General features: G+C 49.6%; 118 protein-coding genes (1 of these 118 only partly in view). 27 read left to right on the forward strand and 91 right to left on the reverse strand.

Annotation, left to right across the window (positions count from 1 at the left end; genetic code table 11):
- Positions 1–692 precede the first annotated feature (692 nt).
- Complete coding sequence (locus tag NSU14_RS15320; protein ID WP_042136999.1) at positions 693–1,553, reverse strand: DUF421 domain-containing protein; 861 nt, start codon at positions 1,551–1,553, stop codon at positions 693–695.
- A gap of 223 nt (positions 1,554–1,776) precedes the next feature.
- Here NSU14_RS15320 and NSU14_RS15325 point away from each other — a divergent pair, with 223 nt between their 5' ends.
- The gene (locus NSU14_RS15325) at positions 1,777–1,983 is read left to right on the forward strand and encodes a DUF1657 domain-containing protein (protein WP_042136998.1); all 207 of its coding nucleotides are present in this window, start codon (positions 1,777–1,779) and stop codon (positions 1,981–1,983) included.
- Positions 1,984–2,076: 93 nt separating this feature from the next.
- Here NSU14_RS15325 and NSU14_RS15330 read toward each other — a convergent pair whose 3' ends face one another.
- From NSU14_RS15330 to NSU14_RS15340, 3 genes are all read right to left on the reverse strand, one after another.
- Positions 2,077–2,670: a class I SAM-dependent methyltransferase gene (locus NSU14_RS15330; protein ID WP_340945999.1), complete on the reverse strand. Its 594-nt coding sequence runs from the start codon at positions 2,668–2,670 to the stop codon at positions 2,077–2,079.
- Between the two features lie 219 nt (positions 2,671–2,889).
- A complete protein-coding gene (locus tag NSU14_RS15335; protein ID WP_340946001.1) occupies positions 2,890–3,954 on the reverse strand; it encodes a Gfo/Idh/MocA family protein in 1,065 nt (354 codons plus the stop codon).
- A gap of 21 nt (positions 3,955–3,975) precedes the next feature.
- Positions 3,976–4,863 (reverse strand): sugar phosphate isomerase/epimerase family protein, encoded by an 888-nt coding sequence (locus NSU14_RS15340; protein ID WP_340946005.1) that lies wholly within the window; start codon positions 4,861–4,863, stop codon positions 3,976–3,978.
- A gap of 124 nt (positions 4,864–4,987) precedes the next feature.
- Here NSU14_RS15340 and NSU14_RS15345 point away from each other — a divergent pair, with 124 nt between their 5' ends.
- The gene (locus NSU14_RS15345) at positions 4,988–5,857 is read left to right on the forward strand and encodes a helix-turn-helix domain-containing protein (protein ID WP_340946007.1); all 870 of its coding nucleotides are present in this window, start codon (positions 4,988–4,990) and stop codon (positions 5,855–5,857) included.
- Positions 5,858–5,919: 62 nt separating this feature from the next.
- On the opposite strand, the gene NSU14_RS15350 is transcribed toward NSU14_RS15345, so the two are convergent.
- From NSU14_RS15350 to NSU14_RS15370, 5 genes are all read right to left on the reverse strand, one after another.
- Entirely contained in the window at positions 5,920–7,080 is a 1,161-nt protein-coding gene (locus tag NSU14_RS15350; protein WP_042136991.1) for a Gfo/Idh/MocA family protein, read from the reverse strand.
- Positions 7,081–7,290: 210 nt separating this feature from the next.
- Entirely contained in the window at positions 7,291–8,499 is a 1,209-nt protein-coding gene (locus NSU14_RS15355; protein ID WP_340946009.1) for an L-serine ammonia-lyase, read from the reverse strand.
- A gap of 22 nt (positions 8,500–8,521) precedes the next feature.
- Positions 8,522–9,358 (reverse strand): enoyl-CoA hydratase/isomerase family protein, encoded by an 837-nt coding sequence (locus NSU14_RS15360; protein ID WP_340946012.1) that lies wholly within the window; start codon positions 9,356–9,358, stop codon positions 8,522–8,524.
- Positions 9,348–10,187, reverse strand: a complete 840-nt coding sequence (locus NSU14_RS15365) for an enoyl-CoA hydratase/isomerase family protein (RefSeq protein WP_340946014.1) — start codon at positions 10,185–10,187, stop codon at positions 9,348–9,350. Before NSU14_RS15365 ends, NSU14_RS15360 begins: the two co-directional genes overlap by 11 nt.
- Positions 10,188–10,216: 29 nt before the next feature.
- Positions 10,217–11,434 carry a M20 metallopeptidase family protein gene (locus NSU14_RS15370; RefSeq protein WP_231575376.1) on the reverse strand — a complete coding sequence of 406 codons (1,218 nt, stop codon included), beginning with the start codon at positions 11,432–11,434 and terminating at the stop codon, positions 10,217–10,219.
- A gap of 232 nt (positions 11,435–11,666) precedes the next feature.
- Here NSU14_RS15370 and NSU14_RS15375 point away from each other — a divergent pair, with 232 nt between their 5' ends.
- Positions 11,667–12,980 carry a hypothetical protein gene (locus NSU14_RS15375; RefSeq protein ID WP_042136983.1) on the forward strand — a complete coding sequence of 438 codons (1,314 nt, stop codon included), beginning with the start codon at positions 11,667–11,669 and terminating at the stop codon, positions 12,978–12,980.
- Positions 12,981–13,046: 66 nt separating this feature from the next.
- Here NSU14_RS15375 and NSU14_RS15380 read toward each other — a convergent pair whose 3' ends face one another.
- Complete coding sequence (locus tag NSU14_RS15380) at positions 13,047–13,928, reverse strand: LysR family transcriptional regulator (protein WP_340946018.1); 882 nt, start codon at positions 13,926–13,928, stop codon at positions 13,047–13,049.
- A gap of 120 nt (positions 13,929–14,048) precedes the next feature.
- On the opposite strand from NSU14_RS15380, the gene NSU14_RS15385 reads away from it, so the two are divergent.
- Entirely contained in the window at positions 14,049–14,951 is a 903-nt protein-coding gene (locus NSU14_RS15385; RefSeq protein WP_340946021.1) for a DMT family transporter, read from the forward strand.
- On the opposite strand, the gene NSU14_RS15390 is transcribed toward NSU14_RS15385, so the two are convergent.
- The 10 genes from NSU14_RS15390 to NSU14_RS15435 form a co-directional block, all read right to left on the reverse strand.
- Entirely contained in the window at positions 14,946–15,863 is a 918-nt protein-coding gene (locus NSU14_RS15390) for an alpha/beta hydrolase fold domain-containing protein (RefSeq protein WP_076244942.1), read from the reverse strand. The genes NSU14_RS15385 and NSU14_RS15390 overlap by 6 nt on opposite strands.
- The gene (locus NSU14_RS15395) at positions 15,860–16,423 is read right to left on the reverse strand and encodes a PadR family transcriptional regulator (RefSeq protein WP_076244939.1); all 564 of its coding nucleotides are present in this window, start codon (positions 16,421–16,423) and stop codon (positions 15,860–15,862) included. Before NSU14_RS15395 ends, NSU14_RS15390 begins: the two co-directional genes overlap by 4 nt.
- Positions 16,424–16,788: 365 nt before the next feature.
- Positions 16,789–18,288: a DHA2 family efflux MFS transporter permease subunit gene (locus NSU14_RS15400; RefSeq protein WP_042136976.1), complete on the reverse strand. Its 1,500-nt coding sequence runs from the start codon at positions 18,286–18,288 to the stop codon at positions 16,789–16,791.
- A 30-nt stretch (positions 18,289–18,318) separates the two neighbouring features.
- Positions 18,319–18,942 (reverse strand): TetR/AcrR family transcriptional regulator, encoded by a 624-nt coding sequence (locus tag NSU14_RS15405; protein ID WP_042136974.1) that lies wholly within the window; start codon positions 18,940–18,942, stop codon positions 18,319–18,321.
- 207 nt (positions 18,943–19,149) lie between these two features.
- Positions 19,150–19,920: a stalk domain-containing protein gene (locus NSU14_RS15410; protein WP_340946032.1), complete on the reverse strand. Its 771-nt coding sequence runs from the start codon at positions 19,918–19,920 to the stop codon at positions 19,150–19,152.
- Between the two features lie 100 nt (positions 19,921–20,020).
- Positions 20,021–20,797, reverse strand: a complete 777-nt coding sequence (locus NSU14_RS15415) for a M15 family metallopeptidase (protein WP_340946033.1) — start codon at positions 20,795–20,797, stop codon at positions 20,021–20,023.
- A gap of 63 nt (positions 20,798–20,860) precedes the next feature.
- Positions 20,861–22,195 (reverse strand): FtsW/RodA/SpoVE family cell cycle protein, encoded by a 1,335-nt coding sequence (locus NSU14_RS15420; RefSeq protein WP_340946035.1) that lies wholly within the window; start codon positions 22,193–22,195, stop codon positions 20,861–20,863.
- Positions 22,192–22,524 carry a PadR family transcriptional regulator gene (locus tag NSU14_RS15425; RefSeq protein WP_039292805.1) on the reverse strand — a complete coding sequence of 111 codons (333 nt, stop codon included), beginning with the start codon at positions 22,522–22,524 and terminating at the stop codon, positions 22,192–22,194. Before NSU14_RS15425 ends, NSU14_RS15420 begins: the two co-directional genes overlap by 4 nt.
- A 466-nt stretch (positions 22,525–22,990) precedes the next feature.
- The gene (locus NSU14_RS15430; RefSeq protein ID WP_042141151.1) at positions 22,991–24,445 is read right to left on the reverse strand and encodes a DHA2 family efflux MFS transporter permease subunit; all 1,455 of its coding nucleotides are present in this window, start codon (positions 24,443–24,445) and stop codon (positions 22,991–22,993) included.
- 91 nt (positions 24,446–24,536) lie between these two features.
- Positions 24,537–25,106, reverse strand: coding sequence for a TetR/AcrR family transcriptional regulator (locus NSU14_RS15435; protein WP_042136969.1), 570 nt, complete (start codon positions 25,104–25,106; stop codon positions 24,537–24,539).
- 185 nt (positions 25,107–25,291) lie between these two features.
- On the opposite strand from NSU14_RS15435, the gene NSU14_RS15440 reads away from it, so the two are divergent.
- Complete coding sequence (locus tag NSU14_RS15440) at positions 25,292–25,735, forward strand: DUF4395 domain-containing protein (RefSeq protein WP_042136966.1); 444 nt, start codon at positions 25,292–25,294, stop codon at positions 25,733–25,735.
- Between the two features lie 110 nt (positions 25,736–25,845).
- Here the strand turns inward: NSU14_RS15440 and NSU14_RS15445 are convergent, their stop codons facing one another.
- From NSU14_RS15445 to NSU14_RS15485, 9 genes are all read right to left on the reverse strand, one after another.
- Complete coding sequence (locus tag NSU14_RS15445; protein WP_042136964.1) at positions 25,846–26,184, reverse strand: DUF6054 family protein; 339 nt, start codon at positions 26,182–26,184, stop codon at positions 25,846–25,848.
- Between the two features lie 41 nt (positions 26,185–26,225).
- Entirely contained in the window at positions 26,226–26,756 is a 531-nt protein-coding gene (locus NSU14_RS15450) for a hypothetical protein (protein WP_340948950.1), read from the reverse strand.
- 214 nt (positions 26,757–26,970) lie between these two features.
- A complete protein-coding gene (locus NSU14_RS15455; protein ID WP_340946039.1) occupies positions 26,971–27,717 on the reverse strand; it encodes a 4'-phosphopantetheinyl transferase family protein in 747 nt (248 codons plus the stop codon).
- Between the two features lie 31 nt (positions 27,718–27,748).
- Complete coding sequence (locus NSU14_RS15460) at positions 27,749–28,681, reverse strand: NAD-dependent epimerase/dehydratase family protein (protein ID WP_340946042.1); 933 nt, start codon at positions 28,679–28,681, stop codon at positions 27,749–27,751.
- 318 nt (positions 28,682–28,999) lie between these two features.
- Complete coding sequence (locus NSU14_RS15465) at positions 29,000–29,974, reverse strand: ROK family protein (protein ID WP_042136957.1); 975 nt, start codon at positions 29,972–29,974, stop codon at positions 29,000–29,002.
- Positions 29,975–30,165: 191 nt separating this feature from the next.
- A complete protein-coding gene (locus NSU14_RS15470; RefSeq protein ID WP_039292825.1) occupies positions 30,166–30,951 on the reverse strand; it encodes an ABC transporter permease in 786 nt (261 codons plus the stop codon).
- Between the two features lie 6 nt (positions 30,952–30,957).
- Positions 30,958–31,752 carry an ABC transporter permease gene (locus tag NSU14_RS15475; RefSeq protein ID WP_042141150.1) on the reverse strand — a complete coding sequence of 265 codons (795 nt, stop codon included), beginning with the start codon at positions 31,750–31,752 and terminating at the stop codon, positions 30,958–30,960.
- Between the two features lie 70 nt (positions 31,753–31,822).
- Positions 31,823–32,878, reverse strand: coding sequence for an ABC transporter ATP-binding protein (locus tag NSU14_RS15480; RefSeq protein WP_042136955.1), 1,056 nt, complete (start codon positions 32,876–32,878; stop codon positions 31,823–31,825).
- A 110-nt stretch (positions 32,879–32,988) separates the two neighbouring features.
- Positions 32,989–33,771, reverse strand: a complete 783-nt coding sequence (locus tag NSU14_RS15485; protein WP_336100595.1) for a GTP cyclohydrolase II — start codon at positions 33,769–33,771, stop codon at positions 32,989–32,991.
- Positions 33,772–34,065: 294 nt separating this feature from the next.
- On the opposite strand from NSU14_RS15485, the gene NSU14_RS15490 reads away from it, so the two are divergent.
- On the forward strand, positions 34,066–34,392 hold the full coding sequence (locus tag NSU14_RS15490) for a winged helix-turn-helix transcriptional regulator (protein WP_039292833.1): 327 nt from the start codon (positions 34,066–34,068) through the stop codon (positions 34,390–34,392).
- 75 nt (positions 34,393–34,467) lie between these two features.
- On the opposite strand, the gene NSU14_RS15495 is transcribed toward NSU14_RS15490, so the two are convergent.
- Genes NSU14_RS15495 through NSU14_RS15510 form a run of 4 tightly spaced genes read right to left on the reverse strand, consistent with a single transcriptional unit; the run spans position 34,468 to position 37,989 of the window.
- Positions 34,468–35,349: an ABC transporter permease gene (locus NSU14_RS15495; protein ID WP_042136952.1), complete on the reverse strand. Its 882-nt coding sequence runs from the start codon at positions 35,347–35,349 to the stop codon at positions 34,468–34,470.
- Entirely contained in the window at positions 35,346–36,329 is a 984-nt protein-coding gene (locus NSU14_RS15500; RefSeq protein ID WP_340946048.1) for an ABC transporter ATP-binding protein, read from the reverse strand. Before NSU14_RS15500 ends, NSU14_RS15495 begins: the two co-directional genes overlap by 4 nt.
- A complete protein-coding gene (locus tag NSU14_RS15505) occupies positions 36,326–37,450 on the reverse strand; it encodes a hypothetical protein (protein WP_076244923.1) in 1,125 nt (374 codons plus the stop codon). Before NSU14_RS15505 ends, NSU14_RS15500 begins: the two co-directional genes overlap by 4 nt.
- A gap of 23 nt (positions 37,451–37,473) precedes the next feature.
- On the reverse strand, positions 37,474–37,989 hold the full coding sequence (locus tag NSU14_RS15510) for a sigma-70 family RNA polymerase sigma factor (protein WP_042136946.1): 516 nt from the start codon (positions 37,987–37,989) through the stop codon (positions 37,474–37,476).
- A gap of 357 nt (positions 37,990–38,346) precedes the next feature.
- On the opposite strand from NSU14_RS15510, the gene NSU14_RS15515 reads away from it, so the two are divergent.
- Positions 38,347–38,559 (forward strand): hypothetical protein, encoded by a 213-nt coding sequence (locus NSU14_RS15515; protein ID WP_039292850.1) that lies wholly within the window; start codon positions 38,347–38,349, stop codon positions 38,557–38,559.
- A 161-nt stretch (positions 38,560–38,720) separates the two neighbouring features.
- On the opposite strand, the gene NSU14_RS15520 is transcribed toward NSU14_RS15515, so the two are convergent.
- The 4 genes from NSU14_RS15520 to NSU14_RS15535 form a co-directional block, all read right to left on the reverse strand.
- Complete coding sequence (locus NSU14_RS15520) at positions 38,721–39,035, reverse strand: hypothetical protein (RefSeq protein ID WP_076244921.1); 315 nt, start codon at positions 39,033–39,035, stop codon at positions 38,721–38,723.
- Positions 39,036–39,161: 126 nt separating this feature from the next.
- Positions 39,162–40,616 (reverse strand): PTS transporter subunit EIIC, encoded by a 1,455-nt coding sequence (locus NSU14_RS15525; protein WP_336100589.1) that lies wholly within the window; start codon positions 40,614–40,616, stop codon positions 39,162–39,164.
- Between the two features lie 42 nt (positions 40,617–40,658).
- Entirely contained in the window at positions 40,659–41,168 is a 510-nt protein-coding gene (locus NSU14_RS15530; protein ID WP_042136942.1) for a PTS sugar transporter subunit IIA, read from the reverse strand.
- A gap of 21 nt (positions 41,169–41,189) precedes the next feature.
- On the reverse strand, positions 41,190–42,056 hold the full coding sequence (locus NSU14_RS15535; protein WP_076244917.1) for a PRD domain-containing protein: 867 nt from the start codon (positions 42,054–42,056) through the stop codon (positions 41,190–41,192).
- A gap of 669 nt (positions 42,057–42,725) precedes the next feature.
- On the opposite strand from NSU14_RS15535, the gene NSU14_RS15540 reads away from it, so the two are divergent.
- The 5 genes from NSU14_RS15540 to NSU14_RS36000 are packed head-to-tail and all read left to right on the forward strand — an operon-like array spanning position 42,726 to position 47,698.
- The gene (locus NSU14_RS15540) at positions 42,726–44,831 is read left to right on the forward strand and encodes a peptidase domain-containing ABC transporter (RefSeq protein WP_340946055.1); all 2,106 of its coding nucleotides are present in this window, start codon (positions 42,726–42,728) and stop codon (positions 44,829–44,831) included.
- Positions 44,828–45,238, forward strand: a complete 411-nt coding sequence (locus NSU14_RS15545; RefSeq protein WP_083705577.1) for a thioredoxin family protein — start codon at positions 44,828–44,830, stop codon at positions 45,236–45,238. The genes NSU14_RS15540 and NSU14_RS15545 overlap by 4 nt, the downstream gene beginning before the upstream one ends.
- Positions 45,239–45,257: 19 nt before the next feature.
- Positions 45,258–46,550: a glycosyltransferase gene (locus NSU14_RS15550; protein ID WP_042136939.1), complete on the forward strand. Its 1,293-nt coding sequence runs from the start codon at positions 45,258–45,260 to the stop codon at positions 46,548–46,550.
- Positions 46,551–46,565: 15 nt separating this feature from the next.
- The gene (locus NSU14_RS15555; protein ID WP_052421858.1) at positions 46,566–47,243 is read left to right on the forward strand and encodes a DsbA family protein; all 678 of its coding nucleotides are present in this window, start codon (positions 46,566–46,568) and stop codon (positions 47,241–47,243) included.
- Between the two features lie 38 nt (positions 47,244–47,281).
- Positions 47,282–47,698 (forward strand): disulfide bond formation protein B, encoded by a 417-nt coding sequence (locus NSU14_RS36000; RefSeq protein WP_445670027.1) that lies wholly within the window; start codon positions 47,282–47,284, stop codon positions 47,696–47,698.
- 77 nt (positions 47,699–47,775) lie between these two features.
- Here the strand turns inward: NSU14_RS36000 and NSU14_RS15560 are convergent, their stop codons facing one another.
- Together NSU14_RS15560 and NSU14_RS15565 are read right to left on the reverse strand one after the other, a co-directional pair.
- Entirely contained in the window at positions 47,776–50,517 is a 2,742-nt protein-coding gene (locus NSU14_RS15560) for a CHASE3 domain-containing protein (RefSeq protein WP_340946059.1), read from the reverse strand.
- 100 nt (positions 50,518–50,617) lie between these two features.
- Complete coding sequence (locus NSU14_RS15565) at positions 50,618–51,001, reverse strand: DivIVA domain-containing protein (RefSeq protein WP_042136936.1); 384 nt, start codon at positions 50,999–51,001, stop codon at positions 50,618–50,620.
- Between the two features lie 214 nt (positions 51,002–51,215).
- Between NSU14_RS15565 and NSU14_RS15570 the strand changes: the two genes are divergently transcribed.
- Positions 51,216–51,755, forward strand: coding sequence for a TraR/DksA C4-type zinc finger protein (locus NSU14_RS15570; protein ID WP_445670029.1), 540 nt, complete (start codon positions 51,216–51,218; stop codon positions 51,753–51,755).
- Positions 51,756–51,789: 34 nt separating this feature from the next.
- On the opposite strand, the gene NSU14_RS15575 is transcribed toward NSU14_RS15570, so the two are convergent.
- Positions 51,790–52,149, reverse strand: a complete 360-nt coding sequence (locus tag NSU14_RS15575; protein ID WP_039292873.1) for a helix-turn-helix transcriptional regulator — start codon at positions 52,147–52,149, stop codon at positions 51,790–51,792.
- A 1,548-nt stretch (positions 52,150–53,697) separates the two neighbouring features.
- On the opposite strand from NSU14_RS15575, the gene NSU14_RS15580 reads away from it, so the two are divergent.
- Entirely contained in the window at positions 53,698–54,267 is a 570-nt protein-coding gene (locus tag NSU14_RS15580) for a GNAT family N-acetyltransferase (RefSeq protein WP_340946063.1), read from the forward strand.
- Positions 54,268–54,393: 126 nt separating this feature from the next.
- Here NSU14_RS15580 and NSU14_RS15585 read toward each other — a convergent pair whose 3' ends face one another.
- Positions 54,394–55,050, reverse strand: a complete 657-nt coding sequence (locus NSU14_RS15585) for a general stress protein (protein WP_052421856.1) — start codon at positions 55,048–55,050, stop codon at positions 54,394–54,396.
- Between the two features lie 111 nt (positions 55,051–55,161).
- Positions 55,162–57,654: an ATP-dependent helicase HrpB gene (gene hrpB / locus NSU14_RS15590; RefSeq protein ID WP_042136933.1), complete on the reverse strand. Its 2,493-nt coding sequence runs from the start codon at positions 57,652–57,654 to the stop codon at positions 55,162–55,164.
- A 118-nt stretch (positions 57,655–57,772) separates the two neighbouring features.
- On the opposite strand from hrpB, the gene NSU14_RS15595 reads away from it, so the two are divergent.
- On the forward strand, positions 57,773–58,813 hold the full coding sequence (locus NSU14_RS15595) for a hypothetical protein (RefSeq protein WP_340946067.1): 1,041 nt from the start codon (positions 57,773–57,775) through the stop codon (positions 58,811–58,813).
- A 67-nt stretch (positions 58,814–58,880) separates the two neighbouring features.
- On the opposite strand, the gene NSU14_RS15600 is transcribed toward NSU14_RS15595, so the two are convergent.
- The 21 genes from NSU14_RS15600 to NSU14_RS15700 form a co-directional block, all read right to left on the reverse strand.
- Positions 58,881–59,279 (reverse strand): DnaJ family domain-containing protein, encoded by a 399-nt coding sequence (locus NSU14_RS15600; RefSeq protein ID WP_340946070.1) that lies wholly within the window; start codon positions 59,277–59,279, stop codon positions 58,881–58,883.
- Positions 59,280–59,343: 64 nt separating this feature from the next.
- Positions 59,344–59,733 (reverse strand): GIY-YIG nuclease family protein, encoded by a 390-nt coding sequence (locus tag NSU14_RS15605; RefSeq protein ID WP_042136930.1) that lies wholly within the window; start codon positions 59,731–59,733, stop codon positions 59,344–59,346.
- Positions 59,734–59,789: 56 nt separating this feature from the next.
- On the reverse strand, positions 59,790–60,557 hold the full coding sequence (locus tag NSU14_RS15610; protein ID WP_340948951.1) for a DUF2087 domain-containing protein: 768 nt from the start codon (positions 60,555–60,557) through the stop codon (positions 59,790–59,792).
- A 178-nt stretch (positions 60,558–60,735) separates the two neighbouring features.
- Entirely contained in the window at positions 60,736–61,080 is a 345-nt protein-coding gene (locus NSU14_RS15615; RefSeq protein WP_340946076.1) for a DUF1801 domain-containing protein, read from the reverse strand.
- Between the two features lie 36 nt (positions 61,081–61,116).
- A complete protein-coding gene (locus tag NSU14_RS15620; protein ID WP_076244896.1) occupies positions 61,117–61,809 on the reverse strand; it encodes an epimerase in 693 nt (230 codons plus the stop codon).
- 213 nt (positions 61,810–62,022) lie between these two features.
- Positions 62,023–62,832, reverse strand: coding sequence for an SDR family oxidoreductase (locus NSU14_RS15625; RefSeq protein WP_042136926.1), 810 nt, complete (start codon positions 62,830–62,832; stop codon positions 62,023–62,025).
- A gap of 184 nt (positions 62,833–63,016) precedes the next feature.
- Positions 63,017–63,883 carry a transglutaminase family protein gene (locus NSU14_RS15630; RefSeq protein WP_039307438.1) on the reverse strand — a complete coding sequence of 289 codons (867 nt, stop codon included), beginning with the start codon at positions 63,881–63,883 and terminating at the stop codon, positions 63,017–63,019.
- Complete coding sequence (locus NSU14_RS15635; RefSeq protein WP_076244892.1) at positions 63,880–64,833, reverse strand: alpha-E domain-containing protein; 954 nt, start codon at positions 64,831–64,833, stop codon at positions 63,880–63,882. The genes NSU14_RS15630 and NSU14_RS15635 overlap by 4 nt, the downstream gene beginning before the upstream one ends.
- Before the next feature lie 58 nt (positions 64,834–64,891).
- Positions 64,892–66,355: a circularly permuted type 2 ATP-grasp protein gene (locus NSU14_RS15640; protein ID WP_042136925.1), complete on the reverse strand. Its 1,464-nt coding sequence runs from the start codon at positions 66,353–66,355 to the stop codon at positions 64,892–64,894.
- Positions 66,356–67,088: 733 nt separating this feature from the next.
- A complete protein-coding gene (gene ftsY, locus NSU14_RS15645; RefSeq protein WP_042136924.1) occupies positions 67,089–68,087 on the reverse strand; it encodes a signal recognition particle-docking protein FtsY in 999 nt (332 codons plus the stop codon).
- A 146-nt stretch (positions 68,088–68,233) separates the two neighbouring features.
- A complete protein-coding gene (gene smc / locus NSU14_RS15650) occupies positions 68,234–71,803 on the reverse strand; it encodes a chromosome segregation protein SMC (protein ID WP_076244889.1) in 3,570 nt (1,189 codons plus the stop codon).
- A gap of 192 nt (positions 71,804–71,995) precedes the next feature.
- The gene (gene rnc / locus NSU14_RS15655; RefSeq protein ID WP_039307426.1) at positions 71,996–72,700 is read right to left on the reverse strand and encodes a ribonuclease III; all 705 of its coding nucleotides are present in this window, start codon (positions 72,698–72,700) and stop codon (positions 71,996–71,998) included.
- A 12-nt stretch (positions 72,701–72,712) separates the two neighbouring features.
- Positions 72,713–73,951, reverse strand: coding sequence for a beta-ketoacyl-ACP synthase II (gene fabF, locus NSU14_RS15660; protein ID WP_081969985.1), 1,239 nt, complete (start codon positions 73,949–73,951; stop codon positions 72,713–72,715).
- 221 nt (positions 73,952–74,172) lie between these two features.
- Positions 74,173–74,406 carry an acyl carrier protein gene (locus tag NSU14_RS15665; protein ID WP_039307421.1) on the reverse strand — a complete coding sequence of 78 codons (234 nt, stop codon included), beginning with the start codon at positions 74,404–74,406 and terminating at the stop codon, positions 74,173–74,175.
- A gap of 121 nt (positions 74,407–74,527) precedes the next feature.
- A complete protein-coding gene (gene fabG, locus NSU14_RS15670; protein ID WP_039307455.1) occupies positions 74,528–75,277 on the reverse strand; it encodes a 3-oxoacyl-[acyl-carrier-protein] reductase in 750 nt (249 codons plus the stop codon).
- 51 nt (positions 75,278–75,328) lie between these two features.
- On the reverse strand, positions 75,329–76,252 hold the full coding sequence (fabD, locus tag NSU14_RS15675; protein ID WP_340946086.1) for an ACP S-malonyltransferase: 924 nt from the start codon (positions 76,250–76,252) through the stop codon (positions 75,329–75,331).
- A gap of 90 nt (positions 76,253–76,342) precedes the next feature.
- Positions 76,343–77,332 carry a beta-ketoacyl-ACP synthase III gene (locus tag NSU14_RS15680; protein ID WP_144026103.1) on the reverse strand — a complete coding sequence of 330 codons (990 nt, stop codon included), beginning with the start codon at positions 77,330–77,332 and terminating at the stop codon, positions 76,343–76,345.
- Between the two features lie 8 nt (positions 77,333–77,340).
- The gene (plsX, locus tag NSU14_RS15685; RefSeq protein ID WP_340946088.1) at positions 77,341–78,330 is read right to left on the reverse strand and encodes a phosphate acyltransferase PlsX; all 990 of its coding nucleotides are present in this window, start codon (positions 78,328–78,330) and stop codon (positions 77,341–77,343) included.
- Positions 78,314–78,910 carry a transcription factor FapR gene (gene fapR, locus NSU14_RS15690; protein WP_039307413.1) on the reverse strand — a complete coding sequence of 199 codons (597 nt, stop codon included), beginning with the start codon at positions 78,908–78,910 and terminating at the stop codon, positions 78,314–78,316. The genes plsX and fapR overlap by 17 nt, the downstream gene beginning before the upstream one ends.
- Before the next feature lie 312 nt (positions 78,911–79,222).
- Positions 79,223–79,396, reverse strand: a complete 174-nt coding sequence (gene rpmF / locus NSU14_RS15695) for a 50S ribosomal protein L32 (protein WP_019911234.1) — start codon at positions 79,394–79,396, stop codon at positions 79,223–79,225.
- A gap of 53 nt (positions 79,397–79,449) precedes the next feature.
- The gene (locus NSU14_RS15700; RefSeq protein ID WP_039307410.1) at positions 79,450–79,971 is read right to left on the reverse strand and encodes a YceD family protein; all 522 of its coding nucleotides are present in this window, start codon (positions 79,969–79,971) and stop codon (positions 79,450–79,452) included.
- A gap of 204 nt (positions 79,972–80,175) precedes the next feature.
- Here NSU14_RS15700 and NSU14_RS15705 point away from each other — a divergent pair, with 204 nt between their 5' ends.
- On the forward strand, positions 80,176–81,414 hold the full coding sequence (locus tag NSU14_RS15705) for a tRNA(Met) cytidine acetate ligase (RefSeq protein WP_336100555.1): 1,239 nt from the start codon (positions 80,176–80,178) through the stop codon (positions 81,412–81,414).
- Here the strand turns inward: NSU14_RS15705 and NSU14_RS15710 are convergent.
- Positions 81,404–82,444, reverse strand: coding sequence for a SepM family pheromone-processing serine protease (locus tag NSU14_RS15710; RefSeq protein WP_052421855.1), 1,041 nt, complete (start codon positions 82,442–82,444; stop codon positions 81,404–81,406). The two genes, NSU14_RS15705 and NSU14_RS15710, sit on opposite strands and share 11 nt — an antisense overlap.
- Before the next feature lie 160 nt (positions 82,445–82,604).
- Between NSU14_RS15710 and NSU14_RS15715 the strand changes: the two genes are divergently transcribed.
- Positions 82,605–83,858 carry a nucleoside recognition domain-containing protein gene (locus tag NSU14_RS15715; RefSeq protein ID WP_340946094.1) on the forward strand — a complete coding sequence of 418 codons (1,254 nt, stop codon included), beginning with the start codon at positions 82,605–82,607 and terminating at the stop codon, positions 83,856–83,858.
- Here NSU14_RS15715 and coaD read toward each other — a convergent pair.
- The 12 genes from coaD to NSU14_RS15775 form a co-directional block, all read right to left on the reverse strand.
- Entirely contained in the window at positions 83,830–84,348 is a 519-nt protein-coding gene (coaD, locus tag NSU14_RS15720) for a pantetheine-phosphate adenylyltransferase (RefSeq protein WP_144026102.1), read from the reverse strand. The two genes, NSU14_RS15715 and coaD, sit on opposite strands and share 29 nt — an antisense overlap.
- Positions 84,332–84,940, reverse strand: a complete 609-nt coding sequence (rsmD, locus tag NSU14_RS15725) for a 16S rRNA (guanine(966)-N(2))-methyltransferase RsmD (protein WP_042136912.1) — start codon at positions 84,938–84,940, stop codon at positions 84,332–84,334. Before rsmD ends, coaD begins: the two co-directional genes overlap by 17 nt.
- A 360-nt stretch (positions 84,941–85,300) precedes the next feature.
- On the reverse strand, positions 85,301–85,576 hold the full coding sequence (locus NSU14_RS15730; protein WP_340946098.1) for a hypothetical protein: 276 nt from the start codon (positions 85,574–85,576) through the stop codon (positions 85,301–85,303).
- A gap of 55 nt (positions 85,577–85,631) precedes the next feature.
- The gene (locus tag NSU14_RS15735; RefSeq protein ID WP_340946101.1) at positions 85,632–87,359 is read right to left on the reverse strand and encodes an alpha/beta fold hydrolase; all 1,728 of its coding nucleotides are present in this window, start codon (positions 87,357–87,359) and stop codon (positions 85,632–85,634) included.
- A gap of 77 nt (positions 87,360–87,436) precedes the next feature.
- The gene (locus NSU14_RS15740) at positions 87,437–87,901 is read right to left on the reverse strand and encodes a GNAT family N-acetyltransferase (RefSeq protein WP_340946104.1); all 465 of its coding nucleotides are present in this window, start codon (positions 87,899–87,901) and stop codon (positions 87,437–87,439) included.
- A 52-nt stretch (positions 87,902–87,953) separates the two neighbouring features.
- Entirely contained in the window at positions 87,954–88,205 is a 252-nt protein-coding gene (locus NSU14_RS15745; RefSeq protein WP_042136908.1) for a hypothetical protein, read from the reverse strand.
- 142 nt (positions 88,206–88,347) lie between these two features.
- Positions 88,348–88,482: a sporulation protein YjcZ gene (locus NSU14_RS15750; protein ID WP_099052468.1), complete on the reverse strand. Its 135-nt coding sequence runs from the start codon at positions 88,480–88,482 to the stop codon at positions 88,348–88,350.
- 151 nt (positions 88,483–88,633) lie between these two features.
- Positions 88,634–89,056, reverse strand: a complete 423-nt coding sequence (locus tag NSU14_RS15755; RefSeq protein WP_340946106.1) for a hypothetical protein — start codon at positions 89,054–89,056, stop codon at positions 88,634–88,636.
- 100 nt (positions 89,057–89,156) lie between these two features.
- The gene (locus NSU14_RS15760; RefSeq protein WP_039305999.1) at positions 89,157–89,438 is read right to left on the reverse strand and encodes a holin; all 282 of its coding nucleotides are present in this window, start codon (positions 89,436–89,438) and stop codon (positions 89,157–89,159) included.
- 5 nt (positions 89,439–89,443) lie between these two features.
- Positions 89,444–90,247 carry a glycoside hydrolase family 73 protein gene (locus NSU14_RS15765; protein WP_336100544.1) on the reverse strand — a complete coding sequence of 268 codons (804 nt, stop codon included), beginning with the start codon at positions 90,245–90,247 and terminating at the stop codon, positions 89,444–89,446.
- Between the two features lie 145 nt (positions 90,248–90,392).
- Positions 90,393–90,497 (reverse strand): sporulation protein YjcZ, encoded by a 105-nt coding sequence (locus tag NSU14_RS15770; RefSeq protein ID WP_200905976.1) that lies wholly within the window; start codon positions 90,495–90,497, stop codon positions 90,393–90,395.
- A gap of 419 nt (positions 90,498–90,916) precedes the next feature.
- The gene (locus NSU14_RS15775; RefSeq protein WP_340946115.1) at positions 90,917–92,551 is read right to left on the reverse strand and encodes a sensor domain-containing diguanylate cyclase; all 1,635 of its coding nucleotides are present in this window, start codon (positions 92,549–92,551) and stop codon (positions 90,917–90,919) included.
- 265 nt (positions 92,552–92,816) lie between these two features.
- Here NSU14_RS15775 and NSU14_RS15780 point away from each other — a divergent pair, with 265 nt between their 5' ends.
- Positions 92,817–93,104, forward strand: coding sequence for a hypothetical protein (locus NSU14_RS15780; protein WP_231637862.1), 288 nt, complete (start codon positions 92,817–92,819; stop codon positions 93,102–93,104).
- 127 nt (positions 93,105–93,231) lie between these two features.
- On the opposite strand, the gene NSU14_RS15785 is transcribed toward NSU14_RS15780, so the two are convergent.
- Positions 93,232–93,837: a pentapeptide repeat-containing protein gene (locus NSU14_RS15785; RefSeq protein ID WP_340946117.1), complete on the reverse strand. Its 606-nt coding sequence runs from the start codon at positions 93,835–93,837 to the stop codon at positions 93,232–93,234.
- A gap of 141 nt (positions 93,838–93,978) precedes the next feature.
- Here NSU14_RS15785 and NSU14_RS15790 point away from each other — a divergent pair, with 141 nt between their 5' ends.
- Entirely contained in the window at positions 93,979–94,362 is a 384-nt protein-coding gene (locus NSU14_RS15790) for a PilZ domain-containing protein (RefSeq protein ID WP_231575371.1), read from the forward strand.
- Positions 94,363–94,454: 92 nt separating this feature from the next.
- Here NSU14_RS15790 and NSU14_RS15795 read toward each other — a convergent pair whose 3' ends face one another.
- Genes NSU14_RS15795 through NSU14_RS15815 form a run of 5 tightly spaced genes read right to left on the reverse strand, consistent with a single transcriptional unit; the run spans position 94,455 to position 97,986 of the window.
- On the reverse strand, positions 94,455–95,189 hold the full coding sequence (locus NSU14_RS15795) for a hypothetical protein (protein ID WP_042136896.1): 735 nt from the start codon (positions 95,187–95,189) through the stop codon (positions 94,455–94,457).
- Positions 95,183–95,884, reverse strand: a complete 702-nt coding sequence (locus NSU14_RS15800; protein WP_042136895.1) for an ABC transporter ATP-binding protein — start codon at positions 95,882–95,884, stop codon at positions 95,183–95,185. The genes NSU14_RS15795 and NSU14_RS15800 overlap by 7 nt, the downstream gene beginning before the upstream one ends.
- Before the next feature lie 14 nt (positions 95,885–95,898).
- Positions 95,899–96,273: a GntR family transcriptional regulator gene (locus tag NSU14_RS15805; protein WP_039306026.1), complete on the reverse strand. Its 375-nt coding sequence runs from the start codon at positions 96,271–96,273 to the stop codon at positions 95,899–95,901.
- Positions 96,273–97,022 carry an ABC transporter permease gene (locus NSU14_RS15810; protein ID WP_042136893.1) on the reverse strand — a complete coding sequence of 250 codons (750 nt, stop codon included), beginning with the start codon at positions 97,020–97,022 and terminating at the stop codon, positions 96,273–96,275. Before NSU14_RS15810 ends, NSU14_RS15805 begins: the two co-directional genes overlap by 1 nt.
- Positions 97,015–97,986 carry an ABC transporter ATP-binding protein gene (locus NSU14_RS15815; RefSeq protein WP_042136891.1) on the reverse strand — a complete coding sequence of 324 codons (972 nt, stop codon included), beginning with the start codon at positions 97,984–97,986 and terminating at the stop codon, positions 97,015–97,017. Before NSU14_RS15815 ends, NSU14_RS15810 begins: the two co-directional genes overlap by 8 nt.
- Positions 97,987–98,246: 260 nt before the next feature.
- On the opposite strand from NSU14_RS15815, the gene NSU14_RS15820 reads away from it, so the two are divergent.
- Together NSU14_RS15820 and NSU14_RS15825 are read left to right on the forward strand one after the other, a co-directional pair.
- Positions 98,247–98,618 carry a hypothetical protein gene (locus tag NSU14_RS15820; protein WP_042136889.1) on the forward strand — a complete coding sequence of 124 codons (372 nt, stop codon included), beginning with the start codon at positions 98,247–98,249 and terminating at the stop codon, positions 98,616–98,618.
- A 240-nt stretch (positions 98,619–98,858) separates the two neighbouring features.
- Complete coding sequence (locus NSU14_RS15825; RefSeq protein WP_076244863.1) at positions 98,859–99,791, forward strand: aminoglycoside phosphotransferase family protein; 933 nt, start codon at positions 98,859–98,861, stop codon at positions 99,789–99,791.
- Between the two features lie 104 nt (positions 99,792–99,895).
- Here the strand turns inward: NSU14_RS15825 and NSU14_RS15830 are convergent, their stop codons facing one another.
- Positions 99,896–100,855 carry a phosphotransferase enzyme family protein gene (locus tag NSU14_RS15830; protein WP_340946125.1) on the reverse strand — a complete coding sequence of 320 codons (960 nt, stop codon included), beginning with the start codon at positions 100,853–100,855 and terminating at the stop codon, positions 99,896–99,898.
- A gap of 90 nt (positions 100,856–100,945) precedes the next feature.
- Between NSU14_RS15830 and NSU14_RS15835 the strand changes: the two genes are divergently transcribed.
- Complete coding sequence (locus NSU14_RS15835) at positions 100,946–101,326, forward strand: sigma factor (protein WP_340948952.1); 381 nt, start codon at positions 100,946–100,948, stop codon at positions 101,324–101,326.
- Between the two features lie 83 nt (positions 101,327–101,409).
- Positions 101,410–102,312 carry a sulfurtransferase gene (locus NSU14_RS15840; RefSeq protein WP_340946130.1) on the forward strand — a complete coding sequence of 301 codons (903 nt, stop codon included), beginning with the start codon at positions 101,410–101,412 and terminating at the stop codon, positions 102,310–102,312.
- A 439-nt stretch (positions 102,313–102,751) separates the two neighbouring features.
- On the opposite strand, the gene NSU14_RS15845 is transcribed toward NSU14_RS15840, so the two are convergent.
- Complete coding sequence (locus tag NSU14_RS15845; RefSeq protein WP_076244857.1) at positions 102,752–103,051, reverse strand: hypothetical protein; 300 nt, start codon at positions 103,049–103,051, stop codon at positions 102,752–102,754.
- Between the two features lie 71 nt (positions 103,052–103,122).
- On the opposite strand from NSU14_RS15845, the gene NSU14_RS15850 reads away from it, so the two are divergent.
- Positions 103,123–104,208, forward strand: coding sequence for a GerAB/ArcD/ProY family transporter (locus tag NSU14_RS15850; protein ID WP_076244855.1), 1,086 nt, complete (start codon positions 103,123–103,125; stop codon positions 104,206–104,208).
- Positions 104,209–104,214: 6 nt separating this feature from the next.
- Here the strand turns inward: NSU14_RS15850 and NSU14_RS15855 are convergent, their stop codons facing one another.
- The 6 genes from NSU14_RS15855 to NSU14_RS15880 are packed head-to-tail and all read right to left on the reverse strand — an operon-like array spanning position 104,215 to position 109,243.
- Positions 104,215–105,441: a Ger(x)C family spore germination protein gene (locus NSU14_RS15855; RefSeq protein WP_076244853.1), complete on the reverse strand. Its 1,227-nt coding sequence runs from the start codon at positions 105,439–105,441 to the stop codon at positions 104,215–104,217.
- The gene (locus NSU14_RS15860; RefSeq protein WP_336100529.1) at positions 105,438–106,946 is read right to left on the reverse strand and encodes a spore germination protein; all 1,509 of its coding nucleotides are present in this window, start codon (positions 106,944–106,946) and stop codon (positions 105,438–105,440) included. The genes NSU14_RS15855 and NSU14_RS15860 overlap by 4 nt, the downstream gene beginning before the upstream one ends.
- A gap of 28 nt (positions 106,947–106,974) precedes the next feature.
- Positions 106,975–107,424 carry a hypothetical protein gene (locus NSU14_RS15865; RefSeq protein WP_340946138.1) on the reverse strand — a complete coding sequence of 150 codons (450 nt, stop codon included), beginning with the start codon at positions 107,422–107,424 and terminating at the stop codon, positions 106,975–106,977.
- Positions 107,425–108,219, reverse strand: coding sequence for a hypothetical protein (locus NSU14_RS15870; RefSeq protein ID WP_042136872.1), 795 nt, complete (start codon positions 108,217–108,219; stop codon positions 107,425–107,427).
- Positions 108,220–108,245: 26 nt separating this feature from the next.
- The gene (locus NSU14_RS15875; RefSeq protein WP_340946142.1) at positions 108,246–108,767 is read right to left on the reverse strand and encodes a hypothetical protein; all 522 of its coding nucleotides are present in this window, start codon (positions 108,765–108,767) and stop codon (positions 108,246–108,248) included.
- Entirely contained in the window at positions 108,767–109,243 is a 477-nt protein-coding gene (locus NSU14_RS15880; protein ID WP_231575370.1) for a hypothetical protein, read from the reverse strand. Before NSU14_RS15880 ends, NSU14_RS15875 begins: the two co-directional genes overlap by 1 nt.
- 312 nt (positions 109,244–109,555) lie before the next feature.
- On the opposite strand from NSU14_RS15880, the gene NSU14_RS15885 reads away from it, so the two are divergent.
- Positions 109,556–110,338 carry a DUF975 family protein gene (locus tag NSU14_RS15885; protein ID WP_197074366.1) on the forward strand — a complete coding sequence of 261 codons (783 nt, stop codon included), beginning with the start codon at positions 109,556–109,558 and terminating at the stop codon, positions 110,336–110,338.
- Positions 110,339–110,603: 265 nt separating this feature from the next.
- Positions 110,604–112,892: a preprotein translocase subunit SecA gene (locus NSU14_RS15890; RefSeq protein ID WP_340946147.1), complete on the forward strand. Its 2,289-nt coding sequence runs from the start codon at positions 110,604–110,606 to the stop codon at positions 112,890–112,892.
- A gap of 154 nt (positions 112,893–113,046) precedes the next feature.
- Here NSU14_RS15890 and NSU14_RS15895 read toward each other — a convergent pair whose 3' ends face one another.
- Positions 113,047–114,960: a serine hydrolase domain-containing protein gene (locus NSU14_RS15895; protein ID WP_336100523.1), complete on the reverse strand. Its 1,914-nt coding sequence runs from the start codon at positions 114,958–114,960 to the stop codon at positions 113,047–113,049.
- 156 nt (positions 114,961–115,116) lie between these two features.
- On the opposite strand from NSU14_RS15895, the gene NSU14_RS15900 reads away from it, so the two are divergent.
- On the forward strand, positions 115,117–115,343 hold the beginning of the coding sequence (locus tag NSU14_RS15900; protein ID WP_336100522.1) for a MepB family protein. It continues 301 nt past the right edge of the window; the window shows 227 of its 528 coding nt (coding positions 1–227); it begins with the start codon at positions 115,117–115,119; the stop codon falls past the right edge of the window.

The raw sequence follows: 115,343 nt of genomic DNA on the forward strand, positions 1-115,343 counted from the left end.
GTCCGTATACCGCCCGCACACATAAGTCCGGTTGCTTCCGTTGAAGTTATCCACCTTCACATCCGCTTGCACGCTATAATCAGTCCATGTGCTGCTGCCTGCGGAGGTGCGGCCTTCTGTACTGGCAGATTGATAATATACCTTGGAGCTGCCATCCTGAATCACAGACCATGTACCTGTGGTACTGGTCCAGCTGCCTGCACTGCCGGATTCAAAATCATCATTGAACAGACTTGCCGCAGCAGCTGAAGGTATGCCCCATTGCAGCCCGCCCAAGACGAGCACTGAAGAAAGCGCAATCATTAAAGCATAAGTAAATCGCTTTTTTATTTTCACGTTAACATTAACCTCCAAAGTATTGGATTATTTAATAACCATTTGCAGCGTTTGCATTACGGTTGCAATTCCAACGAAAACTTGTCTGTCTAAGTGCAGCAGCTATACGCCATGGCGTTCCTCCCTTTGCCCGACTATGCAGATCACTGCTTTGTGTTCTTTTTCGCAGCAGCCAATCTAATCTCCACTATAAGTAAATATTTGTAATTGTACAGAGGTTTCAGAACCATTTTATTGTATTTCTTTGAATTATAGAATTTTCTATGAATTTTCCGCCGGACTCTTCTGGATTCACAGCGATGTGCATAGGAAATAACCCCACTATGTGGGGTCTTAGCTTCAATCAATATTTGGTGTCAATTTTGGATAAAAGGCTTCAGCTTCTTCAGCAAGGTCTGCAGCTGTTCTGAGCAATTTTCGTACATCTGCTTGGCTTCTTTATGCTTCGTTGACAAGCTGAACAGCTCCAGATCGGCTTCGCATTTCTTAAGCAGCGCATACAGCTGGGGCTTGTCCTGCGGCTGCTGAACCTCCACATTATCCGTGTACAGATCTACGGTAAGCTCGCCGTAAGAGTCTACCTGGCCCAGGAATACATTCTCCACGCTCAGATCAAGCTTACCAAGTTCCCCCTCCAGCCAGCCGCGCGACAGATTCAGGGTATCGAGCGGTTCATCCATAATTTCGCCGTCCATAATCACAGCCTGAGTCTCTCTCTCTGGAGCAACCTTAATCCCAAGATGCTTGGGTGTAAGCGGCTGATTCTCACGGGTGAGCAGCACATTGATCGCACCGTCCGACTCCATAATGGCAAATTCAACATCAGCCACTTTGAAGACATCCTTTTTGCGCAGCTCCTCCAGCAGCTCGTCCGTCGACAGACGCTCCTTCTTCATATTGTCTTCCAGGATCTTACCGTCTTTGATCAGTACGGTCGATTTGAAATCAATGAAATCCCGCGCTTTCTTGCTCTTGATCTGAAGGAATTCAATTCCGAACGAGAAGGCAACCCAGACAATTAGTGCAATCAGGCCGAGGTGCCAGGTTTTGTCCGTATCCAGCGAGATATATGCTGCCAAGCTGCCTATAGTAATTCCCGTAATGTATTCGAAAAAAGACAGCTGTGAAACCTGACGCTTCCCCAGTATTTTAGTAAGGAAGAAAAGCACTACTACAGCAAAAATTGTCCGAAGAATGACCTCCAGTGCTTCCGGCATTCGTAAAACCTCCTGTAAAGTTATTCATTACCCGCATATATCGCATCAGCTTCATTATTTGTCAAAACAGGCGGAAAATAACCAAGAGAATAAATTCCTGCTGCCAAATGGGCGCACAGACTATCTGCCAAATGGGATTTGTTACCTGTATGTCCTGCTAAGGGATGCGGATACTACACTGTGAGATTCTGTTCCAACCCAGACCCGAGGAGGTAATGATCCAATGACTGTTGCATCACAGGTCAAAACCTGCGTAGCTTCGCTGAAGAGCGCCCAAGCCAGTCTTGAGCAGTTCGCCATGGAAACCCAGAACGAGGAAGCCAAAACCCTGTTCACCAATGCTGCAGAGCAGACGCTGCAGATTGTCCAGCAGGTGGAAGGCCGCGTAGCCGAAATCGAGAAAGAAGAGCCGCAGTATAAAGGGTTCTAACCGGCATTAGTTATTAAGAACGCAAAAAGGCTGATCCATACGCAGATTTCTCTGCTACCGGATCAGCCTATTTGTTACTTTTAAATACAAGTCTCACACTTTAACTGCATCTGCAATTAATGAAACAAAACCTAACTTCCCCTCCGTATTACGGTGATCAAAACGCTTGGACCGGTAGATGAAACCGCCGCGCTCATCCCAGGGAAATTCATGAAATTGGCCGGATTCATCACAGTACTCCAGCAGTTTAACCTGATACCCTGCGGCAGTGAACATCTTCTGCAGAGTAATATAAGTATGTACGATCCGGTGAGAGGCAGCAGGATGGTCCAGGGGTCCCGGCCCGCCGATCTGCACAATGTTCTGATAAGCTTCATCCGGGAAGAATCCGTCCGGAACAGCACAGCGGATATATCCGCCTGGAGCCAGATAGGTATAACAGTTGCAGGCTGCCTGCACACCTTCCTCATAGGTCAGATGCTCCCAGACATGTTCGGCAAGAACGACCTTCAGGGAGCCGGGGCTGAATTTCTTAGACCAGTCCGCTTCACGCAGCAGATTCAGTTCCGTTTCTTCCGTATGCAGCCATCCTTTGTTGTGCGGACTACCTCCGCTTCCAATCACTACTCTTAATGGTTCATTCAACCGGATCACTCCTTGATTAGCATCCACTACCCTGGTATTCATTGTAATCTCAATTGGAGTAATCAGGAATACAGCATTGTCAGATTCAGATGGATTTATGTGACTTATTTTGCATAACGGATTCTCAGTCCGCATCACGCTACTCGTCTTGTTCCAGCACTACCAGTAACCAGTTACAAGTTTCTTAGAGAATCGCTGATTTCCTATCTTTCACAAAAGAAAAGAGCCGCCGGTCGGCTGCCCTTCCCTCTTCCGCACATTTTATTTATCCGGCACATTCCGCTCGGCATTCCGGATGAATTCGGCAATGTCCAGCTTGCTGCCTGTCCGCGCACTCTCCAAAGCGCCAAGCACCATCGCCATACTATAGCGGTTGTCGCGGCAGTCGGTCTCGGCTGGGCGCTGCTCCGCAAGCGAGCGGAACATCTCTTCGAGACAGCCCTGATGGAAGGTCTCCTCCATCTGCACAGCCGGCCCTTCTACCCGCTCATATTCATTGAGGAACTGTCCGGCAGCTTCACCGCCACCGATAATCTCGGCATACGGCATATCCCGGCCATCCCAGATCGCTGCCCCCCGTTCCCCCTGGACTCGCCATGAGGCTTCCCAGGACGTAGGCGCGCCTTCTGCACACCATGAGCCCTGATAACAGAATACGGAGCCGTCTGACATTTCAAAAATACAGATAGCCGCCGCATTCCCTTCATACCACGATCCTGGAGGGTTGAATTCCTGGCAGTACACACTTACAGGATCGGCGCCGCTGATAAAGCGGGCCTGATCGAAGGTATGGATGGCCATGTCCAGGAGCAGCGGGCTGTCCATCGCTTCCCGGAAGCCGCCGAAATGCGGAGCCAGAAAGAAGCTTGCGCTTATGGAACCCGTCCGCCCTATGGCTCCCGAGGTGATTAGCCCGCGCAAAGAGCGGATATGCGGATCATACCTGCGGTTCTGCATGACGGCATGGCTCAGCCCGGTACGTCCGGCCATGTTAACGATTTCATTACATTGCTCCATCGTTTCCGCCAGCGGCTTCTCGGTAAAGACATGACATCCGGCTTCCAGTGCCTTACTGGCAATACTGAAATGGCTGGAAGGCACGGTGATATCGAACACCAGATTGGCCGCTGTAGCTTCAATTGCCTGTGATATATCTGTAAATACCGGGCAGGTGAGTCCATGTTTCTCTGCCATGGCCTGCGCGGATTCCACCCGGATATCTACGAGTCCGACGATTTCAATATCAGCATGCTTCAGCGCATAGCTGATCCATTCATTAGCCATCGCTCCACAGCCCGCAACAACTACACGATACTCTGCTGTCATAGGTGTTCCCCGCTTTCTGGATTAGACCGGATTTGGCACGAAACTGCCGCCCCGGCAATTCTTCAAATAATGGAGCGCATGAACCTGGCCGGTCATTTCCAGATCGTCACGGTAAACGGGATCATGCCAGCCTTCGATGTCAATAGTTCCTGTGTATCCGGCCTGCCGCAGTACCGAGATTACATCAGTCCAATTCGTATCCCCGAAGCCCGGTGTCCGGTGCCACACATACGGTTTAGGTCCGTGAATTCCGTATTCCTTGATAATATCCCAGGCAATCGTAGCGTCCTTGCCGTGCACGTGGAAAATTTTGTCCGTCCATTTGCGCAGCTGCGGAATCGGATCAATCAGCTGCACCATCTGGTGGCAGGGCTCCCATTCCAGACCCAGATTATCGGCATTCACCGCATTGAACATCTTCTCCCATGCTGTAGGGTTATGGGCAATATTCCAGTCTCCGGATTGCCAGTTTCCATCCATGGAACAGTTCTCAAAGGCAATTCTGACGCCACGGTCCGCGGCTCTTTTGGAGAGCTCACCAAACACCTCTGCAAATTTCGGGATGGACTCGTCAATCGAAACCCCGGGCAGTCGTCCGGTGAAGCCGGAGACCATATCGGTTCCAAACAAATGGGCGTGGTCGATCAGCCGTTCCCAGCTGCCCAGCGCATCCGAGTTATCCCCAGTGCCTGTAAGCGGATTCCCGAATATCCCTACAGAAGAGATCACGAAATCATGCTCCGCAGCCAGTTCACGCACCCGTGCAGCAGTTTCTGTCAGATCCGTGTTTCCCGTTGTCTGCCAGAAGGTCAGGCTGAATGATTCGAACCCGTGACCTATAATTTGTGGAATCACTCTTAGTGCATCCCCGCCTCCCACCAGTGTCCCGATTCTCATTGTATCCTGCATCTTGTATACCACTCCAATATTGGTTTATAGTTAGTTCAACAACCCAAGTATATCCTTCATTTCGGGCAAAATCTCTTCTTATCTTGTGTTAAACTAGCTGAATCTTGTGGGAGTTGAAGCCATCATGACTTATCCGAAGGAACTTAAGGAATACCCTGCGCTCGAGGAGAAGATCTATCCATTCCGCTTGTTCTTTAATCAGTGCCAGGGCGCCAAGCCCGAGCAGAATATCCTTTTCCTGCACTGGCATGAGCATTTCGAGATTATTGTCATGCGTGAAGGCCGGGCGATCTTTCATGTGGACAGCAAACCGTATGAAGCCGGTCCCGGAGACGTAATCATGGTACCTTCCGGCGGGCTGCATGTCGGCTATAGCTTGTATAGCGGAGATGTTTCTTATATCTCGATTGTTTTTCATGCCTCATTGTTCAAGGACCGGAATCAGGATTCCCAGCATGAGCAATTTGTGGCCCCTTATCTTAGCAATCAGTATCAGTTTCCGGTCATGCCGGTGGTCCACAACCCGGAATGCGCCTCGTATTATTCCTTGCTTGAGCGGATTATTGAGGAGGTGCAGGCTAAACAACCGGCTTTTCAGCTCGTGGTGAAGAACCAGCTCCACTTATTCTTCACACTCCTGTCCCGTACCTTCCCCGCCCAGCAGAGTGAACGTCATTCTATCAACCGCGAACGCTTCAAGCCGCTGCTGGAATACCTGGAAACACATGTCGATCAGAAAATGTCGGTCGAGCGTGCTGCCCGCTTTGTCAATCTGAACGCTTTCCATTTCTGCAAAACCTTCAAGAAGCTGACCGGACGCACCTTCATTGACTATGTGAACCTGTGCCGGATGGATGAAGCCGAGCGGCTGCTGCGGGAGACCGGCTTCAGCATTACAGAGATTTCCGGCAGAGTCGGCTGTGACAATCCCAATTATTTCACGAAGCTCTATAAGCAGTACAAAGGCCTGACCCCAACCAGGGCGCGAAAATAAGACATAAAAATAACACCGCAGCAGATTTCGTGCGGTGTTATTTAAATGCTCTATGAGCTTATCTACATTTCAGATATCGGAACCCAGCGCCGCTCTTCAATCGAACGTTCCACAGCTTCCAGTACAGCCTGGCATTTCACACCGTCCCGGAAATTCGGCTCAGGCTGACGGCCTTCGGCAATCGCATTCGACAGCTCCAGCATCTCGTGAATGAATGTGTGCTCAAATCCAATCGTATGACCCGGCGGCCACCAGGCTTCAGCATAGTCATGTGCGGGATCGGTGGCGAGCACTCTCCGGAAGCCCTGCACATCCTCATCATCCGAGGTCAGATAGACCTCCAGTTCGTTCATCCGCTCGAAGTCGAATTTCACACTGCCCAGACTGCCATTGATCTCAAAAGAATTGGTCGAACGATGCCCGGCCGCGAACCGTGTCGCCTCAAAGCTGCCCAATGCGCCGTTTGCAAAACGGGCCAGGAACAAAGTAGCATCATCCACCGTTACCGCGCCGCGCGGTGCATCTTTGCTGGCCCGGGCGCTGAGACCTGTCATCTCCGTTGCCAGGGGCCGTTCCTTGACGAACGTCTCACTCATGCCGATGACCTCCTGCACATCCCCTACCAGGAAATGGGCCAGATCAATCAGATGGGCCCCCAGATCCCCATGCGATCCTGAACCGGCAATCTCCTTCTGCAGCCGCCAGACCAGCGGGAATTCAGGGTCGAGAATCCAGTCCTGCAGGAACCAGGCACGGAAATGATAGATCTTTCCCAGCCGCCCGCTCTCGATCAGCCGTTTCGCCAGCCTGACCGCCGGGGAGAAACGGTAATTGAAGCCAACCATATGAACAATGCCGGCCGCCTCTGCAGCCTGGAGCATTTCTCGCGAATCTGCCAGATTCAGCGCCAGCGGCTTCTCGCAGAAAATATGCTTGCCTGCAGCAGCAGCCGCCAGCGCAATCTCCTTATGGGCATTGCTCGGCGCATTGATGTCGATTAGATCAATATCGTCACGCCCGATCAGCTCTTTCCAGTCGGTTACACTCTCCGACCAGCCCAGCTGGTCTGCCGCCTCCTTCAGCGCTTCTTCATTGCGTCCGCAGATGACGGACATTTGCGGTTTGACGGCCTTCGGGAAGAACATCGGCAGACTGCGGTAGGCGTTGCTGTGGGCCTTGCCCATGAATTTATAACCTATCATTCCAATGCGTAGCTGTTCCATTTGAAGCCTCCTCTGTTGAAATCACACTCCATGTACACGCATACATTTTCTCATCCAAGCGGCGCCCCGTCAAATTGCTTCTTGAAGCAGCAGCCTGCCCTGTATAGCCTCCAAAAAAAGAACGTCCTTTCTGCCAACCGGCAGCACGGGACGTTCTTCGTTACATTACACAAGTATGAAATTACAGCCACATGATCATGGAAGTATCATTTAATTGTCAGCTTTGTAGAGCTTAGCGAGCCCGCCTTCTGAAGTTTCGCGGTACCTGCTGTTCATATCCAGGCCTGTCTCATACATGGTCTGTACTACCAGATCAAAGGATATCTTACGGGTACCAGACAAGAATTTGGCCAGGCTCAGCGCATTGATCGCCCGCATCGCACCGACAGCATTCCGCTCAATGCAAGGGATTTGAACGAGTCCGTTAATCGGATCACAGGTTAACCCCAAGTGGTGTTCCATAGCAACCTCCGCCGCATACTCAATCTGGTCGATCTCCATACCGGACAGTTCAGCCAGTGCAGCCGCTGCCATAGAGCAAGCCGTGCCAACCTCCGCCTGGCAGCCGCACTGAGCGCCGCTGATGGAGGCGTTCTGCTTGACCAGGTTGCCAATGAGCCCGCCGACGGCCAGAGCCCGGAGGATCTGTTCGTCAGGGACCTGCATCTTCTCCTGCATATAACGGAGCGAAGCGGGCACGACACCGCTGGCCCCGCAGGTCGGGGCCGTTACGACCGTGCCGGCGGCGGCATTCTGTTCGTTGACAGCAAAAGCGTACGCGCTGACGATCCTGTTCTCCCTCGTCTCCGGGCTCTCATCCATATCCCGCTGATGATACAGATATTTCGCCTTGCGTTCGACCTCAAGACCGCCCTCCAGAATACCTGTGACAGACAGCCCTTCGTCAATCGAACGCTTCATCGCTTCCCAGATTCCTTGGAGGAAATCCCAGATCTGTTTGCCTTCGCGCTGCTCGACGTAATCGCTTAGACGAATATGATTGGCGTTACAAAAGGTGCTGATCTCAGCAAAGCTGTTCTCAGGGTAGACATCGGGCGTTTGCATCTCCTCCCATCCCTCAATAACGATGTCCCCGCCGCCGATACTGACGACACGCATGGATGAGATTTGGCGCCCGTCTTTGTAAGCGAACAAATCCATCGTATTGGGATGGGGCAGAACAAAATCTGCCTGTGGAACAAATTCAACCTCCGCCGGAACGGGTGAAAGTGCTCTAAGAATAGCCTTGTCCGTCAAATGGCCTTTGCCTGTTTTGGCAAGGGAACCATAGATCAACGCCTTGAACTCATCTGCGTCTTCATTCTCTGATTTGAAGATCCTGGCCGCCTTCTCCGGCCCCATAGTATGGGAGCTGGACGGTCCACTGCCAATCTTAAATAGCTCAGTCAACGATCTCATAGCACCCTTATCCCCCTTCTGGCTATTGCCCATTCCTCTGAAAACGTTCCTTGAGCTTCATGAGCCGCTCATGAATCCCCTCATCATCCATGGCCATGTCATACAATTGGTGAGTAATCTGTAGACCCTGATCATGGGCAAGGGCTTTTTTCCACGGGTGCGACACAATCGAATGTGTAAGATGTCTTACCGGGCGGGGCGCCTGCATGATTCTTTCTGCCAGCTCCCACGCGCGTGGAAGAAGCTGTTCACGAGGCAGCACCTCACTGACCAGACCGAGGTCTAATGCCGCTTGAGCATTAATGTTCATCCCCGTATATGCGTAGAATGCCGCTTTCTTGGTTCCCAGCAGTTGTTGAAGTGCTAAGACAATTCCGTCTCCGGGCGGTACACCGCCCAGGTAATGGGCATCGAAGAACGCTGTGTCTTCCGCACAGATGGTAATATCACACAGCGTCCCCAGCTGCCAGTGTGAGCCTGTGCCATTGATCACCCCAATGGTGGGGATGTCCAGGCAATGAACCATATTCTCAATCATTCTGAGCGATTCATGATACATCTCCAGCTTCCGGCGATTCGGCCAATCCATGAATTTCGTATTCCAGACTTCAGGATTGCCGGTCTGCCATAACTCTCCTGTCCCTGTAAGAATGATGACCTCATTCTCAGGATCACGGCCAATATCTGACCATACGTGACCATATGCGGCTTGGACCGGCCAGTCGAATTGTAAAGGTCCCCCGCCGGTGTGCATACGCACTTCCAGGATGCCGCCGCGGCGGGTCATGAGGAATAAGTCCTTGTACCTCTCCGAGTATTCTTCGAACTGTGTAGGTCCCGTCATTTCTCTATTGAACATCGTTGCCCATCAGGCGTCCCTGCATTTTCTTCAGCCGCTCCAGTGCTCCTTCTTCATCAATAGCCATGTCGTACATCTGGTGGGCAAGCTGGAATCCCTGATCGGCGACCAGAGCCTGCTTCCATGGCCGGGAGATAATGGAGTGAGACAGATGTCTCGTTGAACGCGGTGCCTGCATGATCATCTCCGCGAGCTCCCAAGCGCGTGGAAGAAGCTGCTCACGGGGCAGAACTTCACTGACAATACCCAGATCCAAGGCGGTCTGACCATTGATATTCTTGCCGGTGTATGCGTAGTAGGCTGCTTTTTTGAAACCGATCATGCTCTGCAGTGTGAGCAGCATTCCATCTCCTGGAGGCGTGCCTCCCAGATAATGCGGATCGAAAAAGTCCGCGTCTTCCGTGCAAATGGTAATATCGCAGAGCGTTGCGAGTTCACAGTGCGTTCCCGGCCCGTTGACCGCCCCGATTGTCGGGATGTCAATGCAGAAGATCAGATTTTCAAGCAGTCTCAGCGATTCATGATACTGTTCGAGCTTCTTTTGCTTCGGCCAGTCCATGAATTTAGTATTCCAGACCCCAGGTTCGCCAATCAGCCATTTATCCCCGGTTCCCGTAATAATCATGACTTCGTTCTCAGGGTCACGGCCAATATCTGACCAGGCATGAGACCAGGCGGTATGAGCTTCCCAATTGTGCGTGTACGATCCTCCGTCGGTGTGAAGACGCACTTCAAGGATTCCGTCACGGCGGGTCATTAACAGGAATTCCTTGTATTTCTCCGAGTACTCTTCAAATTTGGTGGGTCCAATCATCCGTCTCTCTGTCATTGTAATTCCTCCTAAGTTTGGTTTAGAGCTTATCTGTTACTTTCAAGCCAGTCTCTGGCAAAAGCTGCGTAAGCCGCAGCCCCTCTATGAAGCACCTCATCCGAGAACATCGTCTTTGGATGGTGTACAGGGTAACGATAACCATCTTCGATATTGCCTGCGTTAAGAAACACTGTGGTACTTGGTACCGCCTGTGAGACAAACGCGAAGTCTTCTGAGCCCATTAATTTGCCGCCGGGTACCAGTTCGGTTATACCAATGTAGGAACCGTCACCAAAGGTATTTGCAATCGAAACCCTCATTTGCTCATTAAGCCTGCCATCCGTTTTCACTTCGGGACAGCCTCTGGTATAGATCACTTCCACCTTGGCCTGAAAAGTTTCTCCGATCCCTGCGCTAATTTCGCGGATTCGGGTCTCCACTTTATCCCGCAGTGCGGTGTTAAATGTGCGTACACTGCCTTTCATTCTGGCCGTATCGGGAATCACATTGTTTGTACTTCCGCCTTCCATCACGCCTATGGTAAGGACTGCATTATCAATCGGCGAAATTTCCCGGCTAAGTATACCCTGCAGCGCCAGATGAAGATGAGCAGCCACATTTAAGGGGTCCACTGCGGCCTCGGGCATTGCGCCATGTGAGCCCCGTCCGCGGATGATGATTTCGAACCAATCCGAAGAAGCAGAAATCGCTCCACCTTCCTCAGGCACTACAAATTGTCCGATAGGAAGTGGCATTCCGGTCAACACGTGAAGCATCATGGCTGCATCCACTTTAGGATTGTCGAGAATCCCGCTCTCAAGCATCATTTTTGCCCCGTGCAGCGTCTCTTCACCCGGCTGAAACATAAGCTTAACCGTCCCGCGAAGCTGCTCTTCGTTAGCCTTCAGGATCTCCGCCGCTCCCAGCAGCATGGAAGTATGCATGTCATGACCGCAAGCATGCATGTTCCCGTTCAACGACGCGTAAGAAAGCTCCGTTTCCTCTGAAATGGGCAAAGCGTCCATATCTGCACGGAGAAGAACCACCTTCCCGTCATGCTGTCCGCCAATGGTAACTGTTAGCCCTGATTCCCCTACGGGAGCGGGCTTAAGACCCATCGACTCCAACACCTCTTTGACGTAGGCCGTTGTTCTGGGCAAACTTAAATCAAGCTCCGGAATCGCATGAAGATGATGCCTGTACATGACCAATTTGTCCTGCAGCTGATGAGCCATACTCAAATCGTCTCCAGCTTCTTCAATCACAATAACATCTCCCAAAACACAAATTGAATGAATGTAAGTACAGAGTTTAAATGGCCTCCTTCACATTTTAAGACTTTTTAAGAACGATTTTATCGTACTTTTAAATTCATTCGCTGTCAAGAGATTATTAGACATTTTAAGAACATTATTTTAAAGGTGCCGGAACGTTGTAATATCACATTTATTGTGATATAACTCTTTTGATTGCATTGTCTTTTGAAAGGAATATACTATGAAAATCAAGCTGGGTATTATCACGCCAGAGAGCCATATGGATTATTTCCGCGCCATTGAACAAGAAATGCGGCCCATATGCCAGTTCCGGTTCCTTACCATCAGCACCTTCGGACAAACAACAGACCTGTATCTGCAGAACTTAGATTCGGTGGATGGATTTGTGGTCAGCGGCAGGATGCTTTATGAGTCAATAGATAAGGATTGCCTGGATGAGAAGGTCCCTATTCACATTTTGCAGGATAATGAGAACCTTCTATATAGAGAACTCTTCCGGGTGCTGGTGACAGAGCCCGGGCTTGATATATCGAGGATCTATGTGGATTATGCGTATGTTATCGATTCCTTCAGTGAATTCCAGCAATACCTGACTCATGAAGGGAAGCCTGTTGACAGCGGAGATTTGTTCGAACGGGTGGAGACCATGCTGGAGAACCATATCACTTTGTGGGAAGCCCAAAAAATAGACCTGTCCATTACAGCGTTCGGCCACTTTGTTCCAGAGCTCAAAAAGCACGGAGTCAGATATATCTTGATCCGGCCCACTTTGGAAGATGTTAAAGAGACCCTAAGCGAGATCATCAACGAGATTACCATCCTCAAGCTTAAGAACCAGCGGGCAGTTGTCGCATACTTATCGGTCCACAATGAGCAGCCACCATCTGAAGATCAGCTTCAAGAGCTGAAAGCCCTGGTTGGCAGGTTTCTGCATAGCGTGAATCTTGCCGACACAGCCCAAATTTCGGAAGGCTTTGTCAGACTATACACCACTTACGGAAATTTCATGAAAATTACCTCCAATGCGCAGAACTGCTCACTGCTGGAGTATCTGGAATTGTACGTAAGCTACAAGGTGAAGATCGGGTGGGGCTCGGGACATGAATATTTTCAAGCTAACGAAAACGCCGCCAAAGCTTATAGACAGGCGAAAGCCTACACGGGCAGCTGCAGCTTTTTTATAAACGAGGATCAGAAGGTTATCGGCCCAATGCAGAGCATGAATGTCATACAGTTCTCTGAACAGGGGGACCCGGAAATCATCGCATTGGCCAAAAATATTGGAATAAACAACATCAATTTGCAGAAAATCATGTCCTACGCAGAAATTATGAGAACAAATAAATTATCCTCTGAGGATGTTGCTGGGTGCCTGTCCATGACCGTCAAAGGTGCAAACCGTATCCTTAACAAAATTGAAGAAAAAAAATACGTACAAACGGTATTTGAAAAACGTGACAACAGTAAAGGGCGGCCGAAAAAATACTACGAGCTGTTGTTTCTCGACAAAGAAGGACGCAAATTAAGCAAATGATGCGCATTGCAAAAAGGCATGTTTTCAAAACTGAAAACGTGCCTTTTTTGCGCTGGATTTATCAAGTCAAATCCCTTCTTGGCCGGACGACCAGCTCTGCACATGCTGCAGGAATCGTCTCGTTGCAGGAGAAGCATATTTCATCGAGCTGACGGCAATTCCCAATGAGCGGAAACTCCGTTCCTCCAGCTCAAGCATGGCCACATTATGATTCTGGAACCGGGTGACCAGCTCCGGGAGGATGCTGATGCCCAGCCCCTTCTCTATCATGGCTATGATCGCATAGTCATCCCCGGCCGAGAATTTGATGTTCGGCTTAATCCCCGCCTTCTCCAGCACCCGCTGCACATCATAGTCCGAGCCGGGTCTCGGAATGATGAAATCCTCGTAGGCGATCTGGGCCAGCGGCATGTACGGGGCTTTGCTCAGCGGGTGGTCCAACGGAAGAATCGCCAGCATCCGGTCCTGCTTCAGCGGAAAGACCTCAAACTTCTCCCGGGTAGGCAGCGACAGGAAGCCGCAGTCGACCACACCAGCCTCAATCCATTGCTCAATCTCCAGATATCCGCCCTCCATCAGCTTGAATTCAATGTATGGGTACTCTTTGCGGAACTGTTTGATCATGTCCGGCAGCCAGTGAACGGATACGCTTGTGAAGGTGCCTAGTGTAATTGTCCCTGTCTCCAGACCATGAATATCGGCCACCTGCTGCTTCAGCTGCTCATTCCATTTGAGGATTTCGCGGATAGGCGGAATAACCTGCTCCCCATTGACCGTCAGCTTGACACCGGAACGGCTCCTCACAAGCAGCGGAAAACCAAATTCGCTCTCCAGGCTGCTGATCGTATGGCTGATACCGGATTGGGTGAAGCCCAGCACCTCGGCGGCTTTGGTCAGACTGCCCAGTTCAACCACTTTGAGGAACACTTCGTATTTGATTATACTCATCGCTGGCCCCCATAGTTTGCATGAGAATTACTCATGTTTCATATGATAAACATTCAGTTACCTTATGTATTTGAGCGTATTATACTATAATCACTTGAAATAAAGAAGGATGATGATGGAATGAAGCCGCTAAAGGCCGAGCTGATGCTCATAGTAGTAACGATGTTCTGGGGTTCCTCCTACCTGTTCATGAAAATGGGACTCGGCACACTGGGGGAATTCAATCTGATTGCACTACGCTTCGGACTGGCCTTCATTCTGGCGGCTCTGCTGTTCCGCAAACGGCTGCGCAGTGTGGACGCCAGAACATTGAAATATGGAGCCCTGCTCGGCTTTCTTCTGCTCGGTGTGTTCACCTGCATCACCTTCGGACTGAAGACCACCACGACCTCCAATGCCGGATTTCTGGTCGCTTTGACCGTTGTTTTTGTACCGCTGCTGGATGTTCTGATCTTCAAAAAGAAGGTCGCCCCTCCGCAAATCTTCGGTGCCATTCTGGCCATCGCCGGCATCGGGCTGCTCACCCTGAACGGGTCGCTGCATGTACAGCCTGGTGATCTGCTCTGTATTCTGGCTGCCATTTTCTACGCAGTGCAGATTCTGGTTACCAGCCGCGCTGTCAAGAGCAGCGATTCGCTGAATATCGGCATTCTGCAGCTGGGCTTCGCCGGGGGATATGCCCTGATTCTGTCAGCAGTCTTCGAGACTCCTGCACTGCCTTCGACACTTCCCGGCTGGATCGCCATCCTCGCACTCGGTATTTTCTGCAGTGCCTGCGGCTTCATCCTGCAGCCCGTTGCCCAGAAATACACAACGCCGACCCGCACCGGATTAATCTTCGCCCTGGAACCGGTCTTTGCCGCCTTCTTCGGCTACTGGTTCGCACATGAACAGCTTTCGCTGCAAGGCTACACCGGCGCTGCCCTTGTCCTGCTGGGCATTATAGCTTCCGAACTGCTCGGCAGATTGCACTTCGCCCCTTTTCAGGCAAGGATGCTCAAGAAACGGCGGGCAGATCTATAAGTCTTCAATAATTGCTCTGATCTGTGCTCTCGCTGTCTTGGATTCCGGGAAGAAGAACAGCGGCCAGACATGCAGCATTTGCGGATATTCATAGTAGCCGATCTTTATTCCTTCAACCAGTAACCGGTCTTTGAACCTCTTGACATCGGGATACACAATGTCATGCGTCCCAATGAAGATGCTGACCGGCCCTATATCCGTGACCTCCCCATAAGCGGGGCTGATCAAATGAGAAGTAATCTCCTGATCCCCCGCATACCACTCAGCAATTTCTTTGATGGCAGGAACTGCCGTGACAGGGTCTTTACGCTCCACAGCCTTGATATCCGGGTTGCTGAAGGTCATGTCGAGCACCGGGGAGATCAGGATCGTGTGTGCAGGCCGTGGTATCCCCTTTTCCTTAAGCAGCTGCACTAGTGCAAGCCCCATTCCGCCGCCAGCCGAATCCCCCATGACCACAAGCTTGTCTCCACACTTAGAACTCTGTGCTAACATCTCCTCATATAGCGGTACCAGCATCTGAAATACTTCCTTATGTCCATATTGCGGTGCCAAAGGGTACATGGGAACCGCAATCGTACACCTCAGCTTGTCTGCCATACCGGCCAGGAACTCCCAATGCAGCGGGGATATCTTCAGCACATAACCTCCGCCGTGCAGATACAGGATCTGTTTGCCGCCCGAAAGAGACTTTGCAGACAGCACATAGTAAGGAGAACCGGCTATCTCACGCTCTTCGACGCTGCATAACGTATACACTTTAGCCGGCGGCTTACTGCTCTCCTTCCGCTGCTTCGTTTCAATTTCCTTCCGCAAAGCTATCCCTGTCTTCTTCCACATGGCGTTAATCCTCATGAGGCGCAAGCCCAGCTTAACCGCTCTGCTCTGCCAGCTTTCTTGGGAACCCTTCATTGTTGTCCTTCTTTCTGCGTCATCACGGCTTCCCGCAAACGCTGCGCCCAGGCCAGATCCAGCTCCTGCGCCTCCAGACGCACCTGCAGCAGATCCATCGTTGTCGCATAGAACCGCCCTCCCGGCGCGGCAGCATCAGGAGCAGTCTCTTTTCGGAAGGCGTCTATCCCTTTTAGCAGCTCTGCAATGCCTTTAGCGGCGTACGCAAGATAATGGTCTACAAGCGCCAGCTGCGCTTCAGGGGCAAGGAACTCCAAATGCTGGGCTTTAATATGAAAAAGCTTCTGATAGGTTGCCGACTCCGTCCCCGTATCCATCATCAGCTCGGTGAACCGGGTCCGCCCTTTACCGGTGAGCTGCAGCGCACGGGACGGCCGTTCACTGGGATAAGGCACTGATGAAGGATCGGCTTCGCAGATCAGTCCCTCTCTCTCAAGTCTGGACAACAGGGTGGACAGCGTTCCGCGGCTGATTTTCTCCCACGGGCTGATAATCTTCGCAATCAGATAAGCATGCAGCGGGAAATGCATCAGCAATGACAGGACCAGTAATTCATACATAAGGAAACCCCTCGTTAATAGTTTTATTAAAACTATATAGAATTCCTTATCAGCCGTCAAGCGGTTCACAAAATACTCCAACTGGCGCCTGCCCCGGATAAATCCCACATACCGCCGTAATTCCTCCCATTTCGCCTTCTGTATCGCATCCAAGGCGATGTGATGTATACCTCTAATTCCTCCTTTCGCCCTTCTGTATAGCCGTCCTATAAGATGACAGCAATTGAGTGACTTCAGTTCTTGCTGTAAAGACATAAATGTTGTATTTCGTGCAGGATTTCGAATCGTAATCGCGACAACGGGGGTGAAATGAGAAAAAACCGCCGCAGCGATTAGCTGAGGCGGCCGTAAACCCAAGATATAAATTAATGTCCCATCATTACAGCAGCGTCGGCCTGCTGCCCTTCCGGAGTTCCGGCGGAACCGGCTGTCTTCGGCTTGCGCAGAATCAGACTGATGACCACTCCGGCCAGCGCGATGCATGCGGAGAGGAAGAATACATCATTGAAGCCCTGAACAGCGGCGACAAGCGGATTGCTTCCGGCAGCCATCTCACCCATATGAACGGTAATCTGGCTGGTTAAGTATCCGGTCATTCCGGCAACCGCGAACGATACTACGACCTGCTGGGCTGCGGCGGTCAGCGGAGTCACCCGGCCAACCCATTCACGCGGAGCGGAGTTCAGAACATGAGTGTTAACCGGCATCATCGACAAGCCCATACCCAGACCCATCATAGCGAGACAGCCCATGATAACGGGAAGACTGGTGTCTACCGTAACACCGGACAACAGGAACAGTGCAGTGGAAATGACACTGAGTCCGACGAACAACAGCGGACGTGCACCAATTTTATCGAATAAGCGGCCGCCCACCGGCATACCGATACCGGATGCCAGCGCCTGCGGAAGCAGAATCAGACCTGTCTCAAGCGGTGTGTAGTTGCGGATCTGCTGCAGATACAACGGAACGAACAGCATGGAACCGAACAAGGCAGCCTGGGTCACCCAGGATAGGATAATGCCGCGTGTGAAGTCCGATGAACGGAAGACGCGCAGCTCCAGCAGCGGATGCTTCTGCATCAGCTCAGCGATGACGAACAGCACCAGCGCCACACCGCCGACAGATAGACCTACGAGAGCCCCCGTCGAAGTCCAGCTTTCGCCTCCGCCTTGATTGACGCCATAGGCAAGCATGGAGAACGCAAGCGGAGCCAGAATGATACCGAAGATATCCAGATGGGCTTTGCCCTTCTTCTCTGTAACAGGCAGATATTTAACTCCCAGAATGATACCAACGATACCGATAGGCAGGTTGATAAGGAAGATCCAGTGCCAGCTCACGTATTCTACCAGCCAACCGGAGAGGATCGGTCCAAGTGCCGGAGCCAGCAGCATGGGAATTCCGAGCATCCCCATAATAGAACCTCTGCGCTCTGCCGGAGCCAGTCTGAAGACCATGGCCATACCGATTGGAGCTACCATACCGCCGCCAAGACCTTGAATGACACGGAAGATGACCAGCTGCGTTGAGGTCTGGGCAACCGAACAAAGAACGGACCCCAGTACAAACATAACAATAGTCGTTAGAAAGACTTGCTTGGAACCGAAGCGGTCAGTCATGTAGCCAGCCAGCGGAATTACGGCAGCCAGCGCCAGCGTATAACCCGTAATGGCCCACTGAACGGTCTTAAGATCTGTTGCGAAATACTGCACAAGATTCGGTACCGCAACGTTTACGGCAGTGCTGTCCAGGATAACCATAATCATGCCGACGATAATAGCCATTAACGGCGGAATAATGGCTTTCAGCGAGAACGGTGCTTCTACTGCTGCACTGTTTCCTTTATTTGCGGTGTTTGTCATTCTATTCTCCACTCTTTTCTCTGTTTATAATTAGTTATACTTATGAAAATAAAGTTCAAATAAACCGTCAATCTGCTCCTCAAGCGGCGAAAGCCTGAACATCTCCTTGAGATCCTCCCGTTCCTTCGGCAGGCTGGAGACCATAATTACCGGAAAAACAATGGCCCCATAGACTTGCATCATCATCATCATGAGCTTGTCGCGGTCCTGCTCCCCAGTGATCTCACTGAGCACTTCCTTAATGCGCTCCAGTCTCATCAGCTTGGAGTACTTCGCATATTCATCCTGTGAGCCCATAATATGATGTCTTTGATCAAGCATCTGCCGGGCCATTCCCGGGTAACGGCTGAGATTCATAATATAACGCATGAAAAATAACTTCATCCGCTCCTTCGGCGGCAGGCTGTCATCTTCCAGTGCTTTGAAGGCATCATCAAAGGTAGACACCAGTCTCTTCACTGCGTCGCCAAACAGTTTTTCCTTGGAGCCGTAATAATAATTCACCAGTGCAAGATTCGTCTCTGCCCTTGCTGCGATACTCCGAAGGGTGATACAGCTGAACCCCTCTTCGCGGATCAAATCCACGGTTGCATCGAGTATAATCTGCTTCGTATCTTTATCTGAAGAATCAGCTTTGTTGTCAGATTTAACCATAATGCAGCTTGTCGCCCTCCTTTGCCGCGATTTCTAATCATCGATTTAAACAGCGTTTAATCAGAATTTAAAATTACTCTCTTTGGAGTGATCTGTCAACAGAAGTTTTCAGGAATTTTCAAAAGAGTTAGCATTAATAAAAAAGAAGCATCTCCGGCAGCGGATTACAGCTGCGAGATGCTCCTGCTATGAATGATCAATTATTTGTTATTTCGAAGGGTTGACCAGCACTTCCGCTGCCTGCAGCGCCGCCAGGCTCAGCTTCACGATCTTGCCCGATGTATTCAGCTCCAGGGTCAGCAGCGCCTCAGATTTGGAGAAGGACAACACGCTTGTTATTGTCATATTCCCGTCATGCTGCCGGCTCTCCGTAGATTTCACTCCGAAGTACTGGCCAGCCGGAGCGCTTACACCCTCCCAGTTCTGCTGAATGACGGGCAGCGGGGGCTGTTCTGCTTCCGCAGTGAAGTAACGCTCGCGGAGTCCTGTATAGTTGCCTGCGGCCAGCAATCCGGCTACAGCTCCGGCAGTTACCTCCGGTGAGTAGATTTCAACCTGCCCTTTTGCCTGATTATAGGATGTAACCAGCCCGATCGCTGCAAAAAACGACAAAGGTGCATATGCGCGCTGCTGCTTCAGTTCAATACTATCTGTAAAAGGCACCCGATCCTTGCCGTTCAGAATGATCTCTTTCCCGCTCAATCTGAACTCAATGGTTTCCTGGAAGCGATTCAGCTTGAACTGTCCTGTGGCACCTACAAAGGTAGTCTTATACTTAAGGATTTCCGTAGTCTCCCGGAGCGGGAGCATGAGGGTTGTTCCGCTGGTATAGGTTTGCGGTCCATCCAGCTGCAAGGCTTGTCCGTTCACAATAATATTTACACCCGGTGCTGCGTGGACACTATTTCCGGTTAATACTCCCAATCCTGCTGCCAATAACAGTACACTTAGGAAAACGGCTGCGATTCTGTTCTTCAAATCGATCCCACCTCTCCTGTAATATAATTATTATGCACGCAAACTTCAGGGACTAAACTTATATTAATCATTAACCGTTCTGCGAAGCTTTGGAACAGCCTCACTCCACATTAAAGTTAAAATACTGCTGTGGATAAGGCTCCTTGATCAGTGTGAAATGCCACCACTCCTTGGTATAGGGCTTGAAGCCCTGCTTCGACATGGCATCCTTAAGAACTTTACGGTTGGCATGCTGGGTACTGTTGACCAGAGTGGTATTATAGTAAGAAATCTCGCCGAAGAAATCATACGGGCTGCCCATGTCAACCAGTGCCCCTGTTTTTTTATCAGCCAGTGTCAGATCGATAGTGCTGCCCCGCGAATGCCCCGATTTCTTGGAGATGAAGCCCAGCTTGAACAGATTACGCTTGTCCAGCTTGGGATAATACTGCTGCTTCATCTTAATATCCGCGGCATCCTGTGACCAGCGTACGAAGTGATTAACGGCTTGTTGCGGACGGTAGGCATCATAGATTCTCAGGATATACCCTTTGCCAGCCAGATCCTCACTGACTTTCTTCAGCGCACTCGCTGCTGTCCGCGAGAAAATCGCCAGCGGAGCCTTATACCCGTCCACCCTTGTTCCGGTAAAATTATTCTCACTGTAGTAGCGTATCTCATACTGCGCCGTTGGAATCACTTCATCCAGATACACAAAGCCGCCGGGCAGATTGTGTTTCTTCTCCACCTTGCTTTGCGCCGGGGCTGCGGCTGTATTCTGTAGCTTAGGAGCAGCCGCTGTGGCTGCTGTTGCTGTTGCCGTTAAAAGCGTAGCTCCGCCTAGGATAAGCGCACATGAGACCAGCCCTAATTTTCTACCTGTATTTCGCAGCTTCATCACAATGCTCCCCCTCTCCTGCCTCGTCCGTATTTTCACCCTACCAGTATACGTGCAGCCGCACTAGGCGTCCATAGTTAAGTCTAGGCTTGTGTCCGCAGGGAGCATATCCTTCCGCCGGTAGACACCCATCAGCAGCCCGACAGCGGCGAATTCAATGAAGACATGCTGTCCGTAGCTGAGGAATGGGAACGGTATAGCTGTAATTGGCATTCTTCCGCTGAGGATCGATAGACCATAAGCTAAGCGGATGGCTAGCATAAGGGCCAGAGCAAGGATAACCATCCGCCCGTAGGTATCGCGTACAGCGCGGGTATAGGAGATCATTTTGAGAACGAACCAGCCCACTGCCGCGATGAAGAGCAAACCCCCGGCCCAGCCGAAGCATTGAACCAGAAATACCGGAAAAAGATCCGAATAAGCATACGGCAGTCCTTCTTCCGCACCTCCGAAGCCATACCCTCTCCAGCCTGCGGATGTAATGGTCTCGTGAATTCTGCGGTTGAGGTAACCCGGGCCATTAAGCATGTAATTATGATTTATCGCTCCGATGACCCTGTCACGCAAGTTCAAATTATTCCAAACATAGATGGCTCCGCCCGACACAAATGTTATAGCCATTAATCCGGCTGTAATCCAGCGCCGTGTTATCCATACATATAGCGTCAGCGATACTGCCAAATAAACCACCAGCTCCGGTAAAGACCGGATCGCCGCATAGATCACCGCAGGCAGCAGCAGTAAGGCTAACTCCGCGAATTCCCTGGTCCGTCTGCTCCATTTCAGCATAAAGCTGCGGCTGGTCCATATTCCTGTCAGAGCGACAACAAATATATAAGGACTGTATCCAACCAGATCAAAATAAAAGCCCATAAAACCAACATAACGTCTATTCCCATTGATTAATTCAGGACCCAGCAATAGGCTGGCAACGATAGCCATTAATGCTGCAGCATAGATGAATCCTGATGCTTTCTGAAGCAGCTTGAAATTGACGAAGTACATTCCTGTCATAACGGCGATCCCAAGGATGATATACACCGTCTGGCGCATCGTCAGATCAGATAGGGCCGGGTTGAAGGAGGTTCCGGCTTCTATAGCCCCCATCCCCAGCAGACTTACAGCTGACAACATCATTACTGCGGTGAGCAGCCCCCACGGAATCCGCGGTTTATGGATTCTGTGCAGATCCCGGCCGACCACCTGCGGATCACCCATTTGCGCGATCGCATATTGCTGTGCTTCTTCTTCAGTTGCACCAAGCTGCTGCCGCTCCAGCATCAAGTCCTGGAAGTGCCCGCTGAGTTCCTCCCTTATCTCCCTGTGCATCCCTTTGGCTCTAACCTCTGCACACACCCTGTCCAGATAGTTGTCCAGCTTCTTCCGCTGCTCCATCATGCGCCGCCCTCCCCCAGTACCGAATCCACCGCGCCTTTGAAAAGATTCCATTCTGCTCTCTTCTCCTGCAGCTTCGCCTTGCCTTCATCCAGCAGCCGGTAATATTTGCGTTTGCGCCCTTCTACCTCAAGCCAATACGCCTCTACCCAGCGTTCGCTCTCCATCGCATGGAGTATTGGATAGAGCGTGCCCTCCTTCAGGGAAAATACCCCCTGCGAGCGCTGCTCCAGCTCTTTAATCAGTTCGTAGCCGTATAACGGCTTATCGAGCAGCAGAGTGAGAATCAAGGTCCCCGTGCTGCCCTTCAGCATTTCTTTACTGACTTTCATCGGCATTCCCTCCCGTACGAATGGCTGTCCGTCGATACATCGTTAATCTATGCTTAATATACTTTAATTCCCAGTTGATGTCCAGAGATTGTCTCCACGTCAGCCATATGAGTAATCCGTTAAGTTGCATATGAGTAACCTTTAAGCTTGCAGACAAGTAACCCGTTAATATTTGCGCATAAGCTGCCTCTTGGGCATTTATGTTGTACGTTTTACAACTTTGATCCCCAGATACCCGGGCGCCAGAGAGGATTGTTGTACGAAATACAAGAATTGTCCAAATAATCCGTTTGGAGTAGGAGAAATGTTGCCTTTTTTACAACAAATATGAATTAGGAGCGATATCATGAGGGAAATGTTGTATTTAGGGCAGGATTTTATACAATGAATGCTCTGTAAGCTCCATATTGCACATAGCAAAAAAGCACACCCGGATTACGGATGTGCTTGCAGTCAATTAATGAGATTAGTGCATGGAAGCCTGTGTTTTGTGCGAGACAATAACACGTTTGAGGAAGAAAGCAACAACCAGACCGATAATGGCCATCACCATGCCGAAGATGAACGCATTCTGTACCCCATGGGTAAATGCAGCGCCAATATTCAGCGGATCACCAGGATCAGTTACAGTCTTCATGTAGCTCTTGGTACCGGAGGTCATAATGCTTACTGCCAGAGCCGTACCAATCGCCCCTGCAACCTGCTGCAGAGTATTCATGATCGCTGTACCGTCAGGATAGTATTCCAGCGGAAGCTGGTTGATCCCGTTCGTCTGGGCAGGCATCATAATCATCGAGATTCCGATCATCAGCACGCTGTGAAGTACAATTACGAAGATAACGGTAGAAGTTGCTGTAATACTCGAGAAGAACCACAGCGAGACAGCAACGAGCACAAGTCCTGGAATAACGAGCCATTTCGGACCGTATTTATCGAACAGGCGTCCCATCACTGGTGACATCAGTCCGTTGATAATTCCGCCCGGCAGCAGCAGTAAGCCTGCTTTAAACGCTGTATAGCCTTGTCCCTGCTGCAGGTACATTGGAAGAATCAGCATCGAAGACAGAATCACCATCATGCAAATGAAGACCATCAGTACACCGACCACGAACATCGGGAATTTGAAGGCACGCAGATTAATCATCGGCTGCTTCATCGTCAACTGCCGGATGCAGAATAGAACGAGCGCAATTACACCAATAGCAATGGCGATAATCACCTTCGGACTTCCCCAGCCTTCCGCTTCACCGGCGCTGCTGAATCCATACACAACGCCGCCGAAACCAAGTGAGGATAATACAATCGAGAGGATATCAATCTTCGGCTTGGTCACTTCTGTGACGTTCTGCATGAAGAAAATTCCGCTGAACAGCGCGATCACAAGGAACGGCAGGGACAGCCAGAAGATCCAGTGCCAGCTCAGACTCTCAATAAGCAAGCCGGCAATAGTAGGGCCGATCGCTGGAGCTACCATGATGACGAGGCCGATGAGCCCCATCGCCGCGCCTCTTTTCTCAGCAGGGATAATAATCAGGATCGTATTGAACATCAGCGGCAAAAGAAGTGCAGTTCCCATCGCCTGAACCACACGCGCTGTAAGCAGGAATTCGAAATTCGGCGCCATTGCAGCCAGGAATGTTCCCGCAATCGAGAAGCATAGCGCAGCAATGAACAGCTGTCTGGTCGTGAACCACTGCAGGAGCAGCCCGGAGATCGGAACCAGAATCCCCAGCGTCAGCAGGTAAGCTGTAGTCAGCCATTGCGCTGTGGTCGGAGTAATTTGTAATACATTCATAAGATCACTTAAGGCTACATTTAATGCGGTCTCACTGAACATGCCGATAAATCCGGCAAGCAATAAGGAGACGAGAATTGGAAGGGTCTTAAATTTGCGGGGCTCTGTGTGCCCCTTACCAGTCATAGTTGCGTTCACTCTCATATCCTCCTGATAATCTGTTTGTTCTCTCTCTATTTGTTACTGTGTTGCAGTCTTGCGATGGTACTATGAAACCTTAAGCCAGTATTGCCGGAATACTCTCTGCTGCCGCAACCAGCGGCTGGACATTTCGGCAGGTTAACGCCAGGAGCAGCGCACCTTCAAACAAGGAGACCACAACAGTCGCTTTTCCCACAGCAGCTTCCTCCTGCATGCCATCCTTCATCAGACGCTGGGCGATCACATCCTGCCAATCCTTGAACACACATTGACAAGCGGTTCGCAGCTCATTGCTGACACAGGAAGTCTCCACGGCTACCCAGAAGCTGAACGGCACCAATCCTTCAAAAGACGATTCCTCCGCTTCCCTGGCCATAGACAGAATGAAATTCTGCACTGCCTGAGCAGGTGAGTCTTCACTCTCTACATAATGCCGCAAATTTTGGGAGACCATTTCACTTGTCCGGTTAATACAGGTCAACACCAGCTCTTCTTTGCCGTGAGGAAAATAATAATACAATGATCCTTTGGGCGAATCGCTGTCCTTGATGATCTGATTTAGTCCGGTTGCATGATAGCCCTGTGTGAAAAACAATCTTGAAGCCGTATCCAGAATAGCTTCACGTGCATTATGCTTGTTTGACAAGCCGGACACTTCCTTTATAGATGTTTCTGCACTTTTATAACAATTGGTCTACATAATAAAACCACGAGTGGGCTCCGGCTGTCAATGGATAATAATTTCAAATTTTAATGTTTACGCTTACCGATTGCCACATTGCGGATCATTGGTTATAATTTAATTATTCCAATGCGAAAGGTGTGATTTAAATGAGTGAGCCTTCAATCATTAAGGGAATTCCCCGGCCGTTAGTCAGAACTAATCAGGCTTTTATCGTAATTTCTGTATTATTGTCACTGTTTACGGGAGCTTACTGGATTCTTGCCCTGCCGCTTGCCGCAGGACTGTCTGGCCTAATCTTCGGATATAATCCGGTGATCAAGGTTGCGGCGAACTTCCTGACTAAGGAGCGCTCCGCCTATGTACTGGAAGACTGGGAACAGCAGCAGTTCAACCAGAGCATTGCCGTCTTCTGCCTGACTGCAGGGCTGGTCAGCTTCCTTGCCGGCTGGACCGTAGCGGCTTATATCTTCACGATCATGGTTGCGGTAGCAGCCACAGTAGCTATCCTCGGCTTCTGCATCGGGTGCTTCATCCACTACCAGTGGAGAATGTATACCTATAGACGCAAACAGGCAGCCCTCCACAAATAAGCAGGAGTCTGCCCGTACGGTGTATCTTACAAGGCCAGTAAGCCACAGCAGCAGCAGTATGCTGCCAGACCTATGCTGGCCTCCAAGCTCCTTCTCCTTAACATCCCCGGTTATTCCACAATATAATCCGCCAGAATTCGCTCCACTGAAGAAGCGAAGCTTTTGCCGGCGCCCCAATCGAGCTTAAGGATCAATCCGTTGGAGCCTCCCGCCGGAATAAGCCGGACATTACTTCTGCCCTTCAGATTATCCACTAGAATCACCAGCGCCGCCTGATTACCGGACCGGAAATAATACCGCTCATAGACCAGCGTTCCGATCATCTTGCCTTCACCGAGATCATTCAGCTCCTCGTACAACAGCTCCGACTCCTGCGTCATTCCCTCTTTGATCAGCGCAAGCGTCTCATTGGGCTGCAATCTGACATCGAGTTGATAGGCCTCATTCATGCTCATCACCCTCCCACGGGTTTAGGTATACAACTATTTGCCTAGCGGCCTTCGCCAGCCACATCCCAGCGGTGACGGAATTTCTCCAGCCGCGGATGCAGTTGTGCGGGCGCTTCTGACAACAGCAAACGCAGCTTGACGATCCATTCCTCGAATGAGGAATAGGAAGCGAACAGATTAGCCATCTCCGGAGTCAGATAGAGAAAGTAAGGTGCGGAATAGACCTCGCTGATATGGCGCAGCGCAGAATCAAGCGGGGTGTATTTCTTGCGTTTCCCCTCCAGACTTTCCACGGTAATGAAAGAGCGCCCCTGATCTCTTTTCCACTCATGCAGCCGGTCCTCCCGTTTATAAAAAGCCTGCACCGGCTCCTTCGTCATCCGTCTCACGGTTTCTTCATGCAGCGGATACAGCACCAGCTTGGTGAATTTGCGCTCAATCGCTGTCTCAGCCGCCTTCAACAAATCCATATCCGAGATATGCTCGAATGAATCATAGAAGATCAAGGTCCCTTTGCGTTCACCGGCTGGCGGTTCATAACCATAAGGCACATGCTGAATGTCTCGTTTCATCATTACCCTCCTGTGAGCTTCAATATCTACAGCATATCATGCTACCCCGGATCGCGTACAATTCTGAGACCTAGAAACTAAGCCCTGAATGGTAATACTCGCCAAAAAAGCAGCGGTGCCATGATTGGCAATCGCTGCTATATGTAAGTGTCGCGCAGTGCAATGACATTCTGTGCCCAGTATATCTAATATCGGCTGGCAGGTGCCATCTTCCCTACAAGACGGTGAGTCCGTCAGGCTCTGAAGCGGATTGCTCCGCCTGCAGCCGGCAGCGCCGCAGAAACACTTCAGCAAGATCCTTAGCCCGGACCACCAAATACTGATCAGGAAAGCGGAAATCTGTTGAACAAGCGGTCAGCACGTAACCCGGATCTACCGGATATTGCCTGAACGCATGATCGGGCAGCCGGTCACTAAGCACAGACTGCTCATACTTCAAAGCGTACTGCTCGGAGAATACAGATCGGATTGGAATCGTCAGGCCAATGCCCTCCATCTTCAGATAACTCTCCTTACGCGTCCACAAGTCATAGTAATAGCGTATTTGAGCCTCTGATTTCAAGCTCTGGTATTGCTCCATTTCTTCAGGGGACAGGCTGTACCGGGCTAACGCCGGATTTATGGCAGCCATCTTCTGAATGTCGATTCCAACCCGCTGTCCCTTGCGGCTGACGATACCTGCTACCCATTTTCCCGAATGTGAGAGGTTATAGTCCCACGGTTCACGCATAGCAGACAGCCGGGGTTTGCCAAACACCCCTTTGTCAAAACGGATCTCATCATTCCGCATTCCCTCCATATCCATGGCGAACATCCGGGCAAGGATGTCTCCGATAAGAGACCTGCGAACATCGTCTTCACGTTTCAGCCGGCTGCTGCTCATCCGGCGCTCCGGTGACACATGGGGCAGCAGCTCAGGAACCGAAAAAGCGGTCCCGAGTGATACAGCAATGATATGCATGAACGGCCATGCCTCCTATCGGTTCTCCGGTCTATTCCTGCTGCTCCCGGAACCAGCCCAAGGTTTCTTTGACTGCATCCTTGTAAGCGGTTGGAGTATATTCCGGGAACCGCTTCATGAATTTGTTCTCGCTCAGCACCAGCGGATACTGGAATTCGTATAGCAGCTCATGGAATTCCTTAGCTTCTTTATCGAATATACCTGCCAAACCAACTGCCCAGCCCGGGAGGGTCCGGCATTTCCTTGGACTGTCTGCTTCATCCTGGATGATATTCAGGAACTGGCCGCCTTCAATCGCCCCGGAGCCCGACACATGCCATTCCCCTTCTTCCCCGCTATACGCCAGCAGCACGGCTGCTTTGGCCGCATCACGGATATAGACCAGATCATGGGAAACATCCAGCCTGACCGGCCAGGCGATGGTTTTGGCCCGCAGCGCTCCGTTGAATATCGGTCCGAATACCCTGTTCGTAACGTTGGGACCATAGTAGTCGGGATAACGCGGAATGACATAGCGGAAGCCGTTCTCCGCTGCCCGCTTCTTCAGCAGCTCTTCCAGCTGGTTACGGAGCTTTCCTTTACGGGTAAGAGCCGCCTTGGGATGGTTCTCATCCGCGGGAAGGTATTGGAATCTGCCGTATCCGTAGACATTGCCGGGAAATACCAGCGTCTGCCCGGAATGCAGCTTCGCGGTAACCCGTTCCAGCGCTTTGGGCATGATCGTGTACCAGTCCTGGTAAGGCACATTAAGACAGAAGTAGACCGTTTTCACTCCTGTCAGGAGAGCAGCAAGAGCCCTCTCATCTTGTATATCCAGTGAAGCCATAGTCAGCAGAGGTCCTCTCAGTCTGCTTAGTGCCTCATTAGAACGATGATAGGTCGCTGTTACCAGCTTCCCCCGCCACAGTAATTCTTGGGTAATGGAATGGCCTAAACCGCCATTGCCTCCGATTACGAGATTCATAACATTACCGGCTCCTTATCGAGCGTATGAATACCTTCAGCCACCAGCTTCAGTGTTTATTCAGTCTGCCCGGGATGATGTTTAGCAGTTATGAAGAACCGTTACATGCCGCTTCCTCAGGAACTGCCGGATATAGAACTGCTGCCGAATTCTTAACCTGCTATTAGTATACAGCCAAGAATATGCTGTCATCATTGGGATAATTTGACGATTATTGTCGTTTAAGGTCCTTAATATGTAGATATGGTGAATTATTGAGATTCAATAGTTTTGCATCACCTTACGTTAATCTTCGCCGATCATTGTTCCGGTCAATCATCATTTAAGAGCATTCAGTCTCTGGTCCGCATATACTGCTGCGCCAAGTGTGCCCGCCCTGCTGCCCAGTTCGGCTTGAACGATCCTGCATTTGCTCCCTGAGAGCTTCAGCGCATGAGCATTTACAGTGCCGCGGACGCTGCCCAGCAGCCGTTCTCCTGCGGCAGCCATACCGCCTCCAATAATGATCAGCTCCGGGTTCAGCAGATTAATTACATTAGCCAGACCGTACCCCAGCAGTTCTCCGGTTTCATGCATGACCTCAATCGCCAGCGGGTCCCCGAGATCATAAGCCTCCGAAATCATTTTTGCGGTAATTTGTCCGTCATCCTGATTCGTCCAAGTCTGAATCAGACTGCTCCTGCCATCCAGCAGCTTCTCTTTGAACGTGTTGACCATACCCACAGCAGATACATACCTCCCGAGACAGCCGGAGCTCCCGCAGCGGCAGGGCCGGCCCTGCCGGTACATATTCATATGTCCGATTTCACCAGCGCTGAAGGTTGTTCCGTACAACACCTTGCCGTCATCGACAATGCCTGAGCCCAGTCCGGTTCCAAGTGTGAGCAGCACCAGGTTACGGCATCCTTTTCCGGCTCCCTGCTGCCATTCCCCATATAAGTTAACCCGCACATCATTATCGATGTAGACCGGATAATCATAAAAGGGTTTCATTGCATTCACTATATGTATTTGTTCCCATCCGGGAAAGTTAGGCGAAAAGATGGACAGGCCTTCCTCCGGGTCCAGCAGACCGGGAATTCCCATCCCCATACAGGTGATCTGCTGCTGATCTATCCCCTTGCCCTCTGTCAGCTGTGTAACGGCCAATCTGATCCGCTCCAGCACATGCGCCGGTCCTGCCGCCGCTTCCGTTGGCAGAGACAGCTCCTCGACTGCGTTGAAATCCCCATCGAACAATCCCGCTTTGATATTGGTGCCGCCCAAATCGACGCCTATAGTATAATTGTTCATCGCTTCTGCTCCTTTACAGCAATTGTCCTTATCCTTACTTTACTCTCACCACTTATTATGCGCTTTCATGTATTGGACAGGTAGGATTTTTTGAGCATTGTTATAGTATTTTCTACACAAAAAAGGGCCGTCCGCGCCAGCCAATGAATAGCTGCTTGGACGACCCTGTATAATGTTCTTTGCGGAATCCCTTAAGACCCCGCACCTTTGTACCGCTTAACGCCATAGCTCCAGGCCATCAGGCCGATGCCGAGGAACACTGCACCCACAACGGGGGTCAGCAGCGCCATCCCCTTCATCTCATCACGGTGGAGGAACAGGGCTGCCGGATAGATCCCGACAAAGGCAAACGGGATAATCCAGGTTAGCAGCACCTGAATCGCCCGGTTGTAGATCGTAACCGGATAACGGCCGTAGGTCTGGATATTATACATCAGCGGCAGAATACCCGTCGGCGCATCCGAGTAGAACGACAGTGAAGTCAATGTCGTATAGATGCCGGTATAGATTGCTACCGCACTGAGTGTCAGGATAATCAGCATCGGAATGGTCCACCATTCGAACGGCAAGCCCAGATTGCTGCCGCTGATGGCCATAACAATCAGTCCGATGAAGGAACCCACAAGTGACGGCGGGTCCACATTCTCCAGGAAGATCTGGAACAGGTTATGCGCCGGACGGGTCAGAATACGGTCCATCTCGCCTTTGACGATATAACGCTCACTGAAGCCCCACATATTCACGAAGCAGCTGAACACGCCGAACGGCACCATGAAGAAGCCGTAGACGAACACCACTTCGTTCTGATTCCAGCCGCCCAGGCTGTCGGTATGCATGAAAATGACCAGAATGAAGATAAAGTTCGTTGCCTGGAAGAGCAGATCGGAAACCACCTCCACCCAGAAATCAGCACGGTAGGTTAACCTTGTCTTCATATAATTTTTCAGATATTCAATTAACAAGCCCAAATAGTACATTCCGGCTCAACCTCCCTGCACGAACAGCCGCTGGCGCGCTGCGTGATATAGCCAGACAATCGGAACCAGCAGGACCAGGAACCAGATCACCTGGATGCCCAGCACATTCCAAATGCCCACTCCCTGCACACGGCCCGTGAATACGGAACCCGGCAGATACGTGATGGCCTGAAAGGGCAGAACCTTGAGAATGGACGCTAACCAGCCCGGAAACAGCGTAATCGGGACGATCAGGCCGGAAAACAGGTCAACGATAACACGCTTCATGCGCATCATCCCCTCATTATTCTCGACGAAGAATGCAGAGAGCCCCGTTATGATATTAATCTGTGAGCTGATCAGGAAGCTGAAGAAGAGCATCACCAGGAAACCGATCCAGGCGGATGGTTCTGTCGGCAACTGCACCGGAAACAGCAGAATGGCAATCACCATGCCCGGAATCATCAGCATCATGAAGCGGAACAGGCCTTCGCCAAGTCCCTGCATCATTTTGACCAGAACATAGTTATAAGGGCGGATGAACTGAATCGCGATGCTGCCGTCACGGATATCGGTAGAAATCTCCCTGTCCAGGTTATTGAAATAGAACGCCCGGGCCATCCATGAGACGGCCACATACGTAGTCATCTGCGCTCCGGTAAAGCCGCCTAGCGACTCCCCGTTGCCATATATAGCTTTCCAGGTGAAATAGTTAACCCCGATATTCAGCGTGTAGATCAGAATTCCTGAATAGTAATTGATCCGGTAGGCCAGCATCGTCAGGAAGCGGATGCGGATGAAATCGAAATAAGCGCCGAGCAGCAGCCTGCGTCCGTTCTCTCCAGAACCGCCTGAAGAGCCTCCGGAGGAGGCAACTGCACCATTAAGCTGCTCAGACATGGATGACCTCTTTCTCATCTCGGAGTGCTGCTATCATCTCTTCCGGTTTCTCTGCCGAACCTGACTGATAAATACTGCGGACAATATCGTCCGTGTTCGTCTCAATGATTTTGATGTCTGTAATATCTGCCTGTCCAACCACCCGGCCCAGTACATCCGATACATTCAGCTCGAGCGGAATCCATACCTTGGCACCCAGCTCATTCTCGGCGGTCCAGGTAACCGGCATCCCCTCTGTCCACTGAACCAGCTGCTGCAGCTTCGTCGCAGTACCGAACTGAAACTGCACCTCGCGTCCGGTTCCCCACCGCTGCTTGAGATCCTCCAGACCCCCGTCATAGATAATCCGCCCGTCATCCAGCATGATTACCCGCGAGCAGAGAGCTTCAATATCCTGCAGATCATGCGTCGTCAGCAGAATGGTTGTACCATGCTCACGGTTCATATCCTTGAGGAACTCACGAATCTCCGACTTCACGACAATATCAAGGCCGATCGTCGGCTCATCCAGAAACAGAATTGACGGGTTGTGCAGCAGCGCAGCGACCAGCTCACAGCGCATCCGCTGTCCGAGACTGAGCTTGCGTACCGGACGGTTCAGCAGCTCCTGCAGCTCCAGGCGCTCGACGAGCTCATCCAGCCGTTTTTTGAAATCCTGCTCGGAGACCCGGTATACCTTGCGCAACAGCTGGAACGATTCGATGACACCGATATCCCACCAGAGCTGGCTGCGCTGTCCGAATACGACTCCGATATTCTGTACGAACTTCTCCCGTTCCGCATACGGCACGAAGCCGCCTACAGACAGACTGCCGGCGGTAGGTACGAGAATCCCGGTGAGCATCTTAATCGTGGTCGATTTGCCGGCCCCGTTCTCCCCGATGTATCCGCATATTTCGCCTTCCGGAATACTGAACGAAATGTCCTTCACTGCGGTCACTTCGGAATATTGCCGTTTAAACAAATCAGCGAAGGCCCCTTTGAGGCCCTCGCGGTTTTTTTGGACTTTAAATGTCTTGCGCAAGTCCTGCACTTGAATAGCATTCATAGGTTACCTCACTAAGCTAAGTATTGGGTTCAGTACCCCATTATAATAGAATGAATCCAAAAGTACTACCTATTTCCCTTACCATTCTGCTCTGCCAGAGTACGGCCGGCTTATTTAGCTACTCTGCCCTCAAAAAAATCCGCGCTCTGCACAGCCTCCAGATGTCCCGAGCGGGCTACTTTGGTACGCAGATACTTTTCGTTGAAGACCGAGACATCGCCCCATAGCGGTACTCTTTTGACCGTGTTCATTCCGGCAGCTCTCAGAGCTTCCATCTTCTTCGGATTATTGGTGATCAGGGTCACCGGTTTGCTGCGCAGGGACTGAAGCACACTGATCGCGTCACTGTAATCTCTGGAATCATCGGCAAAGCCCAGCTCCAGATTAGCTTCAACAGTATCATATCCTTCTTCCTGCAAAATATAAGCCATGGCTTTGCTGAAAAGGCCGATGCCTCGTCCCTCATGATTAGCCAGGTAAAAGAGGGCACCGGAACCATGCTGGGCAATCATCTTCATCGATGTGTGCAGCTGGAAGCCGCAATCGCAGCGTTTGCTGCCAAAAATATCGCCGGTATGGCAGATGCTGTGCATCCGGATCAGCGCTTCGTCGGAGTTCTCGAAATCCCCATAGACAAGTACGCTCGACTGTTGTCCATCCGCAAGGTTCATCGAAGACAACCGGCTGATGAGCAGCTCTGTTGCTTCTTTCCCCTCCGCTTGCTGAAGCTCCTCATCCGTCACTTTCAGCCAGCTGTACCATTTGAAGGTAACGGTCTCCCCGTCCAGGTTCACCGGCAAGGTAATGGGACCAACCAGTATATTCGTGGAATCTTCCATTGAGATCCGTTTGATTTTGTTCTGTAATATGGAAAGGATATCGGGTTTGATCATGAGTGCACCGTCCTAAAAGTTTTGATAGCATTAGCTTCTTCGTTTCCGTTTCGCAAAACTTGCTTCGGAAGCATACACTTAGTTTTGATAGCATAGCCCAAGCAACTTTTCTCCCGAAAATGCGTAATAGCCTATGCCTGGTTCGTAAAATTTTAATATTCATTTTTTGCACTAGTAACTATTTGTAAGTTAGTTTATCATTGTAATATAAGTTCGTCAAGTTATAATATATATTTAAATATTAATGATTACTTATTGTAAGTTTATGATATAATGAATGTTGAGGTGATGCTAATGAACAATTTCGAAATGTGTCCACGCTTCGAGAAAGCGGTCGATGTGCTTAGTAAACGGTGGGTTGCTCTGATCGTATTCGTACTGATGGATGGTCCGCGGAGATTCGGGGAAATCGAGCATTGCTTATCCAATCTAAGCGGCAAAGTATTATCCGACCGGCTGAAGGAAATGGAGAACGAAGGCATCATTCAGCGTACGGTATATCCTGAAATGCCTGTGCGTATTGAATATTCGTTAACCGACAAAGGCACGGCACTGGCTCCCATTCTTGGTGAAATCGGTAACTGGTCCACGGATTGGATTGAGATTGGCGTGACCAAATGATTGCCGGCCTGCATGCGAAGCAGCGCCCCTGAAGGTTCCTTAACCAGGAAACTTTGAGGGCGCTGTTTGTTTGTCTTATAAATCCTTGCGCTGAAAATGCAGAATTCCTATCGCAAATACAATTACGGTATAACACACAGCATATACGATGAATGACACTGACGGGTACGCGGTGATATTAATGATGCTGAGTCCGCCGTTACTTAGGGAAACCAGGCCGCTGATATCCTTCAGACTGAACAGCTCGGCGGTCATTCTGCGCTGCAAGGCATCTGCCGGCATCAGCATCGACATGATTCCGGTCAGATTATGGAGCACATTCAGCGCGTCGTTCTCCAGCCGCAGCGAACCGCTTAGCTTATCAAGCATTCCTCCCAGAAACCCTGCCCCATAGAGCATCGTCATGAACACACCGTTACCCAGCGCCGAGAAAATCCCTGAGCCCAGCATGGATACGGAGATTAACAATGGAACCACAGAAGCAAACAGCAGAAATGACTTCACTAGTGCTGCCGGATCTCTGGGTACACTCGCATGGACATTTGTGATCAGCAGGATAGCCAGAAATAGAATGAAGGCATATACTGCACCCAGTGTCACGAAACCGAGCCAGCGGCCAAGATACCATTTCCAGCGGGGCAGCGGCCGGGGCAGCAATGCCTGCATGACTCCTTGTTCCGCTTCCCCGGCAATTACCGAGAACGAGCTGAAGATCGCCAGAAAGGCGATTACAAAGGCGCCGAAAAAGTATCCCAGACTAAGAATAAAAGCGCCGTTCGTAAATCGTGTGAACAGCTCGCTCCCGTTATGTACGGACCCCGCCCCGGGGTCATTCTTTCCAACCGTATCGGCCACAAACCAGAAGGCGATCAGAAAGACAAACGTGAGCAGCAGAGTCAGCAGCATCACCTTTTTGCGCAGCATTTCCTTCCATGTCATTTCAAGTATGGTATTCATTCGCTCTCCCCCCTATGGCTAAGTCCGGATACGGCATCCATGAACCACTCTTCCAGCCGTTCTTGTTTGCGGGTTACTTCATATAGAGTCATCCCCTGCTCCACAATCAGCCCGTTCAGCCAGCCCGCCTGCTCCTCGTTGTCCAGCTCTGCTTCCAGCCATACGACACTGCTGCCTAATTCCGGCTCTTGCCCGGTTTTTCCGGCTCCAGCGGCCGTCTGCCGGATGTTAAGCCCTGTATGCTCATTCAGCCAGGACAGCAAAAAAGGCGTATACCCGCCCACTTTGAAATGCCAGCTGGTCCGCTTGCTCAGGATCTCTGATACTTTGCCGTGCCGCAGGACCGCCCCGTTATTAAGCAGGGCCATCCGGTCGCACAGCACTTCAACATCCTCAAGTAAATGGGAGTTGAGAAATATCGTGATCCCCCTCTCCTTCAGCCGCTCCAGAATCATCCGTACTTCCATTCTCCCGATTGGATCAAGAGCAGAGGAGGGTTCATCAAGAAACATAATTTCCGGCTCATTGACTAGCGCACAAGCCAGTCCCAGCCGCTGCTGCATTCCCTTGGAATAATGCTTGACCCTGTCCTTCCCGCGCTGACCAATGCCTACTTCCTGCAGCAGCTGTGGGATCCTTCTATCCGCCAGAGTCTTCTCGATCCGGCATAGCTTGGCATGCAGTCTGACTACCTCTTCTCCGGTCAGCCACTCCTGATAACGGTATAGCTCCGGCAAATATCCAATCTTGGCTTTGGCTTCAAGAGAACCGAGCGGGTGACCCAGGATGGAAGCATTCCCGCCTGTTGGCGAGATGAGTCCCACCAGCATTTTGACGAAGGTGCTCTTGCCTGCACCGTTGGGGCCGAGGAAGCCGAAGGCTTCCCCTTTCCCCACAGTGATGGTAACATCCCGGCAACCGCGTCCATTAGTATACTCTTTGGTCAGGGCGTTAGCATCAATTGCAGGTACGCTGCTCATTGTGTGATCAACTCCTGTACTTTCTGAATGAATTGATCCCTGTCTGGATAGACATCTCCGCCAGTAAGCTGGAGCATCTGACCATCCTGGACCCAGACCGCAGAATAGCTATAGCCACTGCTGAACTTCATTTCGGTAAGAATAACAGAAGTGTCGGCCACCGTAATCTGTTCATCATTGCTGCCCTTTATCAGCGGCATCGGAATATCGCCTGACAGAATCCGGCTCTTCTGCAGGTCACTTCTCAGATAATCGGGAATTAGCGGAAAGTTAACTACGGCATCCAACGCTTCATCTATATCTATAGAAGGATCAACAGTAACTACAGGTGTATTCATCTGTGACAGAGTAGCCCAATGCTCCGGATCTGGAGACAGGTCATAATTCACAATTTCGGGCAAATGCAGTGTAAGCGGTTTTCCGTCCACAGACTCCGGCAACAGATCGTTCGAGCCTACACGCTTCAACGCCTGATTCACTTCATCCACGTTCAGCGTAAGGGTAATATCACGGGACGGACTCACCTCTACAGTCTTCATGCCAGTCATATCTTGGCCCTTCAGAGGTTCATATCCCAGCACTCCTTGTATTTCCCCAACCGGGAGCTTGCCCTCGACAGATCCGTTAGCGAATGTGAAAGTGCCAAAGGAATTCATCGTCTTGTGGAAATTCCCTTCCCCGCTCACCTGATAGAACATATCGCGCAGATCGCTCTCTTCCACTACAGCTACATCCTGCATCCGGAACTGGTTGAGGATAGCAGCCATGGCGGTATTGCCTACTGGAGTAGCCAGAATAGCGGCGAAGATGGCAACCCCTGCAGCGGCAGCAGCCCACTTACGGCTGCGGCTCAGCACTGGTCTGCGTGATTTGCTGATGGAATTCTGCGGAAGCTCTGAACCTGTATTTTCTCTTGCTCTTACTGAAGATATAGAATTGATTCCGCTTGCCACAGAATCCGTTATAACAGTTTCCTCTGTTTGAGCCGCTAATGCTGCCTCCTGCTTGCCCCATTCGGCCCAAACCGGATTTACCGGTTCTTGTCCGAGCTTCTCCTGCAATTTAGCCCATGCCTCGTCTGTTCCCACGGGCTGAGAATTCCCGTTTGCTCTATTGTTCATTGCTTCATTCCTCCCGGATGATCTTATTCTTGCGGAAGCGACTTCACCGCATGCTGTTTCAATTTGGCGGTAGCCCTGCTTAACAGCGTGCCTACTACCGGCGGTTTCACTCCGAGCTCTCCGGCGATCTCTGCATAGCTGTAACCCGAATACTTAAGCAGCAGAGCCTGCCGGTCCCGCTCGGGAAGCCCGTCCAGCCAGCTCCGCACATCTTCCTGGTCCAGCTTGCCCAACACTACTTCTTCCCCCGTAGGGGCTGAGGCATCTGTATCGTACATTAACTCCTGTTTATTAATCAGTCTTCGCTCCCGCACTTGCTTGTTCAGGTAATCGTATCCGATCCGTGTAAGCACTCTATGCAGCCAGGCTCCCAGAGCTTCGGGATCATCCGGCGGATTTCTGTACAGTCTCAGAAATACCTCCTGCGCCAAATCATCGGCTGCACTCTCATCCCTTACAAGCGCGGACAGCTTTCGGCGCACGATTGGATAATGTGTATAAAAAATCGATTTAAAGTTGTCTGATTCCGGAATGTCCATCAGGTAATCCTCCTTATCCGCTGCAGCTATAAGTAAGACGAAGGCTGAAGCATATTTGTATCATTCCCGTTTCAAATATTCATCCCATTCTTACCATAAGAGCTGCCGATACGCAAAATAACCCCACAAAGTGGGGCCTTAAGTTCGATGTATATTCAATTAAATAGGCACTACCCGTACCCTACATGTCCATGTTAAGTATTCAGATAATTACCATCCGCAAGGTCAGAATATCCATAAATGTGACAAAAATCAAAGAAAAAACGTACCAATTTAGTATAGACAGGTTGCTCTGAACGGTAAAATATAGTAATTTTAAAAGTGTAAGCTATTATAAATTGAGAGGTGGAGCTAACGATGGAAAAGATGTGTATGGAAATGATGATGAACATGTGTATGGAGGACATGATGTGCAAGATGAAGAACATGAAGATGTGCATGGAAAAAATGACCGAAATGGGCATGATGGACATGGATATGGACATGATGATGAAGAAAATGCAGGAATGCGATGAAATGATGACCATGTGTATGACCATGATGCGTGAAGGAATGCAAATGTCCAAGTAAGTGACCGCAAGTTGTTGAAGTGAATCCGCTAAATTCACTCTAACAGTATATTCGCATATCATGGCAGAGCAGACTAACTGCATGCCATTTTTTATGTCTATTTTTTATTTATATTTCTGTATCTTCTACCTTATTATATCTCCGAATATCCCTTGCCTGGCCTATCTGATCTTGATATACCGATCCTGAATCTGTTTGGCTACGGTAATCCGCTCCATCTTCAGCTCCCAAATCTGCTCTTTCCACCTGTCGCTACCCTCATCATCCTCATGATCTCTCAGCTTATCGAATAACTGCAGCAGCATGAAGTTAATGTGATCGAACCGCGACCAAAGCTCTCTTACGCTATCCACTTGTTTCTGTGCTTCCGCAAGCTCTTTATAGTTCTTCAAGCGATCCAGGAGATCAGCCTGCCACTGTTCATCGTTAATTGCTATGGCGTAATTTAGAAGATCCAGATAATCATCGATTGACATGTGTACCGACTCCTTAATTTCTTTATACCAAGTATTATACTCGGTATTATGTATATTGCAATAGTTTGCATAAAAAAAAGCAGACATCCAAGATGTCCGCTTCGGAATAACTATTACGCTGCAGAGTTACATCAGCTTTTTGATATCATCCTTAATCTGCTCGGACTGCGGTCCGAATACAATCTGTACAGCCCCTTGCCCCAGTCTCATTACACCGGAAGCGCCAAGCTGTTTAAGTGCAGAGTCCTTAACCGCCTTGTCATCGTTAACGTTAAGTCGCAGACGGGTAATACAGGCATCGATGCTGCGGATGTTCGCAGGACCGCCGATATTCTCCAGAATCTTAGCAGCCCGGGAAGAAGCTGATGCGGTTGTTGTACCTTTGCCTAGGTCAATCATTTCATCATCTGTATCATCTTCACGGCCTGGTGTTTTGAGATTGAACTTCACGATGACAAAGCGGAACAATACATAATATAGTAAGAAGAATGCCAGCCCTACAGGGAACAGAACCCATGCATTCGTTGAAATCTTCAAATTGGTCAGATAATCAATTAGACCTGCGGAGAAGCTGAAGCCCAACCGTACATCCAGGATGTACATCACAGCCATAGACACACCGGTGAGAAGCGCATGCACGAGGTACAGAAGTGGTGCCACAAACATGAACGAGAATTCAAGCGGTTCAGTGATACCTGTAAGTATTGAGGCAATAGCAGAACCAATGAAAATCGATGCCACCATTTTTTTCTTTTCCGGTTTTGCAGTATGGATGAAGGCAAGCGCCGCACCCGGCAAAGCGAACATCATAATCGGGAAGAAACCGGTGGTGAACATCCCTGCACTTTTATCCCCAGCCAGGAAGCGCCAAACATCTCCATGGACGACCTCGCCGGCTGCGTTCGTATAATCACCGAGCTGGAACCATGCAATAGTGTTAATGACATGATGAAGGCCAATCGGAACAAGCAGACGGTTTGCGGTTCCGAATACAAATGCGCCAATTGCACCAAGGCCTACTACCCAATTTCCGAATTCACTGATGACATCCTGTACCGGACTCCAGATCATACCAATGAAAACAGCCAGCACCATAGTCGAAGCCGCAGTAATTATCGGAACAAAACGTTTACCTGCGAAGAAGCCCAGCCAATCCGGCATTTTGATATTATGATATTTCTTGTACAGGAATGCTGCCCAGGCTCCGGCAAAGATACCGCCAAGCACACCCATATCCAACACAACATCATCGCTAATGAAACCAAAGGTTCCCGGAACGATCAACAATATTTTGGTAAGAACCATATAAGCAATCAGTGCGGATAAAGCAGCTACGGCATCCCCGGCGAATCCAATGGCGACACCAATTGCAAAAATTAAGGCCAGATTGCCGAATACCGCACCAGCACCTGCGTTTAAGAATGGAGCAACGTATTGGTTCAAGAATCCACCTATTGTGCTACCCAGATGCAAATCCTTTTCATAATCGAGAAGTCCAAGCCCTTGCAGAATCGCTGCCGCCGGCAATGTAGCGACTGGTAGCATCAGAGACTTCCCTAACTTCTGTAAAAAAGCTAACATAATGAAATCATCTCCCGGTTTCATATTAGTACGTATATGTTTTTATAGCTTTGAAACCACTGTAAGAATACTGTTCTGTCCCGCAAATACTGCGCCGTAATGGCATTTGACTTCCGGGGTGTACTCCTCGCTGCTGGTCACAATGACTGGTGTAATGGTTCGGTACCCCGCTGTCCGTATCGCCTCGAGATCGAACTCAATCAGCGTCTGGCCTGCTTTCACTTCATCTCCGGTAGCAATACTGCTGATGAAGCCGTTTCCCTTCAGGCTGACCGTATCGATCCCAATATGCATCAGGAGCTGCAGACCGGAGGAATGCTCCAGGATAAGTGCGTGATTGGTTTTGACCACATGGGCGATTGTTCCGTCAAAGGGAGCGATTAATCTGCCCTCGGTCGGTTCTATGGCAATTCCCTTACCCATATGCCCGCCGGCAAACGTCTCATCCGGTACTTCAGATAACGGAACGGCTTGCCCGCTGACCGGAGCGGGTATCTCAATACTTGCTTCAGCATGTTTCTCTTCTTTTTTGGATTTCCATCTGGAAAACATAAATGTCACTCCTTGCTGCTGTTATTTATTTTTCTCTAAGGTCTGGAATAACCGGTGCAGATGCATGGCAAGGAAGCATATTTCTTCTTCCGGTACGTCTACGCCGAGCTTGCCCTGCATGATCTTTCCCATTTTGAGAGCCAGCTTGTATTCATCCTTGTATTCTTTCTTGATATGCTTCACGAATGGATTATCAATGAGCGAACCCTGCAGAATCCGTTCAATAGAGAATCTCAGGTGTACCATCAGCCGGACATGATTCATACTGCCCTGTTCAAAAATAATATTGCGTTCGTTGCGGATCATATCCATCAGATCACTGACGATGTTAGAGGCTTTGACCAGCTGGCCAACCGGCACATTGCTGACCGCAGAATATACGTGATAGGTGAGGAATCCGACTTCATCTTCAGGAATCCGCACCTCGAATTCCACGCTGATCTTCTCCGCTGCCTTGTAAGCGATCTCAAATTCCCTGGGAAAGGTCATCCGCGTTTCCTCAAGGAACGGATTGACAATGTCCATACCGCTCCGCAAGCGGAATATGGTGAACTGGATATGGCTGGGGAGCGCCAAATAGATCTTGTCGTTTAACTTGCCGGGAAACTCACGGGCGATATCCGAAATAATCTCATCCGTAATCCTCATGACCTTGGGATCTATGTCTTCCAGCAGAATCTGATACTGGCTCCATTCCTCCCGGTCCTCCAGCCGAAACAGCTTCTCAATCCGGGGATCATCCGCATCAATCACACCTGCGTCTTTAAGCGCAAAACCGATGCCCTTGCCGATAATCACATATTCCTTGCTTTTCTTGCCTCCTTGGACCATCACGACATTATTTCCAATCACCCGCAAAACCTGAAATTGTTCATTTTCCCTCGCCAAGTTCTCCCTCCTTTCCGCCCATTGCCTGATTTTTCGCACAAAAAAGAGCCAAGACTGACTCAAACGAATGAGATCAGATCTTGGCTCATGCCCTATTAAGGTAACACGCCACTTGCATATAAATGATCATTTATGATCTCATAATAAATCATACCTTGTGTTCCGTCAATGAGTTTTTCGAAAAGTCAAGTTTTACCCCGACAGTCATGATTTCAAGATCTATTCTATACCTATATACATTATTTATACACTCTACAAAATGCGATATTCATACTTGTTATAAACACTTTCTAATGATTCATGCGATTCCTTCACAGTTATTAATTTACATTCTAATCATTTTTTTGACTTATTATTACTTTTAATTAAAAATATTGCGTATCATGTAAGGTTGGACTATTATGACAATATTCCATGGAAAAAATTACTAAAGGAGAAGAGAAGATGAATAAAACCTCGATTTCGGACATTTTTGAAGAACTTAATGCAGATGAATTTGATTTGAATGGGGCTGGCTTTAGCGCTGCAGAATGCGCTTACTTATGGTCGATGTGCCTCATATACCCGCAAGGTTGTACAAGCCCTTGCGTACTCTTTTACCAAGGCTGTTCTTAAGTATTGGTTATAAAGGCCCCGGAAGGGGCCTTTATCTCAAGGGGGATGCATACGATGCTTAAAAAAATTCATATTCATACAAAACAACAAGACTCTGCAGATTGCGGCACAGCATGTGTTATGAGCCTGTTAAATTTTTATGATAACTATCTTAATTATCAATATCTTAGAGATATACTAAAAACTGATACTACGGGAACAAGGTCAAGCAGTATGATCCATTCTTTGCAAAATCTTGGGTTTGAGGCAAAACTGGTCCGATTAAAACAGTTAAATGTGGTCTCCATGCAAAAAATTGTATATCCGTGCATTGCACATACATTCGTTGCCGGTCTTGAACACTACATCGTTCTTTATGGTCTTAAGAAGAATAGATTGATCGTTAGTGACCCCCAAAAGGAAAAAATATGTCTAGTAAGCTTCGATGAATTTATTTCTTCTTTTACAGGAGTAATAATCCTGGCATATCCTTCATTAAGCACTTCATTAATCTCGCCCATGCAAAAGAAAAAAAATAGTGCAGGTCAAAAAATATGGCGGATTTGCAAGCATAACCTGCCTTATATTCTTCTCTCTGCTTTTTTTGCTTTGGTTGCTGCTATATCTGCTGTCGTATTTTCTTATATTTACCGAGCAGCATTTGACTTTGTTGTTCCTGAGAAAAACGAAGATTTACTGAACCAGATCATAGGAGCTTTCTTGCTAATTATTCTCGTTAAGGGTTTGTTTGAATTTCTGAGAGGAATGTTCATCTCTATGCTTAGTAGAAGAATTGATGATCGTTTGGCTAATCATTTTTTTACAAAAATACTTAAATTACCCTTAAATTTTTTTACTAGCAGAGAAAACGGAGATACTCTTGCACGTTTTCACGACATTTCTAGTGTTAGAAATTTAATCAGTAACACTTTAATTTTGAGTGCCATTGACCTGATGACTATCTGCATAACCTCTTTCATCTTGTATAAGGAGAATCAACAGCTGTTTTTTATATCGCTCTCGCCGGTGCTAATTTATCTGTGCATCAACAGCTTGTTCTTCAATCAATTACATAAATCCAGCAAAAAAAGTATAGAAGATCAATCTTATTTGACCAGTCATATGATTCAAGTACTTGAAGGCATGGAATCCATACATGCCCTTAATAAACAGCCTTATGTCCATCAGAATCTCATTAATAAATTGAAGGGAGTTCTTAAGCGGAATTTTCTATTCAACCTGCTTTCCAATATCAACATTTCACTCACTCGAACTATCCAATCATTTTTTAGCCTGGTTGTCTTATGGGTCGGCATCAAACAGATTATTAATGATCAGTCCAGCATTGGACAATTAATGACCTTTACGGCACTTGCCAGCTACTTCATTCTTTCGGTGGAACGATTGGTAAATGCTCAGCCTGACATCATTAAAGCTTATGTTGCCATTAACCGATATTACGAATATTTGGATTATCCGACCCCTGAGAACAGTGTTTCCGGAATCCTCTGCAGAATTGATTCCATTATTTTTGATAAGCTTTCCTACTCGTACACCAACAGCAAGGTGCTGGAGAATTTATCTCTCGTGATATCACGTAACGAAAGTATCGCAATTGTTGGACAGAGTGGTTCGGGTAAAACTACTTTGGCCAAATTGATTGTTCGTATTCTGGATTCAAATGAAGGCAAATTAATGATAAATCATACGGATATCAATAACCTTGATATATATTCTGTCCGTCAGAAAATCATTTATCTATCACAAAACCCTTTCTTTTTTACCGGAAGCTTACGGGAGAACTTGTGTATGGGTACCGATTTTACGGAGAAAGAGCTTAAAATTGCTTGTGAAGCTGCCTGTATCTGGGAAGAAATTCAGCGGATGCCTGGGCAACTTGGCTATGCCGTATTAGAGAGCGGGAGCAATTTTTCATTAGGACAAAAGCAAAGACTCTCATTAGCACGTGCTCTTCTTAATAAGCCTGAAGTAGTGATTTGTGATGAGATCATGAGCAATGTTGATGTGGAGAAGTGCCGTATAATCTACAATAATCTACAAAATATCCAGCTTACAAGATTATATATTACTCATAAGCCTGAGGATATCCCTTATGTAGATAAAATCTTTGACCTTGATAAAAACATGTTAATTAAGATTCGCGAGGAGGTTTCGGTGTGATCAAAAAGCTTATTCTCTTAACAGTTTCAGTAGCAGCAGTAATTATTTTGTTATTGAATGTATTCCACTCCATTGGAGCTGAAAAACCCCTGTATACAAATATCACCCTCTCAGAATATCAAAAGAAAATTAGTGATCTTGAAAATTTCTCGATTTATATCTATGCTACATCCTGCCGAGCGTGTCAGACTTTTAAACCCATTGTTAACGAAGTGCTTAAAAACAAACCAAATGTAGTCTATGCTCTAAATCTTGATAAAAACCAAAATAGAGATCTATCCTTTTTAAAAGAACAAAATATCTCACTAACCCCTACGATGGTAAACTACGAAAAAGGTAAAGAGATCGCCAAAAAAGAAGGCGTTCTATCTGAAACTGAACTAAAAAACTTTTTAAATCTTAATTAGTGTAAGAAGGGAGTACCGTATGCTACTCGCAGATATCTTTCAACATATTCGTAAGGAAAATCCTCTTTGCATAGATAACGATTTGGCCCAGATAATTGAGTGCATTACATATATTAATCCCCATCCGCAAAACAATGAAAAGACAGAAATCATTCACGAATTCCCTTTATCGTTTAAGAATGAACCTTCCCCGCTCCTTACTTTTTGTGTACTAACGAAAAATGAAGAGAGATGTATTCAGAGATGTATTCAGAGCATTTACAATCATGCCGACGAGATTATAGTAATTGATACAGGCTCAACGGATAACACCTTAGAAGTAATTAGATCCGAATTTGAAGGGATCCGCATCTATAATAAGGAATGGACTAACGATTTTTCGGATATTCGCAACTACGCCTTAAATCTAGCGACGTATACATGGGTTTTTTTTCTCGATGCTGATGAGTACATGAAACCAGAGAGTCTAGATACCCTGAAGGATACTCTGAAGCTGGCAGAAATGATAGAGGACCAATGCTATTGTCTCAGTCCGTCCATTCTTGATTTAAATGGCAACCGATATACCAATACGCAAAGAATTTTGAACAAGAAATTTGATTTTTACTACACTGGTAGAGTACATGAAGAACCTAAATCTCATCGATTCAATAAGGTTTTTGATATTGGCCTTTCACTAACTATTTTTCATGACGGTTATGAGCAAAATATTTATCTCAACAAGAGAAAGGCTGAACGAAACATGAATATGATTAAATTAATGCTGAATGAAGAACCAAATAATCTTAAATGGAATTATTATCACGCTAGAGCGCTTCTCAGATATCAACAAGCACCGGAAGAATATGAAGCAGAACAAGAACTGCTAAGAGTATCAGTGACAGTGAATAAATACACTTCAAGATCTCTTATATTACTGGGTCAGCTCTACTGCAAACGCGCTGATATCATGAATCTAAAAAAGATCATCGCTTTAATTAAGGAATCTAATACATTCGTTCCTCAGGTTGATCTTATGTATCTGGAAATGGCTTTGAACCTCATGCTCGTACTTACCAGAATGAACACTATACGAAATGAAGCAGAGAAACTGATAGGTGGAATTAATAATAGCTTGATTCATTCCAGAAATGAACACCTAAAGAATATAGCGGGGCTGTATAGTTTTCATATGGCTGATTTCAACAAAATTACCGATTTTCTCACGTCTAATGAGAACAGTTTAAATGAAATCCCAATTATACATGAAGAAATCGCTTCCTCTTTGAATCTATTGGACAGGATGAAACATAAATTATCGCAGATATATTAAAAGGGGTGTTTTCATTTGAAAAAAAATACGTTGCTAGTTACTGTTGTTGTTGTGCTGGCTGTCTTCTTCTCGGTTATGGGAGCCGCAAAAAGCTCACAAAGAAGTGAACTTGAGAAAATCCCGTCCTTGATGGACGCAGTAGGACAAATCACATTAACTCCAGGAGATTTCAAACTCGATAAGCAGCCTTCGATGGGTGATCCCAGTGCTCCAGTAAAGGTTATAGAATTCATTGATTATAAATGTCCTTCTTGCAAGAAATGGGATGCGGAAAGCTTTCCAAAATTCAAGCAAGAGTTTATTGATACAGGTAAGGTGCAATTTTTCGTCATAAACTTCCCCTTTCTAGGGCCTGATTCCATTGAAGCCGCAATGGCTGCAGAGTCCATTTTCCAACAAGATTCCAATAAATTTTGGGAGTTCAAAGTGCAATTGTACAGCTATCAAGGAAAGGAAAAAAACGTGTGGGCTACTGAAAAACTCCTAAAAAAAATTGTCAGTGAAAATATTAACGGAATTGATCAGAAGAAATTTGCAGCAGATTTAGAGAATCACACTTATCTTCTAAATGTTAAAGAGGATTTTAAAATATCAGCTGCCAATGGAGTATATGGAACCCCTTCATTTATAGTCAATGGCACTTTAGTCAAAACAGATGATCTCAGCGAAAAAATCGCTCAAATGACTAAATAGCTTTCATTGGCAGACTCATTGTATGAAAGGAACCGCAGATGAAGCTAATCAAAACAGAAGGCTATTTTCTAGCCATAACGGTCTCTATAATCAGTGTAATCAGTACTATTTACTTTATAGCTGTCATGGGTTTTAAACCTGGCATCTTATGCTGGATTCAGATTGTACTAATGATATCAGTAATGTTTTCACTCGGACTTAAGTATAAATACAAACCTCAGCAGTGTAGAATCTATTGTATAGCTGTATCATCGACTGGTGTAATCTTCTCAATCTATCATATAGTAAAGCAAAAAATGAGCAGTATACCGTCTCAATGTGTAATTGGGAAATCTGCATGCAATGAAGAATACTTAAATATATTCGGTTTTATATCAATTCCCACTCTTGCACTTCTTGCTTTCTTTAGTATCGTCTTATTTCTTTATTTATCTTGTGAAGAAAAACAAACATAAATAACTCTAATTAAAAGAGCCGGGAAGAAACCAATAAATGGTTTACTTCACGGCTCTTTAGTATGCAAAATCAACTTCTATACGCCATCCTGGATCCACCGGCACATCCGGCTGACTACATCTTTCATTACTACAGGCTTGCTTATGAAATCTGTTGCTCCTGCAGTCAGACAGCGTTCACGGTCTTCCTTCATAGTCTTGGCTGAAATCGCAATGATCGGAAGCTCTGTGAGTAATAGTTCTTCCCGGATAATCGACAAGGTATCGTAGCCATCGAGATTCGGCATCATGATGTCAAGCAATACAATATCCAAGTCAGGCTGTTCTCTGACCATCTGCAGACACTCGTAACCTGTCTGGGCAGTGAGGATATTCATTTCATAAGGCTCCAGGCCCTTCTGCAGTGCAAAAATATTACGTGCATCATCATCTACAATCAGCACAGTTCTGCCCTGAAGCTTCTGGAACTCCTTTTCAAACAGTAAATCCTTGCTGTTGACCTGCGTCTCCCGCCGGACAGACTCTGCCTGTTCAGACGCTGCTGCAGCCTGGGTCTGCCCCGTGAGGCTATCAGGCTCTTCCCCGCTGTCCAGCTCACGGCATGGAAGATAGAGCGTGAACGTGCTGCCTGCACCCTCTTCACTCTCAAGGCTGATATGTCCGCCCAGCAGCTTGGCTAACTGTAGCGAGATGGATAGCCCTAATCCGGTTCCTCCGAATCTGCGCGCAGTCGTCCCGTCAGCCTGACGGAAGGCCTCAAAGATCAGTTCGCGGTTCTCCGCCGAAATGCCGATACCCGTATCTTTTACAGCAAAGGACAGTAAGGATTCATTCATGGCGTAATTCATATCCGAGTAGGAATCCAGCTTATGGACATCCACAGAGACTGAGCCATGCTGTGTGAATTTGAACGCATTGGACAGCAGATTACGCAGGATCTGATGCATCCTCATTTCATCGGTGAAGAACAGATCGGGAACCTCCGCGCCGATGGTCACCTTAAATTCTAAATTCCTTCCCTCAGCGAGCTTACCGAAATAACCCTGCAGCAGGGACGGCAGCTCAGTAAGATTAACGGCATCCATTTCCACCAGCATTTTGCCGGCCTCCACCTTGGAGAGATCAAGAATATCATTAATCATACTCAGCAGATCACTGCCGGAATTGTAAATTACTGAGGCATACCCCTGTTCTTCTTCTGTCAATGTGTGATTGCGGTTCTCCGTAAGCAGCTGTGAGAGAATCAGCATGCTATTGAGCGGTGTGCGCAGTTCATGTGACATATTGGCCAGAAACTCTGATTTATAGCGGGAGCTTAGCTCAAGCTGTTCATTGTACCGCTCCAGCTCTATTGCTGCGTTCTCTGCCACAGACTTCTGATCCTCAAGCTCCTTGTTCACTGTCAGCAATTCACTGGTCTGGTTCTGCAGCTCCTCAGTCTGTACCTGAAGCTCCTCCGACTGTACCTGCAGCTCTTCGGATTGCACCTGCAGCTCTTCATTCATAACCTGTGAATCATGCAGCAGCTTCTGAATCTCCATCCGTGTCATTACGGAATTGACGGTCACGCCCATCATTTGGAGCAATTCATCCAGCAGCTCGAAGTGATAAGGAGCCCACCGTGTAAGCGCAGCAACCTCCAGCACCGCCACCGTCTTGTTCTCAAAAACAATCGGAGCGATGACCGCAAACCGCGGAGCCGTCCTGCCCAGCCCGGAAGAGATATAAACATAATCCTCCGGCAGATGCTCGATAATGTTAACCCGCTGATCCAATGCGCACTGACCGATCAAACCCGCTCCAGGCTGAACGAGATCTCCGCTTAAACGGGCTTCCTTGTTCTCGGCTCCCGCATAGGAGTACCTGCGCTCAAAAAGCTCATCCCGGTTAAGCACAAATATAGTGGCGTACTGCATTTCCAGCATCAGCGACAGGCGGTTGATAAAGATCCGGCACAAAGCAGCCATATCCGTCGTTTCCTGCAGTGCAATAGACATCGAAGTAAGCTGTTCGCTGTTCCACTGATCCCGCTGCACAGTGTCCAGCAGGCCATTGGTCGCTTCTCCCAATTCATAGATCTCATCAAACGTCTTCACTTTGATGCGCTCTGACTTATTCCCTCCGCCGGCTATTTCGTTAATGGCCCGGATCACACTGTGCAAAGGATTCACAATGCTGGCTGAGAGCAGATAGGTAATGAGTGAGGCTAATAGGGCTACGAGGCCCCAAAGAATGTACATCGTAATGAGCAGCTTATGGTTGCTGTCCTTTAGATTGTTAATACGCTCATTGGTAAGCGTGCGTTCAATATCGCGGAAGTAATCGGATTGCGAGCGAATCGCATCGATCACAAATTTACCTGCATCATTGCGAAAAAAAGCACTTACAGTCTCATCCTGGCCATTCCGCTTCAGATCAACTACATATTGGCCGGCCTCATCGATCCATTTCTCAATATTATCTGATATGTTATTCAGGTTCCCCACTTGCTCCGGATTATCTATAATCAGACCGTTTAGCTTCGCGAAATTAATCCGCCATTCTACAAGACCGTTGTTATATGGCTCCAGGTAAGACTCGTCCCCGGTAAGGGCGTATCCCCTTTGCCCGGTCTCCATATCCAGTACATTTTTTTCAATTTGATATGTAAGTTCATGAACCTCGATATCATGGTCACTCAGAAACACGGTTTCTTTCTCCAGGCTGGTAATCCTGTTGGAGACGATAACCAGAAACAGCCCCAGCATTAATAAAATGATGACATATCCAAGTGCGATTTTGCCACGGATCTTCAAGCTCCACGCATGCTTCTCCGGCAATGGTCCAACCCCCATCTTGCGTTATAATATACTGCATTCCCTATAATTGTAAAGGCTGGAGCAAAGGTTAACAAGCAGACCGGTTTCCAGGTGTGCAGCCCTACAAATATCCTTCTGTGCGCGGCAATCTGTCCTTGAGCTGCCGTACATTGGCTTCCAGTTTAATAATAATTTCTTCCAAATCCAGCGGATCGATCCCTTTGATAACCGGAGCAGGTGCTGTTGCTGCCTTGGTCTCGGCCTTCAACTCCTTCATTTCAATCTGCTGCTCCTGCCACTTATCCATCAGATCGGCAATGGTAGCATAGAACCGCTCATAATCCTTAATTACACTATCCAGAAACGTATCCACTTCCTCGGCATCGTAACCGCGAAGCTTCATGCTGAATTCCTTCTCATGAATAGTAAGTGCATCCAGGGTAATTCCGAGCTGGCTGAACAGCTTTCTTTGCTTGTCCAACCGGCGTTTCATATGTTCGTCCATTTAAGTAACCTCCAAAGTTATGCTGCATTCATCCGGCAGTAATTATTATAACAGGGTGAAAGCAACCTGAAAACATCACTAAAGTTGCATTTCAGCAGAACGGAGCCTGCTGATTGCACTCCGGGACAATAGGGTAAGGAAAGATTACAACAGTATAACTACTACACACACCCGAAAGGAAGATGACCCGATGAGCCACTTATCAAAATCAGAGTTGACTAAGCTCCGGCAGCTACTTGAGGAGCGCAAAACAGAACTGGAACAGCATTTCTCCAGCAACGGGGCTGAAGACAGCCTGCTGGGTGATTCACTCACACTCTCTACGGGAGAACTCTCTTCAGTCGATAACCACCCTGCCGATACAGGAACCGAAACGTTTGAACGCAGCCGTGACCTGTCCATCAACACTTCACTTTCTGAAGAATTAACCGATATCGAAGCTGCCCTTCAGCGGATCGAAGACGGTACTTATGGAATCTGCGAAATCAGCAAACAAGAAATTCCTTATGAACGTCTTGAAGCCATCCCCTACACCCGTTACGCCGTTGAATATGCCCCGTCCAGCCGGAATTCGGACGTGCGTCCCGTGGAAGAAGAAGTCATGACTCCGCCGCCTTCCGGCGCGGGCCAGGGACGGCAGGAGCATAGCGGGAGATTCGATGATGCCGGAGCCTGGGAAGCTGTCGAGGATTACGGCAGTGCAAGCTCACCTGTCACCACTCCGGGCCAGGATACCGAAGAAGAGGATTCCTGAGTTACGGGCGGAATAGCGATCCAATAGATCAGCTTCAGAAGTTGTCTGCTACCGCCTTATTCAGTATCCCCAGACAGCGGTCCAGATCAGTCTTTACCTGTTTTTTGTACAGCTTGGCCTTCTCCTCCCCGTCGGCAGTGAAATGGTATAGAACAATTTCCTGGAAATCAACTTTGGGATCACTGCCCTTTAGCTGCTTCGTGCGGTAAAGTATCCCCTGCTGCACTAATTCATGCAGCGCACGGTAAATTTCACTTTGGGGAGGAGAATACCCATACGCTTTGAAATCTCTCCGCAGATCCTCCAGCATCTGATAACCGTATCCTTTGTGCTGTTCCACCATAGTAATCAGATATACCTTTATAAACGCCCGCTGGGCAATCATAAACGCCATAGGACACCTCCTGGGTGTTTTTTTGATATGGATTCTTTGATATGAATTGTTTGATAGGGTTGTTTACAGTTTGTTATGACTTACTTGTATCCCTAGTATAAACCCTATTTCCCATCATTCACAACAAGTAATGCCCAAGTAAAAATTCAGGATATCGGAAGGGTTTGAATTAAAGGTTCCTTTTTCCGGTTCGAAAAGTTTGATAGGTACGTGGCTAGTTTGGTCTAAGGAGTGTGTGTGGATAGGTATGTGGTGGCATTTTTAGTATTTCTATTGTGAATTTTTCATATGATGAATTTGCAGAATTATAGCGATTAAGTTAGCAAAGTGGCCTTGCTTGCTCAAGCGGACTGACATTCCGTTATCTTGTTCATTTGAGTAAAAATCGGGGCATTTCAGAATGTTTAACGGAATCACTCAGTCCGCATGCCCCTGTATTTAGCCAGAATTAACCGCTTAGCGGAATCTCAGTCCGCATTACAGTTGATTAGTCATGAAGAGCCCGCAAAGTTAAGGGTGACGAAATATAGAATTGGTCAGTTCCATCTTGATCACCCTAAGAGGTCGGGTATTTCATGTTTCTTGCATCTGGATACCTGTACTGACTGGACTTATTCATTATGAATTTTTAATTTGGGAGTTTATTTATAGGGATCTATTTATTGAGAAGTTATTTAAAGTAAATATAGATGGTGAGATTTTCAATCTAATCAAACTATTATGAATTTTTCACATAGTGATATTATATCAACAAGTTTTTTGGTTTTTTTCTTTGGTCTTCTGTTGGTCTTCTGCTGGTGTTCTGTTGTTCTTTTATTGATCTTCTGTTGGTCTTCTGCTGGTGTTCTGCTGGTGTTCTGTTGTTCTTCTGTCAATCCACTACTGGTCTACTGCTGGTCTACATTGAGTTATTTTATCCATCTGATTTCGTCCTTCTTTTTTATTTTAATTAGCCGGGTTTAGTTTGTGTGTGTTCTTGGTCTGTTTTTGTTTGTGTGTCTTTCTCGTCTGTTTTTCTCCATCTGTTTTTCTTTGTATGTTTTTCTTTGTATGTTTTTCTCGTCTGCTTCCCTTGTCTGTTTGTGTTCTTTGTTTGGTACTTTGCTTCTTTTTAATGCTGGAGTTTCTAATGTGAATTTTTCATGTATTGAAATTTCACTTCACTTCACAGATTTATTGTTGTAAATGCAACATAAATCATGTACTATTTTTTTACCACCCTGTCAAAATAATATTGCGGGCTGCAGCAGACACGGCAAGATTACACGAGCGAACAGTCCTAAATGTTGTACAAATTGCAACTTGTATGTTTTGATCCAAGGTGATTCGTAAAGATTGTTGTATGAAATACAAGAATCGACCACGCATAGCCGCTCAAACACAGGGAAATGCTGCTTTTTCTACAACAATTTTCGAATATACTCTATATTCTGCCGGGAATGATGTATTTCGTGCAGGATTTTAGTTAGTGTCGTTAGTCTCTGAAGTTCAGCCTATACAGGGTAGTTGTAATAACGGAAGAATGTTTGAGATAAGGAGGAATCATAAATGAGTATAACTATAACAAAGTGCTCGGCCGGCGATTTGGGCTTGCTTCAAGACATTAGTGTTGAGACCTTCAGGGATACATTTGAGCATCAAAATTCAGCGGAAGTTATGCAAGCCTATTTAGAGAAAGCCTTTAACCTGGAGCAATTAAATACTGAGTTATCTAATAGCGCTTCTGAATTCTATTTCATCTACTCCAAAGGCGAGCTTGCCGGGTATTTGAAGGTAAACACGAATGAGGCCCAATCTGAAAATATGGGTAACCATTCGCTTGAAATCGAGCGGATCTATATCAGGAGGCCTTTTCACAATCAGGGACTTGGAAAATATCTGATTGATAAAGCCATAGCAATTGCGGTTGAGCGGAATATCGATAAAATTTGGCTGGGCGTGTGGGAACGAAACGGGGGTGCGATTGCTTTTTATACAAAAATGGGGTTTGTCCAGACCGGTACGCATTGTTTCTATATGGGTGATGAGGAACAGACTGATTATATAATGACCAAAACGCTTAACAGCACCGTAGCAGACGGTACAAAAATCACTTCAGATAAGCCGGGAAATTCATAGAACCTACGGACTCTTAGACGATACCTGCTTTATATCCCTCCCCAAAGCAAAGACTGCCCCAGGCCAAATGCTCCTGTAAGGCAGTCCTTGTTATTATTTATAATCATGTTGAGCCAATTTGCTCATTTAGAATTTATCGCGGTTATAGAGATCCGGATCGCTGTCGGCGTTCATCGCGCCTCTGTTGCCCAGCGTGTTGCCGACCCTTGTATCCTCAGGAATAATATCGGGATTCGTAGGTCCACGGTCTGTAAGTGTGCTGTTTACGGTATCGTCGGCATAGAGGCTGTCATAGCGGCTTGCGTTGAGGGAACGGTTGCCCCGGAAAACATTATGGATATCCCTGCCCCGGCCGTTGTCATCAACGAGGACGAGGATTTTGCCGCTGTCCACGTATCCTTCGTAATCACGCGCTTCATCCTCCGGAATGCCGAGTCCGATTAATCCGCCCACGAGTCCGCCTGCACCTGCGCCGATTGCAGCACCTGTTAAAGTGGCTACAATGGGACCTGCTGCGAGGATCGGTCCTATCCCCGGGATAGCGAGTGCGCCGATTCCTGCGAGTAATCCGGTGATTCCGCCGACTACGCCCCCGGTTGCCGCTCCTGTTGCTACACCTTCCGGCGCCATCGTTCCTGTATCCTCGGAAATGCTTTTTAAATCATCACGATCCCGTGTAATTACTGAAATATCGTCGTTAGTGAACCCTTGGCTCTGCAAACTTTCAATTGCTCTGGTCGCTTCTTGTTCTGTGTCGAATACACCTACGATTTTATCTGTCACTTGAAGCCCTCCTTCGAAATTGTCGTTCGCTATTGTATTACCCATTCACAGGTGTGCCAAACAGCGATTCCAATTCTTTGCGGGTTAATTTGCGTTAATATGCAAGAATGTTTATTTTGACGGACGGGTGCGGTTGGTTGGAATAGCCTGCAGCGGATCATCCGGCCAGTAGTGCTTGGGATAGCGGCCTTTCAAATCTTTTTTGACCTCAAAATAAGTGCCCTGCCAGAAGCTGGCCAGGTCTGAGGTCACCTGCATCGGCCTTCTGGCCGGAGACAACAGATGCAGCAGCACCGGAATCTTCCCTCCGCCAATCCTCGGCGTATCGGTCTGCCCGAACATTTCCTGCAGTCTGACGGCCAATACCGGAGATCCCGGATTGCTGTAATCCAGTGGAATACGCGAACCGCTAGGCACGGTAATATGTGTGGGCGCTTCTCTATTCAGCGTCTGCCTGCTGTTCCAGTCCAGCATACTCTCCAAAGCCTGCGTCAGATTCACACGCTGCAGATCGCGCAAATTGCGCATTCCGTGGATATACGGGGCCAGCCACTCGTCCAGGGTATCGCACAGCGCAGCATCGGACATATCCGGAAAGTCCGCCCGCAAGGTATGAAGGAAGCCCATCCGCTGGCGCAGCTGGAGGGTTCCCTTGTCCCACGGCAGCCGTTCCAGCCCTTCTGCAGCAATCACTTTCAGCAGTACGTGTTCCGTCTCTTCTGCGGTTGCGCGTTCATGCGTCGTCTCCTTCAGGATGAGCGCGCCCAGCCGGGTTACTCTGCGCGCCTTCACGCTTCCGCTCTCGTTGTCCCAGTAGACTTCGCGCTCTTCAAGAAGGCTGTCCGCATGATGCTTCAGCAGATCCTGCTCGGAGAGCTCTGCGGCAAGCATGATCCGGCTCTGCCCGGCACGGTCATCCACGCCGGGCGCCACAATATAGGGCGAGCGCGCCAGCGGCTGGCCCTCGCGCATCGCCGCCCCCCGGCCACCGGAGAGGAGAAACGCGCCATCGCCGCGTTTCTGCCCGATGCGGTCGGGATAGGCGAACGACAACAGCAGCCCGCTGAGGCTGATGTTGTCAGGCGGTCCGCCCGGCGCTGCCTGCAGCTGCGCCAGGAAGTTCCGGCTCTCGCGCTGCACCGCGCGAAGGGCCGCCGGGTCCGCTCCGCCGCCGGCAGCGGAGCGCCCGGACCCGAGCAGCGCCTCCACGCGCAGCGTGAGGTCGCTGCTTAGTGCCGCGGGACCCTTGAAAAGGTCCCGCTCCTGCAGCAGCGCCGCGAGCAGTGCCGCGAGCGGCGCCGCTGCAAGGTCTGCCGCGCGCAGCAGCATGTGCGCGATGCGCGGGTGCGCGCCGAGCGCGGCCATGCTGCGGCCGTGCGGCGTAATGGCGCCGCCGGCGTCCAGCGCGCCGAGCTGGCGCAGCAGCGCCGTGGCCTGCGCGTAAGGCGCGGCAGGCGGCGCATCGAGCCAGGCGAGCGCTCCGGGCTCCGGCACGCCCCACAGCGCCAGCTCCAGGGCAAGCTGCGCCAGGTCGGTCTCCATAATCTCCGGTACGTTATCGTCCGGAAGGCGGTCATGCTCCTCCCGGCTCCACAGCCGGTAGCACACGCCCGGCGCCGTGCGGCCGGCCCGGCCGCGCCGCTGATCCGCCGAGGCCTTCGAGACCGGCACCGTGGTCAGGCGCGGCATGCCGGTGCGCGGAGAGAACACCTGGGTCCGTCTAAGACCCGTGTCAATCACCGTGCGCACACCTTCAATCGTCAGACTGGTCTCGGCGATGGATGTCGCCAGAACGACCTTGCGTTCTCCCGGTACAGCCGCTGCGACTGCTGCTTCCTGCATCTGCTGCGGCAGCTGGCCGTAGAGTGGACGCAGCACAGTTCCCTCCGGAAGACCTCCGGAGGCCAGCTCCTGCTCCGTCCGGCGGATCTCCCGTTCGCCCGGCAGGAAGACCAGTACATCCCCCGGCTGCTCGGTAAGTGCCCGGCGCACGGCTGCGGCCGCCGCTAGCTCGGGATAGATCTTGTCGGGGCCCGGTACATACACCGTTTCAACCGGATACGTCCGTCCCGGACAGTTGACTACCGGCGCCCCGCCAAGCAGAGCCGATACCCGCTCACCATCCAGTGTCGCCGACATCACCAGAATGCGCAGATCCTCCCTCAATACACTCTGCGCTTCGAGCGTCAGCGCCAGCCCCAGATCAGCATGCAGGCTCCGCTCATGAAATTCATCGAAAATCACGAGTCCGACATCACCTAGCGAAGGATCGCTTTGCAGCATTCTCGTTAATACACCTTCTGTAACCACAACAATACGCGTATTCCTGCCCACCTTGGTATCCATCCGCATCCGGTATCCGACCGTCTGACCGACACTTTCCCCGAGACAGGAAGCCATATAAGCCGCCGCCGAACGGGCTGCCAGACGTCTGGGCTCCAGCATGAGAATGGTTTTGCCGGCCAGCCAAGGCTCGTCCAAAAAAGCCGGAGGGGTCCCTGTGGTCTTACCCGCTCCCGGCTCGGCGATCAGTATTGCTGCAGTAGTATCTGTAAGTATTCTTTTCAGGTCAGGGAGCACCTGCATAATTGGAAGCTGCTTCATTTCATCTCTCCATCATCCGCTACAAATTAGGTATAATTGGAATTAACATACTTTAATCAGCTATATCCATTTCATTATCATGGGCGAAACCGGCCCGGATATCAAGGAGTTCAGCCATATGAAGATTATAAAAGTGATCAGACTCATTTCTATGTCAGTTTTGGCGTTAAATGCACTAAGCGGGTGTACGCCCAAAGATACCGCCAACTCCCCCGCTTACGCCAGCAGCCAGACCTTTATTCCTGCCGTGCATCCCGTCCCGGAGCCTACGCCCGTCTTTTCGCCGGAAGCCCAGCCTTATGCAATGTCCGTCTCTTCAGGGGACAAAGTTAAGCAGCAGCTGCAATTCGTCTTTCATCATGGTTTTCTTCTGCGAGACGGCAGCCTGGAGACACAGGTTCCTTCTAATTATAGCTCCGCGGATACTGAACTGCCCCCTCATACGGAATTGAAGCTTGAGAGACTCTACGCTTCTACCGCGGATACAGGCACGCAGTCATTCCTTCTCGCAAGCATCGTTTGGCCCACTAACAGTATCGGCAGTACTTTGGAGCAATGGCTGTATAGTTATGAACCCGGGAGAGGCTTCACCCTGCTGTGGTCATTGGCAGATGAGCAGCCCGCTGTGGCGGCCACACAGATTGACGCGTACACGCTGCAAGTCAAGCTGGCAAAATACGGACTGACGCAGAATCTACGATTGCTGGATGAAGATATCCTCCGTTTGAAGAGCAATTCTTCTCTGCCGAATCCGCTCAGCCAGTCTGATCTGATAGATATAGGTACACCTACTGCTTACAGCCTGCAAGAGAACGGAACAGATCCTTCCTCATCATGGATTGTTAAGAGACTGGTCAATCTCGAATCCGCGCCTTTTATAGTTGGGAATCTATATACTGAGTTTGAGCTGAAGGGCGGGTCTGCCAGCGTGAGCCGGGCATTCCTCTCCAGTTATGCCAATCTGGCAGAAGGAGTTGTCCTTGACCGCATACTGATAGACAAGCTCCACCTTCCGTCAGACTCCGCAGAACTCCATTCTGCCTTAGCCCAAGCTTCTACTCTTAATACGAATCAGTTGGTCGAGGCAGTCCTGGCACTTGCTGAGCAAGGCATCATTCACGAAGAGCGCGGTTTCTATATCTATACTCCTCTGCCGTAAAACTCTTCAATGTAGTATAGAAAACAGCCCCCAGTTCTTCGAACTGGAGGCTGCTCCTACATATTCCTTACTCGTCCATTCCTTCAAGGCGCTGCCGGATCTTATCGCCGTAATCCATATAAGCCGCACTGCCGTCCAGTCCGCGTTCCTGCAGCAGGACCTGCAGACGCAGGCGCTTGAGGGACAGCTTGGATTCCAGCTCCTTGCGTTCGCCGCTATCGCTGTTCCCGCTGCGGTGACAGGCGGCCAGCAATTCTTCCAGGGGTACACACTCCGCACGCAGAGAGACTTCCTCCGGGAGCAGCCCTGCATTCTTCATGATCTTGTAGGACATCCGCAGATCCTCAGGCACTCCCGAGAGATCCTCCAGTTCCAGCGGCTTGCCATGCCCCGGCAGATTGGCAAACTCTCCGCTGCGCATGGCCTCCTGAATTCTCTGTTCTGCAAGCCAAGATAATATAGCCATACACCCCGCTCCATTCGCCAGCACCTGCTGTTTGCCCTTATTTTAGCACAGGCGCTGATGAAATTCATTCCCGGTTCACCTTCTCCTTATGATAACCCCGCTCCCCGTAAGGAGACAGCTGCTCCAGCCATTTGGTCTCCAGCTCCGGCAGCATTTTGCGGTATTTCTTCAATTCCTGTACATCTGCCACGAAATCTTCTTCAGGCTTAATCTGCTCCAATACCTCAAAACAGAATCCGGCCTCACCATATTTATTCCAATCGGCCTGCAGCTCCTTGTTGTCATGGTTGTTGATATCCAGCATGAACTTATGCTTGTTCCAGACCCCGTCAAGATTCAGGCTGCTTCCTACATACGCTTTGTCGTTGCCGGTATTTACAATTCTGTATACCCCCATCGGCCTGTGCGTGTGCGCATAATTATATCCCAGCTCTTTGCGTCTTGATTTATCCATTCTCTTGTCTCTCCTTCTCATCTGCGTTAGCCTATCTATTCTTCCATAAGCTTCTGCTATAATTTCACCCAGTAGCTGCTTCCATCATCTTCGCGGTCCAGCAGTCCGTAATCGATCAGGTAGCGCCGCAGCGTCACATAATCGGGATAAGCCGATTCCAGCACGGCGTTAATTTCTTTCTCGCTATATTGGCGGCCCGTCTCAAAACGCTGGATCAAATGCCGCAGAATTGCCGCTTTACGTTTCTGTTTCTTCGGGAACTCTGACAAGGGGCCATCCAGGCCCTGTTTGAAATAAGCACCCAAGATCTCGGTATTCTCCTGTTCAGTAATGGCAAACCGTTCATCAACCATCACAGCCGTACGCGGAATACTGACAAAAGGGGATGAAGCCCCCGGCTTCTCTTCGGCCAGCTCCATTACAGCCAGGAATAGCCTGGCCTGCTTCACCTTCTCCCTAAGGGTGAACCGGTGATTGCGGACGGTGGACGTGCTGCCGATTCCCAGCTCTTTGGCAGCCTCAGCGTCACTGAGACTTTGACGGAAGGCCTGCAGCAGACCTTTCTGCAGCTCCGTTAATCCGGTCAGCTTCTTATCCAGCGTAAGCAGCCAAGTGAACATCCCCCCATGCGTGCTCTCTACATGCAGGGCTGCGAACCTCTCAGCTTCATAGAATTTGTCCCCATCCTTATAAATAATACCCTTCTCGAACTGCTCACCGCAGACCAGACAATGGAACACAGCCAGGTGTCCGTCACCTTCACACGTGTAGCCCTGCTTCAATTCTGCAATGGAGGCATTCCAGAATTTCTCCGAAATTCGGATCGCTTCATTTCCTTCCGACAACTGGATCACCACATTCTTTGTTTATTTTTATATAGACATAATATCATTACGTTTGTTATTTTACAACTATCTAATTAGATTGTTTGTTTGAAAATAAAAACACCGCCAATTATGGCAGTGTCTCTGTATCCCGGCTGTGGTTATTTGATTAATCGTTCTATAATGAATCCGAGGCTTGTTTCAGCAAGGAGGACAGCAGTTCATAATCAACAGTCTTGCCCTCAGGCAGCTTGGTTGTCAGACGGTCCCCGCTTCCCGCTTCGAATTGGCCTTCAGGTACCTCCAGCGCTGCTGCATTGAATATGGAGAAGCTCACCCAGCCTTTGGCGGTGGAGATTACAGCTGTATATTTTCCGTTTTTGAGAAAATGCGGTTTGCCATACTGAATCCGTTCCGTCACGTCAGGGACAGTTTCGTGAATCACTTGACGCAACTTAGAGCATATCTCCGCTTGCCAGGGTACTTTGATTTGAGCAATGAACTTTGTAACCTCTTCGTTCATGGAATCACCTTTTTCTGGAGGATGTGATGCAGGGTCTTACGGTTTGGCTATAGCAGCAATATCCCGGTTCTCCACAATATCACGGTCATGGCCCCGGCTCACAATATGAATCATTGCCAGTCCCATTTCCTGCAGAGTTACAGCATACCCCGGAAATAAGGCGCGAAGCACGGGGTACATCCATCCAATAGCATAATAATATTTATGTGTGCGGGTCAAGCCCGGAGTAGGCCGGATAAACCCCGGACGAAAGAAGTAGGTTCCCCGGAACGGCAGCTTGCGCAGATCATTCTCCGTCTTGCCCTTCACTCTTGCCCACATACTGCGCCCTTGTTCTGTACTATCCGTTCCCGATCCGGTCACATAGCAGAAGACCATGTCCGGATTCACGGCAGACAGCTGCCGGGCCACATGCATCGTAAGATCATAGGTCAGCCTGCGGTATTCCTCTTCCTTCAACCCGACCGATGATACCCCGAGGCAAAAGTAACAGGCATTATAGCCCGCAAGTTTCCCGCTGATGCTGCTGAGATCATAGAAATTCTCATGGATTATTTCGGTTACTTTAGGATGCGAAATGCCGGAGGGACGGCGGTTGATCAGCAGTATCTGTTCCACCTGAGGATGCGTAAGGCATTCATGCAGCACGCCTTCACCCACCATACCGGTAGAACCGGTAATAATTGTACGGATTTTGCCTCCTGCTGTTACAGGTTGGGATGATCTCATATATTCGCCTGCTTTCTTTGTAACAACCTGCACAACTGACTTCAATGCTATATCAGCCCGCTCAGTTTCTTTCCGTTTAGTATCATCATCGCGGTTAGGCCATTCAATTATAATAAAGCAGTCACATAAAAAACAACCCTGTCCAGATCACGCGGATCTTCGGACAAGGTTATTTTTTACAACCTATTTATACAAGCTATTAATACAAGCTACTCAAGATAACAATGACTCCGCTCCATCAATAACAATCTGTGCACCGGTAATATGGATCGACTCATCCGAGGCCAGGAAAGCCACCAGATCAGCCACGTTCTCAGGTTTACCCGGACCGTCTGCGAGCGGCTGTGCACCTTCGGGGAATTCAATCGGAATCACAATCGATTCCACATCCTCATTGAACTCTGTGCTTTCATCGATATTCGTGGATATTGCTCCCGGGCAAATGACATTCACGCGGATTTTGAACTTGGCCAGCTCCAGTGCGGCCATCTTCGCAAACGCCACTTGGCCTGCCTTGGTAGTACTGTATGGTGACCAGCCGAAGCTGGCGAACCTGCTGTTGCCGTTAATCGAGCTGGTGATAATGATGCTGCCTTTGCCTTTCTCCTTCAGGTGGGGAATGCTGTATTTCAGCGTCAGGAAGGTACCGGTCAGATTGACTGATATGGTTTTCTCCCAATCACTCAGGCTCAGCTCCTCAATCGGACCGACCGCTCCGTTAATGCCGGCATTCGCGAAGACAATATCAAGCCCTCCGAAATGCTCCACTGTCCTGCGCACCGCTTCTTCCATCCGGACGGCATCCGAAGTATCCACATCAATGGCTAATGCGCAGTCTTTGCGCAGCTTGTTCAGCTTCTGCTCCAGGATCGAGGTACGTTCATTCACCAGATCGAATAAGGCCACATTCGCACCTTCGCGTGCCATCTGAATCGCAGCCGCTCTGCCGATCCCCGAGCCCGCACCTGTAATTATGGCTGTTTTCCCGAGAAAACGCTGTTTTTTAGCTATATTTGGGCTCATATGTACACTCTCCTTCCGTATCGTCCATCTTCATGTGAATGGCTCTGTTTCAAGATTACCCAATTGAGCCTGGATTATAATCATTTTATGCAAAAATTGCACAAAACTTGTGCAACTTGCACAGGCTAATCACACCATTACAATAAGAAAGGACCTCACCATTGTGAGGCCCCGCCTGTTGTCTTTAATTATCCAGCCGCCGGACATCCACTTTAACAGTAAGGGTGCCCGCTACCCCGCGGTAGACGCCTTTGACCGGAACAATATCCTTGTAATCCCGTCCATGTCCAAGCTTGATATACCGCCAGCTGACTTCAACATTATTAGTCGGATCGAAGCCCAGCCAGCCCGTTCCCGGAATATGGGTCTCTACCCAGGCATGAGAGGCCTGCTCGAAATTAGCATTGCCTCCTTGCAGATCGCCGACAAAATGATACCCGCTCACGTAACGCGACGGCAGCCCTACACTGCGGCAGACGGCAATCATCAGATGCGCATAATCCTGACAGACCCCGCGTTTGAGCTTCAGCGCTTTTTTGACCGTTGTGTTTACACTGGTCGCTTCAGGGTCATACGTGAACTGTTCATAGATCGTTGAGGAGAGCTTCTTGGTCCACTCATACATATCCTCGGCTTCCTCAAAAGGATGCTGTGAAGCAAACTCCACCAGCTCAGGCGTCACCTCGGTATACCTTGTCGGCAGAATAAACTCCACATAGCGATTCTGGAACTTCTCGTCATTAAGCAGCTTTACCTGTTCCTCCAGCGGGATATGCGGCAGGTCCGCACCCTGGGCTTTGTCGAGCGTCACCACCGTCGCTTTGGTATGAATCACCATCTCCGTATGCGGCTTGTTCACTGAATAGGCATGGACGCGGTTGCCGAAGAAATCTTCATAGGTCAACAGATTGGCCGGCGGATGCACCTCCACCTCATGATGGTAACAGGATTGGCGGTAATTGGTGCGCGGCGTCAGTCTGACCTCATTGACACTGTCCGTCACCGGCTCCGAATAAGTGTAGGTTGTCGTGTGATTGATTTGGATCTTCATACCGAGACTCCTTCACGGCGAAAAAATGCACCCTCCATCGTTTTGCCGAGCTTCTGGCAGGATAACATCAGAGCCTGCAGAACATCCTCGACTAAGTCACCGGACATTTCTTCCTTCTCCATATAGTCAAGCTCGGCTTTGATCTTCCCCGCCTGGCGGATGACCTTCTCATGCCCCGAGCCCTTCTCGGAGCTATCCAGCTCCAGCTTAGCCAGATGCTCCTCCAGCTTATGGAAGGAGAATCTTATGGAACGCGGGAAATGCGGATTCACAATCAGGAATTCCAAAATGCATTCCGGCGACATATCATCCGCGTAATACCGGCGGAATGACTGATATCCGCTCACCGATTTCAGCACCGCTTGCAATTGCGTATAGATTGAATTGATATCCTTCGATTTGCAGGATACCGTTACTGCCTGAAGAATACGCGTTGTATTCTCCGCCCGTTCCAGGAACCGGCCGCTTTCAATGAAATGCCATTCGTTGCCGCGAAGCATCACCGATTGTTCTGCTCCGAGGAACATGGCGGCGCGTTCTTTGATCTGCTGATAGAACTGGTGGGGGCTGCTCATAATATCCGCTACCGACTGCTCACCAAGCCATAGATTGAAGCTGTTGGCTATATCCCACAGCTCACTAGGCAAATGCTGGCGCAGGGTGCGCAGATTGTTCCTGGCCTGATGCACGCAGGAGAATAATGAATTCGTATTACCGAGATCCAGTGTGATGAAGGACAGCACATCCTGCTCGGCGAAGCTCTCGAATTGCTGCAGATATTCATTCCGGACACCAAGCGCATCAATCAGTCTCGACCACTTATGGCCCTCCGCCTGGAAATCCTCTTCCTGTTGAATATGATAATGCACATCGATCAGCCTTGCATGATTCTCAGCCCGTTCTATATACCGGCCAATCCAGAATAAAGCCTCCGCATTGCGATTCAGCATCGTAGCCACCCCTTCACCTTACATATTGATGCTGCATTATTGGTGAATCCATATCACGTTAGGCCATTACCCAAGTGTCCTTCACTCCGCCGCCTTGTGATGAGTTCACGACCAGCGAGCCTTCGCGCATCGCCACCCGGGTAAGACCGCCGGGAATCACATGGGGCTTGCGGTCAGCCCCCATCAGCACGAATGCTCTAAGATCAATATGGCGCGGCGCCATGGACGCTCCCGACAATACCGGTGCACGGGACAGCGACATTATGGGCTGGGCGATATACCGCTCCGGTTCCGCCAGAATCTTGAGCCGGAAATCCACCAGATCCTGCTTGGTTGCCTCGCTTCCGATCAGCATGCCGTATCCGCCGGAGAGCGAAGTCTCCTTCACCACCATTTCGGACAGATTATCCAGCACGTACTGCCGCTCCTGCGGCCGGGATAACAGGTACGTTGGAACATTGCCCAGAATCGGTTCTTCATTGAGATAATAACGGATCATATCCGGCACATACACATACATGGCCTTGTCATCTGCGACGCCGGTTCCTGGTGCATTGGCAATTGCGATATTCCCGGCACGGTAGGCATTCATTAAGCCGGCAACCCCAAGCAGTGAGCTGGGCTGAAAAGCCAAAGGATCGATGAAATCATCATCTAAACGGCGGTACAGTACATCCACGCGGCGAAGGCCATTCATTTCTTTCAGGTAGATCTTGTGGTCCTGGGCTACCAAATCCCGTCCTTCTACCAGGTGGATCCCCATTTGCTGAGCGAGAAAAGCATGCTCGTAATACGCGGAGTTATACTCGCCAGGGGTCAGCAAAGCGATCACCGGATCTTTGGTGCGCGAAGGGGAAAGGCTGCGAAGTACCGACAGGAACCGGTTCAGGCTGTGATCCACATCGCGGATAGAGCTGGCGAACGATAATTCGGGAAAGAGCTGGTTCATAAGGGATCTGCCTTTGAATAAATAGGAGAATCCAGAAGGCGTACGCAAGTTATCTTCAAGCACATAATACTCACCGTCATGATGGCGGATCAGGTCGATCCCCGAGGTAGTAACGTACGCACCGCCAGGGACCCGAAGTCCAGTCATTTCCGGCCGGAAATAGCAGTTGGATATAATCATCCGCCGGGGTACAATCCCGTCCTTCACGATATATTGCTCATGGTAAATATCATGAATGAACAGGTTAAGTGCTGTAATCCGCTGCACAATGCCAGCTTCAAGCCGCTCCCATTCTGCCTTAGGAATGATCCGTGGAATCATGTCGAAGGGAATTGTCCGCTCCATCGGTTGATCCTGTGCCGGGTTGTAGAGTGTAAAAGTAATGCCTTCTTCCATCATCCGACGCTGCATCAGCTTCTGCTTGCCTTGCAGCTCTTCGGGGCTCATCCCGGAAAACATGCGGTTCACATGCTTGTAATGAGGCCGGATACTCCGTTCATCGGCATACATTTCGTCGTAAAAATGCTGCAATGGATACGGAGCTACACCGGGCAAAGGATCTAGTTTGGACATGAGCCCGACTCCTCTCGGATCAGTGTGGTGTGTAAAGTTTGTTGACAAATTAGCTTAATTTTTAGGATTTTTTCATGAAAATATTAAATACTAACTTCATAATACGTAAATGATAATGTTCATGTCAATATATATAACAGCAAAATGGAGTTTATGAACCATCCCGCATGAATGGAATCGCTTCCTTTCTCTTAAAGATGCTTTGGAGGCGTGCTAATGGGAATCATACATCAAATTGTATGCAGGAGCGCTGACAAGCAGTACTATTATGAAATTTTCATATGATGTTATTTTATAGTGTTTTTGGTAAAACAACAGCCGTTCCTTCTATTTAAATGTGGGCGGGCTGCTTCATGCCTTAAAAAAGTGGGTTCGATCGCTTCATGCCTTAAAGAAATGAGTGGGGCTGCTTCATGCCCATCACCTATGATGCGGACTGAAATTCAGCTATTCTTGCAAATTCCGGCGATTTGCGGAGCATTCGGACTGAGAATCCCTTATATGACTTCTGACGCCTCATTGTCAGCTCAAATGAACAGGATAACGGAATCTCAGTCCGCTTCACTATCAAAAAGCGGTTGTTTCAGGAAATAAGCTCCTCTCAGGCCGCTCCCCTTACTGGCTGCAGCTTCCTCTTGCTTTCCCACACAAAAAAGCCCCCAGGGCATTTTCGCTCCCTGGAGGCCTTATAGATTACGTTCATACTGGTGCAGCAGGAGTTGAGACCCGGATATTACGCTTGTCCTTCGGTCTCTTCCTCTTCGGAGATCATGCCTGCGAACAGGGCATGCACGAACTGGTCGGAATCAAACGGCTGGAGGTCTTCCATCTTCTCGCCCAGACCCACGAGCTTCACCGGGAGATTCATCTCCTGGCGGATAGCAACTACAATCCCGCCCTTCGCGGTGCCGTCCAGCTTGGTCAGCACCAGCCCGGTCACGCCGCTCTTCTCTCCGAACAGCTTGGCCTGACTCAGTGCATTCTGGCCGGTCGTTGCATCCAGCACCATTAGTACCTCATGCGGGGCACTCGGTATTTCGCGCTGAATGACCCGGAAGATTTTGTTCAGCTCTTCCATCAGATTGCTCTTGTTCTGCAGTCTGCCTGCGGTATCACAGATCAGTACGTCTACGTTACGCTGCTTGGCAGCCTGTACCGCATCGAACATAACAGCTGCCGGGTCAGAACCTGCCTGCTGCTTGATCACATCCACGCCGGCACGCTGGCCCCAGACCTCAAGCTGTTCAATTGCTCCCGCACGGAAAGTATCGCCTGCCGCCAGCAGCACCTTCTTGCCTTCCTGCTTATAACGGTGCGCCAGCTTGCCGATCGTTGTAGTCTTACCGACCCCGTTCACGCCTACGAACAGAATGACTGTAATGCCATCCGGGTTCTCGTTCAGACTGTTATCGTCATCGCCGCGCAGCAGCTCCATCAGCTTGCGGGAGAGAATCGGCTGCAGCTCTGCAGCATCCTCGATCCGCTTCTGCTTCACTTCGATGCGCAGCTCTTCCACCAGATTCATTACTGTATTAACGCCGACATCGGCACCGATCAGAATCTCTTCCAGCTCTTCATAGAATTCTTCATCTATCTTTTTGCGGCGGATGATCAGATCAGAGACCTTCTCAACGAAGCCCTTGCGGGTCTTCTCCAGGCCGTCGCGGAATTGTTTCGTTACGCTTTCCGTTTTGCCGGAGATGCTTTCTTTCAGTTTCTTAAAAAAGCTCATAGTGTTCCTCCTAGATTTTTGTAAGGATCAACTCCATAGATTTCGCTTCGTACAAAAATAACTTCGTAAGCCTAAGCTTAAGTTTTATGAAGCGATACTGTTTAGAATTACTCCGCAATAAAACCCGCTTCGTAAGCATCTGCCTATCAGGCAATTTCCGCCTCTTCATCCTCCAGCCGCACCGATACGAGCTTGGATACGCCGCCTTCTTCCATGGTCACGCCATAGAGAACATCGGCTTCCTCCATCGTTCCTTTGCGGTGGGTGACTACGATAAACTGTGTCTGCTCCGAGAACTCGCGCAGATATTGGGCGAAGCGCACGACATTGGCTTCATCCAGCGCCGCTTCCACTTCATCCAGTACGCAGAAGGGCACCGGCTTAACCTGAAGGATCGCGAACAGCAGCGCCATAGCGGTCAATGCGCGTTCCCCGCCGGACAGAAGCTGCAGGTTCTGCAGTTTTTTGCCCGGAGGCTGAGCAACAATATCAATCCCTGTATCCAGCATATGCTCCGGATCAAGCAGCATCAGGTCTGCCCGTCCACCCCCGAACAGCTTTGAGAATACCGTGCCGAATTCACGGCGGATAGCATCAAAGGTCTGCTTGAAGCGTTTGGACATTTCCTCTTCCATCTCATGAATGACATGATACAGCGTAGTTTTGGCTTCGACCAGATCATCTTTCTGTCCGCTGAGGAAGGTATAGCGTTCATGCACCCGCTGATACTCTTCAATGGCGCCCAGGTTCACCTCACCCAGTCCGGAGATGCTGCGCTTCAGACGCTGTACTTCCATCTGCGCTGCAGGCACATCCTCGGGAACCGGATAACGCTGCTTAGCCAGCTCATAGCTTAGTTCATAATCATCGCTCAGCTTGCGCAGTATATTATCCAGCTCCACATCCAGCCGCCCGACGGCAACCTCCGTTGAACGGAGCTTGTCTTCAACCCCTTTAAGCGCCTGCCGCTGGTCTTTGGTCTCTCCTTCGGCCAGCTCCAGCTTGCGTGAGATCGCGGTGCGGTCGGCACGGGCCAGGTCGAGCTTCGCTGAGGTATCTTCCTTCTTGAGCCGTAAGCTGTTCACATCTTCCTTCTGCTTCACAGCTTCGCGTGTATTCTCTTCGAGATCCTGCTCGATGGTCATCAGCAGGCTGCGGCTCTGCCGCAGCTCTTTCTCCTGCGAGCCGGCATCCTGTCGCATACGCCGCAGCTGTTCCTCCAGGGAGAAAATCTCCTGGTCCAGCTTCCCTTCCGTAACCTTCATGCCTGTCAGCTTACCCTGCAGCTCTTCCTTGGCGGTTTCATTTGCCTTACGGTCAGATTCGGCATTCCGGATAGCCTCGTGGGCTTCCTTCTCTTCCTTCTCCAGCCGGGCAAGCTCCGCCTCCGCCTGCTTGCGGGTCTCTTCGAAGCCGCGGACCTCATTCTCGAATCCGCTCCGCTCTGCGCCAGCACCCTCTACCTGCTCCTTGACGTGGCGAAGCTCCTGCTCCAGCTGCTTCAGATCACCGGATACCCGCTGCTCTTCCAGACGTTTCTCGTCACCGTCATGCCGCAGCTCTTCCAGCTTCTGCGCCGCTTTATCCTGCTCGGCGCGCAGACGGAGGATTCCCTGCTTCAGCTTGGCGATCTGCTGCTCGCTCTCTTCAATCTCGCCGAACAATTGGTCCAGCTGCCGTTTGCGGCTGAGCAGACTGTTGTTCTTCTTATGCTGGCTGCCCCCGGTCATCGAACCGCCGGCATTGACAACATCTCCTTCAAGCGTTACGACTCTGTACCGGTATTGACATTTGGCCGCAATGCGGTTCGCCTGCTCCAGGCTCTCAGCGATAACCACATTTCCCAGTAAACTCCCTACAATGCTAGAATACTTCTCTTCGAAACCAACCAGCTCAGAACCGATCCCGACAAACCCCCCGGCACCTTCCACCATACTGCGGTCACTGCCGGTAATCTGCCGGGGCCGGATTACATCCAGCGGCAGAAAGGTCGCCCGTCCAAGCTGGCGCTGCTTCAGGAAAGCAATCGCTTGCCGGGACACGGCTTCGTTCTCCATAACAACATGCTGCAGTGAAGCGCCCATGGCCGTCTCGATAGCCATTTCGAGCTTCTCCGGAACGGAGATTAGTTCAGCAACCGCGCCGTGTACACCGGTTAACTGTCCTTTGCGTGCACCTTTCAGCACTTCCTTAACCCCAAGCATGAATCCGTCAAAATCATCCTGCATTTCCTTCATCGTCTCATGCCGGGAGACCTGGGCTTCGCGTTTCTGCTCCCATTTGCGCAGGCCGCTTTGCGTTTCCTCCAGCAGCTTCTGCCGCTTACCGGTCTGCTCGCTCTCCGTAATGTACGCGCCGCGCAAAAGGCCGATTTCCTTGCCGAGTCCGGCAATCTTGTCCTTAAGCCCGCTCTGGGCAGAGGTCAGCTCCTCCAGCCGGGCTGTCCATTTGCCGCTCTCTTCCTGGCTGCGGCTCATCCGCTTCTCCAGGCTCTCCTTCTGCTGATCCGCATAGCGGATTTCATTGCGCGCCTGAGCCATCAGGTTCATCAGCTCGAGCAGCGCGCTCTTCAGCTTCTCTTCCTTGCTCTGGCTGATGCCCCCGGCAACACCCTGCAGCCGGGATTCTTCATCAGCCAGCTGCAGACGCAGTTCCTCCAGCGCCTGCCGGGACTGCTTCAGCTTATGCTCAAGCTCCGCCAGCTCACGCTGCCGTTCCTCCGAACGCCCCCCTACAGAACCCAGGGTCTGCATCAGCTGTTCGCGGTTGTTCTCCAGGTTGCGGCGGCGTTCCTTGAGGAGCTCTCCGTAGCCTTCGCTCTTCTCGTTCGCTTCGCTGTAGTGCAGCAGCTGCTCCTGCAGCTTCTCCACTTCCTGCTCCAGGCTCCGCAGCTCGGCACGGCCGCTCTCCAGCTTCGCATCATGGGCGGAGACTACCGTGGACAGCTCAAGTTGTTCATTCTTCAGCAGCTCAAGCCGTGTATTGCCTTCCTGCCAGGCCGTATGTATGCCTTCAATCTGATGCACATACACCGAGATCTCGAGATGCTTCAGCTGCTCACGCAGTTCCTTGTAACGGATAGCCTTCTCAGACTGATCCTTCAGCGGCCCCACCTGATCCTCAAGCTCACTGATCAGGTCATGAATCCGCAGCAAATTCTGCTCGGTCTCGTCCAATTTGCGCCCGGCGTCTTTTTTGCGTGATTTATATTTAACAATCCCCGAAGCTTCTTCAAATATCCCCCTCCGGTCTTCAGAACGGGTACTGAGTATCTCTTCAATCCGGCCTTGTCCAATAATCGAATAAGCCTCGCGGCCGATCCCGGTATCCATAAACAGCTCTGTGATATCCTTCAGCCGGCAGGCTTGCTTATTGATTAAATATTCACTTTCTCCGCTGCGGTGCACACGGCGGGTAACCGTAACCTCGCTGAAATCCAGCGGCAGTACATGATCCTCATTATCCAGCGTAAGGGAGACCTCGCCGTAATTGACCGCTTTGCGGGCGTCACTTCCGGCAAAGATAATATCCTCCATTTTACCGCCGCGCAGTGATTTGGCACTCTGCTCGCCAAGCACCCAGCGTATGCCGTCGGAAATATTACTTTTGCCGCTTCCGTTCGGGCCGACTACGGCCGTAATTCCGCGCACAAATTCCATTTCCGTTTTGTCGGCAAATGATTTGAAGCCCGCTAATTCAATCCGTTTCAGAAACATAACTCGCCTATCACCTCTAACCCATTATACCATAGCGTTTCCTTGCCTAGAATCGTCAAACTCCAATCCGGGCACCCTGTTACATCCTTCATTTCGAAAAAGAGCAGCAAAAGTCTGACTTCCGCCTAAACGCCGGCATTCAGACCATTGCTGCTCTACTCCGCTTGCTCAGCTTTGCTGTTCAAGTCTACCTCAGGCACCGTCTTCCTTCAGACGCAATAACGCCGCTGCCGCTGCCTGCTGTTCCGCTTCCTTCTTGGAACGGCCGCTGCCGCTGCCCAGCGATCGGCTGGCCATGAACACTTCAGATACGAATTCGCGCTCGTGCGCCGGTCCGCGTTCTTCAATAATCCGATATTCCAGCGTACCCATGCCATGATGCTGTATCAGTTCCTGAAGCTCTGTTTTGAAATCGCTCATCTGCATTTGCAGCTTACCATCGGTTTCGACCAGCGGGAAAACGTGATTATCCAGAAACTTCCGGGCCGTTTCCAGTCCCTGATCGAGATAAAGCGCTCCCACGAAGGCTTCAAACACATCGGCCAGCAGAGCCGGGCGGGTACGCCCGCCCGTAAGTTCTTCCCCTTTACCCAGCAGCACAAACCGTCCGAAACCGAGCGTCTCGGCAAACCGGACCAGCGACGGCTCGCATACAATAGCGGCACGCAGCTTGGTCAGTTCCCCTTCAGGCCTGTCCGGGAGCAGATTGTACAAGTATTCGGACACCGTAAGCTCCAGCACAGCGTCACCCAGAAATTCCAGACGCTCGTTGTCCTGATGCTGATTGAAACGGTGTTCGTTCACATAAGATGCATGGGTAAAAGCCTGCTTCAGAAGTACAGGATCGTGAAATTGGATTTGAAGTTGGCTTTGTAACTGCTTCAGGTCTCCTTTCACTGCACTGTCCCCCTACTTATTATATTTTTTGAGTATAACAGTCGCGTTATGGCCTCCGAATCCGAATGAATTCGACATCGCGATATTTAGATCCGCCTTGCGGGGCACATTCGGAACATAATCCAGATCACAATCCGGATCAGGGTTGTCCAAATTAATCGTAGGAGCAATTATGCCCTTCTGCAGCGAAAGACCGCAGATAATCGCTTCCACACCGCCGGCAGCGCCAAGCAAGTGGCCTGTCATTGATTTGGTGGAACTGATTGCTACCTTGTACGCGTGCTCACCCAGAGCTTTCTTGACAGCCGCGGTTTCCGACTTGTCGCCTACCGGTGTAGAGGTACCATGCGCATTGATGTAATCGATATCCTCCGGATTAATTCCGGCATCGCGGATCGCCATCTTCATGCAGCGTGCTGCACCGTCAGGATCAGGCTCCGTCATATGATGGGCATCGGCACTCAGGCCATAACCAATCACTTCGGCGTAAATCTTGGCTCCGCGTTTCTCTGCATGTTCCAGAGATTCGAGAATCAGGATTCCTGCACCTTCACCCATAACAAAACCGTCACGGTCAACATCGAACGGGCGGCTTGCCTTCTGCGGCTCGTCATTGCGGGTGGACATGGCTCTCATCGCACAAAAGCCTGCCATACCTGTAGGACGGATGGTTGCTTCTGCACCGCCGCAGATCATCGCATCCGCATCACCGCGCTGGATCAGCCGGAAGGATTCGCCAATGGAATGGCTGCCTGTCGCACAAGCGGTTACCGTCGTTGTATTCGGACCTTTGGCACCGAGATTGATCGACAGCTGGCCGGAGCCCATGTTGGCAATCATCATTGGAATGAAGAACGGGCTGACCCGTTTCGGGCCTTTTTCCAGCAGCAGATTGTGATTGTCTTCCCAAGTACCCAGACCGCCGATACCGGAGCCGACAGAAACGCCGATACGCTCAGCATCGATATCTTCACCAATCTTCAGTCCGCTGTCCTTCAGGGCTTCTTCGCCGGCAGCAACCGCAAATTGCACGAAACGGTCCATCTTGCGGGCTTCCTTACGGCCGAAACGTTCCTCAGCATTGAAATCCTTGACCGAAGCTGCGATTCGCGTAGTATATTCACTGACATCAAAAGCCTCAACAAGAGATACTCCGGATGTACCGCTCATCAGACTGTCCCAGAACGTTTCCAGATCCTTGCCCAGCGATGTCATCACTCCCATACCTGTAACAACCACTCTTTGACTCAAACGCGTTCACCCCATCTGTAGGCTGTATATACTTCTACAACATGTAAATGTATTCCGGCCAGAAGTCTATATAAACTGCAGTCGCCGCAAAATTAACCAATCTGCGGTTCTGTTATTTTCCCCATAAAGATGCTCATGCACCCTTTGCTGCTGCCCTCAAATTACCTTAAAATGAGGAGAAGTCCCGCCCTGGCAGGAACGGGACCCTCAATCATATGACTCTAGGTATGAGATTGTATGTACTTCACAACTTCACCCACGGTCGTAATACTCTCTGCATCTTCATCAGAGATTTCCATATCGAATTCATCTTCCAATTCCATAACCAATTCTACTACATCAAGAGAATCAGCACCTAAATCATCTTTGAAAGACGCTTCTAATGTTACCTCAGCTTCATCGGCACCTAAGCGGTCGATGACAATGCGTTTTACACGCTCCAATACATCGGACATCCGGTTCACCTCCTCTTTTGGTATTATACGAGATATGAAGTCAAAATACCATAGAGCACAAAAAACGCTTTCTGGCCGCCTCTGCTCTCTTCCCCCGTAATGATCTAACGCTGGCGTTACCTTACATGTACATTCCGCCATCCACATGAAGTGTCTGGCCTGTCATGTAGGCTGCCCCTTCCGAGGCCAGGAATACCGCCGTATTAGCAATGTCCTCCGCCCGCCCAAGCTTAGCAAGGGGAATCCCCTTAACCAGCTCACTGCGGACTTCATCGGACAGCTCACGGGTCATATCGGTATCGATGAACCCCGGCGCAATGCAGTTCACGGTAATTCCCCGTGAAGCCAGCTCGCGTGCCGCGGATTTCGTCATCCCGATAACCCCAGCTTTGGCAGCCGTATAGTTCACCTGACCGGGATTACCCGTCACACCCACGACAGAGGAAATATTGATGATCCGGCCGTAACGCTGCTTCATCATCGGACGTGTCGCTGCCTTCAGGCAATTGAACACACCCTTCAGATTCGTCTCGATGACCTGGTCGAATTCTTCCTCTTTCATGCGCATAATCAGATTATCCCGGGTAATGCCGGCATTATTCACAAGAATATCGATTTTTCCCCAAGTGTTAATAACCTCTTTCACGAGGTTCTCCGCCTGTTCGCTGTTACCGACATTCCCTTGCAGAGCAATTCCTTCCGAGCCCAGCTCCTGAATCCGGGCTACAGTTTCCTCTGCCGCCTGAAGGCTGCCCGAGTAGTTCACGGCAACCTTCACGCCCTGCTCCGCCAGTGCCAGTGCAATTGCGCGGCCAATCCCCCGGGAACCGCCGGTAACAAGGGCGGTCTGACCTTTGAGTGCTGCAAACATTTCCAGTTGTCCCCCTTCAATAATCATGCCGCTATTCTCATGCCAAGCGGATTACCAGCCAGTCTGAGCGCTCTCGAGACTGTTGATATTCACGAGCTTAACATTCTTGTCAATTTTGCGGATCAGGCCTGCCAGCACGCTGCCGGAGCCGATCTCTACAAAAGTGTCCACGCCGTCTGCAATGAGCCATTCCACGCTGTCCTGCCAGAGTACAGGAGAGAATACCTGCGCTACCAGCAGATTACGAATCTCTTCCGGATCCGTAACCGGGGCAGCTGTGACATTGACGATTACCGGTATAAGAGGAGCATTAAAGGTTACTTTCTGCAGCTCTGCAGCCAGCTGTTCAGCGGCTTCCTTCATTAATGAGGAGTGGAACGGGCCGCTGACCTCCAGCGGAATTGCCCGTTTGCCGCCTGCTTCCTTAACGCGCTGCACCACTTCATTCACGCCAGCCACGGTGCCGGAAACCACGATCTGTCCCGGGCAGTTGACGTTAGCCAGCTCAACGGAATTGCCAGCCTCTGAAATACTGCGGCAAAGTTCCGTGAGGGCCGCACGGTCTGCGCCAAGTGTAGCAGCCATAGCCCCTTGTCCTCCTGGTACAGCTTCTTCCATGAATTGTCCGCGCAGACGTACCAGCCGCACTGCATCCTCATAAGAGAGGACCCCGGCGGCTACAAGAGCGCTGTATTCACCAAGACTGTGACCTGCTACATAATCAGGCGTTACCCCTAAATGCTGCAGAGCTTCCAGATAAGCCACACTGGCTGTAACTAATGCCGGCTGTGTATTGACAGTCTGCTTAAGCTCGCTCTCAGGCCCTTCAAATATAAGCTTGCTTAGCGGAAATCCAAGTACTTCGTCACCCTTTTCAAATACTGCACGGCTCTGCGGCAGGGCTTCATATACATCCTTACCCATACCAACTGCCTGCGCACCCTGACCGGGAAAGACAAATGCGATTTTACCCATGATGCTAAAAGCTCCCTTCCCGTTAACAGCGGCTCCTCCCGCCTTACGCCAGGATAGAACCGCTTCGTTCTGTTAGTAATGCCCTGTTCTTTACCAGATCAGTACGGAAGCTCCCCAGGTGAGTCCGCCGCCGAAGCCGACCATAAGCACAGTGTCGCCTTCCTTCATCCGGCCTTCCTCTGCTGCTTCCACAAGTGCCAGCGGAATGGATGCCGCTGAAGTATTCGCATATTTATCAACGTTGATGACACATTTCTCAGGCGGCAGATCCAGACGCTGCATCGCCGATTGAATAATCCGGATGTTGGCCTGGTGAGGCACGAACAAGTCGATATTCTCCTTGGTCAATCCCGCTTTGGTAAGCACACGTTCCGTAGCCGTGCCCATCACGCGCACTGCGAACTTAAATACTTCACGGCCGTTCATATAGATAAAATGCTTCTTGTCTTCTACCGTCTGCTGGGAAGCCGGCAGACGTGAACCGCCTGCTTCCATCTTGAGCAGGCTGCCGCCGGAACCTTCAGCGCCAAGATCGAAGGACTGGAAGCCGCGGCCTTCCGGAACTTCACCTACGATAACTGCGCCGGCACCATCACCGAACAGTACACAGGTGTTGCGGTCTGTATAATCCGTGATGCGCGACAATGTGTCCGCACCGATAACAAGCGCATTGTTATACATGCCGTTCTGGATAAAGCCGGTTGCCGTAGCCAGACTGTAGACGAACCCGGAGCAGGCTGCCGACAGGTCAAAGGCCGCAGCCCCCTTAGCGCCCAGCTTGTCCTGAAGAATACAGGCTGTGGATGGGAAAGTGCTGTCCGGTGTAACTGTGGCCACAATAATAAGATCAAGCTCTTCCGCCTTCATGCCGGCGGATTCCAGTGCCTTCAGCGCTGCTTCATAAGCAAGATCGGATGTGGCTTGCTCCGGAGCGGCAATATGCCGTTCCCGGATTCCTGTACGGCTGACAATCCATTCATCGTTTGTGTCGACGATCTTCTCCAGATCGCTGTTGGTCAATATTCTTTCGGGTACATATTTACCTGTACCAATGATTCCTACCGGACGTAATTGTTTCATATCGTCACTCACTTCCCGCTAATTTCTCTGGATATACTGGCTACCAGATCCGCCTGTAGCGCAATCCGGGCCTGCCTTACCGCATTCTTCACCGCGTTGCCATCGGAGGAACCATGCCCCTTCACTACAAGACCGCTAAGACCGAGCAGCGGCGCTCCGCCGTGTTCCTTATAATCCATTTTACCCTTAAGACTTCTAAGCTCCGGCATCAGTATGGCTGCGCCCAGCTTAGTCTTAAGCGACTTGCTGAATTGCTCTTTGAGCAGAGCGAACATGGCCCCTGCCGTTCCTTCCAGCGTCTTCAGAAGGATATTGCCGGCAAACCCGTCACAGACCAGCACATCGCAGGCTCCGGTGAGCACATCCCGCGCCTCCACATTGCCGACAAAATGAATTCCTGTCAAAGCTTCAAGCAGCGGATAAGCTTCTTTGGTCAGCTCATTCCCCTTGCCCGGCTCAGTCCCTACGTTCAGCAGGCCTACCCGGGGCTTCGCAATGCCATGGACCTTATTGCGGTATATGCTGCCCATCAGGGCATATTGGGCCAGATGCTGCGGCTTGGCATCCATATTGGCACCAAGGTCCAGGGCTAATACGCCGACATCATCCAGCGTCGGTATCATCGCCACCAGGGCAGGACGTTCTATACCCTGCATTCTTCCCACAACCAGCAGCCCCGTAGTCATAAGTGCTCCGGTATTGCCTGACGAGATCATGGCATCGGCTTCACCTTCGCGCACCATCCGTCCGGCGACTACCATGGACGAATCCTTTTTACGGCGGACCGCCTTCACCGGCTCCTCATCGGAACCGATCACATCTCCCGCATGACGCACCGTCACATTAGACGGATTGTTCTTCAGCAGCGGCGCAAGTCTGGCTTCATCACCGACCAGCACGATCTGCGTATCACTCCACTCCGCAGCTGCAGCCAGGGCCCCTTCTACATTACACTCAGGAGCATTATCCCCGCCCATGGCATCAATGGCGATCAGCACTCCGGTTTCCCCCTTCGCTGTACTCTTCAATTGCAGAACGGTACACTACAAAATGGCCTTGAAATACCAGTTCTTCTCCAACATATGTAAACACGTCCACCTCAGCTTTGCCGTTCCGGCCCGCAAGCGAGCGTACCTGCGCTTTGGCGATACATTTCTCACCCAGCCGGACCATGCGCACGAACCGGATATCGGCTGAAGCGGTCAGGGCAATTTCATCATTGATAACAGCAACTGCCAGCGAATTCGCCTGGCCGAAGACATAGTGGCCGCGGGCAATCCCGTTTCTGGAGAAGACATGCTCTTCACGGATCTCAAAAATAGAAATCCCGCTCCGGTCCAGCTGCAAATCGACTATATCACCAACCACTTCGTCGACAGGCAGCGAGCGGACCTGATCATAGGAGTGCTCTGCCATTTGCTTCATCCGTTCACGCAGCTCGGGAATCCCCAGCTCCATCCGGTCCAGCCGGATCGTCTGAATGCTCACCTTCAGCTGGCGGGTCAATTCCCGGTCCGTTACAAAAGGATTACCTTCAATGATTGAGAGCAGCTGCTGCTGCCGTTCTTTCTTGGACAACCGTTCGATGGCGACTCACCTCCTGGCACATGCCTCTAATGAAAAGCATCCGGCCGCAAGAGTGGCCGCTTGTAGTTATAACTCTCTGTTCTTAATTAACAATTAGAACCAGGTACTAATATGTAGTATAAAGCATGACGCCGCAAAAATAAAGCTTTGACTTGAAAACCCGCGCAAACCCGCGGCGGGCTTGGGGAAACGGTGCAAGAATCTGAAGGAAACTATCATGTAAAGCATATAAATTCATATATCCCCAAAAAAATAGCACTTCACCGGCAGATGAAGTGCTACTCTTATATGCAAATTTGCAAACTATTGTTTGATGATCTCTCTTGCTTTGTAGGTTCCGCAAACTTTGCATACGTGGTGAGCCAGTTTCAGCTCTCCGCATTGTTCACATTTCACCATACCTGGAACTACCAGTTTAAAGTGAGTACGACGCTTGTCACGGCGTGTCTTGGACGTTCTGCGTTGTGGTACTGCCATGTTAATCAACCTCCTGATTTTGGTTTTGACCCGTTATAACCCGGGATTTGTTCTTAGTTATCTTGCTTGGTAAAGAATCCTTTCAACCCAGCGAGTCTTGGATCGATCACTGTGTTGTCGCAACTGCAGGTGCCTTCGTTCAAGTTCTGTCCGCATTTCTGACAAAGACCAAGACAGTCTGCCTTGCACAATACCGAATCCGGTAAGTGCAGTACGAAATTTTCTTCCACATAGGGGATAAGATCCACAATCTCATCCTTGATGTAAATGAGTTCCTCACCTTCATCTTCCGGAAGAATTGGCTGTTTAAGCCACTTGAAAGTCTCAGCGAAAGGAATGTTCAGCTTACTGTTAACCTCCGTGAGACAACGTGAACATAACATGTCCACTTCTCCACTCAGTGTTCCCACCACGTTCACACTATCGGTTCCCGCGGGCAGCGCTTTAAGGTCTACTGAGAGTGGTGCAACAGCAAGAATATCCTTGCGCCCTTTGACAACCTCACTGACATCCACAACATCGTGGAGGACCAGGGGCTCGTCGGCATTCGCTAATTTGCGAAAGTGAATGTTCATAGTTATCACTCCAAACAAACAAAATTTATTATACCTATTATTACCGGACTTTGTCAACCATTTTTCCTTTATATTGTTTCAGGGACAGAGACAATTTATGATATACATAAGTTAAATACAAGAAATCTGCAAAAAACGGGAAGGAATGAACCTGATTTCGGAACCCGAATCGTCAGATATCCCAGAATAGGGCGTGAAGCAAACGTGACAACTGTAGGCATTATAGCCGAATATAACCCTTTACATAACGGGCATGTCCATCATTTCAGCGAGGCCAAAAGAATCTCCGGAGCCGAAAGCTCCATCGTCATCATGAGCGGCCCGTTCACCCAGCGCGGCGAGCCGGCGGCGGTCAGCAAGCGCGCCCGCACCGAGATGGCGCTGCATATGGGCGCCGACCTCGTGATTGAGCTGCCGGTGGGGTATGCCGTCCAGCCGGCGGAATGGTTCGCCTTCGGAGCGGTATTCCTGCTGGAGGCGACCGGCGTCGTGGACAGCCTGTGCTTCGGCTCCGAAGCCGGCACTTTGGGCGCGCTGCTCCCCCTGGCGGGATTCCTGGCCGAGGAGAGCAGCGCGCTTAAGGACGAGATCCGCGCGCGCATGGCGCAGGGCGCGGGATTCCCCGCCGCATACAGCGCAGCTGCGGCGGCGGCCTGGAAGGCCTCTTTCATGGGAGAGGAGAAACCGGCAGATGCCGAAATTCTATTGCGGCAGCCCAACAACAGCCTCGGCCTGCACTACCTGATCGCGCTGCAGCGGCTCGGCAGCGCGATCAGGCCCTTCACCGTGCCGCGGACCGGCGCGGGCTTCCATGACCCGCTGCAGGGCGGGTCGTCCATTGCCAGTGCGACAGCAATCCGCAGGCTGCTGCAGGAAGGCGGCTCTCCGGCGGCATACATGCCGGAGTATAGCGTGTCCATCCTGGAGAGAGAGCATGCAGCGGGCCGGGGGCCGGTTATACTCGAGGACTTCCGGGCTCCGCTGCGCCACGTGCTCTCCACACACTCAGCAGCCGAGCTGCGGACGGTGCAGGATATGAATGAAGGGCTGGAGAACCGGATACTCCGCATCCTTCCCCAGCTCGGCAGGTTCACGGTCGCCGGTCTTCTGCAGGAGCTGAAGAGCAGACGCTACACCCATACACGGCTGCAGCGTCTTCTGCTTCATACTTTGCTGAATCACAGCAAAGAAGAAATGACCCCGGCCGCACTGGCCCAGGGTCCGGGTTATATCCGGGTTCTCGGCTTCCGGGAGAGCGGCCGCAGGCTGCTGAAGCAAATGAAGCAGCGCGCGGCACTTCCGGTAGTGACAAGCCCTGCGCGCTTCTCCCATCCCATGCTGGAGCGGGATCTGCAGGCGGCAGCTGTGTTCGCTGCTGCCTATGCCGATCCTGTACGAAATGATCTATACAGCGATTACCTGGAGCCGCCGGTCAGGATTTGATGACCGGCTGTTCTTCCATATATTTCAGCGCGTCTGACAGTGTCGATACCGGAATCAGCTTCATGTCGGTGCCGATCTGGTCAGCTTTCGCCTTGGCTTCTTCATAGTTTTTGACCGGAACAAAGAAGAATTCGGCACCTTTGCGGTCAGCAGCCACAATCTTATGCTTCACTCCGCCGATTGCCCCCACATTTCCCTCAGCATCTATTGTACCCGTACCTGCTACCCGGTGGCCCTTGGTCAAATCCCCCGGAGTGAGCCGGTTATAGATTTCCATGGTGAACATCAGTCCTGCGGAAGGTCCTCCTACATTCGTATCCACAAAACTGACGCCTTTCCCCTCTTCCTTAGGCTGTACCTTCTGAACGGCTCCGATAACAACCCCGAAGCCCGGCCGTCCGGCCGAGGTTTCTTTATCCTTAACCTCCACCAGCTTCACCTGCTCGGAAATTTCCTTGCCTCCACGCTGCAGGACTACCTCAACGGTATCGCCGATTTTGTATGCGGACAGCAAGGCGGACAGAGCCGCCGGATCGGCTGCGTGCTGTCCTTTTACACTGATAATCTTGTCGCCCGGCTTGAACTGGCCCTGATTGGTTGCATCCGGCACCGAGAACACGTACAAATAATCCACAATATCCTCATAGGGCACTTTGGCAGCATGATAAGCGGCCTGTACAGCATACGACTGTGAACTGTTCATATAAAAGACCTGCTCAGCCGCGTATTCCTGCTCCGTCTTATCCTGCAGGCGGGTCTCTTTCAGGACAACCTCTGCATTCGAGTTAAATACGGAGGCGACCAGAAGAGCCACATTGGCATAACTGGCGGATACGGTAGTCATCATGAACGTGCCCTGCTCCTCGGGATCAGCATTCTCCACCTTGATCATCGGGGCTACCTCGGAGGCGCTTCCCGGCTGATACACAATATACGGAGTATTCATAAAGACAGCAACATAGAGAATGACCACAAATGTAAATAAGTAGGCTGTGGCGCGGATACCCACACGGCGTTTCTGTTGCCTCAAGTCTCTTCCCCTTCTTTCCCGCGGCATGCAGCCCCGGCATTGGAATGTGCTGCCAGGAGCCGGGAGCTTCTCTCCGGCTGTGGCATGATGGTTGTCTCCCCTGCATAAATTGATAACAAGCTCTGCCCATGTCCTAAGCTATGAAGAGGTGATGCTACTAATGATTAACTTTACAATACGGCGGTTCTTCCGGGGTTCAGCTCCATTCCTATCAGGGGCGGCTGCGATCCTGCTCGCTATAGCGATCGTCCTGGCACCGGAATCGTCATTCAAGGCTTCCCTTGCGGGACTGAAGCTCTGGTGGACCCTTGTCTTCCCGGCACTGCTGCCATTCCTGATCCTGTCAGAGATGCTGACCGCTTCAGGGTTCGTGCATGGCATCGGCGTCCTGCTGGAGCCGCTGATGAAACGCCTGTTCCGGCTTCCCGGAGCAGGCGGCTGGACGCTTGTGCTCGGAATCACCGCCGGCTTCCCGGCCGGAGCCGGAGCGGTAATGCAGCTGCATAAGCAGGGGGACATCACGGACAAGGATGCCGGACGTCTGGCCTCCATGGTCCATTATGCCAGCCCGGTTACACTGCTTATTGTCGTCGGCACCGCTTTTCTCCACAGTCCGGCAGCCGGATATGCCCTGCTTGCCATTCACTGGCTGTCAGGCCTTGCCGCCGGATGGCTATCCGCTCTCTTCAGCGGAACGCGGAAGAATAGCGGGGCCGCCGCCACTGTCAGCAGACTGCCCGGCAGAGGCCCGCACGCCAAAAAAGCATCCTTGCCCGGGCGAATCCATCAGGCGGCACTGGATGCCCGTGCCAGAGACGGACGGGGCTTCGGCAAGGTGCTCGGCGAATCTGTATCCGCCGCCGTCCAGAATCTGATGATCGTAGGCGGCTATATGATCATGTTCGCTGTAGTTATTAACATCATCACCAGGCTGCTGCCGCAGCTCCCGTCCCCGCTGGCTTCCGGAGTGTTTGAGATTCACCTCGGCGCCCATGCGTTAACCTCGGATTCTGCCAGCCCTGGAGGGTTCTTGTCCGGCAGTCTTCTCGGTCCCGCTTTGCTGTCAGCTCTGCTTGCCTGGAGCGGAATCTGCGCACAGCTTCAGGCGCTGACGGTGCTTAAACCGGCTAATGTCCGCTTTCTCCCGTTTGCTGCAGTCCGGTTATTGCATGGACTAACCGCCTTTGCACTAACCTTCCTGCTATGGAAGCCGCTCGTAAGTATCCGCGCCGCTGTACTTCCGGTCTTCACCGGTACCGGTTCAGGCAGTCTGGAACCCGGCTTGGGCACTGCAACCAGAATATGGAGCTTGTTCCCTCAGATCCTTAGTCTGCAGGGACTAATACTCCTGCTCCTGTTAAGCTTATCAGTGGCTCTAAAGCTTTTTACTTGGCGCCGCCATCCATCCGCTTGAACTTAAGCTTCATAGCCTGTTCCACTTCAGGCGTTACAAAATCCGAGACATTCCCGCCAAAGTGGGCAATTTCCTTAACCACACTTGAGCTAAGATAGGAATATCTCGGATTGGTCATCATAAATATCGTTTCCGCTTCGGGATCCAGATTATGATTAATGGATGCATTCTGCAGCTCATACTCAAAGTCCGTGACCGTACGGATTCCCCGGACAATCACCTGTGCATCCTTTTGCCGGACATAATTAACGAGCAGATCACGGAAGCTGTCGACCTCTACATTCGGGATGTCCGCTGTAGCCTGGCGCAGAAGCTCTGTGCGCTCCTCGACTGAAAATAACGGATTCTTACTTAAATTGTTCAGCACCGCCACAATCAGCCTGTCGAACTGTTTCGCTGCACGATGAATAATATCCATATGCCCCAGGGTTACCGGATCAAAGGTTCCGGGATAGATTGCCACACGCTCTTTTCTAATTTGCAGACTCATCATTAACCTCCTCGCCACTGACGGCAACTTCCTGCAGAGCAGCTTCATACTGATAGATTGAGATCGTAGTCTCCCCATATACGGATTGCCGTGTCCTGCTGAATCCCGGTATATTCTCCGGATATTCATAACCCGATTCATGCTCAAGCACAATTACGGCATCAGGCTTCAGCAGATTCTTGGCTGCCATCGTCATCATAAGCTCATCCCCGTGCTTCAGACGATACGGAGGGTCCAGAAATACAAGGTCAAACGCTCTCCCCCGCTTCTCCAGCGCAGCCAGTGCTCTTCCGGCATCATTGCGGTAGACTTCGGCCTGCGCCTCCACCTTGGCTGCCTTGAGATTCGCCCGCACAGTGTCGAGCGCCTTCTGCTCCATATCCACAAATACGGCTGCTTCCATCCCTCTGCTCAAGGCCTCAATCCCAAGTCCCCCGGTACCGGCATACAGATCCAACGCCGTTCCGCCTTCAAAATAAGGACCGATCATACTGAATAAGGCTTCCTTCACTTTATCGGTTGTAGGCCGGGTGCCCTTGCCTGGAACACTCTTAAGCGGCCTGCCCTTTGCAGTGCCCGATATTACTCTCAACGATCATCCACCTGCTTTTATGTCTCTATTTATTATGCCGTTTCAGGGCATAAGTCCAAGCCTATAGTACCACAATTATTCCGTGAAATAAAAAGATTGTCCGACTTTGTCACAATGCGCTGTTCAGAAGTTTTGGAGAACGGATGTATAAAAGTCCGGCAACCGGGCCATCCTGTAACTATCGACATCGCAAAATGTCGTAGACAACCGCGGAGCAGGCTTACGTTTCCCCATAAGCTCTTCGTCCGGTTTCTCCTCTCCCATGAAAGAGGCTCCCGAAAGGGAGCCTCGATTTTTTTGTGTTGGGAAACCTATACAAAAAGAAAAGCCCGGCACCATGCAGTGCCGGACTAAGAAAATTTATTTAATTCTTTTAATGAGCGCCTCTTGCTCAATCGAGCGTGCCGAGAGGAGTTCGATAATCCGATGCTGATTCTCCAGAATGGACTCCATCCGGATTACCCGTTCATTGGTATACAATACCGCACGTTTAATCAATTCCTGATCCTGCTTCACTATTTGCACTTCTTGCTTCAAGCCGGTCTGTTCAGTCTCAATCCGTTCCAAGCGCTCATTCACAGGCTCTAATTCTTCACGAATGACGGATCTTAACAACTTTGCCAGATCATTATCCATGCGCCCGCTCCTTAAAACTTAATAAATAGATTGTACCAGAACCAAGCTTCTTATTCTACCTGCTCTGCTTCAAAATCCACTGCCCCATATCTTTAATCACCTGCTCATCGACCATACCCGGGACATTATATTCATCCGGTGTTCCTGCCCCCGCTCCTTCATAACCTACGAAGAAATGATTCAGGCCCGGATACAGCTTGAACTCTGCCAAGCTATTATTCTTCAGAACATCCTTCCAGAGCGGATAATCCACGTCCGCATAGACCTGGAAATCATCGCTTCCCTGCATAACAAGCACAGGTTTGGTCAGTTTCCGGCCCAGCTCGGCGGTACTGTGCTGATCCATTTCCTTAAAGTAATAGGCAGCTGCACCAAACACAGCCGGAGCTGCTTTGGCCTGCTCGTCTGTCAGTGCCGGCAGCGCCTTGGCTTTGGCCAGCTCCGCATTCACGCTGGAAGCGGCCTCTGCCTTAGCCGGGATAGCATCATCCAGCCTGGAGATCACTCTCATATTCTGGTCGTAGATAATCTCCCACAAGCTTCGCGGTGAGCCAGCAAGCAGGATTAACCCGGCGAAGTTACCGCCATCCGCATCGATTCTCGGGCCCAGCATCCCGCCCAGGCTGTGCCCGGCAAGATATACCTGCGCAGCATCCAGACGCTTGTCCTTCTTAAGCAGAGCTGCCGCTGCAATGGCATCTTCAACCGTTTCTTCCTTAACGGTAACCGATGCGGCAGCACTACCCATGAATTCCTGCGGATAGCTGTAGCCCCGCTTGTCATAACGCAGAACTGCAATTCCCTGCTCTGCAAGGCCATATGCGATGTCACGGAAGGGCTTGTACGCATATGCCGCTTCATTAAGATCAGAGATACCCGATCCGTGCACCAGTACTATAGAAGGCAAAGGCTTGCCGCTAGCTTTGGGGAGTGTCAGAATGCCCTTAAGCGGATGTGAGGTCCCTGCTCCTACTGTAACCGCTTCTTCGGTAACACCTGCCGGCAGAGCCAGCTCCGGCGCTGCTTGCGGATCTTCGTACGGAGCAAACCATAGTCCCTGAATCTGGCCACTGCTGTTAACTGTAAGCGTCACCGTGAGCTTTCCATGTGCAAATACAGCGGTACCGGACAGAGAATACCGCCCATTGTCACGGCTGCTTTTCAGTGAACCGACCTTACCATACTCTCCATAAGCAGCAGTAAAGCCCTCCCAGACCTGCTGAAGTTTGAGACTCGACAAGTTATTCCGCACCTCTGTACTGAAGAACCGGTCTGATAATGCTTCATACTGGCCGGAGGCAAGCAGCTTCATTACTGACTCGGTATAATTCTGCGGTGTGCTTACTTCTGCCTGGGCGGAGCCCGGACCGGGCTTGGTGATATAGCCGATCTCATCCAGCAGCGGCAACGGCACATAGATACGATTGTTCTTCAGAACAGCTGCACCTTCAATTGTAAGTGTATCCTTTCCATTTAGGATAAACTGACCGCCTCCCAGCTTCATCAAGAGCTCTATACCGCTGAGTTTGATTTGCAGACTGGAGCTCTCTTTTATGTAAGCCGTCTGAAACCCCAAAGCTTCCCCCGCCTTACGGACAGGCACCATGATCATTGTACCCTCCAGATATGGCGCCTCGGCTGCAGGGAACTTCAATACTTCACCGTTCACACTCAGAGTTACTTTGTTATCCGCTGCCTGCGCTACCCGCGGTGTGACAAAGCCCGCAGATAACAGCAGAGAGCAGGCCAGCATGGACAACAAGAATCGTCTTGGTCTTCTCATTGATTACAACTCCCTTCAATAATCACATCCTTTTGTTTATACGGGGCGTTTGGCAGATAGTTACATAATTCACAAACTTATCTTCCGCCATTCAAGTCCTGTGATAAGCGCACCATATCCCTGCAATGTATGCCATTTTCATATATGATCTCCGCGTAGTGTCTGGTGAAAAAATCAAAATCTATGCCAACGATCCGAAAGCCGCATTTTTGATATAACGCCAGCTGCCCCACACTTGAATTCCCCGTCCCCAGTTCAATAGTTGTATAGCCCGTTTGCTTCGCCGTCTCAATAGCCTGCTGCACCAGCATCTTGCCGATCCCTTTGCCCTGATGCTCTTCAGCAACCGCCACATTCACCAGCTCGGCTGTATCCGGCCGGGTAGGCAGCAGCACATACACACCCAATACCTCCTCATCCTGGACAGCAATATAGCAGTCTCCACTAGTGAGGTAGTTCTTCACCAATGATTCGGACGGATCGGCGGACAGCAGCAAATCCATCGGCGGCAATTCGCCGGGCAGCAATTTCCTGATATCCATACATGCCTCCTTGTTCTGAAACATCAAATCCTGTATATCAACCAGCGTAAATTCAAATTCTGCCCGATTCTTTCAATAAAATAAAATCATGGCCGCGCCGGGTCATCTTCATTCCGGCAGTCCGGACGGTTACAGTGCCATTGCCAGCTCTCAGGAAGCTCACATTCTCCACCATCCGGCTGTCCACAAGCTCCTCCATAATATCGGCATACGCCCCGGCCTCCAGCCCCATTTCATCCTGACCGACCGGCTTGTCCAGTTCAATCCGCTTAAGTATGGCATAGACCAATTCCTTCTCTTCCATGAAGCACCTCTTTCATAACTGCACTGATTGCCATGAAGACAATGACTACTATTATCGCATATTTCTGCCAGACATAGCTAATCAGAAAAAAAAGCGCAGTCCCAAGGCCTTTGCCCGGGACTGCGCTGATTGACGTTAAGGTCTAGTAGAAGCAGGCACTCAGAATAATAACCAGCAGGATATAAAGTACCAGAATCGCACCGGTTGAAGTCCAAGGACTTACCGGAACCACATTAACGCCGCCTACATTACCACCATATCCGCAATCTGCACCCATGAGATTACCTCCTTCAAAATGATGACTACAGAACAGAATATGAGCAGAATGCCTTAACAGATTGGGCGAAACGGTCAAAATTTGGGGGTATGTACAAGGGCATCCTGCCCGCCCGGTCAGCTGGGCCGGACAGGATGCATGAATCAGCAGATTAATCGGAAACAAGAATTCCGTCAAAGCTCTCAGGACCTACACGGACCGTACCGAGAAGGTTAGAGGTGATGAATGCCGTATAAGTCAGTTGCGGAGTAACTGGAGGATTGAAATCATCCGCAGAGAACGTAATAACCTGTGGAGCCAACACACTAAGGCTGAAAGTTGAGGTGGCAGAATACACAAGCGGATCCGTGGGCAAAGTTCCTCTTACAATACTAATAGTGACACCAACCAGTGCAAGCGGAAGCGACACAGATACCGTACCTTTAAGAATTACACGCGGATTCGTCGTTACACCTTGAGTGATAAGACCAATCTGCCCAAATAGCTGGGGAGCATTGATAACCAGAATCGGTATTGCAATAGAGTTGGCAGTACTGGCATTCTGCGAAGTTCTTCCATCAATATAAGTTCCCATATCAAGCACCTCCTTTCTTCATATACAGTGTATTAACAAGTCCCCGGGAATGCTTGGATATATCGCCAATGCACATCTCCCCATATCAAGAGCAGCCTGCTTAGTCTTCCTTGGTAGTCCCACCACGCTTGTTAAACGCCAGTTCAAACAATCCTGTCGCCGACAATCCCGCAAGCCCGCCTGCCCATAAACGCAGAATAAGGTTCATGTCTGTAAAAGGATAGGCTACAGCTCCGACCAGCAGACCAATACCCAGTCCCACTGCGGGAACAACGTTGCGCGGAAGATTCACACTGTTCTTCACCAGTTGAACCAGTGCCATCACAAAGACGGCCAACAGCGAAGCAAACGCCAGCACATTGTTAAGCGCATCGTTGTACATAAGTTCTACACCTCCTTCCTGGTAACCAGCAGTCCGGCCCTGTTCAGCACCGTCAATATCCGGTAGAAATCATAGCTTCCTCCCGTAGGGGTATCGAGTAATCCCGCTGCCACCGCTGCCTGAACCGCCGGCTCTGCCCAGGCAGGTATACTGACTGCAGCACGGCCTTCTATTGCGGTAACCCTTTCTGCTACTCCTTTAATTGCCTGTCCCTGTTCCAGAACACCTGTTTTGAGTGTATCCCGGCTCACTGTAAGTCCTGCCAGCAATACCCGCATCTCCTGAAGCTCCGTTTCCAGAGTCGCAAGCCTTTGTTTATCTTCAGCCGACATCTCCTCATCCTCCTTCAGCTCATCGTATTGATACAAGTTATAAGCATCCATAATCTGAATCAGCTTTGACGCGTAGTTCGGATCGGTCGCATACCCTGCAGCGGCAATCTCCCTGGCAGCCGTTCTGCCGTCCGCTCCAATCACCTTGCTGTATAAGTCCCGGTTCCAGGATACGCCCTGGGCAATCAGCGCAGAATGGTCGGCCACAGACTCACCCCAGTTATTGTAGGCTCTGAAAAGCGCAGATACCTGCACAGCTTGGCCGTTCCTATATTCCGTAGTCCGGATTGATAAGCTTCCGGCGGGTCCGCTGCCTTTGATGCCAAACAGATTATTAGCCTTCACGGTCAGGCTGCTGTTCCCCCAGCCGGATTCCAGCGCGGCCTGGGCAATTGTCAGGGAAGCCGCAATATGACTGCGCTGCATATCAGCCACGGCAAAGGAGACCATTCGGGAGATAAACTCAGAATCCGTCATTTCATCACATCCCTTCCTACTATATTAAATGCTCGTTCAGTTATGCTGCCTGTGCTTATCCCTGATACTTCAAGGTCATTTATGCAAGAAGCGCCGGAGCTCCCGCTCCGGCGCTTCTTTAAGTTATTCGTCCGGTTAGCTTCAGCTAAAATACGCTGAGGATAATAACCAGCAAGATAAACAGTACCAAAATGGTAGCAGCAGATGTTCCAATACCGCAATAGCCGTAACCAGCCACATTCTCTCCCATTACAATTCCTCCCTCAGCCTGTGCCGTCGTATTTGTCTTTCCTTAGCATCATATGCCTGAGGTCCTGAAAAAACTGGGCTGATGCACAATATGGTAATTATAAGCAAAAAAAGTATTGTGAATTCTTCCACCGTAGCGTAAACTAGTAATAATTAACTATATCGGAGGGACTAATTTACTATGCCTTCATATTATTTCAAGGAGTTCTGGACACCGCTGAGTTGGATAGGTATTAAGTTTTTCCGGGATGACGAAGGATTTCTATGGGTTAAATGGTGGTCTAAGCCACGCAAGAGATTACGCTGACTTCGTTAGATACATATCTGCATATAGTTCTCTATAACCAGAATGCCAAATAACCTCTCTCTGTCATTTGACGGAGAAAGGTTATTTGCTGTGATGAATATGCGTTGGAGAACTTAAGAAGCCGCCTCAAAAGTAATCCGGTTCTTTCCGCTCCGCTTGGAAATGTATAATGCTTCATCCGCCAGCCGCAGGGTTTCAACAGTGTCGCTGCCCCCGTCCGGTGTCCATACTGCCGCGCCTACACTACAGCCGACATGCAGATTCTCGCCTCTGATCACAATGGGCAGATTGATTTTACTGATAATCCGTGAAGCCACAATTTCTGCCTCCTTCATAGGTTTGCCGGCAGAAGTATTAAGAATAATAACGAACTCATCCCCGCCCAGCCGGGCTACGATTTCATTATCACGTGTACAGTCCATCAGTCTGAAGGCTACCTCCTGCAGCAAGGCGTCGCCGATTGCATGGCCGAAGGTATCATTTACTTTTTTGAAGCCGTCCAGATCAAGGTATAAGAAACTAAGCGTTGTGCGGTTCTGCTTGGCTTTGCTGACCGCATGGGCCAGAAATTCATCCAGCGCTGCCCGGTTGGGCAAGCCCGTAAGCTTGTCATGCAGCGCCATGTCCGACATGTAGCTCAGCTTGTTCTCTGTCTTGGTCAGATTATTCACCAGGTTGCGCAGTGACGCAGACAGAATCGCCACATCCTTGAACCGGGTCGAGGATGGAATCTCCACATCAGCACCGGAGCTGAGCAGATCGGCTGTACGGGTAATGTTCCTCAGCGGACGGCTGATCCATCCGGCCAGCAGCCAGCCGATAACCGCGAAGACAGCTGCGGTAACCAGTCCGCTGATCAGAATAAAGCGCTCAAGCTGATGCACCGAGGCAAAGGCAATATCCGCTGGCTGGCGGATAATGACCGACCAGCCCAGCCCGGGATAATTCAGATAGCCGTCCCCGTAGGCATAGCCGGTCAGATAGGAGTCCTGATTCCGCTCCTGTTCAATAATCCATGAACTATTACCGCTGCGGGCTTTCTGCAGCACTTCATTCGGCATTCTTTTGCCGACGAGTGCCTCGGGACCGAGAAGGATCGTGTCACCTTTCCTGCTGACTACAAACACTTGCACGCCCTTCAGGCGCTCCTTGAGCGGAGTCACAATGGAAGCCTCGACTTCACGCGACCACTCCCAGCTGAGGTGTGCAGCCAGTACACCGCTTGTCCGGCCTTGCTTGTCAGTAACCGGCACACTCACATCCACAAACTGCAAGGCTTCGCCGGTAGGATTGGGAAGCAGCTTGGAGAGCAGCACCGCATCATGTACATCACCGGTGAAGGTCCCCTTCAGGCCTTCCTGAAACACCGGCCTCTGGCTAATATTCGTACCCTGAAGTATATGATCTGTGGAAGAAAGGACATTCCCTTTATTATCGAGGAAACCCACCCAGGTGAACACCGGCAGACTCTTCTTCAGCTGATCGAGCAATCCGCTGACCTCTGAGGAGTCAACCGGCTCCTGAAATGCATTAAGCTTGCTTAATACCTCCACTTCTCCGGAACGCGACCACATGAAATGATCAAGCTTCTCAGACATTTGGTAGGCTTCTTCCGCCAGAGAGCTGCCAATGCTGACCTCTACGGACTGTGTAGACCGGTTGCCGATAACATAGCTGAGCAATGCCGTTAACAGGATGATAATGACCGCAAAAGCCGTTGAAAATAACGTACGCAAATTTAAAGACATTCACATTCTCCTCTTCGGAAGACCTTTTCATAGCACCGACCGCCGAGGTTGCCTGGTAGCTCACTCTATGTCGAAAAGGGTCGATAATTATTTATCGGAAGGAATAAGCGGAAATATAATACAGCTTCCGGCAGACTTGCGGATTTCCTTAATTTAGCTCATAGGTTGTATCAATATTGTGCTGAGTTTCGCGGATGATAGTGTTTACATTTTGGCATTATAGTATAATCTGCCCTGTAGCACATGCCACCTTAAGGAGTGATTGATGATGACAGAACAATTTGAGATGTATGATGATCCGTTCAAGATGCTTATTCTGCTGGCAACGCTTATATCGGAGAAACAGGGGACCGAACTGAAATTTGAGCATGTTCCTTCTTATGAGAATGAGGTTTTTGCCATTGAACACCAGAGATTCCTCTACAAAAAAGACGGCACGGAAATTACCTGGTTTGAGTTCCTGGGCAGAGATATCGCCTCTTCCAGCGATCTGACCCGTTCCCAGTACAACAAAATGTTCGTAGACTGCATGGCTTCACTCTATAGCCTCTAATTCTTCTCTAAGTTACATAAAGGCAGCTCCAACAAACACTGCAGCCCTGCCGTCCCGTTCCGGGGCGGCAGTTCCTTTATTGCTCACTTAACCAGGTATATAGCAACCATTCGTCCAGACCCTCCGCTTATCCCACCTTGGCTCCCATCGAGCGGGCCAGCAGCACAGCCTGCTCCACATCCAGCCGTACCCCTTTAAGATCAAGACTCTTCAGGTCAATCCCCTCCAGCTTGGCACCCTGCAGATCCGCTCCTGCAAGCTGGCACTGCGCAAGCTGTACACGGCTTAAGTCGGCACCGCGCAGATCCGCTTTTTGCAAATTGCAGCCCTGCATATCCGCTTCGGCGAACCGGATGCCCCGCAGATCCTGCCTGCTGAGATTCAGATGTCGCAGATTCGTATAAGCCCAGTCCCCTCCGGTGAGAGTAATCCCATCCATATAGGCATTCGCGAAATCGGAACCAATCATCTTACAATTCTCGAACTTCGACACAAACAGATTCGCCCCGGTAAACTTGCAATTGGTAAAAGCCCCGTCTCTATGCAGTGAAGCATTCAGCAGCGCACCGGTAAAATCACAATTCACAAACCGGCAGCCGCTGGAGGTCATTTCTTCCATGGAAGCCCCTCTGAACGAGCAGTGTTCAAAGGTGCAACCGTTCATCTCTCCATCCTGCATATTGGCATAGTCAAAATTTTGATTCTGAAAAATTTCATTGTGGTACTGATACATAATGTTTTGACCCCTCTTCTTATGGGTATTGAATCTAAAGTTCTGAATACCGGATTATAATTTATTTTTAAATATACTACTTTAGGAGATTGTCCAAGTGTAGCCGTTTCGATATAATAGCAAATAAACTCGCGGAGGTAAATGATGGATGACTCCAGCAGAAAAGAACCGTTCCGTTATGTTATGAACCAGCCCATCGATTGCTGGCTTGAAATCCCGGCCAGTAATAACGGGCCCGGAGCCGGAAAATTGACGGAAGGCATCCTGCTAGACCTTAGCCGTTCCGGCTGTAAGGTACGTACTTCTCTGAACCTCCGTTTCACTGCAGGCGATACGAAGCTGATTATACATTTCCAGCTGGCGGAAGAGAAGCTTCAGTATGAAGGAAGTGTCCGCTGGGGCTGGATGTTCGGCCTTGGACAGTTCCAGTACGGGGTAAGACTTGATCTGCAGGAAGCCGAGGAAGAACAGCTGCTGCGGGAGCTGGAGATCTGGACCCACGGCAGAAGGGCTCAAGGATTGTAGCTGTAATTTGCACAAAAACGAAAGCAAGGCTGACATCGTCAGCCTTGCTTTCTCGTTGATTAGACATATTCGCAGGGCAGCTCCCTATGCGATCAAACTTCAATTCTTTTTTTCACCATTACAACCATTGAATAGATCAGTATAATAGCAACTACAAATTCGAACAGAAGCGGCCATTGATTCGTAGAGAGGTATCTGATCGTTACTCCGCTGTCTGGCCGCAGATTATTCTCGTAAATCTCAAAATTAAAGGTATTGTCCAGACCAATGAAATAGCTGTCGAACATAAACTTTTCAAGATAGGCTATACCATTCTGCAGAAGTGTGAGGATCACAATCCCTATCCATACTCTCCCCTTGAAGCGAAAGCTTAATGCTACAGTAATAGAGAACATAACCATAATCATCATGAAACCAACTGACCACATAAACTGCAATAAACATCTTAAGCCAACTGACACTATATTATCCGGCAGGAAATCCAGCGGGTAGATCAGCTGGTAAATGCCAAAATGCACCAGACCGAGAGCAATCACCGTCAAGATTAGCAGTAGCGCAAACAGCAACGGTGACATGACCGTCTGCAGGGCAGTAACCGGGATAAGCCGCCGCTGGTAAGACTTCAGATTCCGGAAATAACTGAATACAGCTATAAATACAAGCGCCAATGTAAGTATAAAGTAGATAACCAGATTCAGCGAAATTAGTTGTTCATTGACCTTAGTGCTGGATATCCAAATCGCAGGCTGAACCAGCAGAGCAATAACAATAAAGACGAGGATCCGTTCCCTTCTGCGTCTCAGGTCATATTTTAACAGCTTCAGCATTCGGCAAACACCTCTCTGAACAGCTCATCTATACTTTTTCCGCGCTCGAGTCTGAGCTCTTCCACTTCGCGCTGGAGAACGATCTCCCCGTTTTTCAAGAAAATAACCTCGTCAAAAATCCGTTCGATATCGTTCACCAGGTGTGTAGAGATCAGAATACTGCTGTCTTCCTCATAGAACTCCATCAGCGCATTGAGAATTTTGGTCCGTGCTACAGGGTCGACACCGCCGATTGGCTCATCCAGCATGTAGAGTCTGGCCCGGCGCGACAGCGCAAGGGTGAGCTGGAGACGTTCGTTCATCCCTTTGGATAACGTCCGGACCTTATCCTGTACTCTGAGATTCATGAAATCGAGCATCCGCTGTGCTTTGGCCTGATCGAAGTCCGGGTAGAAATCTCGCTGGAACTTCAACGCATCCCCCACATTCATCCAAGACTCCGTAACGGGAACATCAGGCATGAAGGATACAAGCTTCCGGCTCTCCACCCCAATGGGAACACCGAGGACTGAAATCCGGCCTGAGCCCGGCTGTGCCAATCCTGCGATCAGCTTCATGAGGGTGCTTTTGCCGCTGCCGTTGCTGCCGAGCAGTCCGGTAATTCTGCCTGCGCCCAGTGTAAAGGAGACATTGCCCAGCGCTTGTTTGGAGCCGAACTTCTTGGTCACGCCCTGTACTTCAAGTAACTCATCCACTCTTGGTAATCCCCCTATTCTTGGCCACGCTGATGTATATTCTCCGCTACGGCCGCCAGAATATCTTCACCCTGGAAGCCGAGCTCCTGCATGCCGCGGATAAAACGGTCCAGCACATCCTGTGCCATTTCCTTCTTGATGGTCAGAATCGTCTCTTCTCTTCCGGTAACATATCTGCCCATGCCGCGGCGGGTCTCCACGATTGTCTCACGCTCCAGTTCCTGAAAGGTTCTTTGTACCGTATTCGGATTAATCTGCAGTTCTGCGGCCAATTCACGTACTGAGGGGATTTTGTCACCGGGCTTCAGCTTGCCTGTGATGATCTCCCCTTTGATGTAATTCATGATCTGAAGATAAATCGGCTGGTTGTTATCAAATTCGATAACCATCAAGCAACATCCCTGCGTCTGAAGACCGCAAATCCCGCGAGCAGGAACAACGCCATATATATGCACAGCAGCACAATGGAGAAGTTCAACGTCATTCCCGGCATCGGCGCACCGCCATCTTTATAAGCTGCGAGATTGAGGTTCGGGAAAAGGAAGTATTTATAGAAATCACGGTAGATGATGATTTTATCTATGGTAGTGGCAAAGATAGTCGCACCGATCGTTACTCCTGTTGATCGGGTCAGTATTCCAAGCATAAATCCGATCGTGGCATACACGATGCAGTATACGGATGAGTACAACAGTGAGGTAAGGATATCGCTGAGTCCTGAATCCCCTCCGCTGAGTCCAAAGAAGATCATTCCTGAGACAAACAGCGCGATTGTCGCAATCAGCAGCATACTCAATGAATAGAGCAGTACGGTTACATATTTAGAGGCCAGTATCGCAGTCCGGCTGCGGGCCCGGATCAGCAGAAACTTGATGGTCCCCTGGCTGTATTCTTTGGACACTATCCCAGCTATCCCAACAATGACGAGGATCACCAGCACCTGGCCGATTCCTGTAGGCAGCAGTGAGTCTGCTGTGAATTCCGCCGCGGAGGCATACGTATCCGCCCCTGCCACCGTGTGCACAATATAACCTATCACAAATACCATTAGCACCAGAAGGGCATATGGAACAGTAAAGCTGCGTTTCTTCGATATTTTGAGCCATTCATTCAGTACGAGCTGATTAAATTTACGCAATGCGGTTACCCCCTGTCCATTTCAGGAAATCATCTTCCAGGCTCTGTTTATTCTCGGTAATCCGGTATACCCCAACCTTGGCTTCACTGAGTGCAGCCACAAGCTCCGGAACATTCCTGTCGGGCAGGCTTACATGCAGCTCGGAGTGAGCTTCATCTGTCCCGGTAACCTCCACACCCTGCAATGCTTCGGCAACAGTACGCGCGTTCCCGGCATTATCCACCCGGATGGTAAGGGCTACTTCACTGCGCGCTTCCGGCGCCTCTGCAAGCTGCGTAACCGTTACAAGCTTCCCGTTCTGAATTACAACCGCGCGGTGGCAGATCTGTTCAATCTCGGCCAGCATATGGCTGGAGATCAGTATTGCAATGCCCTCCACCTCGGCAATCGTGCGCATATAATCGCGCATTTCCCGGATTCCGGCGGGGTCCAGCCCGTTGGTCGGTTCATCCAGAATGAGCAGCTTCGGCGAATGCAGCAGGGCCTGGGCGATGCCAAGACGCTGGCGCATACCCAGCGAATACGCTTTTACTTTCTTATCCATCGCTTCCTGCAGTCCAACCAGCGCCACAACTTCATCAATCCGCGATTCTCCGGCCCCGTCACTCATCCGCAGATACTGCTTCAGATTGTCATAACCGGTCATATGGGGATAAAACTCCGGGTTCTCGATGATCGCTCCGATCTGCGAGATGGCCCGCTTGAAATCCTTGCGTATGCTGTGCCCATGAATAAGGACATCTCCTCCGCTCATTCGGATAAGTCCGGTCATCATGCGGATGGTGGTCGTTTTACCCGCCCCGTTCGGACCCAGCAGTCCGATAATCTCCCCTCTGCGGATATCGAAGCTAAGGTTATCTACTATTGCCTTCCCTTTTATCACCTTGCTGACGCCTTGCATTTCCAATACGGTTTCTTCCTTCATGGGGCCTGACAGCCCTTGATTACGAGTGGACGAATTCATGACAGCCTCCTTGTGTAGTACGGGATTGTTATTGTTTCCAACTGCGCATTTAAATTATTGTATCTGTGTGTTAGTTAAATAGTACACTAGACATTTCAATCTGTAAAGCCCGTTTGTGAATTTTTTCCTTATCCTCTCCGGAAACAGGCTATTCACGCGGGGGGTTTAACCATACCAGTCTTCCAAAGCAATCATAGAATAGTATTGCAACTGACAGTATCGCACTGCATTTGCCATTCCAGCTTCGAGGAGGAGTTCGCATGGACAAAGAGGTTCATATCTCACAGACTTATCCACGGCTGACGGTGTACAGCGAAGAAAATTACCGGGGAAGAAGCAGAATTTACAGGGGCAATCTGGGTATCCGTAATACAGACAATATTCTGGACGGAATCGAAAGTCTCCGTTTCTTCTCCACCAGCAGCAATGCTACGCTCGTCCTGTTCAGCAGAACCCGGTTCAGAGGCAGCTTCCGTGTACTTCGCGGGAACCACAGCATCCGTGATCTGGATGACTTTATCTCCGGCAACGATGTAGAGTCGATTATCTCAACTAACCAAAGGCTGACCCTGGCACAAATCCGCAGCATCCGCAGCAGCGGAAATCTGCCTTCGGGTTACCGGCTGATCTAGTAGCATCCGCAAGACAAATAGGGCACCCTCCGGTATCACCCAGCCGGAGGGTGCCCTATTTGGTTGTTCAAGGCTGTTAGCCGGACTGTTATTAACATTCAAACTGTACGGCATCACTATTAGGTAAGAGACAAATTCAAGGCCGGCAGGCAGTAAAGAAAAATATCCGCGGACTGAACAATATTATATGTTAGAAATGTCAATAGTATCCGGCAACGCTTGAGGAGGATTAGGATAAGCATGCTCAATCTAGAAATATATCCACCTGAATTAAACGGATTGGTTCTATCCGCCATTGGCCCCTTTCAAGTCATAGCTAATTTAAGATTAAATAGCGTAAGGACAGGAGTCTGGAAGCTTAGTTCAGACACCGGCAACAAATGTTATTACTTAAAAACCTATACCAGAAAACAAAGATGGCATCCGGAAGTTTTTGCTTATACTCATTGGACAGGTTACTTGAAGCCGTATGTACCAGAGCTGATCAGTTCCTTTGAGGGCGATGAATGGCAAGCGATATTGATAACTTCGATTAATGGGACAATCCTGAGAGAGGCGGAACTAAGTTCCGCAGCTAATGAAGCTGCTTACCTTAAGGCTGGCGAACTTACAAGAGTCTTACATCATTCAGAGAATGGCCGTTGGTTTGGCCGCCCCGATAAGAATGGAAATCCAATTGAGTTATACCATAATGCAGACCCGGTTCAATATGTATCCAATTCAATTATTGATATTTGTAAGCGCTGTACTCAGGAAGGGTTGTTGCAATCTTCAGAGATCGAGTTAACCCATTGGGCTCTTCAGAACACTCAAATTTTTGAGCCTGCTAAACCAGTCCCCATAAGCTGGGATTCTACACCAGGGAATTGGCTGGTTGATAACAACGGTATTTTCACCGGAATGATTGATTTTGAAAATATGTTATGGGGTATTGATGTGGATAACTTCTCCATTCTATTCGGGCGGTATTTCAAAGATAATAAACGTGCTATGAAAGCATATTTTGAAGGCTATGGAGCCGAGATACTTAAGGAGAGGAATATAGAAGTGCAAATCTGCTGCATTAAGATGGCAATTGGCGATATATATTGGGGCACCCTCAACAAACAGCCGAACGTCATCCATTATGGCAGGGAGCTTTTACATAGAATTTATGATAATAATTTATTATAAGATTGAACGCAGCCATAAAGACCCGTAAGAAGCTCTCTCAGCTTAGTGTCTTTCTTACAGGTCTTATTTTTTATGCGCTCGCTTATAAGCAAATAGAATTCCAGCTACAGCTTCCCGCCCGACATCTGAAGCACCTCTGCCGCGAGCACAGGTATCTGCTCCTGCAGCACATTCACTTCATCAATGCCTTTCCAGTAACGGGTGACAAAATGAAGAAAGACGTCGACCTTACGCAGCAGGATCAGCGTCGGAATCGCTGTGAATTCTTCTGCGGTAAGCATGATCTTGCGGCTGAAGCCCCGCCAGAAATCACGGATAATCCGCTCTTCCTCTTCATGGCACAGCATTCCGGACAAGATGACCGCAGCCTCCATGGCCCGTACATCCCAGGTACAGAACTCAAAATCAAGCAGCGCCGTCACCTGCGCAGCATCCTCCGTATCCACCAGCAGGTTAGAGGCATTAAGATCGCCATGCACCAGCTGGTGGGGTAACTCCTCCAGTTGCTCCAGTGAGTCTGCCACACCTTCATAAGCCTCAACCAGCACTTTCAGTTCGGGCAGCAAACCCTGGAGAGGTTCAGGCGGATTCAACAACAGGTCGCGGAGCGCTTCCCGGGTGCACAGCGGGTACGAACGCCCCAGCTCATAGTAGGGCCTGTATACAGGAGGGGTCTCCGGCTTCACATCAGCGAGCACAGCAGATAATGTCCCGGCAGCCTCACCGAACGACTCATAGAAGCCGGAATCCTGTTCAGCGGGAGATTCACCATCAATATAGCCGAACAGGCAAGCGAACTTTCCTTCTTCAAGCTGGACCATCGTTTCCCCTGTGGAGGTAAGAATGGGAACGGGGGTTTTAAACGGCAAATCCAGTATAGCCAGCTTCTGCAGCACGGCATGCTCGAACTCTATTTTATTCCGGTCCCTATGTGTATCATAGATTCTTAGTACAGCGCGGCGGGCGTCCTTGTCCACGAAGTAGGTGGTGTTATTCCAGCCTCCGCTCCGCTTCCTTAACGTTCCATTCCACTCCGGCCAGGCCTGGCTTACAATGTTATTCATAGGCTTGTGCCCCTTTCTCTTTTTTTGTGCTGATATGTAACGAATCTTCCGCAGCCGGGTCTTATCTATGTAAGGTGGTGAACCGAGGAAATTACGCAAGAAACGTTTGTCAAAGCAGTGAAAAATATTAACCAGTTCAAAGGCAATTGTAAAATCAGTGTCTGGCTCTGTCAAATCGCTAAAAATACCTACTTCACTTATATGGAGAAGGAAAAACGCCGGGATCCCGCTGAGCCACAGGAAAAGCTGCAGGTAATTAAATCGCGAAAATTCGCAGAGCTCGGGCTTGGCAACAGATATGACACCATAGATCTCGAATTATTAAACGCTAACGGGACCAACCCCTCCACTCAAATCAAAGCCATCTATTATGGCCCCAAGGATAATAATCCGATCCTTATCTGGAAGCAGGGCATGGATCTTCCTCCCGCAACTGCAGCCGTTGAAGCCCAATTCGCAGAACAGAATTAACTGTTAGTGAGCATATTCTGCCAAGCTGTGGTTTTTCCGCTATAATGAAATTCATATTGAAATATGCAAAGGATGGGATACTTATGGACGCAACTGTTACCAAACGCTGGCTGCTGGCAAGGCTCTATGAGCCGGAGCAGACCATCATCGACTGCCGCTTCACCCTGGGCAAACCCGAAGCAGGCCGGGAGAGCTACGAACAAGAGCATATTCCAGGCGCGGTCTATCTCGATCTGAAGCTGGATCTGTCCAGTCCGGTTACCGAACACGGCGGACGCCACCCGCTTCCCGATCCGGAGGTGCTGGCGGCACGGCTCGCGAAGCTCGGAATCGGGAACGATTCCCGTATCGTTGCATATGACGATGAGAGCGGCATGAACGCTGCCCGGCTGTGGTGGCTGCTGCGCTACCTCGGGCATGAACAGGTTTTCATTCTGGAAGGCGGCTTCAGTGCCTGGAAGGCTGAGAAATATCCGGTGACGGATCATCAGCCGGTGCGGGTGCCGAGTACTTTTACGGCAAATCTGCAGCCTCATATGCTGGTGGATGTTGAAGAGGTTCGCCGCGTGTCGGTGAAGACGGCTGGTTTCGGGACTCAAGATGGGGCCGATACCGGGAATACTGCTGGCGTTGCCGCTTCGCTCTCGGCTCTCCCTATCCTGATTGATTCCCGCGCGAATGACCGTTATCAGGGTATGAATGAAACCCTGGACCCGGTCGGGGGGCATATCCCCGGTGCGGTCAACTACTTCTGGAAAGAAACGCAAAACGCGGGCGGCAGCTTCAAGAGCGCCGATGAGCTTGCGGAGCATTTTGCCGGAATGGACAAGAACGCGGAGATTATCGTCTACTGCGGGTCCGGCGTAACCGCCTGCCCGAATGTGCTCGCGCTGGAGAAGGCTGGATTCAAGAAGGTGCGGCTGTATGCGGGAAGCTGGAGCGACTGGATTAGTTATGAGGAGAATCCGGTGGCTACTGGGGAATAATAAATACGACGAGCCCGCGCTAAGCGCGGGCTCTTTGTGCTAGAGTTATGGCGATGCAGGGTTCGTACAAAGTACTAGGAGGTATCTCAAGTCAACAAGGAGTCAACCACAAGCTGGAGAAAGCATTTACAGCGTGGTAACGGCGATACTCCGCCGGACTTTACATCGTGGAGGCATTACGGCTGCCAACTATCAGATGTAAGAACGCAATTTTCGCTTTGGCGATTCCTGAGACGGAGGAGCGGAAGAGAACCAAACATACCGCCTGTCCAATGGCTATTGCTAACTCTTGGACCCATTATACTCAACGGCGTAAGTGCAAGAAACGTGCTAGTATGTTTATGCCCCTAATAAACTTCCAATAAACAATTCGATAAATTTAACTTAACTCATGAAGCAACATAACTTTCTTCTTTTTCAATAATAAACGACTTCCTGGCTAGTAACCACTCTCTGAGAGGACTTGTATATATTCAATCCATGCCTCAGCTTTAGATGCTAAGTCTACAATCATATGAAGACCAATTGTTGTATCTTCATCTCCAATTCTAGCAATGATATCGTCAACATACTTATGTGCATTATCAACATTTTGGATCTCGTAAGCAGCTCTTTTAATCTCATTGTCAAGCGAGGCAATATCTTCAGGTAATGTAATAATCAAATGATAGCTTATCGGTAGCGTCAAGAAGTTTGTCTCCATTTTGAATAATAGTCTGTCTCCCTCTGACCTTCTCATGTTTGCCGCGTCCCTCCTATGGAAATAATCATACTGATGAGATGTGAATCAGATGAGATGGAGCGGATACTTTGAATAAAATTACTAGCTATCAATTATTCACAATCACTTTTATTTTCCAGCTCGGAACGACCATTATCTTTGGCTTTGGAGGTACGGCTGGCCGGGATGCATGGATTGGTGAACTGATTTCCAGTGCTCTGGGAGTAGTTATTATTCTCGTCTACACCACCTTAATGGGGATGAACCCGGGGCTCTCTCTAGTCCAGTGGTTTCCCGCACAATTTGGACGCTGGATCGGGACACCTATAGCATTTGTATACCCTCTTGTGTTTCTGTATTTTGTGGGACGTATTATTGCGGATATTAGGGATATGGTTTCAACAACCCTCTTAAATAATACACCGCTTATACTGATTACAGGGTTATTTGCCCTCATCATCGCCTTTTGCTTATATGGTGGCGCTCAGATCATTGCACGACTGGGAGAATTATTCCTTCCCATTGTTATCATCATTTTCAGTATTGAGATTATCCTTCTATTTGGCTCCGGTGTCATGCATATCAAGAATATACAACCTGTTTTGGAAAACGGGTGGGGACCCATCTGGAACGTTGTTTACCCAGGCGGTGTCACTCAATCCTTTGGGGAAGCCATTGTTCTTGCCATGTTCTGGCCTGAAGTCAAAACCCCTTCAAAAGTAATGAAGATTACAGTTATTTCCACAGTACTGTCAGGAATCATGATTGCCTGTTTGGACTTGTTTGCGATTTCCGTTTTTGGGGGAGTGTTTTCGCGGTTTCTATATCCCCTCTACACCTTATTGAGTTTAATCAGTATCGGAAAATTCATTGAAAACCTGCAGATGTTTGGTGTTCTGTATTTTTTAATGACAGCATTATTAAAAAGTGTCATATATATGTTCGGTGCGCTAAAAGGGATTCAGCAATTGACCAAGATGAAGAGTTATCGTTCACTGATCATTCCGTCATGCCTCCTCTCATTAATTCTGGGAATGACCATGTCCAAGAACATCACTGAGCATATTTATTATCATCATTTTAAAATATTGCTTCCTTATGTGTCGGTACCCTTGCATTTAGTCTTGCCAGCGATCCTGCTCACCGTTACTTGGTTTCGGCAATTCAAGAAATGACAAACTTCATCGTTTTATTTCGTCATCCATCAAATGTACCGATGGTCCTGTTACACCTATCCGCCGAACCGTCAAATTTGCTTTTACTGATACCTCCGCCTTTGAAAACTCCATATCCCAGTTATTTTTCAAGGATTTCCATAATGATGAATTTTCATTGTGAATGGAATCCCCGAATCCAAAGATATCAGTTCCATACTTTTTTTGCACTTTGGTAATGGTCCGCAGCACCGATTCTTCAACATGCTTGTTAAATGTGTCTTGCATAAGATTTATATTGTCCATTTTTGTCAGATCCAGTCTCGTGTTGTTTTCCCGTATGGCTCCTTGCCCTGTTAACGTAACAAGGAATTTTATATGATCACCTTGGATAACAGGCTGAATCTTGCTCCCTAACTTATTTACCTCCAGACTAGCGTTTCCGTTTTCTTCGGGTATTTGGGCCGAAATAGTAAGCTTCTGTAAATTCCCGGTTACCCATCGCATAATTCGTCCTTCTGTGATATCCAAGAATCCTACCAATTTCAGCTCTTGACTAAAAATTGCGGTTCCTGCCAGGTGAAACCCCTCCACATCATTCCTGCTGGATTGATCCTGATGCTCGCCTTCTTCTTGCGCGCCATTGTTCAAGCCCGCTTTAATTAATGGAACAGTCGGACTGGTTCCTTTGCTGCTTGCGGATATTAAAAAATGTAAAAACCCCATTTCCATAAGCGTACCCATCTGGTCAAATTCTCCTAAGGCTCCGAGACCGGGTATTGTTTCTAGCGGATATGATATGTTTAAAAAATCCCGTGCAGTGCCTCCCTTGACCACAAACAGATCGGTCCGCAGCTTGAGGTTCGGATCCCGGGTATACGTATCCAGTACATCCTTAATCCCGTGTCTGGCCATTGACTCTCCAATCACAATGACCCGCCGGTGACCGCGGAATACCTGCCGGGACAGCTTGGTCTGCATCTGCTGCACGGCATCAAGCGTGTTCATGCCAGAGCTGGTTACGACAAAAAAGGGATTATTCTGACTTCCTCCATCTTTACCTCCACTTTGTCCACTGCTAATTTTCGACGGAACGATGGCCTGAGCACTGATCACTACGTCATTATTTTGCCCTTTATCAATCCCCCAGGCGAGTTCTATCGCAAGATCGTTTACCTCTGTACTGTCCCAACAACCTGAAGTAAATAGAAGAGAGATGAGCAGACAGGAAGAAACTATCCGTTTTCTATTCATTTGTCTCCCCTCTTTCGTTTTGGATGGGGTTGCTGGCCTTCGGGAATGCGGGTTCTATTAGGCCCGGAGAGATATGCCGGACGCCGGTTCATACTCCATCTGGGTGCGCGGATGATTACATCCTTCAAGCTCCGGAGAGTTTGTGGAGCGACCGGACTCATATACGGAACACCAAATGAACGCAGACTTAGAAGATGGATGATCAAAATAAATAATCCGCTGATTATCCCGTATAAACCCAGCAATCCCGCAAAAATCAACATAGGAAACCGAAGCATCCGGTATGCAGTTCCAAAATTGTACCGGGGAATGGCAAACGAGGCAATTCCTGTCGTAGCTACCACAATCACAACAGGGGCTGATACAATGCCTGCTTGCACAGCAGCTTGTCCAATGACAAGTGCCCCCACAATGCTTACCGCCGAACCAACGGCCTTTGGCATACGAATGCCCGCTTCACGTAGTCCCTCAAACATAAATTCCATCAATAATGTTTCGACAAAGGTTGGGAAAGGGACGCCCTCTCTGGAATTGGCAATACTAATGAGCAGGTTGGTTGGAATAAGCTGCTGATGAAACGTTGTAAGTGCAACATATAAGGACGGAAGCAATAGTGACATATTTACCAGCGAATAGCGGATGAACCGAATGAAGGTCGTATAAATAGAACGTTCGTAATAGTCTTCAACCGCCTGTAATCCTGTCCAAAAATTCATCGGAACGATCAGCACGAATGGAGTATTATCAACGATAATGGCAACTTTGCCCTCTAACAGACTTGCGCTAACAACGTCAGGACGTTCGGTATTTTGAATTTGCGGAAATGGAGACCAAGGAACATCTTCGATAAACTCTTCAATGAAACCCGATTCCATGACCCCGTCAATCTGGATTTGCTTGATTCGGTTACGGACTTCCTCAAGGACAGTATTCGAGACAACGCCATGAATATATGCAATGACGATATCCGTCTGAGAATATTGCCCCACTGTAATGGATTCCATTTTGAGCTCTGCACTGCGGATGCGTCTGCGGATCAGGCTTGTATTAATTCGTAATGTTTCAGTGAAGCCATCTCTGGGTCCACGGACAGAGACTTCAGCTGCTGGTTCTTCAATACCCCGTTTCTCAAATCCTTTCAGATCTGCAACTAAAGCTTTGTCCTCTCCCTCAACCAGTATGGTGATATTCGCCTTTAATACGCCATCAGCCACATCTTTTACTTTAGAAACCGTCTGGACCTGTGAGATGGCTACAAGCTGCTGTTGGATGATTCCCCGTAGCTTGGTAACGCTATTCAACCCGTCCGGATTTTCATCATAAATGATTGGTTGTAGCACAACTTGATCCAGGATTTTGGTATCGGTTAATCCATCTAAATAAATAAGCAGTATTTTGGGGCTGATGCTGATGGTCCGAAATACGATATCAGAGCAGTCCTGGAAAATTTCTCTCAGCATCTTCTCATTAATCGCGAGTTCAGTGCTTAATTCTGTATACCGCATAGTTCCCCTCCATCCTTTCAAGAAATTCCTAGTTTAAATTTCCAATGTTTATCGCAGAGAACTGCTTCAAAATATGGATCGCCTTAATTGACTCTGCTTCTTCGCAATGAATAATCAACATGACTAATGCATTTGTACCAGGCGGCCTATTCTTCACTCTATTTCCGGCTATAAGGAAGAGGATCCAACCGGTGAACACTCCTGCCGCTAGTCCGATAAGCCCCCAAAGAACGGGTCCCCACCTTAATTCAAATCCGAAAGAGGCGCCCAGGACCGCAAAGATGGTGCCCAGGATTGCTGCTGGATCAATTGCGGCAATTCCCTCGGCCCGATGAATGGAATCGGACAGCTTCGTTCTTTGGGTTGTTGGTTCCATTGGAACAGCAGCAATGTTTTCTTTACCGAAACCATTCTGCTCTAAAGCCAGAATTACCAATTCCAGATACACAGAAGACTCAAAACAAGAGAGTACATGCAATTAAGTTTCCTCATTTCCTTTCGAGCCAAGCAGCTCAAAGCTCCGTGGCTGTACATTTTCCCGGAGAAATTGAAACTGCTCTAGCTCGAATAATTTATTTTGCTCAACCGCTATTATGTACGCTTCATAAGCTGCAAAACAAAACATCGACGGATAGTAACAGAACCATTCCGGATCTAGTACAGCCCTTGCTAATTCAAAGGAACCGTTAATCGTATAGATACAGGCTTCAACGAGATGTGAATAATAAGCAATAACAATACAACTCACGAAGAGAAATGAACCGCTCATCAATTTATGTAAATAGAGATGACCCAATCCCGGAAATAATAAGGACCATACCAGAGCATACTGTGGCTGCCGTTTATCCAGCATATTCAGGCTCACACCCTTCATATTGAAAACTGTGACGGGTGAATTCTCATTTTGGGCCAACAGGAAATGCTTGTTCAGATCGATTGTTTTGTGATAACTGTCCCATATGCAATAGATATAGACTGGAATATATAGTAGCACCCACCTCGGGTTCAGTATGTCTTTGGCGACATCAAACCTTCCGTTAAAGGAATACACCATCGCTTTATTGATCCCGGCACCGTTATTTATGACGATTTCCCAAATAATCAGCATAAACCCCTTCAAATAAAGCCCGAGGTTCAGATGACCAAAACCTGGAAAAGCCGCTGACCACCATGCGATGACCCAAGGGTTCCTTAAATAAATTTGGTTAGTATTGAATACCGCCATATAGCTGTTATATCTGCGGATGCGCTTTGCTTCCTTCTTCTGCTCCATCTGGATTGCCCCCGAGTATAATCTTCTTATACTTCTTTACTACGCTTACTCTGCCAACGAACCCGTGAGAATGCCATCCGGTACAAGCTTAGATGAATACTCATCAGGAATAAGTAAATGGGGAACGAGTAACTTATGTGGTAGCCATGCTTGTAATGGAACACGCCAGCTTTTACAGCCAGCCATTCAAACCCGATAGACACTAGTGCCCAAAAGAGAATATACACAACCGTCATGATTTCGGACATCCGCAGCCGCTCATACCCATAAATAAACAAGTATCCAAACGGCGCATACATGAAATAAGAGAATAAGTCAATCCACTCGTATGTTGAGTTGTCCCCCGCATCATATAGATCAAACGGCGGGATCGCGATCGCATGGTCAAACATAAGTCCAAAAGTGACGCCAATAAGCAGATTAAAGGTTGCTTGGGCAGGTGAAAAGCGCCGGGGAAGCAACCAGACTGCCGTCAAACCAATGACAGCCATCCCAATGACAAACCACTCATTCCCGTTAAATTGATTGTCATAAACGATTTTTTCCATCACCGAATCCATCCTTCCTTAGTAATCATTCGTTGAAAGAAACGCCCCGTCAGCAAAGTACAGCTCATTAAAGCAATGATCATCACCGCCTCCATTAAGAAATTCCATCCGGTATAAGTAAGTACGGAGTACCAGCGAAGCATTGCTCCAATGAACATTTGGAACAGAAACCCATAGGCAGATATTCCCCAGCGCGTGCTGGCTTTGGAGGCAGTTAGAAACACATTCACATAGGTCAGGAGAATGAAAGTGACAGTGATATCATTTTGCAGAATCATGGATAGAAAGTGGGGGATACTGCTTGTATTTATTTCGAACAGCTTAAAATTGAAAGATAAGAGGGTCAATTTATTAGTAAGTAAAATTTCAATGACCATAACCAAAAGGAAGTTGGCTGCCAGCGGCAGTTTATTGGGCAGACTGGCCATGACCCCAATAGAGAACCATGCGAGTATGAGGAATATGACAATTACCACTACAAAATGCCTCCGCTTCACTGTTAAATTTGATTTCTAATTTCCCCTTTATTTTGGTGACTTATGCATGCTGAGCGTTCAACCCTGCTCCGGTATAACCGCTGGCGAATAGTTACCATGAAGAGCCCGTGCCTGGCACGGGCTTTTGTTACTTTCTAGCCAATTAGAGGAGAAATCCATCTTCGTAGCCGCACTTTGTATTCGGTTATTCGCATCCTCCCTGCAATCTTCAGTATTCAGTCAAAGGTTATAGTAATTAATTGATTGTCTAATGACATAATCTATGGTATCAATTGTAAGACGAAGAACAAAATGCAAAAGGAAAGAGGTTTTTTGATGTGGGATCGTAAAGAAATAAAGGGAAGGGCTAAGAATGTCCTCCGCACCTCGTATTGGAAGGCTTTTGTAGTAAGTTTACTGCTGGTTTTGCTCGGAGAAGGCTCAGGTATTCCAAGCTTTGATCGGAACTGGGGATCGTCGGCACGTTCTAAAATTTCCAGCTCCGGTGTGGAATTAGATTGGAGCGTGTTAGGATCTTTTCTTGCATTCGCATTTTTACTAATTGGCATCTTCGCAGTAATTGGAATAGCGTTTTATATTCTGATCGCCTCCCCCCTTACTGTAGGTTCACTGCGTTACTTCAAACGATCTGCCGAGGGAGAAGTCCGGATGGGCAATGTCGGGTATGCGTTTAACAGGGACCGGTATTGGGCTATAGTTCTAACTATGCTCTGGAGAGGTTTTTTGAATTTCTTATGGTTCCTGCTGCTGATCATTCCTGGCATTGTAAAATCCTATGCATACAGCCAGGTGCCTTACATCCTTGCGGACAATCCGCACATCGGGTATAACCGCGCAGTAGAATTAAGCAAGCAAATGACACGCGGTCATAAATTCAGCATGTTTGTGCTTGATTTGAGCTTCATAGGCTGGATTCTGCTGGGCCTGCTGGCACTCGGAATCGGCGTCTTATTTGTCCAGCCCTATATCAACGCCACGAAGGCCGAGCTGTACCTGGAGTTGCGCCACAATGCGCTTTCGTATAATTTGACAACAGCCCATGAACTCCGGTTAGCACAGACCCCCTTTTACTAGAAACCTATCTGTTATCTGCATACCACTATTTAGGACAATTGCACCCCATGAAAAAGCAGCAGCAGCCCCGTAGACCGGAGGTTACTGCTGCTTTTGTATGTAAGACCGCGTCTTTCGGGCAATTTTGCCCGGGAGGAAATAAATAGAAACTTTGGGCAGGCTTTTACGTAGTAATACGAAGTTTATGAGCTTGAAGCCCGGCAAAGCATTCCATGTTGTGGAGCGATTGGACTTCATTCTACTACCGAGGGGAGATCATATTCCTATGAATATAGCCGTCAAGCTGATGCATCGATTCAAAGACTACGATAACCGGAGTAAGCTGAAGATCTATCAGGACCAAACGGAACTCATCAGGAGCCGGAATCTGCAAGCATGGGAGGATGGCCAGCTTCAAGCGGAATCCCTCCGGCTGCAAAAAGAAGCACGGTCGGGTACGCCATTGGACGAGCTGCTTGTTGATGCTTATGCGCTTGTCTGTGAGGCAGCGAAAAGAACGCTCGGACTACAGCCCTACGATGTCCAGATCATGGCTGCGATCGCACTGCATAAGAGATTCTTAATCGAGCAGCATACCGGTGAAGGAAAAACACTATCTGCGGTTATGCCTGCATATCTAAATGCACTGACCGGCGAAGGGGTTCATGTGCTGACCTTTAACGATTATTTGGCCAAACGCGATGCCGGGTGGATGGGTCCGGTGTATCGTTTCCTCGGATTAACGGTTCAGCCGGTGCAGGCTGGCATGAGCCTGTCCCGGAAACGGGAAGCATACGCCGCCGATATAACCTACGTTACGGCCAAAGAGGCTGGCTTCGATTACTTGCGCGACACGATCGCACTAAGCGAAGCCGATACCGTACATCGTCCGTTCCACTATGTCATCGTCGATGAAGCAGATTCGCTGCTTCTTGACGAAGCTCGGGTGCCGCTGGTCATCAGCGGGGAGTCGGACTCTTCCATCAGTGACGGCTTTCTGTTCGCAGAAGTGGCCCGGCAGCTACAGCCTGCGGAGCATTACGACTTCGATGAGTTCCAGCGGAATGTTTACTTGAATGAAGCCGGCGCCGCGAAAGCGGAATCCCTGCTGGGATGCGGTAATTTGTACGATAGCCATAATTCTCACTTGTTAACCTCATTAAATTGCGCGCTGCATGTGGAATCGTTATTAAACAAAGACATTGATTATATCGTCCGGGACGGTAAAATCGAGCAGATCGAGGAATATACCGGCCGCGTGGCCGAGAACAGGTATTTACCGGACGGGCTGCAAGCCGCGCTTGCGGTCAAAGAAGGGCTGCAGTGGAGCGTTGGAGGGAGAATTCTCGGCACAATTACCCTCCAGCATTTCATTAGCCTGTATCCGGGAATTTGCGGAATGACGGCGACCGCGCACGCTTCCGCAATGGAATTCAAAGCGGTTTATATGCTGCAGGTCGTGCAAATTCCTCCGAACCGGACAAACATACGGATCGACCATCCGCACATGATTTTTACCCATAAAGAAGCCAAATTTAAAGCGCTTGTACAAGAAATTTCGTCCGTTCATAAGGCGGGACGTCCTATTCTCATTGGAACGTCCAGTGTCCAGGAGTCTGATATGCTGGCGGAGGCATTAGCGGCTGCGGGTGTACCCTGTCAGGTTCTGAATGCAAAAAACGATGCAGAAGAAGCCGGGATCATCGCCAAAGCCGGAGCATTCGGCGCCGTCACGGTGTCTACGAATATGGCGGGACGGGGCGTGGACATCCGGCTCGGTGGAGGTGACCCCGCGCAGACAGAGGTAGTAACCAAGCTGGGCGGGTTGTACGTGATTGGCACTCATGTGAATGAAAGCGTACGGATCGACGACCAGCTGCGCGGGCGTTCCGGCCGCCAAGGCGACCCGGGAGCTTCCGTATTCTACGTAAGCTTAGAGGACGAGCTGATGCTGCGGTTCGGATTCGATAAAGCGGTTCGCGTTCCCCGGCAGGATGAGGCTCTTGATGATCCGTTGCTCCGCAGCAAAATCGCGCATACCCAGCGCGTTATTATGAGCCAAAACTTCGATATCCACCAGGAACTGAACGGTTATTCGGATATGGTGGAGGATCAGAGGCGGATTCTATACGCGGAGCGGCTCGGAATTCTGCATGGCACGAAACCGATGAGCCCTGCGGAGCAGCGGGTACGGCTTTTTTATATCGACGCGTTCTGGGCGGATCATCTGGCATACGTCTCTTACCTTCGTGAAAGCATCCACCTGGAGAGCCTGGCCAGCCGCAGTCCGATCGATGAATTTCATATGCAAATTTCCCAGGCCTACGAACAGATCCCCGCTAAAATAAACCATGAAACAGCAAATATGCTTAAAAGACTCAATGGCTCGAATGATCCGGCAAAATGGGATGAGTTCGGTCTCAAGAGTCCCCCTTCCACCCGGACTTATATTATCAACGATCAATACCTGCAGAATAAGCGCAGCTCATGGACCGGAACGACTGTATTGGCTTATTGGCTTCGTCCGGTATTGAGGAAGCTATTATGGCCGGTACTCAAGCTGCCTAAATATTAATTATTGCAGCGCAGCTGATTAATCAGGAACACACAAAAATACATCGCCGGTGCGTATACTGCACTTGGCGATGTATTCAGTAATGACGAACAATTGGAAATCAGCTTAGGAAAATTCAATTCGTCAGGCGTAATTTACAGTGTAATCCCCCTGCTTAACTGTAGAACTTCCAGAATACAAGCAACCCCACCAGAACAGCCATCATGACTATAGGAAGAATAGCAGACCACTTGCCACGGGCAGTTGAAGCAGAGCGGTTCTTCCTCCAGGATAGCAGCAGCGCGGCCAAGAACAACACCGCCAGTCCAGTCAGACCATAGTTAACCAAAATCTGCGGATACACTTCTGCATAAGCTCGTTCATTGTTGCTTAGCATCCTCAAGGCCAGAATCAGGTTGTTCACCACAATGCCGGTACCTGTCAAGGTGAGGCCAGCTGCCAGCATACGGCTGACGGCACGAGGTGCAGGGCGTGTTCCGGCTCTTCGCTTGTTCAATATTGCCTGTATCAGCAATACAAACGGGGCGATAACGAAATAGAGGATGGCCAGTGCCGCAAGCACGGCATTCATGAGCAGCACCGGCATTGACTTACCAGCAGGCAGCGGCAAATAATCTGTCGTATATACCGAGATGGCCTTCACCTTACCCTCACTGACTGTGGCATGCAGCATTGGCCAGGCATCCAGCGCCGAGTCTCCGCTTACTTTCTCATAGAGATAGGGCTGAACCTGTTTATAGCTTCCGGTCATCCCGGCAAGTGATACCCCGAGTTGATCTTCCCCCTGCGGCTCAAGCTTCATCAGCGTAAGATAGGGGAATAGATTCATGAAGCCGTGTCCGGGGCGCCGCGCAGCCATGAACTCGCCTTGAATCTCTGACGAATCCGGCAGATCAACGGCATCTGCCTGCTCACGCATGCCCAGTATTGCTTTGGTCAGACCATGTACAATATTGGATTCGCTGGCCTGATTGGTCATAATTATAATCGCGAACCGGTCTTCAGGCACAATCTGCAGATTGGTGGCAAATGCAATCGTATTTCCGCCATGTCCAAGCGTACGCTTCATTCCGGGATATTCCCAGAACCCATGGGCAATACCCGGCATTCCTTCAGCTGATGTATAACTCTGAGTCAGCATCGTGCCCAGTGTCTCCGGCTTCTCAAACAGAGGGGAGGCTTCTCCGGCTGCAGGCATGAACGCCATCGCAAACTTAGCCAGGTCCTCTGCAGTGCCGTTATTGCCTCCGTTAGGGTACATGGACATATAATTCCATGATCCTTGCGTAAAGGTCCCTTCTCCCTCGAAGAAATAACCTTTAGCTTTATGCTTCAGCAGCTCCGGACGGTCCTCTACAACAGAATAGGCAATTGAATCCTTCATCCCGAGGGGATCAAAAATATGCTGCTGAACGTATTCATGATAAGGCTGGCCGCTGATTCTCTCTACAATGAAGGCAGCCAGTGAGTTGCCGTAGTTAGAGTAGGCTACAACCTCACCCGGTCTGTAAATCTGTGCCGGCTGGGCCAGCAGCAGCCCCTCTTCCAAAGAACGTACTTCCTCAGGGGACTGATAAGCCATGTCGAACATATACTCCTCGAATCCGGCATTGTGGTTCATCAGATGAAGCATCGTTATGGGATCATCATATTTCAGTCTGGTCAGGAAATTGTCCGGCAAAAGCTTGCGGATATCTTCATTCAGATCGAGCTTTCCTTGCTCAACCAGCTGCATTACGGAAGTCCATACGGTAAGCTTGCTGATTGAGCCCCATTCCATTACCGTATCCTTTGAAACAGGGATCTGCTGCTCCAAGTCAGCGTATCCGTAACCCTTGGACAGTACCACCCGGCCATCCTTTACCATAACAACAGACGCACCTACGGATTGTTGTCCTATGTACTCTTTTACATAATCGTCGACAAAAGCTTCCAAACCGGTCAGCGGAATGCCTGATGGGGTTACTCCCTCTGCTCCCCCGCTGCCTTTCCCGGCAGCAAATGCCGTGATACTGCCGGATAATAGCAATAGTATTGAGAACATAACGGTAAATCCTTTTCTTAACAATTAAACCTCTCCTTTAGTCGGGTAAATTCCTGCAGTTCCCCCATTCTAACAAATATCATCCTCCATAACATTACAAACAGCTTACATTTATGCGGGATGGACTGGTATTATCTTAATTGGAGACAGCATGATAACCACTCAGGAAGAAGGCATCACATGAATAACTTTTATAATACGTTAGCTTATATAACTGATACGTTTTATGCACCGGCCCGCTTCACTGTTGATTCAGTGCGGGAAGAACCGCAGAATGCCGAATATGGAGCAGGGTGGTTCCAGCTGAATACCCGGTCCGTTCGGTTTCGTGTTGCAAAAATTACCCCAACGAAGACAGGGCAGTTTGTCGTCTTCTGGGAAAAGGATGCGGAGCGGAAAAACCGGGC

Origin of the sequence: Paenibacillus sp. FSL R10-2771 (genome assembly GCF_038000205.1) — a bacterium.
Classification (GTDB): Bacteria; Bacillota; Bacilli; order Paenibacillales; family Paenibacillaceae; genus Paenibacillus_AQ; species Paenibacillus_AQ phytohabitans.

Coding starts and splice junctions, on each gene's coding strand:
- NSU14_RS15455 (WP_340946039.1), bottom strand. CDS start 27,717: ATGCATATCATTGCTGTATCACTCGGGACCGCTTTTTCGGTTCCTGAG.
- NSU14_RS15325 (WP_042136998.1), top strand. CDS start 1,777: ATGACTGTTGCATCACAGGTCAAAACCTGCGTAGCTTCGCTGAAGAGC.
- NSU14_RS15400 (WP_042136976.1), bottom strand. CDS start 18,288: ATGACAAACACCGCAAATAAAGGAAACAGTGCAGCAGTAGAAGCACCG.
- NSU14_RS15375 (WP_042136983.1), top strand. CDS start 11,667: ATGAAAATCAAGCTGGGTATTATCACGCCAGAGAGCCATATGGATTAT.
- NSU14_RS15550 (WP_042136939.1), top strand. CDS start 45,258: ATGCTACTCGCAGATATCTTTCAACATATTCGTAAGGAAAATCCTCTT.
- NSU14_RS15510 (WP_042136946.1), bottom strand. CDS start 37,989: ATGGACATTCCGGAATCAGACAACTTTAAATCGATTTTTTATACACAT.
- NSU14_RS15605 (WP_042136930.1), bottom strand. CDS start 59,733: ATGGATAAATCAAGACGCAAAGAGCTGGGATATAATTATGCGCACACG.
- NSU14_RS15335 (WP_340946001.1), bottom strand. CDS start 3,954: ATGACAGCAGAGTATCGTGTAGTTGTTGCGGGCTGTGGAGCGATGGCT.
- fabG (WP_039307455.1), bottom strand. CDS start 75,277: ATGTTTGCAGCACTCAAAGGTCAGACCGCCCTTGTTACCGGCGGTTCC.
- NSU14_RS15420 (WP_340946035.1), bottom strand. CDS start 22,195: ATGATGGAGCAGCGGAAGAAGCTGGACAACTATCTGGACAGGGTGTGT.
- NSU14_RS15635 (WP_076244892.1), bottom strand. CDS start 64,833: ATGCTGAATCGCAATGCGGAGGCTTTATTCTGGATTGGCCGGTATATA.
- NSU14_RS15760 (WP_039305999.1), bottom strand. CDS start 89,438: ATGTACAACGATGCGCTTAACAATGTGCTGGCGTTTGCTTCGCTGTTG.
- NSU14_RS15350 (WP_042136991.1), bottom strand. CDS start 7,080: ATGGAACAGCTACGCATTGGAATGATAGGTTATAAATTCATGGGCAAG.
- NSU14_RS15500 (WP_340946048.1), bottom strand. CDS start 36,329: ATGAGCAGCGTACCTGCAATTGATGCTAACGCCCTGACCAAAGAGTAT.
- NSU14_RS15735 (WP_340946101.1), bottom strand. CDS start 87,359: ATGAGAAGACCAAGACGATTCTTGTTGTCCATGCTGGCCTGCTCTCTG.
- NSU14_RS15415 (WP_340946033.1), bottom strand. CDS start 20,797: ATGAAGCTGCGAAATACAGGTAGAAAATTAGGGCTGGTCTCATGTGCG.
- NSU14_RS15485 (WP_336100595.1), bottom strand. CDS start 33,771: ATGATCAAACCCGATATCCTTTCCATATTACAGAACAAAATCAAACGG.
- NSU14_RS15530 (WP_042136942.1), bottom strand. CDS start 41,168: ATGTTTTCCAGATGGAAATCCAAAAAAGAAGAGAAACATGCTGAAGCA.
- rpmF (WP_019911234.1), bottom strand. CDS start 79,396: ATGGCAGTACCACAACGCAGAACGTCCAAGACACGCCGTGACAAGCGT.
- NSU14_RS15575 (WP_039292873.1), bottom strand. CDS start 52,149: ATGGCGTTTATGATTGCCCAGCGGGCGTTTATAAAGGTATATCTGATT.
- NSU14_RS15885 (WP_197074366.1), top strand. CDS start 109,556: ATGCAAAAGGAAAGAGGTTTTTTGATGTGGGATCGTAAAGAAATAAAG.
- NSU14_RS15790 (WP_231575371.1), top strand. CDS start 93,979: ATGATGGATGACTCCAGCAGAAAAGAACCGTTCCGTTATGTTATGAAC.
- NSU14_RS15875 (WP_340946142.1), bottom strand. CDS start 108,767: ATGGAAAAAATCGTTTATGACAATCAATTTAACGGGAATGAGTGGTTT.
- hrpB (WP_042136933.1), bottom strand. CDS start 57,654: ATGAAGCAGCTTCCAATTATGCAGGTGCTCCCTGACCTGAAAAGAATA.
- NSU14_RS15665 (WP_039307421.1), bottom strand. CDS start 74,406: ATGTCCGATGTATTGGAGCGTGTAAAACGCATTGTCATCGACCGCTTA.
- NSU14_RS15425 (WP_039292805.1), bottom strand. CDS start 22,524: ATGAAAGTCAGTAAAGAAATGCTGAAGGGCAGCACGGGGACCTTGATT.
- NSU14_RS15395 (WP_076244939.1), bottom strand. CDS start 16,423: ATGTATGAATTACTGGTCCTGTCATTGCTGATGCATTTCCCGCTGCAT.
- NSU14_RS15595 (WP_340946067.1), top strand. CDS start 57,773: ATGAAGATTATAAAAGTGATCAGACTCATTTCTATGTCAGTTTTGGCG.
- NSU14_RS15625 (WP_042136926.1), bottom strand. CDS start 62,832: ATGAGCCCAAATATAGCTAAAAAACAGCGTTTTCTCGGGAAAACAGCC.
- NSU14_RS15700 (WP_039307410.1), bottom strand. CDS start 79,971: ATGAACATTCACTTTCGCAAATTAGCGAATGCCGACGAGCCCCTGGTC.
- NSU14_RS15345 (WP_340946007.1), top strand. CDS start 4,988: ATGACTTATCCGAAGGAACTTAAGGAATACCCTGCGCTCGAGGAGAAG.
- NSU14_RS15890 (WP_340946147.1), top strand. CDS start 110,604: ATGAATATAGCCGTCAAGCTGATGCATCGATTCAAAGACTACGATAAC.
- NSU14_RS15450 (WP_340948950.1), bottom strand. CDS start 26,756: ATGAAACGAGACATTCAGCATGTGCCTTATGGTTATGAACCGCCAGCC.
- smc (WP_076244889.1), bottom strand. CDS start 71,803: ATGTTTCTGAAACGGATTGAATTAGCGGGCTTCAAATCATTTGCCGAC.
- NSU14_RS15490 (WP_039292833.1), top strand. CDS start 34,066: ATGAACAATTTCGAAATGTGTCCACGCTTCGAGAAAGCGGTCGATGTG.
- NSU14_RS15755 (WP_340946106.1), bottom strand. CDS start 89,056: ATGGGAACTTATATTGATGGAAGAACTTCGCAGAATGCCAGTACTGCC.
- NSU14_RS15515 (WP_039292850.1), top strand. CDS start 38,347: ATGGAAAAGATGTGTATGGAAATGATGATGAACATGTGTATGGAGGAC.
- NSU14_RS15380 (WP_340946018.1), bottom strand. CDS start 13,928: ATGAGTATAATCAAATACGAAGTGTTCCTCAAAGTGGTTGAACTGGGC.
- NSU14_RS15630 (WP_039307438.1), bottom strand. CDS start 63,883: ATGAAGATCCAAATCAATCACACGACAACCTACACTTATTCGGAGCCG.
- NSU14_RS15870 (WP_042136872.1), bottom strand. CDS start 108,219: ATGGAGCAGAAGAAGGAAGCAAAGCGCATCCGCAGATATAACAGCTAT.
- NSU14_RS15775 (WP_340946115.1), bottom strand. CDS start 92,551: ATGTCTTTAAATTTGCGTACGTTATTTTCAACGGCTTTTGCGGTCATT.
- NSU14_RS15565 (WP_042136936.1), bottom strand. CDS start 51,001: ATGGACGAACATATGAAACGCCGGTTGGACAAGCAAAGAAAGCTGTTC.
- NSU14_RS15445 (WP_042136964.1), bottom strand. CDS start 26,184: ATGAATGAGGCCTATCAACTCGATGTCAGATTGCAGCCCAATGAGACG.
- NSU14_RS15320 (WP_042136999.1), bottom strand. CDS start 1,553: ATGCCGGAAGCACTGGAGGTCATTCTTCGGACAATTTTTGCTGTAGTA.
- NSU14_RS15805 (WP_039306026.1), bottom strand. CDS start 96,273: ATGGTTATCGAATTTGATAACAACCAGCCGATTTATCTTCAGATCATG.
- NSU14_RS15405 (WP_042136974.1), bottom strand. CDS start 18,942: ATGGTTAAATCTGACAACAAAGCTGATTCTTCAGATAAAGATACGAAG.
- NSU14_RS15780 (WP_231637862.1), top strand. CDS start 92,817: ATGATGACAGAACAATTTGAGATGTATGATGATCCGTTCAAGATGCTT.
- NSU14_RS15770 (WP_200905976.1), bottom strand. CDS start 90,497: ATGGGAGAGAATGTGGCTGGTTACGGCTATTGCGGTATTGGAACATCT.
- NSU14_RS15430 (WP_042141151.1), bottom strand. CDS start 24,445: ATGACTGGTAAGGGGCACACAGAGCCCCGCAAATTTAAGACCCTTCCA.
- NSU14_RS15615 (WP_340946076.1), bottom strand. CDS start 61,080: ATGAACGAAGAGGTTACAAAGTTCATTGCTCAAATCAAAGTACCCTGG.
- NSU14_RS15830 (WP_340946125.1), bottom strand. CDS start 100,855: ATGAATAACATTGTAAGCCAGGCCTGGCCGGAGTGGAATGGAACGTTA.
- NSU14_RS15580 (WP_340946063.1), top strand. CDS start 53,698: ATGAGTATAACTATAACAAAGTGCTCGGCCGGCGATTTGGGCTTGCTT.
- NSU14_RS15715 (WP_340946094.1), top strand. CDS start 82,605: ATGATTAACTTTACAATACGGCGGTTCTTCCGGGGTTCAGCTCCATTC.
- NSU14_RS15680 (WP_144026103.1), bottom strand. CDS start 77,332: ATGAAACAATTACGTCCGGTAGGAATCATTGGTACAGGTAAATATGTA.
- NSU14_RS15820 (WP_042136889.1), top strand. CDS start 98,247: ATGGACAAAGAGGTTCATATCTCACAGACTTATCCACGGCTGACGGTG.
- NSU14_RS15540 (WP_340946055.1), top strand. CDS start 42,726: ATGCTTAAAAAAATTCATATTCATACAAAACAACAAGACTCTGCAGAT.
- NSU14_RS15340 (WP_340946005.1), bottom strand. CDS start 4,863: ATGCAGGATACAATGAGAATCGGGACACTGGTGGGAGGCGGGGATGCA.
- NSU14_RS15330 (WP_340945999.1), bottom strand. CDS start 2,670: ATGAATACCAGGGTAGTGGATGCTAATCAAGGAGTGATCCGGTTGAAT.
- NSU14_RS15620 (WP_076244896.1), bottom strand. CDS start 61,809: ATGAGATCATCCCAACCTGTAACAGCAGGAGGCAAAATCCGTACAATT.
- NSU14_RS15785 (WP_340946117.1), bottom strand. CDS start 93,837: ATGTATCAGTACCACAATGAAATTTTTCAGAATCAAAATTTTGACTAT.
- NSU14_RS15365 (WP_340946014.1), bottom strand. CDS start 10,187: ATGACAGAGAGACGGATGATTGGACCCACCAAATTTGAAGAGTACTCG.
- NSU14_RS15730 (WP_340946098.1), bottom strand. CDS start 85,576: ATGGATAATGATCTGGCAAAGTTGTTAAGATCCGTCATTCGTGAAGAA.
- NSU14_RS15525 (WP_336100589.1), bottom strand. CDS start 40,616: ATGTTAGCTTTTTTACAGAAGTTAGGGAAGTCTCTGATGCTACCAGTC.
- NSU14_RS15840 (WP_340946130.1), top strand. CDS start 101,410: ATGGACGCAACTGTTACCAAACGCTGGCTGCTGGCAAGGCTCTATGAG.
- NSU14_RS15815 (WP_042136891.1), bottom strand. CDS start 97,986: ATGAATTCGTCCACTCGTAATCAAGGGCTGTCAGGCCCCATGAAGGAA.
- NSU14_RS15505 (WP_076244923.1), bottom strand. CDS start 37,450: ATGAACAATAGAGCAAACGGGAATTCTCAGCCCGTGGGAACAGACGAG.
- NSU14_RS15855 (WP_076244853.1), bottom strand. CDS start 105,441: ATGAATAGAAAACGGATAGTTTCTTCCTGTCTGCTCATCTCTCTTCTA.
- NSU14_RS15860 (WP_336100529.1), bottom strand. CDS start 106,946: ATGCGGTATACAGAATTAAGCACTGAACTCGCGATTAATGAGAAGATG.
- NSU14_RS15465 (WP_042136957.1), bottom strand. CDS start 29,974: ATGAACAATTATACTATAGGCGTCGATTTGGGCGGCACCAATATCAAA.
- fabD (WP_340946086.1), bottom strand. CDS start 76,252: ATGGGTAAAATCGCATTTGTCTTTCCCGGTCAGGGTGCGCAGGCAGTT.
- NSU14_RS15600 (WP_340946070.1), bottom strand. CDS start 59,279: ATGGCTATATTATCTTGGCTTGCAGAACAGAGAATTCAGGAGGCCATG.
- ftsY (WP_042136924.1), bottom strand. CDS start 68,087: ATGAGCTTTTTTAAGAAACTGAAAGAAAGCATCTCCGGCAAAACGGAA.
- NSU14_RS36000 (WP_445670027.1), top strand. CDS start 47,282: ATGAAGCTAATCAAAACAGAAGGCTATTTTCTAGCCATAACGGTCTCT.
- NSU14_RS15460 (WP_340946042.1), bottom strand. CDS start 28,681: ATGAATCTCGTAATCGGAGGCAATGGCGGTTTAGGCCATTCCATTACC.
- NSU14_RS15390 (WP_076244942.1), bottom strand. CDS start 15,863: ATGAAGGGTTCCCAAGAAAGCTGGCAGAGCAGAGCGGTTAAGCTGGGC.
- NSU14_RS15795 (WP_042136896.1), bottom strand. CDS start 95,189: ATGCTGAAGCTGTTAAAATATGACCTGAGACGCAGAAGGGAACGGATC.
- NSU14_RS15360 (WP_340946012.1), bottom strand. CDS start 9,358: ATGTTCAATAGAGAAATGACGGGACCTACACAGTTCGAAGAATACTCG.
- NSU14_RS15640 (WP_042136925.1), bottom strand. CDS start 66,355: ATGTCCAAACTAGATCCTTTGCCCGGTGTAGCTCCGTATCCATTGCAG.
- NSU14_RS15470 (WP_039292825.1), bottom strand. CDS start 30,951: ATGTACTATTTGGGCTTGTTAATTGAATATCTGAAAAATTATATGAAG.
- NSU14_RS15520 (WP_076244921.1), bottom strand. CDS start 39,035: ATGTCAATCGATGATTATCTGGATCTTCTAAATTACGCCATAGCAATT.
- NSU14_RS15480 (WP_042136955.1), bottom strand. CDS start 32,878: ATGAATGCTATTCAAGTGCAGGACTTGCGCAAGACATTTAAAGTCCAA.
- NSU14_RS15765 (WP_336100544.1), bottom strand. CDS start 90,247: ATGACGGATTCTGAGTTTATCTCCCGAATGGTCTCCTTTGCCGTGGCT.
- NSU14_RS15385 (WP_340946021.1), top strand. CDS start 14,049: ATGAAGCCGCTAAAGGCCGAGCTGATGCTCATAGTAGTAACGATGTTC.
- NSU14_RS15745 (WP_042136908.1), bottom strand. CDS start 88,205: ATGGAAGAGAAGGAATTGGTCTATGCCATACTTAAGCGGATTGAACTG.
- NSU14_RS15355 (WP_340946009.1), bottom strand. CDS start 8,499: ATGAGATCGTTGACTGAGCTATTTAAGATTGGCAGTGGACCGTCCAGC.
- NSU14_RS15740 (WP_340946104.1), bottom strand. CDS start 87,901: ATGGATATCAGGAAATTGCTGCCCGGCGAATTGCCGCCGATGGATTTG.
- NSU14_RS15750 (WP_099052468.1), bottom strand. CDS start 88,482: ATGGGTGCAGATTGCGGATATGGTGGTAATGTAGGCGGCGTTAATGTG.
- coaD (WP_144026102.1), bottom strand. CDS start 84,348: ATGAGTCTGCAAATTAGAAAAGAGCGTGTGGCAATCTATCCCGGAACC.
- NSU14_RS15845 (WP_076244857.1), bottom strand. CDS start 103,051: ATGAGAAGGTCAGAGGGAGACAGACTATTATTCAAAATGGAGACAAAC.
- NSU14_RS15825 (WP_076244863.1), top strand. CDS start 98,859: ATGCTCAATCTAGAAATATATCCACCTGAATTAAACGGATTGGTTCTA.
- NSU14_RS15495 (WP_042136952.1), bottom strand. CDS start 35,349: ATGAATACCATACTTGAAATGACATGGAAGGAAATGCTGCGCAAAAAG.
- NSU14_RS15440 (WP_042136966.1), top strand. CDS start 25,292: ATGAGTGAGCCTTCAATCATTAAGGGAATTCCCCGGCCGTTAGTCAGA.